Annotated in this window: 107 protein-coding genes and 1 tRNA gene (2 of these 108 only partly in view); 53 read left to right on the forward strand and 55 right to left on the reverse strand. The window is 72.1% G+C overall.

Features of this window, described 5'->3' with window-relative positions; all coding sequences use genetic code 11:
• Nucleotides 1–543, reverse strand: partial view of a sodium:solute symporter family protein gene (locus tag ACFO0B_RS07060; protein WP_378611498.1) — the start only. Its footprint begins 1,149 nt before the window's first position; only the first 543 of its 1,692 coding nucleotides appear in the window; the start codon lies at nucleotides 541–543; its stop codon lies off the left edge, out of view.
• Nucleotides 544–874: 331 nt separating this feature from the next.
• Here ACFO0B_RS07060 and ACFO0B_RS07065 point away from each other — a divergent pair, with 331 nt between their 5' ends.
• Genes ACFO0B_RS07065 through ACFO0B_RS07075 form a run of 3 tightly spaced genes read left to right on the forward strand, consistent with a single transcriptional unit; the run spans nucleotide 875 to nucleotide 3,575 of the window.
• Nucleotides 875–1,483, forward strand: a complete 609-nt coding sequence (locus ACFO0B_RS07065; RefSeq protein ID WP_378611499.1) for a pyruvoyl-dependent arginine decarboxylase — start codon at nucleotides 875–877, stop codon at nucleotides 1,481–1,483.
• Nucleotides 1,480–2,049, forward strand: a complete 570-nt coding sequence (locus ACFO0B_RS07070) for a hypothetical protein (protein ID WP_378611500.1) — start codon at nucleotides 1,480–1,482, stop codon at nucleotides 2,047–2,049. The genes ACFO0B_RS07065 and ACFO0B_RS07070 overlap by 4 nt, the downstream gene beginning before the upstream one ends.
• On the forward strand, nucleotides 2,049–3,575 hold the full coding sequence (locus tag ACFO0B_RS07075) for a diguanylate cyclase domain-containing protein (protein WP_378611501.1): 1,527 nt from the start codon (nucleotides 2,049–2,051) through the stop codon (nucleotides 3,573–3,575). Before ACFO0B_RS07070 ends, ACFO0B_RS07075 begins: the two co-directional genes overlap by 1 nt.
• Here ACFO0B_RS07075 and ACFO0B_RS07080 read toward each other — a convergent pair.
• Complete coding sequence (locus ACFO0B_RS07080) at nucleotides 3,572–4,381, reverse strand: DUF6319 family protein (RefSeq protein ID WP_378611502.1); 810 nt, start codon at nucleotides 4,379–4,381, stop codon at nucleotides 3,572–3,574. The genes ACFO0B_RS07075 and ACFO0B_RS07080 overlap by 4 nt on opposite strands.
• A gap of 158 nt (nucleotides 4,382–4,539) precedes the next feature.
• Between ACFO0B_RS07080 and ACFO0B_RS07085 the strand changes: the two genes are divergently transcribed.
• The gene (locus ACFO0B_RS07085; protein WP_378611503.1) at nucleotides 4,540–5,898 is read left to right on the forward strand and encodes a DoxX family protein; all 1,359 of its coding nucleotides are present in this window, start codon (nucleotides 4,540–4,542) and stop codon (nucleotides 5,896–5,898) included.
• A gap of 68 nt (nucleotides 5,899–5,966) precedes the next feature.
• Here ACFO0B_RS07085 and ACFO0B_RS07090 read toward each other — a convergent pair whose 3' ends face one another.
• The 3 genes from ACFO0B_RS07090 to ACFO0B_RS07100 all read right to left on the reverse strand — a co-directional run bounded on the left by ACFO0B_RS07090 (nucleotide 5,967) and on the right by ACFO0B_RS07100 (nucleotide 7,792).
• Entirely contained in the window at nucleotides 5,967–6,407 is a 441-nt protein-coding gene (locus tag ACFO0B_RS07090) for an STAS domain-containing protein (protein ID WP_378611504.1), read from the reverse strand.
• A 192-nt stretch (nucleotides 6,408–6,599) separates the two neighbouring features.
• A complete protein-coding gene (locus ACFO0B_RS07095) occupies nucleotides 6,600–6,914 on the reverse strand; it encodes a hypothetical protein (RefSeq protein WP_378611505.1) in 315 nt (104 codons plus the stop codon).
• Between the two features lie 56 nt (nucleotides 6,915–6,970).
• Nucleotides 6,971–7,792, reverse strand: coding sequence for a mycofactocin-coupled SDR family oxidoreductase (locus ACFO0B_RS07100; RefSeq protein WP_378611506.1), 822 nt, complete (start codon nucleotides 7,790–7,792; stop codon nucleotides 6,971–6,973).
• A 216-nt stretch (nucleotides 7,793–8,008) separates the two neighbouring features.
• Here ACFO0B_RS07100 and ACFO0B_RS07105 point away from each other — a divergent pair, with 216 nt between their 5' ends.
• Nucleotides 8,009–8,290, forward strand: coding sequence for a hypothetical protein (locus ACFO0B_RS07105; protein ID WP_378611507.1), 282 nt, complete (start codon nucleotides 8,009–8,011; stop codon nucleotides 8,288–8,290).
• Here the strand turns inward: ACFO0B_RS07105 and ACFO0B_RS07110 are convergent, their stop codons facing one another.
• Both ACFO0B_RS07110 and ACFO0B_RS07115 read right to left on the reverse strand, forming a co-directional pair.
• Entirely contained in the window at nucleotides 8,291–9,613 is a 1,323-nt protein-coding gene (locus ACFO0B_RS07110; RefSeq protein WP_378611508.1) for a cryptochrome/photolyase family protein, read from the reverse strand.
• A gap of 7 nt (nucleotides 9,614–9,620) precedes the next feature.
• Nucleotides 9,621–10,244 (reverse strand): lipocalin family protein, encoded by a 624-nt coding sequence (locus ACFO0B_RS07115; RefSeq protein ID WP_378611509.1) that lies wholly within the window; start codon nucleotides 10,242–10,244, stop codon nucleotides 9,621–9,623.
• A gap of 190 nt (nucleotides 10,245–10,434) precedes the next feature.
• On the opposite strand from ACFO0B_RS07115, the gene ACFO0B_RS07120 reads away from it, so the two are divergent.
• The gene (locus tag ACFO0B_RS07120; RefSeq protein WP_378611510.1) at nucleotides 10,435–11,277 is read left to right on the forward strand and encodes a MerR family transcriptional regulator; all 843 of its coding nucleotides are present in this window, start codon (nucleotides 10,435–10,437) and stop codon (nucleotides 11,275–11,277) included.
• 220 nt (nucleotides 11,278–11,497) lie between these two features.
• Here ACFO0B_RS07120 and ACFO0B_RS07125 read toward each other — a convergent pair whose 3' ends face one another.
• On the reverse strand, nucleotides 11,498–12,853 hold the full coding sequence (locus tag ACFO0B_RS07125) for a TIGR01777 family oxidoreductase (protein ID WP_378611511.1): 1,356 nt from the start codon (nucleotides 12,851–12,853) through the stop codon (nucleotides 11,498–11,500).
• Between the two features lie 83 nt (nucleotides 12,854–12,936).
• Here ACFO0B_RS07125 and ACFO0B_RS07130 point away from each other — a divergent pair, with 83 nt between their 5' ends.
• Nucleotides 12,937–13,719: a nuclear transport factor 2 family protein gene (locus ACFO0B_RS07130; protein WP_378611512.1), complete on the forward strand. Its 783-nt coding sequence runs from the start codon at nucleotides 12,937–12,939 to the stop codon at nucleotides 13,717–13,719.
• Nucleotides 13,720–13,724: 5 nt separating this feature from the next.
• On the opposite strand, the gene ACFO0B_RS07135 is transcribed toward ACFO0B_RS07130, so the two are convergent.
• Nucleotides 13,725–14,711 carry an AurF N-oxygenase family protein gene (locus ACFO0B_RS07135; RefSeq protein ID WP_378611513.1) on the reverse strand — a complete coding sequence of 329 codons (987 nt, stop codon included), beginning with the start codon at nucleotides 14,709–14,711 and terminating at the stop codon, nucleotides 13,725–13,727.
• 121 nt (nucleotides 14,712–14,832) lie between these two features.
• Here ACFO0B_RS07135 and ACFO0B_RS07140 point away from each other — a divergent pair, with 121 nt between their 5' ends.
• On the forward strand, nucleotides 14,833–15,231 hold the full coding sequence (locus ACFO0B_RS07140) for a hypothetical protein (RefSeq protein WP_378611514.1): 399 nt from the start codon (nucleotides 14,833–14,835) through the stop codon (nucleotides 15,229–15,231).
• 136 nt (nucleotides 15,232–15,367) lie between these two features.
• Here ACFO0B_RS07140 and ACFO0B_RS07145 read toward each other — a convergent pair whose 3' ends face one another.
• Nucleotides 15,368–16,444, reverse strand: coding sequence for an alkene reductase (locus tag ACFO0B_RS07145; RefSeq protein WP_378611515.1), 1,077 nt, complete (start codon nucleotides 16,442–16,444; stop codon nucleotides 15,368–15,370).
• Nucleotides 16,445–16,506: 62 nt separating this feature from the next.
• Nucleotides 16,507–17,067: a hypothetical protein gene (locus tag ACFO0B_RS07150; RefSeq protein WP_378611516.1), complete on the reverse strand. Its 561-nt coding sequence runs from the start codon at nucleotides 17,065–17,067 to the stop codon at nucleotides 16,507–16,509.
• A 119-nt stretch (nucleotides 17,068–17,186) separates the two neighbouring features.
• On the opposite strand from ACFO0B_RS07150, the gene ACFO0B_RS07155 reads away from it, so the two are divergent.
• The gene (locus ACFO0B_RS07155; protein WP_378611517.1) at nucleotides 17,187–17,351 is read left to right on the forward strand and encodes a hypothetical protein; all 165 of its coding nucleotides are present in this window, start codon (nucleotides 17,187–17,189) and stop codon (nucleotides 17,349–17,351) included.
• Nucleotides 17,352–17,403: 52 nt separating this feature from the next.
• Here the strand turns inward: ACFO0B_RS07155 and ACFO0B_RS07160 are convergent.
• A tRNA-Met gene (locus ACFO0B_RS07160) sits at nucleotides 17,404–17,477 on the reverse strand.
• A gap of 428 nt (nucleotides 17,478–17,905) precedes the next feature.
• On the opposite strand from ACFO0B_RS07160, the gene ACFO0B_RS07165 reads away from it, so the two are divergent.
• Nucleotides 17,906–18,457, forward strand: coding sequence for a transglycosylase family protein (locus ACFO0B_RS07165; RefSeq protein ID WP_378611518.1), 552 nt, complete (start codon nucleotides 17,906–17,908; stop codon nucleotides 18,455–18,457).
• Between the two features lie 59 nt (nucleotides 18,458–18,516).
• Here ACFO0B_RS07165 and ACFO0B_RS07170 read toward each other — a convergent pair whose 3' ends face one another.
• A complete protein-coding gene (locus tag ACFO0B_RS07170; protein WP_378611519.1) occupies nucleotides 18,517–21,498 on the reverse strand; it encodes a UPF0182 family protein in 2,982 nt (993 codons plus the stop codon).
• Nucleotides 21,499–21,611: 113 nt separating this feature from the next.
• On the opposite strand from ACFO0B_RS07170, the gene ACFO0B_RS07175 reads away from it, so the two are divergent.
• Complete coding sequence (locus ACFO0B_RS07175; RefSeq protein ID WP_378611520.1) at nucleotides 21,612–22,208, forward strand: PPA1309 family protein; 597 nt, start codon at nucleotides 21,612–21,614, stop codon at nucleotides 22,206–22,208.
• A 6-nt stretch (nucleotides 22,209–22,214) separates the two neighbouring features.
• Here ACFO0B_RS07175 and ACFO0B_RS07180 read toward each other — a convergent pair whose 3' ends face one another.
• Nucleotides 22,215–23,240, reverse strand: a complete 1,026-nt coding sequence (locus ACFO0B_RS07180) for a YlbL family protein (protein ID WP_378611522.1) — start codon at nucleotides 23,238–23,240, stop codon at nucleotides 22,215–22,217.
• Nucleotides 23,241–23,346: 106 nt separating this feature from the next.
• On the opposite strand from ACFO0B_RS07180, the gene ACFO0B_RS07185 reads away from it, so the two are divergent.
• From ACFO0B_RS07185 to ACFO0B_RS07195, 3 genes are all read left to right on the forward strand, one after another.
• On the forward strand, nucleotides 23,347–24,846 hold the full coding sequence (locus ACFO0B_RS07185) for a zinc-dependent metalloprotease (protein ID WP_378611523.1): 1,500 nt from the start codon (nucleotides 23,347–23,349) through the stop codon (nucleotides 24,844–24,846).
• Between the two features lie 89 nt (nucleotides 24,847–24,935).
• On the forward strand, nucleotides 24,936–25,796 hold the full coding sequence (locus ACFO0B_RS07190; protein WP_378611524.1) for a hypothetical protein: 861 nt from the start codon (nucleotides 24,936–24,938) through the stop codon (nucleotides 25,794–25,796).
• A 74-nt stretch (nucleotides 25,797–25,870) separates the two neighbouring features.
• Nucleotides 25,871–27,223, forward strand: a complete 1,353-nt coding sequence (locus tag ACFO0B_RS07195) for an ABC1 kinase family protein (protein ID WP_449289786.1) — start codon at nucleotides 25,871–25,873, stop codon at nucleotides 27,221–27,223.
• A 72-nt stretch (nucleotides 27,224–27,295) separates the two neighbouring features.
• Here the strand turns inward: ACFO0B_RS07195 and ACFO0B_RS07200 are convergent, their stop codons facing one another.
• The 3 genes from ACFO0B_RS07200 to ACFO0B_RS07210 form a co-directional block, all read right to left on the reverse strand.
• Entirely contained in the window at nucleotides 27,296–27,616 is a 321-nt protein-coding gene (locus ACFO0B_RS07200; RefSeq protein ID WP_378611526.1) for a WhiB family transcriptional regulator, read from the reverse strand.
• A gap of 135 nt (nucleotides 27,617–27,751) precedes the next feature.
• Nucleotides 27,752–28,087 (reverse strand): hypothetical protein, encoded by a 336-nt coding sequence (locus ACFO0B_RS07205; RefSeq protein ID WP_378611527.1) that lies wholly within the window; start codon nucleotides 28,085–28,087, stop codon nucleotides 27,752–27,754.
• A 133-nt stretch (nucleotides 28,088–28,220) separates the two neighbouring features.
• A complete protein-coding gene (locus ACFO0B_RS07210; protein WP_378611528.1) occupies nucleotides 28,221–30,398 on the reverse strand; it encodes an ATP-dependent DNA helicase UvrD2 in 2,178 nt (725 codons plus the stop codon).
• 92 nt (nucleotides 30,399–30,490) lie between these two features.
• On the opposite strand from ACFO0B_RS07210, the gene ACFO0B_RS07215 reads away from it, so the two are divergent.
• The gene (locus ACFO0B_RS07215) at nucleotides 30,491–30,730 is read left to right on the forward strand and encodes a mycoredoxin (protein ID WP_378611613.1); all 240 of its coding nucleotides are present in this window, start codon (nucleotides 30,491–30,493) and stop codon (nucleotides 30,728–30,730) included.
• Here the strand turns inward: ACFO0B_RS07215 and nudC are convergent.
• Both nudC and ACFO0B_RS07225 read right to left on the reverse strand, forming a co-directional pair.
• Complete coding sequence (nudC, locus tag ACFO0B_RS07220) at nucleotides 30,727–31,626, reverse strand: NAD(+) diphosphatase (RefSeq protein ID WP_378611529.1); 900 nt, start codon at nucleotides 31,624–31,626, stop codon at nucleotides 30,727–30,729. The genes ACFO0B_RS07215 and nudC overlap by 4 nt on opposite strands.
• 20 nt (nucleotides 31,627–31,646) lie before the next feature.
• Nucleotides 31,647–32,699, reverse strand: coding sequence for a potassium channel family protein (locus ACFO0B_RS07225; protein WP_378611614.1), 1,053 nt, complete (start codon nucleotides 32,697–32,699; stop codon nucleotides 31,647–31,649).
• Between the two features lie 143 nt (nucleotides 32,700–32,842).
• Here ACFO0B_RS07225 and ACFO0B_RS07230 point away from each other — a divergent pair, with 143 nt between their 5' ends.
• Nucleotides 32,843–33,238, forward strand: a complete 396-nt coding sequence (locus ACFO0B_RS07230) for a DoxX family protein (RefSeq protein WP_378611530.1) — start codon at nucleotides 32,843–32,845, stop codon at nucleotides 33,236–33,238.
• A gap of 94 nt (nucleotides 33,239–33,332) precedes the next feature.
• Here the strand turns inward: ACFO0B_RS07230 and ACFO0B_RS07235 are convergent, their stop codons facing one another.
• On the reverse strand, nucleotides 33,333–36,884 hold the full coding sequence (locus tag ACFO0B_RS07235) for an ATP-dependent helicase (RefSeq protein WP_378611531.1): 3,552 nt from the start codon (nucleotides 36,882–36,884) through the stop codon (nucleotides 33,333–33,335).
• Nucleotides 36,815–40,375 carry an ATP-dependent helicase gene (locus tag ACFO0B_RS07240; protein WP_378611532.1) on the reverse strand — a complete coding sequence of 1,187 codons (3,561 nt, stop codon included), beginning with the start codon at nucleotides 40,373–40,375 and terminating at the stop codon, nucleotides 36,815–36,817. Before ACFO0B_RS07240 ends, ACFO0B_RS07235 begins: the two co-directional genes overlap by 70 nt.
• A gap of 106 nt (nucleotides 40,376–40,481) precedes the next feature.
• Between ACFO0B_RS07240 and ACFO0B_RS07245 the strand changes: the two genes are divergently transcribed.
• From ACFO0B_RS07245 to ACFO0B_RS07260, 4 genes are all read left to right on the forward strand, one after another.
• Complete coding sequence (locus ACFO0B_RS07245; RefSeq protein WP_378611533.1) at nucleotides 40,482–41,258, forward strand: alpha/beta hydrolase; 777 nt, start codon at nucleotides 40,482–40,484, stop codon at nucleotides 41,256–41,258.
• Nucleotides 41,255–41,560, forward strand: a complete 306-nt coding sequence (locus ACFO0B_RS07250) for an MGMT family protein (protein ID WP_378611534.1) — start codon at nucleotides 41,255–41,257, stop codon at nucleotides 41,558–41,560. Before ACFO0B_RS07245 ends, ACFO0B_RS07250 begins: the two co-directional genes overlap by 4 nt.
• A 123-nt stretch (nucleotides 41,561–41,683) precedes the next feature.
• Nucleotides 41,684–42,406, forward strand: a complete 723-nt coding sequence (locus ACFO0B_RS07255; protein WP_378611535.1) for a VOC family protein — start codon at nucleotides 41,684–41,686, stop codon at nucleotides 42,404–42,406.
• Between the two features lie 10 nt (nucleotides 42,407–42,416).
• Entirely contained in the window at nucleotides 42,417–44,207 is a 1,791-nt protein-coding gene (locus ACFO0B_RS07260; protein WP_378611536.1) for an NTP transferase domain-containing protein, read from the forward strand.
• Between the two features lie 51 nt (nucleotides 44,208–44,258).
• Here the strand turns inward: ACFO0B_RS07260 and ACFO0B_RS07265 are convergent, their stop codons facing one another.
• From ACFO0B_RS07265 to ACFO0B_RS07275, 3 genes are all read right to left on the reverse strand, one after another.
• Nucleotides 44,259–45,200, reverse strand: a complete 942-nt coding sequence (locus ACFO0B_RS07265) for a hypothetical protein (protein WP_378611537.1) — start codon at nucleotides 45,198–45,200, stop codon at nucleotides 44,259–44,261.
• Between the two features lie 368 nt (nucleotides 45,201–45,568).
• Complete coding sequence (locus tag ACFO0B_RS07270) at nucleotides 45,569–46,354, reverse strand: helix-turn-helix transcriptional regulator (RefSeq protein WP_378611538.1); 786 nt, start codon at nucleotides 46,352–46,354, stop codon at nucleotides 45,569–45,571.
• A gap of 259 nt (nucleotides 46,355–46,613) precedes the next feature.
• Nucleotides 46,614–47,399 carry a helix-turn-helix domain-containing protein gene (locus ACFO0B_RS07275; RefSeq protein WP_378611539.1) on the reverse strand — a complete coding sequence of 262 codons (786 nt, stop codon included), beginning with the start codon at nucleotides 47,397–47,399 and terminating at the stop codon, nucleotides 46,614–46,616.
• A 346-nt stretch (nucleotides 47,400–47,745) separates the two neighbouring features.
• Between ACFO0B_RS07275 and ACFO0B_RS07280 the strand changes: the two genes are divergently transcribed.
• Genes ACFO0B_RS07280 through narI form a run of 4 tightly spaced genes read left to right on the forward strand, consistent with a single transcriptional unit; the run spans nucleotide 47,746 to nucleotide 54,560 of the window.
• Nucleotides 47,746–51,438: a nitrate reductase subunit alpha gene (locus ACFO0B_RS07280; RefSeq protein WP_378611540.1), complete on the forward strand. Its 3,693-nt coding sequence runs from the start codon at nucleotides 47,746–47,748 to the stop codon at nucleotides 51,436–51,438.
• Nucleotides 51,439–51,448: 10 nt separating this feature from the next.
• Nucleotides 51,449–53,149, forward strand: coding sequence for a nitrate reductase subunit beta (gene narH / locus ACFO0B_RS07285; RefSeq protein WP_378611615.1), 1,701 nt, complete (start codon nucleotides 51,449–51,451; stop codon nucleotides 53,147–53,149).
• The gene (gene narJ, locus ACFO0B_RS07290) at nucleotides 53,146–53,826 is read left to right on the forward strand and encodes a nitrate reductase molybdenum cofactor assembly chaperone (protein WP_378611541.1); all 681 of its coding nucleotides are present in this window, start codon (nucleotides 53,146–53,148) and stop codon (nucleotides 53,824–53,826) included. Before narH ends, narJ begins: the two co-directional genes overlap by 4 nt.
• Nucleotides 53,823–54,560, forward strand: coding sequence for a respiratory nitrate reductase subunit gamma (gene narI / locus ACFO0B_RS07295; RefSeq protein WP_378611542.1), 738 nt, complete (start codon nucleotides 53,823–53,825; stop codon nucleotides 54,558–54,560). Before narJ ends, narI begins: the two co-directional genes overlap by 4 nt.
• Nucleotides 54,561–54,564: 4 nt before the next feature.
• Here narI and ACFO0B_RS07300 read toward each other — a convergent pair whose 3' ends face one another.
• Together ACFO0B_RS07300 and ACFO0B_RS07305 are read right to left on the reverse strand one after the other, a co-directional pair.
• The gene (locus tag ACFO0B_RS07300; RefSeq protein WP_378611543.1) at nucleotides 54,565–54,951 is read right to left on the reverse strand and encodes a hypothetical protein; all 387 of its coding nucleotides are present in this window, start codon (nucleotides 54,949–54,951) and stop codon (nucleotides 54,565–54,567) included.
• Nucleotides 54,952–54,963: 12 nt separating this feature from the next.
• Complete coding sequence (locus ACFO0B_RS07305; protein ID WP_378611544.1) at nucleotides 54,964–56,304, reverse strand: hypothetical protein; 1,341 nt, start codon at nucleotides 56,302–56,304, stop codon at nucleotides 54,964–54,966.
• 1,228 nt (nucleotides 56,305–57,532) lie between these two features.
• On the opposite strand from ACFO0B_RS07305, the gene ACFO0B_RS07310 reads away from it, so the two are divergent.
• Entirely contained in the window at nucleotides 57,533–58,138 is a 606-nt protein-coding gene (locus ACFO0B_RS07310) for a hypothetical protein (RefSeq protein ID WP_378611545.1), read from the forward strand.
• Here ACFO0B_RS07310 and ACFO0B_RS07315 read toward each other — a convergent pair whose 3' ends face one another.
• The 3 genes from ACFO0B_RS07315 to ACFO0B_RS07325 form a co-directional block, all read right to left on the reverse strand.
• On the reverse strand, nucleotides 58,139–59,878 hold the full coding sequence (locus tag ACFO0B_RS07315; protein ID WP_378611616.1) for an N-acyl-D-amino-acid deacylase family protein: 1,740 nt from the start codon (nucleotides 59,876–59,878) through the stop codon (nucleotides 58,139–58,141). It abuts the gene before it with no gap.
• Nucleotides 59,879–59,886: 8 nt separating this feature from the next.
• Nucleotides 59,887–61,521, reverse strand: coding sequence for a class I adenylate-forming enzyme family protein (locus tag ACFO0B_RS07320; protein ID WP_378611546.1), 1,635 nt, complete (start codon nucleotides 61,519–61,521; stop codon nucleotides 59,887–59,889).
• Between the two features lie 82 nt (nucleotides 61,522–61,603).
• Complete coding sequence (locus ACFO0B_RS07325) at nucleotides 61,604–62,641, reverse strand: NAD(P)-dependent alcohol dehydrogenase (RefSeq protein ID WP_378611547.1); 1,038 nt, start codon at nucleotides 62,639–62,641, stop codon at nucleotides 61,604–61,606.
• Between the two features lie 122 nt (nucleotides 62,642–62,763).
• On the opposite strand from ACFO0B_RS07325, the gene ACFO0B_RS07330 reads away from it, so the two are divergent.
• A complete protein-coding gene (locus tag ACFO0B_RS07330; RefSeq protein ID WP_378611549.1) occupies nucleotides 62,764–63,378 on the forward strand; it encodes a TetR/AcrR family transcriptional regulator in 615 nt (204 codons plus the stop codon).
• On the opposite strand, the gene ACFO0B_RS07335 is transcribed toward ACFO0B_RS07330, so the two are convergent.
• From ACFO0B_RS07335 to ACFO0B_RS07370, 8 genes are all read right to left on the reverse strand, one after another.
• Nucleotides 63,379–63,834: a VOC family protein gene (locus tag ACFO0B_RS07335; protein ID WP_378611550.1), complete on the reverse strand. Its 456-nt coding sequence runs from the start codon at nucleotides 63,832–63,834 to the stop codon at nucleotides 63,379–63,381.
• Between the two features lie 82 nt (nucleotides 63,835–63,916).
• Entirely contained in the window at nucleotides 63,917–64,861 is a 945-nt protein-coding gene (locus ACFO0B_RS07340; RefSeq protein ID WP_378611551.1) for an alpha/beta hydrolase, read from the reverse strand.
• Nucleotides 64,862–65,078: 217 nt separating this feature from the next.
• Nucleotides 65,079–65,786 carry a sirohydrochlorin chelatase gene (locus ACFO0B_RS07345; protein WP_378611552.1) on the reverse strand — a complete coding sequence of 236 codons (708 nt, stop codon included), beginning with the start codon at nucleotides 65,784–65,786 and terminating at the stop codon, nucleotides 65,079–65,081.
• Nucleotides 65,783–67,033, reverse strand: a complete 1,251-nt coding sequence (locus ACFO0B_RS07350; protein ID WP_378611553.1) for a uroporphyrinogen-III synthase — start codon at nucleotides 67,031–67,033, stop codon at nucleotides 65,783–65,785. The genes ACFO0B_RS07345 and ACFO0B_RS07350 overlap by 4 nt, the downstream gene beginning before the upstream one ends.
• Nucleotides 67,034–67,043: 10 nt before the next feature.
• On the reverse strand, nucleotides 67,044–67,439 hold the full coding sequence (gene nirD / locus ACFO0B_RS07355) for a nitrite reductase small subunit NirD (protein WP_233020104.1): 396 nt from the start codon (nucleotides 67,437–67,439) through the stop codon (nucleotides 67,044–67,046).
• Between the two features lie 66 nt (nucleotides 67,440–67,505).
• Nucleotides 67,506–70,037, reverse strand: coding sequence for a nitrite reductase large subunit NirB (nirB, locus tag ACFO0B_RS07360; protein ID WP_378611554.1), 2,532 nt, complete (start codon nucleotides 70,035–70,037; stop codon nucleotides 67,506–67,508).
• Between the two features lie 29 nt (nucleotides 70,038–70,066).
• Nucleotides 70,067–71,503: a nitrate/nitrite transporter gene (locus tag ACFO0B_RS07365; RefSeq protein WP_378611555.1), complete on the reverse strand. Its 1,437-nt coding sequence runs from the start codon at nucleotides 71,501–71,503 to the stop codon at nucleotides 70,067–70,069.
• Between the two features lie 244 nt (nucleotides 71,504–71,747).
• A complete protein-coding gene (locus ACFO0B_RS07370) occupies nucleotides 71,748–73,001 on the reverse strand; it encodes an MFS transporter (protein ID WP_378611556.1) in 1,254 nt (417 codons plus the stop codon).
• A gap of 65 nt (nucleotides 73,002–73,066) precedes the next feature.
• Here ACFO0B_RS07370 and ACFO0B_RS07375 point away from each other — a divergent pair, with 65 nt between their 5' ends.
• The gene (locus tag ACFO0B_RS07375) at nucleotides 73,067–73,738 is read left to right on the forward strand and encodes a FadR/GntR family transcriptional regulator (protein WP_378611557.1); all 672 of its coding nucleotides are present in this window, start codon (nucleotides 73,067–73,069) and stop codon (nucleotides 73,736–73,738) included.
• Nucleotides 73,739–73,871: 133 nt separating this feature from the next.
• A complete protein-coding gene (locus ACFO0B_RS07380; RefSeq protein ID WP_378611558.1) occupies nucleotides 73,872–75,347 on the forward strand; it encodes an MFS transporter in 1,476 nt (491 codons plus the stop codon).
• A 51-nt stretch (nucleotides 75,348–75,398) separates the two neighbouring features.
• Here the strand turns inward: ACFO0B_RS07380 and ACFO0B_RS07385 are convergent, their stop codons facing one another.
• The 3 genes from ACFO0B_RS07385 to ACFO0B_RS07395 form a co-directional block, all read right to left on the reverse strand.
• A complete protein-coding gene (locus tag ACFO0B_RS07385; RefSeq protein ID WP_378611559.1) occupies nucleotides 75,399–76,250 on the reverse strand; it encodes a TIGR02569 family protein in 852 nt (283 codons plus the stop codon).
• 102 nt (nucleotides 76,251–76,352) lie between these two features.
• Nucleotides 76,353–77,549, reverse strand: coding sequence for an adenylyltransferase/sulfurtransferase MoeZ (moeZ, locus tag ACFO0B_RS07390; protein ID WP_378611560.1), 1,197 nt, complete (start codon nucleotides 77,547–77,549; stop codon nucleotides 76,353–76,355).
• Nucleotides 77,550–77,648: 99 nt separating this feature from the next.
• Entirely contained in the window at nucleotides 77,649–78,686 is a 1,038-nt protein-coding gene (locus tag ACFO0B_RS07395) for a DUF3152 domain-containing protein (protein WP_378611561.1), read from the reverse strand.
• A 169-nt stretch (nucleotides 78,687–78,855) separates the two neighbouring features.
• Between ACFO0B_RS07395 and ACFO0B_RS07400 the strand changes: the two genes are divergently transcribed.
• Nucleotides 78,856–79,548: a TetR/AcrR family transcriptional regulator gene (locus tag ACFO0B_RS07400; protein ID WP_378611562.1), complete on the forward strand. Its 693-nt coding sequence runs from the start codon at nucleotides 78,856–78,858 to the stop codon at nucleotides 79,546–79,548.
• Between the two features lie 58 nt (nucleotides 79,549–79,606).
• Here ACFO0B_RS07400 and ACFO0B_RS07405 read toward each other — a convergent pair whose 3' ends face one another.
• Both ACFO0B_RS07405 and ACFO0B_RS07410 read right to left on the reverse strand, forming a co-directional pair.
• Nucleotides 79,607–79,834: a DUF3107 domain-containing protein gene (locus ACFO0B_RS07405; RefSeq protein WP_233020114.1), complete on the reverse strand. Its 228-nt coding sequence runs from the start codon at nucleotides 79,832–79,834 to the stop codon at nucleotides 79,607–79,609.
• A 97-nt stretch (nucleotides 79,835–79,931) separates the two neighbouring features.
• A complete protein-coding gene (locus ACFO0B_RS07410) occupies nucleotides 79,932–80,471 on the reverse strand; it encodes a YceI family protein (RefSeq protein WP_378611563.1) in 540 nt (179 codons plus the stop codon).
• Nucleotides 80,472–80,571: 100 nt separating this feature from the next.
• Between ACFO0B_RS07410 and ACFO0B_RS07415 the strand changes: the two genes are divergently transcribed.
• Nucleotides 80,572–81,402: a helix-turn-helix transcriptional regulator gene (locus ACFO0B_RS07415; RefSeq protein WP_378611564.1), complete on the forward strand. Its 831-nt coding sequence runs from the start codon at nucleotides 80,572–80,574 to the stop codon at nucleotides 81,400–81,402.
• 74 nt (nucleotides 81,403–81,476) lie between these two features.
• On the opposite strand, the gene ACFO0B_RS07420 is transcribed toward ACFO0B_RS07415, so the two are convergent.
• From ACFO0B_RS07420 to ACFO0B_RS07430, 3 genes are all read right to left on the reverse strand, one after another.
• The gene (locus ACFO0B_RS07420) at nucleotides 81,477–82,166 is read right to left on the reverse strand and encodes a ferritin-like fold-containing protein (protein ID WP_378611565.1); all 690 of its coding nucleotides are present in this window, start codon (nucleotides 82,164–82,166) and stop codon (nucleotides 81,477–81,479) included.
• An 18-nt stretch (nucleotides 82,167–82,184) separates the two neighbouring features.
• Nucleotides 82,185–83,264 (reverse strand): alpha/beta hydrolase, encoded by a 1,080-nt coding sequence (locus ACFO0B_RS07425; protein ID WP_378611566.1) that lies wholly within the window; start codon nucleotides 83,262–83,264, stop codon nucleotides 82,185–82,187.
• A 69-nt stretch (nucleotides 83,265–83,333) separates the two neighbouring features.
• Entirely contained in the window at nucleotides 83,334–84,191 is an 858-nt protein-coding gene (locus ACFO0B_RS07430) for an SCO6745 family protein (protein ID WP_378611567.1), read from the reverse strand.
• A gap of 345 nt (nucleotides 84,192–84,536) precedes the next feature.
• On the opposite strand from ACFO0B_RS07430, the gene ACFO0B_RS07435 reads away from it, so the two are divergent.
• From ACFO0B_RS07435 to ACFO0B_RS07455, 5 genes are all read left to right on the forward strand, one after another.
• Complete coding sequence (locus ACFO0B_RS07435; RefSeq protein ID WP_378611568.1) at nucleotides 84,537–86,351, forward strand: DEAD/DEAH box helicase; 1,815 nt, start codon at nucleotides 84,537–84,539, stop codon at nucleotides 86,349–86,351.
• 113 nt (nucleotides 86,352–86,464) lie between these two features.
• The gene (locus tag ACFO0B_RS07440; RefSeq protein ID WP_378611569.1) at nucleotides 86,465–87,694 is read left to right on the forward strand and encodes an Rv3212 family protein; all 1,230 of its coding nucleotides are present in this window, start codon (nucleotides 86,465–86,467) and stop codon (nucleotides 87,692–87,694) included.
• A gap of 24 nt (nucleotides 87,695–87,718) precedes the next feature.
• Nucleotides 87,719–88,339: an acid phosphatase gene (locus ACFO0B_RS07445; protein ID WP_378611570.1), complete on the forward strand. Its 621-nt coding sequence runs from the start codon at nucleotides 87,719–87,721 to the stop codon at nucleotides 88,337–88,339.
• Nucleotides 88,336–88,821 carry a GNAT family N-acetyltransferase gene (locus ACFO0B_RS07450; RefSeq protein ID WP_378611571.1) on the forward strand — a complete coding sequence of 162 codons (486 nt, stop codon included), beginning with the start codon at nucleotides 88,336–88,338 and terminating at the stop codon, nucleotides 88,819–88,821. The genes ACFO0B_RS07445 and ACFO0B_RS07450 overlap by 4 nt, the downstream gene beginning before the upstream one ends.
• Nucleotides 88,821–89,489 carry an endonuclease V gene (locus ACFO0B_RS07455; protein ID WP_378611572.1) on the forward strand — a complete coding sequence of 223 codons (669 nt, stop codon included), beginning with the start codon at nucleotides 88,821–88,823 and terminating at the stop codon, nucleotides 89,487–89,489. The genes ACFO0B_RS07450 and ACFO0B_RS07455 overlap by 1 nt, the downstream gene beginning before the upstream one ends.
• Before the next feature lies 1 nt (nucleotide 89,490).
• On the opposite strand, the gene ACFO0B_RS07460 is transcribed toward ACFO0B_RS07455, so the two are convergent.
• Nucleotides 89,491–89,925: a hypothetical protein gene (locus ACFO0B_RS07460; RefSeq protein ID WP_378611573.1), complete on the reverse strand. Its 435-nt coding sequence runs from the start codon at nucleotides 89,923–89,925 to the stop codon at nucleotides 89,491–89,493.
• Nucleotides 89,926–89,988: 63 nt separating this feature from the next.
• Here ACFO0B_RS07460 and ACFO0B_RS07465 point away from each other — a divergent pair, with 63 nt between their 5' ends.
• Both ACFO0B_RS07465 and ACFO0B_RS07470 read left to right on the forward strand, forming a co-directional pair.
• Nucleotides 89,989–90,942, forward strand: a complete 954-nt coding sequence (locus ACFO0B_RS07465) for a diacylglycerol/lipid kinase family protein (RefSeq protein ID WP_378611574.1) — start codon at nucleotides 89,989–89,991, stop codon at nucleotides 90,940–90,942.
• A 246-nt stretch (nucleotides 90,943–91,188) separates the two neighbouring features.
• Complete coding sequence (locus ACFO0B_RS07470) at nucleotides 91,189–91,443, forward strand: WhiB family transcriptional regulator (RefSeq protein WP_067659745.1); 255 nt, start codon at nucleotides 91,189–91,191, stop codon at nucleotides 91,441–91,443.
• A 102-nt stretch (nucleotides 91,444–91,545) separates the two neighbouring features.
• Here the strand turns inward: ACFO0B_RS07470 and ACFO0B_RS07475 are convergent, their stop codons facing one another.
• A complete protein-coding gene (locus ACFO0B_RS07475; RefSeq protein ID WP_378611575.1) occupies nucleotides 91,546–93,060 on the reverse strand; it encodes a sensor histidine kinase in 1,515 nt (504 codons plus the stop codon).
• A 12-nt stretch (nucleotides 93,061–93,072) separates the two neighbouring features.
• Nucleotides 93,073–93,288, reverse strand: a complete 216-nt coding sequence (locus ACFO0B_RS07480; RefSeq protein WP_378611576.1) for a biotin/lipoyl-binding carrier protein — start codon at nucleotides 93,286–93,288, stop codon at nucleotides 93,073–93,075.
• A gap of 92 nt (nucleotides 93,289–93,380) precedes the next feature.
• On the opposite strand from ACFO0B_RS07480, the gene ACFO0B_RS07485 reads away from it, so the two are divergent.
• On the forward strand, nucleotides 93,381–93,455 hold the full coding sequence (locus ACFO0B_RS07485) for a 50S ribosomal protein bL37 (protein ID WP_110293457.1): 75 nt from the start codon (nucleotides 93,381–93,383) through the stop codon (nucleotides 93,453–93,455).
• A 66-nt stretch (nucleotides 93,456–93,521) separates the two neighbouring features.
• Here ACFO0B_RS07485 and rsrA read toward each other — a convergent pair whose 3' ends face one another.
• Nucleotides 93,522–93,824: a mycothiol system anti-sigma-R factor gene (gene rsrA / locus ACFO0B_RS07490; RefSeq protein WP_378611577.1), complete on the reverse strand. Its 303-nt coding sequence runs from the start codon at nucleotides 93,822–93,824 to the stop codon at nucleotides 93,522–93,524.
• Nucleotides 93,821–94,531 (reverse strand): sigma-70 family RNA polymerase sigma factor, encoded by a 711-nt coding sequence (locus ACFO0B_RS07495; RefSeq protein WP_449289787.1) that lies wholly within the window; start codon nucleotides 94,529–94,531, stop codon nucleotides 93,821–93,823. Before ACFO0B_RS07495 ends, rsrA begins: the two co-directional genes overlap by 4 nt.
• 133 nt (nucleotides 94,532–94,664) lie before the next feature.
• Here ACFO0B_RS07495 and ybaK point away from each other — a divergent pair, with 133 nt between their 5' ends.
• Nucleotides 94,665–95,156: a Cys-tRNA(Pro) deacylase gene (ybaK, locus tag ACFO0B_RS07500; protein ID WP_378611579.1), complete on the forward strand. Its 492-nt coding sequence runs from the start codon at nucleotides 94,665–94,667 to the stop codon at nucleotides 95,154–95,156.
• Nucleotides 95,157–95,305: 149 nt separating this feature from the next.
• Nucleotides 95,306–95,581 carry a hypothetical protein gene (locus ACFO0B_RS07505; protein WP_378611580.1) on the forward strand — a complete coding sequence of 92 codons (276 nt, stop codon included), beginning with the start codon at nucleotides 95,306–95,308 and terminating at the stop codon, nucleotides 95,579–95,581.
• A gap of 3 nt (nucleotides 95,582–95,584) precedes the next feature.
• On the opposite strand, the gene ACFO0B_RS07510 is transcribed toward ACFO0B_RS07505, so the two are convergent.
• Entirely contained in the window at nucleotides 95,585–96,358 is a 774-nt protein-coding gene (locus ACFO0B_RS07510) for an SOS response-associated peptidase (protein WP_378611581.1), read from the reverse strand.
• A gap of 169 nt (nucleotides 96,359–96,527) precedes the next feature.
• Between ACFO0B_RS07510 and ACFO0B_RS07515 the strand changes: the two genes are divergently transcribed.
• The 9 genes from ACFO0B_RS07515 to ACFO0B_RS07555 all read left to right on the forward strand — a co-directional run bounded on the left by ACFO0B_RS07515 (nucleotide 96,528) and on the right by ACFO0B_RS07555 (nucleotide 103,792).
• Complete coding sequence (locus tag ACFO0B_RS07515) at nucleotides 96,528–98,036, forward strand: aldehyde dehydrogenase family protein (RefSeq protein WP_378611582.1); 1,509 nt, start codon at nucleotides 96,528–96,530, stop codon at nucleotides 98,034–98,036.
• 132 nt (nucleotides 98,037–98,168) lie between these two features.
• The gene (aroA, locus tag ACFO0B_RS07520; protein ID WP_378611583.1) at nucleotides 98,169–99,479 is read left to right on the forward strand and encodes a 3-phosphoshikimate 1-carboxyvinyltransferase; all 1,311 of its coding nucleotides are present in this window, start codon (nucleotides 98,169–98,171) and stop codon (nucleotides 99,477–99,479) included.
• Nucleotides 99,428–100,480, forward strand: coding sequence for a ribosome small subunit-dependent GTPase A (gene rsgA / locus ACFO0B_RS07525; protein ID WP_378611617.1), 1,053 nt, complete (start codon nucleotides 99,428–99,430; stop codon nucleotides 100,478–100,480). The genes aroA and rsgA overlap by 52 nt, the downstream gene beginning before the upstream one ends.
• Before the next feature lie 88 nt (nucleotides 100,481–100,568).
• Nucleotides 100,569–101,039, forward strand: a complete 471-nt coding sequence (locus ACFO0B_RS07530; protein ID WP_378611584.1) for a Panacea domain-containing protein — start codon at nucleotides 100,569–100,571, stop codon at nucleotides 101,037–101,039.
• A gap of 233 nt (nucleotides 101,040–101,272) precedes the next feature.
• Nucleotides 101,273–101,455: a hypothetical protein gene (locus ACFO0B_RS07535; protein ID WP_378611585.1), complete on the forward strand. Its 183-nt coding sequence runs from the start codon at nucleotides 101,273–101,275 to the stop codon at nucleotides 101,453–101,455.
• 16 nt (nucleotides 101,456–101,471) lie between these two features.
• Nucleotides 101,472–101,810, forward strand: coding sequence for a DUF732 domain-containing protein (locus tag ACFO0B_RS07540; protein ID WP_378611586.1), 339 nt, complete (start codon nucleotides 101,472–101,474; stop codon nucleotides 101,808–101,810).
• A 73-nt stretch (nucleotides 101,811–101,883) separates the two neighbouring features.
• Nucleotides 101,884–102,522, forward strand: coding sequence for a CatB-related O-acetyltransferase (locus ACFO0B_RS07545; RefSeq protein WP_378611587.1), 639 nt, complete (start codon nucleotides 101,884–101,886; stop codon nucleotides 102,520–102,522).
• A 125-nt stretch (nucleotides 102,523–102,647) separates the two neighbouring features.
• On the forward strand, nucleotides 102,648–103,082 hold the full coding sequence (locus ACFO0B_RS07550) for a hypothetical protein (protein WP_378611588.1): 435 nt from the start codon (nucleotides 102,648–102,650) through the stop codon (nucleotides 103,080–103,082).
• 26 nt (nucleotides 103,083–103,108) lie between these two features.
• A complete protein-coding gene (locus tag ACFO0B_RS07555; RefSeq protein ID WP_378611589.1) occupies nucleotides 103,109–103,792 on the forward strand; it encodes an AIM24 family protein in 684 nt (227 codons plus the stop codon).
• Between the two features lie 7 nt (nucleotides 103,793–103,799).
• Here ACFO0B_RS07555 and ACFO0B_RS07560 read toward each other — a convergent pair whose 3' ends face one another.
• Nucleotides 103,800–103,928 (reverse strand): hypothetical protein, encoded by a 129-nt coding sequence (locus tag ACFO0B_RS07560; protein WP_378611590.1) that lies wholly within the window; start codon nucleotides 103,926–103,928, stop codon nucleotides 103,800–103,802.
• Between the two features lie 114 nt (nucleotides 103,929–104,042).
• Here ACFO0B_RS07560 and ACFO0B_RS07565 point away from each other — a divergent pair, with 114 nt between their 5' ends.
• A complete protein-coding gene (locus ACFO0B_RS07565; protein ID WP_378611591.1) occupies nucleotides 104,043–104,291 on the forward strand; it encodes a hypothetical protein in 249 nt (82 codons plus the stop codon).
• Between the two features lie 78 nt (nucleotides 104,292–104,369).
• Here ACFO0B_RS07565 and ACFO0B_RS07570 read toward each other — a convergent pair whose 3' ends face one another.
• The 3 genes from ACFO0B_RS07570 to ACFO0B_RS07580 form a co-directional block, all read right to left on the reverse strand.
• On the reverse strand, nucleotides 104,370–105,173 hold the full coding sequence (locus tag ACFO0B_RS07570; RefSeq protein ID WP_378611592.1) for a hypothetical protein: 804 nt from the start codon (nucleotides 105,171–105,173) through the stop codon (nucleotides 104,370–104,372).
• Between the two features lie 333 nt (nucleotides 105,174–105,506).
• Nucleotides 105,507–108,347: a preprotein translocase subunit SecA gene (secA, locus tag ACFO0B_RS07575; protein WP_378611593.1), complete on the reverse strand. Its 2,841-nt coding sequence runs from the start codon at nucleotides 108,345–108,347 to the stop codon at nucleotides 105,507–105,509.
• A gap of 181 nt (nucleotides 108,348–108,528) precedes the next feature.
• Nucleotides 108,529–109,092, reverse strand: a complete 564-nt coding sequence (locus tag ACFO0B_RS07580; protein ID WP_378611594.1) for an Rv3235 family protein — start codon at nucleotides 109,090–109,092, stop codon at nucleotides 108,529–108,531.
• A 175-nt stretch (nucleotides 109,093–109,267) separates the two neighbouring features.
• On the opposite strand from ACFO0B_RS07580, the gene ACFO0B_RS07585 reads away from it, so the two are divergent.
• The 3 genes from ACFO0B_RS07585 to ACFO0B_RS07595 form a co-directional block, all read left to right on the forward strand.
• Entirely contained in the window at nucleotides 109,268–110,650 is a 1,383-nt protein-coding gene (locus ACFO0B_RS07585; RefSeq protein WP_378611595.1) for a WS/DGAT/MGAT family O-acyltransferase, read from the forward strand.
• A 10-nt stretch (nucleotides 110,651–110,660) separates the two neighbouring features.
• Nucleotides 110,661–111,167, forward strand: a complete 507-nt coding sequence (locus ACFO0B_RS07590; RefSeq protein ID WP_378611618.1) for a DUF6912 family protein — start codon at nucleotides 110,661–110,663, stop codon at nucleotides 111,165–111,167.
• Nucleotides 111,168–111,296: 129 nt separating this feature from the next.
• A protein-coding gene (locus ACFO0B_RS07595; protein ID WP_378611596.1) for a ferredoxin reductase crosses the window boundary here: on the forward strand, nucleotides 111,297–112,081 show its 5' portion. The gene runs 352 nt beyond the window's last position; 785 of the gene's 1,137 nt are visible here — the first part of the coding sequence; the start codon lies at nucleotides 111,297–111,299; its stop codon lies beyond the right edge, outside the window.

Consider the following 112,081-nt stretch of genomic DNA (forward strand, 5'->3'; position numbering starts at 1 on the left):
GAGCCCGCCCAGGGTGATGTAGGAGAGCACGATCACCGCGGCGACCACCACCGATACCCACAGCGGCCAGCCGAGCAGCACGTTCAGGATGGTGCCGAGCAGGTACAGGTTCACCCCGGCGATGAGGATCTGCGCCACCGCGAAGCTCAGCGCGTTCACCAGGTGCGCGCCGGTGCCGAAGCGCCTGCGCATGAACTCCGGCACCGAGCGCACCTTGGAGCCGTAGTAGAAGGGCATCATCACCACGCCGAGGAAGAGCATGGCGGGGATGGCGCCGATCCAGAAGTAGTGGAACGTCGGGAAGCCGTACTCGGCGCCGTTGGCCGACATGCCCATGATCTCGACCGCGCCGAGGTTCGCCGAGATGAAGGCGAGGCCGGTCACCCAGGCGGGCAGCGAGCGGCCGGAGAGGAAGAAGTCGATGCTGGACGAGACGCGCTGCCGCGCCAGCAGCCCGATGCCGATGACGAACACGAAGTAGAGCGCGACCAGCGCGAAGTCCACGGCGCTCGCGTCCAGCCGGAGGGACTCGGCGGCGAGCACCGCACTGTCGGTCGGTAAGGGGACTGCCGGCGGTACGGAGGACAACACGGATGAGTCGGGAAGCGGCACTGCATTCCTCCTGTCGAACCTGATTCGGGTCCTGTCCGGAGATTGTGCACCACGATGGCGCTCCGCAGTGGGAGAAATCCTGGACAGTCGCCCAGGCAATGCCGAAGCTCCATCACCGCAGGCCGGAAGGGGTATGGACGCCCGAGCGGGCGACACCGTTTCGGCGAACCGCCCTGCGAACCCGGCCGAGTTGGCGCACAGTCGAATTCGTTGCTGAACGCGGCCCGCGCATCCGGCGGGCCGGGGGAATCGGAGGGGCACCATGATGCACAACACCGCGCGCGGAGCGGTCTCGGCACAGCGCAGCGCACTGCTCGGGCTGCCGTGGGTGGAGCGATTACGCACCCCGGCGACCAGGTCGGCCCGCGCGGCCCGGTCGTCCGGTATACCACTGACCATCGAGATCGGCGCGGCGACCGGCACCGGCCCGACGGCGCTGGCGGCGTTCGACGCGGCGCTACGCGAGCTCGGCGTCGGCGAGGCGAACCTGATCCGGCTGTCGTCGGTGATCCCGCCGCGCGCCCGGCTGGTGCGCGGCGCGCGGGTGCGCAAACCGATCGCCTGGGGCGATCGGCTGTACTGCGTGTACGCCGCGCACGGCGCGGAGCCGGGCGGGCGGGCGGCCGCAGGCATGGGCTGGGTGCTGCGCACCGACGGCTCGGGGGCCGGGCTCTTCGTCGAGCACGAGGCCGGGAGCGCGGCCGAGGTGGAGGCGCTGATCCGGGCCAGCCTGACCGACATGACCCGGCGCCGGAGCGCAGGCTTCGGCCCGATCGAGCTGTGCGTCACCGAGATTCGCGCGGACGCCGAACCCGCCTGCGCGCTGGTGCTCGCCGCGTACCGGGCCGCGGGCTGGGACGGCACCCGGTGAGCGAGCTGCACGTGACCGTCGAGACCAGCGTCCCCGAACCGCAGATCGCCCGCTTCCAGGCCGTCTACGAGGAGGCCTTCGGCCCGCTGCGCACCACCGCCGCCGCGCGGCAGGTACTGCATCCCAGCGAGTTTCGCGCGGAGATGGTCGATCCGCGGATCCACAAGCACGTGGCGCGGTTGCCGTCGGGCGAGCCGATCGGCGTCACCACGCTGACCCGCTGCCTGGAGACGGTGCCGTGGATCAGCCCCGAGTACTTCGCTGCGCGTTACCCGGAACACGCCGCCCGGGACGCGGTTTTCTACGCGGGTTTCACCCTCGTTGCGCCGGGCGCCCGCCATGGCGCCGCGTTCCATGTCATGATCGAATCAGTGGTTCGGGTACTCGTGGCCGAGCGTGCGGTGGTCGGCTGGGATATCTGCTCGTACAACAACACTCGCTTCTCGTTCGCGGACGGCATCAGGGCCGCGCTGGACGAGCGGGCGAGCGTCGACGTCGCGGTGGAGGACTCCCAGATCTACTACGCGGCACGGTTCACCGGGAACGGCGCGACCGAGGGGGGCTGATGAACGTGCAGGACGGACGAACGGCCGGGAAGCTCGCACAGCCGGGGGCGGGGTGCTGCGCGCTACTGCTCGCGGCGGGCGCCGCCGCCATCGGGGTACACCTGCTTGCGGGCTCCGGCCCGGTGGCCTTCGGCGCCACCGCGTTCGTCGTGCTCGGTTCGCTCGGCATGATCGGGTTCGGGCTGTGGCGGTACCGCCCGGCCCACCCGCTGCCCTGGTACCTGCTCTCCGCATCGGCGGTGGCCTTCGCCGCGGGCACGACGCTGCGCGGCACCGGGCTGCAGCCGCTGGACGACATCTGCACCCTGACCGGGTACGCCGGGATCGGGGCCGCCGCCACGCTCTGGCTGCGGCCACGGCAGGCCCGCGCCAACCACGACCTGCTGCTCGACTCCGGGCTGATCGGGCTCGGCGCGCTGCTCGCCTCCTGGACCTTCCTGATCTCGCCGATCCTGAGCTCCTCCGAGCCGGGGGCGGTGCCGCTGATCGCGGCGGCGTACCCGGTGCTGGACGCACTGCTGCTGACGCTGGTCGCCTACTCGATGGCCACCGGCACCTCGGAGCCGTCGCTGCGGCTGCTGCACGTCGGGCTGCTCGCGATCCTGATCGGCGATCTCGGCTACAGCCTGGACACGGTCGGCGCACGGCTGGTCGGCGACGACGTCCTGCAGGCGCCGCTGCTGGTCGCGTACCTGGCCGTCGGGGTGGCCGCGGTGCACCCGACGATGACCTCGCTCGGCACCCAGCGGCACATCCACCCGCAGCACTCGCGGCAGCGCGCCAGCATGATCGCGGTGGCGCTGATCGTGGCCGCGCTGGTGCCGGTGGTCGGCTCCAGCCCGACCTTCCTGGATCGCGTGGTGGTCTCGACGCTCTTCGCGCTCATGCTGATCGGCGTGCTCGTCCGCAGCGAGCGCGCCATCGTGCGCAGCGCCCGCAGCGAGCGCAGGGCCCAGTACCAGGCCGACCACGACATGCTCACCGGGCTGCTCAACCGCTCGGCGCTGCTGCGCGCCCTCGGGCAGAGCCGGGAGCGCTGGCCGGAGCAGCCGCTCTGTCTGCTCTTCCTCGACCTGGACGGCTTCAAGATGGTCAACGACAGCTACGGCCACGCCGTCGGGGACGAGCTGATCGCCAATGCCGCCGCCCGGATCCGCCGGGTGGTCGGCAACCGGGACGTCGCCGCCCGCTACGGCGGCGACGAGTTCGTCGTGCTCGCCCCCCTGGACCGGGAGCAGGCCGGGGCGCTGGCGGAGCGGCTGCTCGCCGCCTTCGTGCGGCCGTTCGAGCTGAGCGTCGGCGAGGTCCCGATCACCGCGAGTATCGGCATCGCCTGCGACGGTCCGCGCAGCTTCGACGCGGGCGTCTACGAACTGCTACGCGAGGCCGACTCGGCGATGTACCACGCGAAGGAGCGCTCGCTGGGCTACGCCTATCGCGAGGACGTCCGGCACCTGCCCACCGAGCCGGGGCGGCGGGTCTGGCTGCCGAAGGGTATCGACAGCACGGTGAACACCGCGGTCTAGTCGCCGAGCTCGGTGAGCAGCTTTCTCGCCTGCTCCAGTTCGGCCTGGAGCTGGGCGACCTTGGCCTGCTGGTCACGGCGCACCGCCTCGAGGATGCCCGTGACGACCTCCTCGACCTCGGGGTGCAGGATCTTGGCCGCCTGCGAGATCGCGGTGGTGCTGATCGCGAGGCCGCGCACCGTGCGCTTCTTGCCGCTCACCACGTCGACCGTCCACTCGCCCTCGGCGGTGCCGTTGAGCGTGATGGTGACCTCCGGCGTCTTCGCCTTGCGGGCCGGCGCCTTGGCCGGGCGCGGCTTGGGCTCGGCGGTGGCCGCCGGGGCGGCGGGCTTGGGGGCCGTGGTCGGCTGCGTCACGGGGGTTTCCTCCCTGGGGGTCGGTGTCGGGGCAACAGTATTCGCGGGCGCGCGGCCCGCGGGAGCGGGGGCCGGGCGGGCGGGCCCCGGCCCGTGGGCGCCGGAACCGGCAGCGCCCGACGCCGGGCCGGAAGTGGCGGCGCCGGGGCCGGGGGTGGCTCCGGTCGGCGCCGTGGCCGGCGCAGGCTTGGCCGGGCGGACCGGCTTGACCAGCGTGACCTCGACCGGCGAGAAGGCGAGCACGTCCTTCGAGCCGGTGGGTTTGACCTGCAGGAAATCGCCGTCGGACGGGTCGCCGAGGGAGAGCACCTTGCCGGATCTGCCCTCCGGCACGCCGACCGCGGCCGAGGTGAACCACACCATCGGCGGCCTGCCCGCGGCTATCTCCGCCGCGATCTGATTGATCTCGCTGTCGGACAGGGGTTTCGGCCGGTTACGTGGCGAGGGCATTGGCGGGCTCCGAGCAATCTGCGGGGTGAGCTGACGGGTGTGCGTCGATGATGCCGCACGGCACCGACAGACGAGCACCGAGCCGGGCGGAACGGTCCCCGTTTGAGGGCGGCGGAGGCGGGAACCCGGTCCGTATCCATCGAGGAAGGGGTTCTGTCATGTTGTTGCGCCGACTCGCGCGACCCTTGCTGGCCAGTGCGTTCGTCGTGGACGGGATCGATACCCTGCGTAATCCGGAACCGCGGGTGAAGGCAGCGACCGACCTCGTGCAGAAGGGTCAGCGGACGCTGCCCGAGGATGTCGCCACCAGGTTGCCGTCCGATACCGCCACGCTGGTCAAGGTCAATGCCGCCGCTCAGGTCGGAGCGGGCACGCTGCTCGCGCTCGGCAAGGCGCCGCGGCTCGCGGCCCTGGTGCTCGCCGCCACGGTCGTCCCGGCCACGATCACCGAGCAGGATTTCTGGGCCGAGGAAGATCCGGATCGCAAGTCCGCGAAGCGGGCCGCGTTCCTGAAGGACGTGGCGCTGCTCGGCGGGCTGATGATCGCCAGCGCCGACACCGAGGGCAAACCCTCGCTCGGCTGGCGCGGCAGGCGGGCGGCGAAGAACGCCGCGGCCACCGTCTCCGCGGCGCTGCCGATCGGGGCGAGCGCCGCCGACGGCACCGGCGACGCGCTGCGCAGGCACGCGCACGAGGTGGCCGAGGCGGCGCGCGGTATCGCGGGCACCGCCGGCGCCAAGGGCGCGGTGATCGCCGAGGTCGCCAAGGACCGGGGTTCGGATCTGGCCGATGTCGCGAAGGACCGCGGGGCGAAGCTCGCCGTGGTCGCGAAGGATCGCGGCGCGGATCTGGCCGACGTGGCGAAGGACCGCGGCGGCGACTGGGCCGAGACGGCGCGCAAGCAGAGCCGCAGGGCGGCCAAGAAGGCGCGCAAGCGGGCGCCGGTGCTGGCCGAGGCGGCGCGCGAGCGCGGCGCGGAGCTGGCCGAGCTCGCTCGTGAGCGGAGCGCCGAACTCGCCGACGTCGCCAAGGACCGGGGTTCGAAGTTCGCCGACGTCGCGAAGGACCGTGGCGCCGACTGGGCCGAGATCGCCAAGGATCGCGGCTCCGACCTCGCCGATACGGCGAAGGATCGCGGCGCCACCCTGGCGGCGCTGGCGAAGGACCGGAGCTCGGACCTCGCCGACACCGCGCGGGACCGCGGTGGTGACTGGGCCGGTACAGCGCGCAAGCGGGCCCCGGAGTTCGCCGACACGGCTCGCAAGCAGAGCCGCAGGGCGGCCAAGAAGGCGCGCAAGCGGGCGCCGGAGCTGGCCGACGCGGCCCGCGAGCAGGCGCTCACCGCGCGCGAGCGCAGCGCCAGGCTGGCCGAGATCGCCCGCGAGCGGGCCCCCGAGCTCGGCGATGCCGCGCGCTCGCGGGCCGAGCTGGCCCGCGACCGCAGCGTGCACCTGGCCGAGCTGGCCAGGGCGCGCGCCGAGGTCGCGCGCGACCGGGCCGAGGCCCGGCTGCGCTGAAGTGGAGTTCTCCGGCCGCGGGTTTCGCCGAACCCGCGGCCGGAGACGTCAGCATGCCGGTGACCGGCTCAGCCGGTCGCCGGCATGCGGCGTTCCCGGTGCCCGAGAATGCTGGCCAGCGAGGAGACCCGGCGCAGCCGGTCCCCGGCCCCGCCGATCTCGACCGCCCGATCCACCGGACGGGCCCCGGTGATCCAGACCAGTCGCAGCTGCGAGCGGTCGGCCGCGCACTGCGCGTCGAGCAGCACCCGCAGCCCGGCCGCCGCGAGGAACGTCACCGGCGTCAGATCGACGACCAGCGTGCCCGTCCCGTCCGCGGCGGAGCTGAGCCGCTCCTTCAGGACCGGCGCGGTGGAGAGGTCGATCTCACCGCCGACGGTGAGCAGCGTGATGTCGCGCCGCAGCCTGGCCTCCGAGAAGCACACCGCCGCATCGGTTCCCGGCGACACCAGATCGGGCTCCGGGCGGCGCGGGCGATCGGCACCGGGCCCTACCGGATGAGCGGCCATCGAACTCCTCGACCGGGCGGCACGGAACCGGGCCGGGACCGGCCGCCCATGCCTCTCCCGGCTTACAGCGATACCGAGAGCATAGGGCTCCCCGCGCATTTCGTCCGCGTGTCTTCCCGGCGGCGCGGCAGTGAGCAGGTAAAGGGTTGTCCCCCAGCATGATCCGAACGGCCGAACCCGGACGTCCCGGCGCTACACCGTGTCCGACTCCGGGAACAGCGCCGCCAGCGAATCCGACACCGTGCCGCAGCCGCCGCACTCGAAGCGGACGCCGAGCGCGAACCACCACTCCAGCCGCAGCGCGCAGTTCTCGCAGAGCAGGTCGATTCCGGTGGCCCGGCAGCAGCCGCGGCCGCGCGCCCAGCGATCGGCCCTGGTCGCGCAGGGCGAGCCGTCGATCCGGAGGGTGCAGTGCGGCAGGTCCGCGAGACCGGGCAGTAGCGCGTCGAAATGCTGTGCCGCCGTGGTGTTGTCCACCGCTCTCCCCTTCTCCTTCGCTTCGTCCATCCCGTTCATCGAGACCGGCCGGAGCGGCGTTACCGCAGGTGGGGTGGGTCACCCGATCAGACGGTCCCCCCGGACATGCCGTCCGAGATGCTCAGCGCCTCACCGTTGAACCGGCCGCCGTGCGGCCCGACCAGCAGCAGCACCAGCCGGGAGACCTCCTCCGGCTCGATCAGCCCGCCGCCCTTCGCGAACATGGCCTCGGCGTCCGCGCGGGTGGGATTCTCCAGGTCCGGCAGCAGCACGCGGTAGGTGGCGGGGTTCATCACCATGTCGGTGCGCACGCCGGAGGGAAGCACCGCGTTGGCGGTGATACCGGACTCCCCCACCTCCAGCGCGAGCGACTTGATCAGCCCGATCACGCCCCACTTGGCGGCGGCATAGGCGCCGGAGCCGGTGGCGCCCATCCGGCCGACGATCGACGAGGTGGCGACGATCCGGCCCCAGCGCCGCTCCAGCATGGTCGGCAACACCGCCTTGATGCTGTGGAAGACGCCGGAGAGGTCGACGTCGACGGTGTCGCGCCAGGTGCGCTCATCGATGTCGGCGATGGTGCCGTGCGTGGCGATCCCGGCGTTGGCGAGCAGGATGTCGATCCGGCCGAATTCGCGGAGCGTCTCGACGGCCACCCGCTCCATGTCGTCCCGGCTGCGCACGTCCGCGCGCACGGTGTGGCAGCGCCCGCCCGCCGCACGGACCAGCTCGGCGGTCTCGGCGAGGTCGTCGGGGGTGGCGAGCGGGTACTGCAGCCCCGGCAGCGGGGCCGCGAGGTCGGCGAGCACGATGTCGGCGCCTTCCCCGGCGAGCAGTACGGCGTGCGAGCGGCCCTGCCCGCGCGCCCCGCCGGTGATCACGGCGACCCGGCCGTCCAGCTGTCCCATTCCCGGCTCCTCACGCGAGGTCGTGGTCTCGGTCGCAGGCGACCCTACGCGCGCGCACCGGCTCGCGCGCGCGGCCCGCTGCGCGAACGGGAGCGGCGCGTCGTACCATGCGTCACAATCCGCGCACCCGTCTCGAGGACGTGGCCGTTCCGGCGGCGACACCTTCCGCCCGTTCGTGGTGGACGAACGAAATCCACAGATTGAGAGCACTGCGCCGTGAAACTCGACCAGGACGAACACCGGACCGTCGACGACCTGCTCGGCGGTGGCGTCGCGACCGTCGTCGCACCGGACGAGCCGGAACCCCTACCGGACGAAGCGCCGACCGGCGACGAGGCCACCGCGGCCGGCTTCGCGCTGCCCGGCCTGCGCAGGCTGATGCGCAACGCCGCCGGGCTCTCGCCGGAATCCATCGACCTGCTCGCCGCCATCACCGACCGGCTACGCGCCGCCGAGGGCGCGCTGGCCGATCCGGCGACCTGCGATTCGGTGCGCTGACTACATTCCGTTGACGTCGACGATCGGCGCCGGGTAGTCGGCGCCCGCCCGCCACGGCCGGTGGATCTCCGCTCCCGGCAGGTGCGCGAGCTCCGGGATGTAGCGGCGCACGTAGGCGCCGTCCGGGTCGTACCGCTCGGCCTGGCGCAGCGGGTTGAGCACCCGGTTCGGCCTGGTGTCGGTGCCGGTGCCCGCGGTCCACTGCCAGTTCAGCTGGTTGTTCGCGATATCGCCGTCGACCAGCCAGTGCAGGAAGTGCGCCGCGCCGACCCGCCAGTCGATCCGCAGCGACTTGGCCAGGAAACTGGCGGTGACGAGGCGGCCGCGGTTGTGCATCCAGCCCTCCTCGTGCAGCTGCCGCATGGCCGCGTCCACCAGCGGGTAGCCGGTGCGCGCCTCCTTCCAGGCCGCCGCCGACGCCGGATCGTCACGCCACTCGACCGGGCCGGTGCGGTAGTCCCGCCAGGCGATCTCCGGGTCGGCGCCGAGCAGCTGGGCGTAGAAGTCGCGCCAGGCCAGCTGCCGGACGAAGGCGTGGCCGCCCTCGGTGTCCATGTCGACCCGGTGCACCAGTTCGGTCGGCGAGAGGCAGCCGAAGTGCAGGTAGGGCGAGATCTTGGAGGTGGCGTCGCCGGCCAGGTCGTCGTGGTTCTCGGCGTACTGCCCGACCGGCCCGGCCAGCCAGTCCCTGACGATCTTGCGCCCCGAGGTCTCGCCGCCGACCGCGAGCCGCGGCGAGGGTTCACCGCTGCTCAGCTCGGTGGCGTCCGGCAGCCGCTCGCCGCGCACCTCGGGCACGGTGAGCGCGCGCGGCGTGCCGAGCGGGCGGCGCTGGTGCGCCTGGCTCCAGCGCCGGAAGTACGGCGAGAAGACGGCGAAGTGATCGCGGCCGGTGGAGGGCGTGAGCACCTCGGGGTCGGCCGCGGTGACGACGGCCGCGTGCACCCGGAGCGTGCGGCCGTCGGCGGCGAGGCCGTCGCGCAGCGCCCGCTCCCTGCGGCTGCTGTAGCCGCTGGCGTCGGCGGCCACGTGCACCTCGGCGGCGTCCACCTCCGCGGCCAGCCGGAGCACCTCGTCGGCGACCCGGCCGCGGCGCAGGATCAGCCTGCCGCCGATGCCGCGGAGCTCGGCGTCGAGCTCGTCCAGCGCGGCGAGCAGGAACCGGACCCGGTTCGGGGCGGCGTACGCGCCGCCGAGGATGGCGTCGTCGAGGACGAAGACCGGGACGACCGCGTCACCCCCGCGGTGGGCCGCGGTGAGCACCGGGTTGTCGTGCACCCGGAGATCCCGGGTGAACAGGGCGAGGGTGACGCGCGCTGTCACCGCCGGGTCACCGGGTGCACAGCGGGGCGATGGTGTCGATGCCACCGGTGGTGGGCGAGGTCAGGTAGACGCACGGGCTCTGGCCCGCGGCCTCGATGGCGCCGCGCACCTGGTCCCAGCTCGCGTCGTCCAGCGCGGGCGTCCGGGAGAGCACGAAGCCGGAGAGCCGCGACGGGTCGGTGACGACGGCCCACGAGTAGTCGGGGCCGAGCGCGGTCACGATGTAGTTCGGGGTACCCGCCGGGTCTTCCTGGAAGGGGACGTTCGGGAACTCCACCCGAAGCTGCGCCTTGCTCACCTGGTCGATGATCCTCGCGGTGCCGCGGATCTCGTTGCTGCCGCCGTCCCAGGTGGTGCAGCGGTTGAAGACCGCGACATTGCCCTGCGGGTCGAGGGTGTAGTTCGCCTGGGTGTCGCGGGCGCACTCCAGGTTGAACGGCGCGGGCACCGCGGCCAGCTGGTTCCAGGTGCCGAGGTAGCTGGTCACATCCAGCGCGGGCACCGGGGCCGGGCCCGCCGCGGCCGCCTGGCCCGCGGTGAGCGCGGGGGCGAGCGCGGCGACGGTGGCCGCGGCCAGCGCGAGCAGCCGACCCCCGCGCCGGGCGGGACGTTGCGTGCGGAATGGGTTCACCGGAACTCCTCGTTCTCGACGTCGTCGCCCCCATGATAACGGAAACGATGCATAATCGATTCAGCGTCGGGACGGGCGTGCCCCGAATCGGGCACGTCGTCCGCCGGATACCCCGGACGCGCCGCGCTACCCAGCCCCACCGCGAGGAGGACCCATGACGGGGATCGCCTACAGCGGGCAGAATGACTGCATGCCCGCCGGTTCCACCCCAGTCACCGATACGGCCGGCTACACCGTCCGCGCCGTGGCCGACCGCCTCGGAATTCCCACCGCGACACTGCGCAGCTGGACCCGCCGCTACGACATCGGCCCCGCCCAGGAGCGGCCGGGCAAGCACCGGCTCTACTCCGAGGCCGACATCGCCCAGCTCGGCCGGATGCTCACCCTGATCAGGGAGGGCGCCAGCCCGGCGGGGGCCGCCGCAGCGGCGCGCGGCCCGGCCCCGCTCCGCGGCGAACGCACCGGGCTGCTCGCCGCCGCCTTCGCGCTGGACACCGCGACCGTCGGCGCGATCGTCGAGGCGCACGTGCGCGCCTTCGGCGTGGTGGACACCTGGGACCTGGTGTGCCGCCCGACCTTCGCCGACATCGTCGCCCGCCAGCTCGGCGGGGAGCGCTGCATCGACGTCGAGCACTCGCTCTCCTGGAGCATCACCTCGGTGCTGCACCGCAGCTGTCCGCCGCCACCGGCCGCGCGGGTCACGGTCGTGCTCGCCTGCACCGGCGGCGAGACGCACACGCTCCCGCTGGAGGTGCTGCGCGCCGCGCTCGCCGAGCAGGGGGTCGGGGCACACATGCTCGGCGCGAACGTGCCGACCTCCGCGCTGGCCGACACGCTCGGCCGCGGCACCGGGGCGAAGGCGGTGCTGCTGTGGTCGCAGCAGGAGCCGACCGCGCTCACCTCGGCCGTGCTGACCTGCATCGACGCGGGCGTGCGGGTGCTCGCGGGCGGGCCCGGCTGGGAGTCGGTGATCCTGCCGGAGGGCGCGCGGCGGGTCGGCAGCCTCGCCGATGCCGTCGCCAGGCTGCGCTGAGCGGCCAGTTCCGCTCCCGGCTGAGCTGAGCGGTCAGTTCCGCTCCCGGCTGAGCTGAGCGGTCAGTTCCGCTCCCGGCTGAGCTGAGCGGCTGGTTCGGCGCCCGGCTGCGCGGACCGGCGCATGCAGCGGTCGGCCGCGCCGAGCGGCGCGCCGACTCGCGGAGGGCGCGACATCGCGGTTGCCGGCGCACCGAACCGTTCACTACCCGCCGTGCGGCTCAGGGGCGCTTCGCCCGGCCGAGAACGTGCCGCAGCGCGGACTCGAGATCCGGGTCGCGGAAGTGGTGCCCGGCGGCGCGCAGCCGCGCGGGCTCGACCCGCTGACTCGCCGCCGCGACCTCGCGCGCGCCCTGCTCGCCGAGCAGCAGCGCGGGCCCGAACTTCGGCACCGGGAGCAGCGCCGGGCGGCGCAGCACCTTCGCCAGCACCTTCGTGTACTCGGCATTGCGCACCGGCTCCGGCGCGACCGCGTTGACCGGACCGCTCAGGCTCTCGTCCCAGAGCGCGCGGTGGTACACGTCCACCAGGTCGTCGATGCCGATCCAGGAGAACCACTGCTCGCCGTCGCCGATCCGGCCGCCGAGCCCGGCGCTGAAGAGCGGCCGCAGCAACTTCAGCGTCCCGCCCGCGGGCGACTGCACGATCCCGGTGCGCACCGCGACCGTGCGCACCCCCGCCTCGGTCGCCGGGCGCAGCTCGGCCTCCCAGTCCGCCACCACGTCGGCGAGGAAGCCGTCGCCGCGGCCGGAGTCCTCGGTGAGCGTCTCGTCGCCGCGGTCGTAGCCGTAGAAGCCGATGGCCGACGCGCTCACGAAGCTGCGCACCCCCGCCCGCGCGGCGATCTCGGCCAGCTTCCGCGTCGGCCCGATCCGGCTGCTCGCCACCGCCCTGCGGTGTGCCTCGGTGAAGCGACCCGCGATCGAGGCGCCGGCCAGGTGCACCACCGCGTCGACGCCGTCCAGCAGGTCGGGCGCGGGATCGTCGGGCTGCCACCGCCGCTCGTCGGCCGACCGCGGCGCCTGCCTGACCAGGCGAAGCACCCGGTGCCCTCCGGTGCTCAGGAAGGCCGCGACCGCCGAGCCGACCAGCCCGGAGGCGCCGGTCACCGCGACGGTGCCCGGCCGGTACCCGTGCTCGGCCGCCGCGGCGTGCGCGGCGAGATCGCCGGCGAGCTGGCGGTACCGGTAGTCGAACATGGCGCGCAGCGCGAACTCGGGCACGGTGCTCTCGACCCGGTCGAGCACCCGGGTGTGCTCGGCGTCGACCTCCTCGAAGTCGTGCACGTGCCGCCAGCGCAGCACCGTCCCGGCCGGTGCCGAGGCGATGCCGTCGACCGCGATCTCGTCCACGAAACGATGCGGGGGGTCGTACTCCGCGGCCCGGTGCCGCGCGACCCAGCGCAGCCCGCCTGGCAGCCGGAGCACCGCCGTGCCGTCGCGCAGCGAATCCGCCTCGGCGGCCAGCGTGACCGGCTGCCAGGGCGGGGTGAGCCGGGCGAACGCGCCCGGCCGTCCGTACCAGGCGAAGACCTCGGAACGCGGCGCCGCGACGACGGCGCTCGACTCGATTCCCATGTTCCGACAGTAACCGCCGGAGAGCCCGGCGAAACGTTCGCGCATCGTTCCGCAATAATTGCAACACGTTCTAGAATCGTCGGATGGCTCCGGATCCCGCCCCCGCCCGCGACGACCTGCTCACCGCCGTGCTGGCCTCACCCGCCGCGGTGGCGGCGAAGGACCGGGCCGGGTGGCTCGCGCTGTTCACCCCGGAGGCGGTGGTGGAGGACCCGGTCGGCTCGCGCCCGCACGTCGGGCTCGACGCGATCGGCCGCTTCCACGACACCTTCATCGCGCCGAACACCATCACCTTCCAGCCGGACGCCGACATCGTCACCGGCCGGACCGTGCTGCGCGATCTCGCCATCACCATCCGGATGTCCACCGGCGCCACCGTCCGGGTGCCCATGCACCTGCGCTACGACCTGGTGTGGCACGAGGATTCCTGGCGCATCGCGCATCTCGCCGCGCACTGGGAGTTCGCACCGATGGTGCTGCAGCTGCTCGGCACCGGACTGCGCGGGCTCGGCGCGGGAACACTGCTCGGCGGGCAGCTGCTCGCCAACCTCGGCCCGGGCGGCGCGCTCGGCATGCTCGGCGCGGTGCGCGGGGTCGGGGCGCGCGGGCGGCGCAGCGCGGAGCAGGTGCTGCGCGACGCCGCCGACGGGGAGGTCGCGGAGCTGGCAGGCGTGGCGACCGAGCTGCCCACCGGGCGCGCGCGGCCCGCCGAATTCGCGGCGTACCTGCGCGGGGCGACCGTGTCGAAGGTCATCGCCGCCGGCCGGACCGTCACCGCCTCGGTCCGGCTCGGCGACCGCCCGGCCGTCGCGGTCGTCGAGTTCGCCGGGCGCCGGGTCTCGACGCTCCGGCTCATCGCCGAGTAGCGGGTTCAGGCGACGGCGTGCCTGGACCGCATCGGCTCCGAGCGGTACCGGGCGCGCGGCCCGTCGATACCGAGCGCGCGCCAGAGCCGCCTGGTCACCGGGGTCATCAGCCCGAGGTCGTCGGCGAGCGCGCGGACGTCGGTGAAGTACCCGGCCAGGATCTCCTTGGCCTCCGGCGACCGCCAGAACGCCGCGCGGAAGACCTCGTCCGGGATGTCGAACTCGCGGGCGAAGGAGCGCGGCGGCACCATGATCTCCCCGGCCAGCCAGCGCATGGCGAGCGGGAAGGCGAGCCCGCAGACGGCGGTCGTGACCGGCCCCAGCTTCGGCACCTTCGCCTTCAGGAACTCGTTCGCGAAGGAGATGTGCCGCGCCTCCTCGGCGATGTGGATCTCCATGGTGCGCAGTACGGCGGGCGGCAGCTCGGCCCCGCGCCGGATCAGCGCTTTCTGGTAGTGGTCGATCGGCTCCTCGCCACCGAGGATGCCGATGAAGAGCACCACGTGCGCGTACCCGCCGGCGACACCGATCAGCGGCGACAGCCGCCGGAAGAGCGGCCGCATGCCGGGCACATCCACCCCGACCCGGTTCACCAGCTCCTGGAACATCTGGATGTGGTTGCACTCCTCGGTCATCTCGTGCATGCAGTAGCGGAATTCCGGAGCGCCGTTCGGCAGCTTCATCGCGTACTGCATCATGCCGCGGATCAGGACGCTCTCGAAGGCGGCACCGACCTTGACGGCGTTCACCATCCGCCACTTGCCGATCTCGATCTGCCGCTCCCGCGGCAGGCTCCGGTACCAGGCGGTGGCGCCGAGCGGGTCCAGCTCCGGGATGAGGATCCAGCGCGGATCGTCCGGGTCGATGGCGAACTCCGGGGAGTCCCAGTCGATGTCCAGGTAGGGGTCGAACCTCCGGTGCACGGAGCCCTCGGAGAGGGTGCGCACCAGGTCGCGGTAGGCCTCGGTCGAGCCTGAAGTGGACAGCGTCATCGGTGTCTCCTCACGTCTGCGGTGTGATCCGCCGCACCATCCAATTTAGCGAAACTCACGGTATCAGTAAACAGCTCGATGGAGATACCGATCGGTTTGCTAAATGGGCTACGATTCGAACATGAGTTCGACGGACGACGAGCTGCCAGCGGCCGGACCCGACCGAACCACCCCGCGCGCGCGGTCGATACCGCGCACCGAGGGCACCGTCCCCGAGCTGCGTTTCCCCAGCGCGACCGGGCATTACTACCGCACCGCGACCTATCCGCCGCGCCCGGTCTGGGTGCGGCTGGACGCCATCCTGATCCGCGACCCCGGCACCCCGAAACACGTGAACGGCGCCGGAGTGGAGATGAACGGCGAGTGCGCGGGCACCCTCACGCACTGGGTGCCGACGGTGGACGGCTTCTGGCTCGGCCGGGTCTCCTACACCGTCCGCTACGCCGACGGCCGCCCCCCGCTGCACGTCCGCGACCAACTGGTCCCCGCCTACGCGCTGCGCCCGCGCGACATCGGCTGAGCGCAGCTTCCCGCGAGCACCGCGGGGTCGACGAAGCGCGGCACGGCGATGCCGTACTCCCCCTCACCGCCCCAGCACTCCTCGCTCGCCGCCAACGGTCTCCGGCTCCGGCGCGGGAGCATAGCGAGGGCGGGTGTCAGACTCCGGCGAGGAACGGGTAGTCGGTGTATCCTTCGGCGCCGTCGGTGTAGAAGAACGCGGGGCGCAGCGGGTTCTCCGGGTGCGCGTCGCGCCAGCGCGCGGCGAGGTCCGGGTTGGCGATGAGCGCGCGGCCGACCGCGACGGCGTCGGCGTGCGAGTCCTCGATCAGGGCGAGCGCCTCCTCGCGGCTGGTCGGAGCGGAGAAGCCGCTGTTGCCGATGATCGGCCCGGCGAACCGCTCGCGCAGCTCACGCACCAGCTCGCCCGCGGGCTCGGCGTGCAGTACCGAGAGGTAGGCGAGGCCGAGCGGGCGCACCCGGTCCAGCAGCGCGCCGTAGGTGGCGCGGACGTCGGCGCGATCGGCCTCGAAGGCGTCCTGGATATTGTGCTCCGGCGAGATGCGCAGCCCGACCCGCCCCGCGCCGATCTCCGCGGCCACCGCCTCGACCACTTCCGCGACGAAGCGCGCCCGGTTCTCCGGCGCGCCGCCGTACCCGTCGGTGCGCCGGTTCGCGGCCGGGCTGAGGAATTCGTGCAGCAGGTAGCCGTTGGCGCCGTGCACCTCGATGCCGTCCAGCCCGGCCTCGACGGCGCGGCGGGCGGCTGCGACGAAGTCGTCCCGGACGGCATGCGCCTGCGCGACGGTCAGTTCGGCGGGCACCGGGTAGGGGTGCTTGCCGGACGGCGTGCGGGCGAGGCCGTCGATGGCGATCGCGCTCGGCGCGGTGATCGGACCGCCGCCGTTGATCTCCGGGTGTGACACCCGGCCCGCGTGCATGACCTGCAGCACGATCCGCCCGCCGCGCGCGTGCACCCCCTCCGCGACCCCGCGCCACCCGGCCACCTGGGCGTCGGTGACGATGCCCGGCTGCCCGACGAAGGCCTGCGCGTCGTGCGAGCTGTAGGTGCCCTCGGTGATGATCAGCCCGGTCCCCGCCCGCTGGACGTAGTACTCGGCGACCAGCTCGCCGGGGATGCCGTCCGGCCCGGAGCGGCCGCGGGTGAGCGGCGCCATCACCAGGCGATTGGCGAGTTGCAGGTCACCGAGGGTGACGGGGGTGAACAAGTCCATGCTCGGACGCAACCGCCCGGCCGCCGGAGAGATTCCGGGGGCCGGGCGGTTTGCGAGATGTGTCACCGCGGGCAGTTGACCACGTACTCCCAGACCGTCCCGACCCCACCGGTCACCCGCACCGTCACCGACGTCGCCGCTCCGGCGGGCAGCGTGACCACCGCCGAACCGGTGCCCTGGTTCAGGTCGTCGCCTACCCAGCCGGTGCTGTACACCGGCGTGCCCTCGTAGAAGACGTCGATCAGATCCGGCACGTTCTCCGTCTCGTAGGCCAGCACGAACGAGGTGGGACCGCTGCGTCCCAGATCGTGCCTCGTCGTGGTGACGCCGTCCTCGCCGGCCTGCGTGGACTGGTTGCACCGCTGCGTCTGCACACCGCCGCCCCCCGACCCGGTGTCCGGCAGCCCGAGCCCGAGCCCGTCCAGCACCGCGCTGCCACTGTCCAGAACGCCGCTCCCGCTGTTCAGGATCCCGCTCCCGGTGTCGATCACCCCGCCCGCGCTTCCGGTGTCGATCCCCGCGCTCCCCGACGGCTGCGCCGACACCCCGGCGGCACCGCCCGCCGTGACCAGCGCCGCCAGCGCGCCGACCGCGGCGACCCGTCGAATCCCGTTGCTACCCAACACTCTTCCCTCCGCGTTTCCGGTCTGTCCTCTCCCGGATCAGACTTCCACCGCGGCCGGGTGTCCGATATCTACTGTTCGGGCGACAGCCGTTCGGCGGACGCGGTTATGGTCGATGGATGGGTGTCATAGGCGAGATGTTCCCCGGCGGCAAGCTGCAGGACGAGTCCGGGCAGTCCGGTGACGGCCAGTCCCATCGGCCCGCCGTCGAGCTGGACCTGGATTCCGGCGTCGTGCGGCTGACGGCGCCGCGGCGTGACACGGACGGCGATCCCGAGCAGTAGCCAGAGACGAAAACGGCCCCCGGAGAAATTCTCCGGGAGCCGATCCCACTAGTAGCGGGGACAGGATTTGAACCTGCGACCTCTGGGTTATGAGCCCAGCGAGCTACCGAGCTGCTCCACCCCGCGTCGGTGAATACAACATTACACACGGGTGCGCCGCCAATGCAAATCGCCTCGCTACCTGCACAGATGCGGCCTCGACGCGAGTCGGCCAGCCACAGCCGCCCGGAAACGTGAGCCACGTCACCATTTCGCAGTGATCTCCGGCACATAACAACGCAATCACGGCCCGCATTTCGATGCGGGAATCGCCGAATTCATCTGCGCGTTCGCCGAATGATTGCGGATGAAACCTCTCCGCATTCATCGTTACCGATGCGTGATCTTCCCGAGATTTGCCGTTACCGTCGGAACCGGCTCGGGGCATATGCGCCGGGCCAGAACACGGATCGTCGAACGCCGGCAACCCTGCCCCGCGGCCGTGTCACCCCGACTACCTGGGGGCAGGGATACGTGCGATGGGCGCGGCGGTGGGCGCGGGGAGGGAATCCCACATGTCTCGAAACCGGAAGTTCAGCACCCGCGCCCTCGGCTTCGCCGCCGTCACCGGCGCCCTCGTTGCCGTCCCGTTCGGTCTCTCCACCGGAACCGCCTCGGCCGCCACCCACAACTGGGACGGCGTCGCGCAGTGCGAGAGCGGTGGCAACTGGAGCATCAACACCGGTAACGGCTACTACGGTGGTCTGCAGTTCTCGCAGAGCACCTGGAACGCGCACGGTGGCGCGGGCTCCGCGCACACCGCGAGCAAGGCCGAGCAGATCCGGGTCGCCGAGAACGTGCTCGCCAACCAGGGCGTCGGCGCCTGGCCGAGCTGCGGCAGGTACCTGACCCAGGGCAGCTCGAACGATGTCGAGCCCGCCGCCGAGCCGGAGCCGGCCCCTGCCCCCGAGCCCGCTGCCCCCGCGCCCGCCCCCGGCAGCCCTGCGGCGCTGGTCGATCAGGCCACGGCCGCCGGCCGCGACCTGGCCGCGCAGTACGGCCTGGAGGGCCCGTTCCAGGCCCTGCTCGAGCAGAACGCCGGCCTGATCGACTCCATCGGGCGGTAAGTTCTGCCTACGAGAGGGGCCCCGTCACCTGGTGACGGGGCCCCTCTGTCTTGCTCGCGCTACCGGTTGGCCTCCTGGTAAGCCCGGACCGCGGCCTCCAGGTCGTCCAGCGCCTGGCCGAACTGCTCGAAGTTGCCGGTGCGCATGGCCGTGCGCGCCGCTTCGATCTTGCGGTTCAGATCCGCGGCGGCGGCATCGCGTGCCGCCGTGGAGGCGGGCGGCGGTGCGGTGCCGTTGTTCGGCGGCGGCGTGCTGCCCTGCTCCGGCGGCGTCGCACCGCTGCCGGTGCCGGTGCCGGCGCTGGGAGCGGCGGTGCCCGGCTTGATCGCCAGGTCGCCCGCGCCGGGCAGGATCTGGTTCAGCGCCTCGCCGAGCGTGGGGGCGTAACCGACCTTCGGGCTGTTCGACCCCGGCTCCTTGTAGCTGACCAGCACCTTGGCCAGCTGCGGGAAGGTCGCCGACGGCGGCGCGTTGCGCGGCTCGGTGTAGAGCGGCTCGACGTAGAGGATGCCGCCCTGGGCGATCGGCAGGGTGAGCAGATTGCCGTACTTGATGTTGTTCGACGCAAGCAGCGTGCGGTCGCTCGACACCGGCGGGAAGGTCGTCATCGAGTTCTGCGTCTGCTGCGGGCCCTGGGTCTGCGAGTCGGTCGGCAGCCGCAGGATGGTGAACTTGCCGTAGTCCTGCGGGTCCGAGCGCACCGAGATGTAGGCCGAGAGGAACTGCCGGTTGTAGCCGACCATCGCGCTGGTCAGGTTGAACACCGGCTTCCCGGTCGCCGGGTCGCCCATCAGCATGTAGTACGGCGGGAGCGCGCCGGTGCTTCCCTCCACCGTCGGGTCGGCGGGCACCGACCAGAAGGCGTTGTTGGTGAAGAACTCGCGCGGATCGTTCACGTGGTACTTGGCGAGCATCTCGCGCTGCACCTTGAACAGGTCGGCCGGGTAGCGGAAGTGCGCGCGCAGCTCCGGGCTGATCTCGCTCTCCGGTTTGACCACGCCGGGGAAGACTCCGCGCCACGCCTGCAGCACTGGGTCGTTCGCATCCACCTCGTAGAGCGTGACGGTGCCGTCGTAGGCGTCGACGGTCGCCTTCACCGAGTTGCGGATGTAGCTGACCTCCTCCCGCGGCAGCATCCGGCCGGTCTTCTGGTCGATGCTGTCCTCGACCGCGCCCTCCAGCGAGGTGCGCTGCGAGTAGGGGTAGGCGTCCAGCGTGGTGTAGGCGTCGACGATCCACTTGATCCGGCCGTCGACCACGGTCGGGTAGACGTCGCCGTCGGCGGTCAGCCAGGGCGCCACCTTCTCGACCCGCTCGCGCGGATTGCGGTTGAAGATGATCTTGGAGTCCGGGCCGATCGCGCCGGAGAGCAGGATGTTGCGCTCGGCGTACTTGGTGGCGAAGGCCAGCCGGTTGAACCAGTTCCCGATCGGGACGCCGCCCGCGCCGTCGTAGGTGAACTGGGCGATGTCGCTGTCGTACTCGCGCGGGCCCTGCCCGTCGACCTGGCCGACGATGGCGTAGTCGGCGTCGGTCTGCGAGATGAGCTCGCCGAAGTAGATGCGCGGCTGGTCGACCTCGATCAGCTGGTTGTCCTTCGGCGTGGCCAGGTCGCTGGTCACGGTGTATTCGGGGTAGCCGGTGTCGGTGCTGCCCGCGGCGGCCGCGTCCTGGACGGGCGGGCGGTTCACCCGGTTCGCCGGGGCCGCGACGAAGCCGTCGCCGTGTGTGTAGACGGTGTGCCGGTTGATCCAGTCCGTCTGGTTGCCGGTCAGGCTGCTCGGGGTGAGCTCGCGCGCGCCGACGATGTAGTCCTGCACCTCGCCGTCGATGGTGTAGCGGTCGATGTCCAGCGGGTCGCGGAAGCCGTAGAAGTTCTTCAGCTGCTTCTGCTGGGTGAAGGTGCGGGAGAGGATGTTCGGGTCGAGCAGCCGGATCTTCTGGATGGTCTCGACATCGGCGGGCACGTCGACCGGGTTCTTGGTGCCGTCGCCCTTGTAGTCCTGGTAGTCGATCTTGTCGTCGGTGATGCCGTACGCCATGCGGGTGGCGGCGATGTTCCGCTCGATGTACTCGCTCTCCTTGTCCGCCGCGTTCGGGCGCACCGAGAACTGCTCGACCAGCAGCGGGTACACCGAACCGACCAGGATCGAGGAGAGCACGAGCAGCGCCGCCGCCATGGCGGGCACCCGTAGATCACGAAGCACGATCCCGGCGAAGAAGGCGATCGCGCAGATCACCGCGATGGCGAGCAGGATGAGCTTGGCCGGGAGCACCGCGTTGATGTCGGTGAACGAGCCGCCGAAGAAGGTGGGCTCCTTCCTGGCGCTGGAGAGCAGCTCGTACCGGTCGAACCAGTACGCCACCGCCTTGAGCAGCACGAAGATCCCGGCGAGCAGCGCGAGCTGCACCCTGGCGGCGGTGGTGAGCGTGCCCTCGCGGCCGCTCAGCCGCAGCCCGCCGAAGATGTAGTGGGTCACCAGGTTCGCGAAGAACGCGATCACGACGGCGACGAAGAGCCAGTTCAGCACCATCCGGTAGAACGGCAGGTCGAAGACGTAGAAGCCGACGTCGATGTGGAACTGCGGGTCCTCGGTGCCGAACGCGCCGCCGTTCAGGAAGAGCTGCAGCGTCACCCAGTTCGACTGCGCCACCAGCCCGGAGAGCAGCCCGAGCAGCACCGGGATGCCGATGCCGAAGAGCCGCAGCCTGCTCATCACCGTGGTGCGGTAGCGCGCTATCGGGTCGTTCGGCCCGGCGACCGGGACGAAGACCGGCCGCGAGCGGTAGGCGAGCAGCAGCGCCAGCCAGACCACGAGCCCGACGAAGATCGCCACCGCGGCGAACAGCAGCAGCCGGCTGCGCAGCACGGTCAGGAAGACCCCCCGGTACCCCACCTCCCCGAACCACAGCCAGTTGGTATAGGTGTCGACCAGCCGGGGGCCGAGCAGCAGCAGAGCCGCGAGCACGACGGCCGCCACCAGCAGCACGCGGCTGCGTCGGGACAGTGATGGTAAGCCGGTGGGGGGCCGCATGCCCACGATGCCACGCTCCAGGGTCCGGGTGGATGTTGTGCGCGGGCCGTTGCCGGACCGCCCGAGCCCACTCTACGGAAATCGGACACCGTGCCGGTGCCAGGGGCGAATTTGACAGGATGTGCGACGTGACCGCTGACCTGCACGCCGAACTCGCCCTCGCCCGCTCCGTCCGGGAGGTCGCCGAATTCGTCGACGCCGAGGGCTGGGACCGACCGCCGCAGATCTTCGCGCTGGTACCGACCGGTGACCTCGTCGCCGCCGAGCCCGGCCTCGTCGATCAGCTGGACCAGGGCGCCGAGTACACCCCGGTCGCGCAGGAGCCCTTCCCGGAGGACATCACCGGCGGGTCGTGGGCGCTCGACGAGTTCCTGGCGACCACCACCTGGCCGCCGAGCGTGAGCGGCTGCCTCCTGGTGCAGGAGATCGTGATCCTCCCGCCCGATGCCGAGACCGCACTGGACGAGGCGCTGGCGCCGCTGCTCGCCGACCCCGATGCCGCGGACGAGGCGGCGCGCACCGCCGCCGCCGAGCACCCGGGGCGGCGGGAGGCCAGGCTGTTCGCCGCGGTGCTGCGCGGCGGGACGTCGCTCTGCCTGCTCCAGGTGCGCCCGGACGAGGACGCGGAGAGCGACGACTTCGGCGACCTCGACCTGCGCACCTACCCCGGCCTCGCCCCGAACGTGGTCGAGGCACTCAGGCACACGCTCGACTGACGCCCGTCAGCCGCAGCTCGGCGTCTCGCGCCCGGCGCCGATATCGGCGAGCGACTGGACGGCGCCGGTCAGCGTCTCCACCTTGACCAGCCGCAGCCCCTCGGGGGTGCGCTGCCTGGCCTCGGCGCAGTTGGCGGCCGGGACCAGGAAGGTCTCGGCCCCCTCGTCCTTCGCGGCCATCATCTTGTACTGGATGCCGCCGATCGGGCCGACCGCGCCTGCCTGGTCGATGGTGCCGGTGCCTGCGACGAAGCGGCCGTTGTCCAGCTCGCCGGGCGAGAGCTTGTCGATCAGCGCGAGGCTGAACATCAACCCGGCGGACGGGCCGCCGATATCGGCGAGGTTGAAGGTCACCCGCAGCGGCGGGCGCGCGCCCTCGGTCGGGGTGATGCCGAGGTACCCCTTGGCGGCGTCGTCCGGGCGCGCGCCGAGCGTGACCGAAAGCGTCTGCTCGGCGGCCTCCCGGCGCACCACCAGGCTCAGCACATCGCCCGGCTTGCGTGCGGAGACCGCGTCCACCACGTCCTTGGGCGCGCTGATCGGGGTGCCGTCGATGCTGATGATCTCGTCGCCCGGCCGCAGCACGCCGTTGGCCGGGCCATCCTCGCCGACCTCGCCGATCAGCACCACGGTCGGCAGATTCAGGAAGTGCAGCGCCGCCACCTCGGCCGAGGCCTCGGAGTTCTCGAACTCCTGCTGGTTGGAGCGGTCGATCTCCTCGCGCGGCACGCCGGGCGGGTAGACCTCGGCGCGCGGGACCAGGCCGTGCTCGCCGCTGACCCAGAAGCCGAACGCCTCGAAGATGTTGAGCCGGTCGCGCACCGACACCGTGGTCATGTTCAGGTTGCCCGTTGTCGGATCCACCTCGGCGCCCTGCACATCGACCACCTGCTTGCCGTCCACCTCACCGAGGGTGTTGAAGGTGGGGCCGGGGCCGAGCGCGACGAACGGCACAGTGAAGACGCTGCCCGCGAGCCCGAGCACGAGGACCGGGACGAGCGCGGCCAGCAGAGTGAGGATGCGGCGATTCACCCGGCCCACAGTAATGAGCGGCGGGCACGCCGCTCGGCACCGGCCCGCCGCGATTTCGCGCTGCGCGAACACAGAGGTGGGCGAGGTTCCGCGTACCGTTGGGGGCATGAGTGACACCCCGTTCGGCTTCTCGAACCGCGACGACGACAAGGAACGGCGTGGCGACGAGCCCGGTGCGGGCGGCGGCAATCCCGGGGGCGATCCGTCCAGCGGCGCCCCGTTCGGCGGCGCGGGCAACCCCTTCGGCGGCGGCGCGGGCAATCCGTTCGGCTTCCTCTTCGGCGGTGCGGGCCCGGCCGGGGCTGGTGCGCCCGGCGCGGTTCCCGGCTTCGATCCGTCGCAGCTCGGGCAGATGTTCACCCAGCTGGGCCAGATGTTCAGCGGCGCGGGCACGCAGGCGGGCGGCGGCTCCGGCCCGGTCAACTACGACGTCGCCAAGCGGCTGGCCCGCCAGCAGCTCGGCACCGCGGGCAACCCGGTCTCCGAGCAGCAGAAGAAGGCCGTCGCGGACGCCGCGCACCTGGCCGAGCTGTGGCTGGACGGTGCGACGACGCTGCCCGCGGGCGCGACCCGCACCGTGGCCTGGACCGCGACCGAGTGGATCGAGCAGACCCTTCCGACCTGGCAGCGGCTCTGCGATCCGGTCGCCGAGCAGCTCGGCGGCATGTGGAGCAGCCAGCTGCCGGAGGAGGCCAAGCAGTTCGCCGGGCCGCTGCTCGGCATGATGACGCAGATGGGCGGCATGGCCTTCGGCTCGCAGCTCGGGCAGGCGCTCGGCCAGCTGGCCAAGGAGGTGCTGACCTCCACCGACATCGGGCTGCCGCTCGGCCCGAGCGGTACCGCGGCGCTGCTGCCCGCCGCCGTCGCCGAGTTCAGTGCCGGGCTGGAGCAGCCGGAGAGCGAGATCCTGGTCTTCCTCGCCGCCCGCGAGGCCGCGCACCAGCGGCTCTTCGCGCACGTCCCGTGGCTGCGCCAGCAGGTGCTCGGCGCGGTGGAGAGCTACGCACGCGGCATCAGGATGGATTTCTCCGCGCTGGAGCAGGCCGCGCAGAATCTGGACCCGATGGCGCTGGCCGACCCGTCCAAGCTGGAGGAGATCCTCGCCGCAGGCGCCTTCGAGCCGCAGACGACGCCGGAGCAGAAGCAGGCGCTGGAGCGGCTGGAGACGCTGCTCGCCCTGATCGAGGGCTGGGTGCAGGTGGTGGTGGCCGAGGCGCTCGGCGATCGGCTGCCCGGCGCGGGCGCGCTGGCCGAGACGCTGCGGCGCAGGCGCGCCACCGGCGGCCCCGCCGAGCAGACCTTCGCCACCCTGGTCGGGCTGGAGTTGCGGCCGCGCAAGCTGCGCGAGGCCGCGGTGCTCTGGCAGCGGCTCACCGACGACGCCGGGGTCGACGCCCGCGACGGCGTCTGGGCGCACCCGGATCTGCTGCCCGGCTCGGACGATCTGGACAATCCGGCCGGCTTCATCGACGGCGTGCTCGGCGGCGCCGCCTCCAGCTTCGACGACCCGCTGGCGCAGCTCGCCGCTACCGAGGAGCGCGAGCGCAGGGAGCAGGCGGAATCCCAGGGCGAGCCGGACCGGGACGACGACTCCGGCAAGTCCTGAGCGAATGCCCCTGTGAACAGGGGCATTCCTGTGGATAACTCGCGTTCGCGGGGCGTCGCCGCCGCCCCGGGGTGGCAATACTGCGAGGCATGACACCACGACCGCGAGGGCCCCTGCTGCAGCCGGGGGTCGCCATCCTGGTACGCCCCTCCGGGGCGATCCAGCTCGGCTGGGACCCCGAACGCGCCGTCGTACTGCGCCCACCCGGCCTCGCCCCCGCGGTCGTCGAGCGCTTCCTGCGAGGGGTGGACGGACTGCAGACCCGGCCGCAGTTGCTGTGGCGGGCAGGCGAGCTCGGACTCCGCCCGGAACAGGCGAATGCCCTGCTCGACGCGGTGCACGACGCCGGGCTGCTGATTCTCCCCACCGCCGGCCCCGCCCTGGTCCGCGGCGTGCGGGTGCACGGCCGCGGCCCGCTCACCGACCGGGTGCTCGACTGGCTGCGCGCCGAGGGCGTCGAGCCGGCCCGTTCACCCGGCGGCTACCGCCGCGACGAGGTGCGGAGCTGGCGCGAGGACCTGGTGATCCTCACCGACACCCTGGTGATCGACCCGCGGCTCGGCGCCGAGCTGGTGTTGGCCAGGATCGCGCACCTGCCGGTCCGGATCCGGGACGGCCGCGGGGTGGTCGGGCCGCTGGTGCTGCCCGGCGCCACCAGCTGCCTGCGCTGCGCCGACCTGACCCGTAGCGGCGGCGACGCCGAGTGGCCGCACCTGGCCGCGCAGCTGCTGGACCGGGTCGGCGCGGCATCGCCGGCCATGGTCGCGCGGACCAGCGCGCTCGCGCTCACCGAGCTGGAGGCGATCTTCGCATGTTCCGCGCGCCGCGAGCCGGAGACGCTGGACGCGACGCTGGAGCCGGATCCCGATTCGCACGCGGTACACAGCAGGCGGTGGCGCGCGCATCCGGACTGCGGTTGCCGGCTCGTCGCGGCAGGTCCGGCCGCATGAGCTCGAAACCGGATCGCGGGTGTGGCGTACAGACCACCGATTTTCATGGCACTCCCGGGGAGGTTTCGGCCATGATGGGAACTGTGTCCGACATTGCGCGCCGCAGCTCTTCCCGCAACGCGAAGTTAGCCAAGATTCCACTCGGGATCGCTGGCCGCGCCGCCATGGGGTTCGGCAGGCGGCTGGCGGGCGGGGATCGCACCGAGATCAGCGCCGACCTGAACCAGAAGGCCGCCGAGCAGCTGTTCTCGGTCCTCGGCGAGCTCAAGGGCGGCGCCATGAAGTTCGGCCAGGCGCTGAGCGTCATGGAGGCGGCGGTCCCCGAGGAGTTCGGCGAGCACTACCGCGAGGCGCTGACCAAGCTGCAGGCCGCGGCCCCGCCGATGCCCACCGCCACCGTGCACCGGGTGCTCGACCAGCAGCTCGGCACCCGCTGGCGGGAGCGGTTCAGCGAGTTCGACGACGAGCCGACGGCGTCGGCGAGCATCGGGCAGGTGCACCGCGCGGTCTGGTCGGACGGCCGCCAGGTCGCGGTGAAGGTGCAGTACCCCGGCGCCGACGAGGCGCTGCGCGCCGACCTCAAGACGCTCTCCCGGATGTCGGGGCTTTTCGCTTCGGTCATCCCGGGTGCGGACGTCAAGCCCGTGCTCGCCGAGATCACCGAGCGCACCGAGGAGGAACTGGACTACCGGAACGAGGCCGGGCACCAGCGCGCCTTCGCCAAGGCGTTCGCGGACCACCCCGACTACGTGATCCCCAGAGTTGTCGCGGGTTCGCCCAAGGTGATCGTGACCGAGTGGGTCACCGGTACCCCGCTCTCCGGCATCATCCGCGCGGGCGCCGAGGATCCGGACGGCACGGTGGAGCTCCGCAACCGGGTGGCGGCGCTGCTCGGCGCCTTCCACTTCTCCTCGCCTGCGCGGGCCGGGCTGCTGCACGCCGATCCGCACCCGGGCAACTTCATGATGCTGCCGGACGGCAGGCTCGCGGTGATCGATTTCGGCGCCTGCGCCCCGCTGCCGACGGGCTTCCCGCCGGAGCTCGGCCGCATGCTGGCGCTCTCGGTGTCGGAGCGGTACGAGGAGCTGACCGCGCTCATGTACGACAACGGCTGGGTGATCCCCGGCCGCACGGTGACCCACCAGGAGATCGCCGACTACCTGCGCCCGTTCACCGACCCGATCAAGACCGACTCGTTCCACTTCACCCGGCGGTGGATGCAGCGGGTGGCAGGCAAGGCGTCGAACATCTCCAGCGCGGAGATGAAAACCGCACGGGCGCTGCAACTTCCGGCGGAGTACGTGATGATCTTCCGGGTACTCGGCGGCTCGATCGGCATCCTGGCCCAGCTCGACGCCGAGCTGCCCTTCATGCAGCTGGCCCGGGAGTGGATGCCCGGCTTCACCGAGGAATCGTCGCTGCGCTGACCCCGGAAACCAACGAACCGCCCACCGGAAAACGGTGAGCGGTTCGTCGGCGGACAGTCGGAAAGCCGGGTCTCATGCCGGGATCGCGACCTTACGCGGCCGGCCACGCGGCCGCTTGCGCGCGATCACGACCCCCTGATCGAAGATCTCGCCACCCCAGACCCCCCACGGCTCGCGCCGGTCGATGGCCGCGCTCAGGCAGCGCTTCCGGATCGGGCAGCTGGCGCACAGCGCCTTGGCCTCCTCCAGCTGGACCGGGCTCTCGGCGAACCACAGATCGGGGTCGCCGGCCCGGCAGGGCAGGGCGGCCGCCGCGCAGGCGCGCGGGGACTGGGCCACGGTCAGGCATGTCACGTCAGTAGCGGCCTGCGGCCATTCCTGGGCGGTGAACACGTCGTTCTCCTTCAGCTCGTTGCAGCGGTTCGGATGTTCGTGCGAAACCGGTGCCACTGCGGCTGAAAGAGCCGGAGAATACTGGCCACGATTTCGCGCTGTGCGATCCGTGGCCAGGAGGTCGGGGAGAATTCCCTACCTAGGTCGACATCTCTGTCGAATCCTGATCACGGACGCTGGGTGTGCATTGCGGAGGCGTGCTGCCGCATTGCCGAGCTCCTCGGCGAACGCGGGCTGCCAGCCTGCACTGGGCTTGTCCTGCGAAATGGCGTAAACGGGCAGTCGCATGCCGCGCGTATCGCAGACCTGCGCATTGCCACCGCCGACACCGGACAGACCGATCCCCTGCACGGCGAGGATCCCCCGGGAGGCCGACGTGGCTTTGCCCATCGCGCCGACGACGCGCACGGTTTCGCCACCGCGTGGTGCGGTGCCGGTGCCGGTGCTGCCGAAGATCGTGATGTTGTCCACTGGTCTGCCTCCCTCCTGTACTCGTCGGTTGTCGTGTTCCGTGTTCACCGGGTACGAGCCCGGTGGGTGCGCGCGGGAGAGACCTCCCGTTGCGCGCTTCTCACCTTAAAGGTGCGCCCCACAACGCCACAACCTATTTTCTACCTGCAGTTTCAGGGGCATTCGCCGGCTCGGCGCGAGTGGTATGGCGGCGCCGCGAGCGCACGATAGCGAGCACGTCGGCGCCGTACTGCTCGAGCTTGCCCGCGCCGACGCCCGCGATGCTCGCCAGCGCGGCGTCGTCGGCGGGCAGCTGCTCGGCGATGGCGGTGAGCGTGAGATCGGTGAAGACGGTGAACTCGCGCACCCGCATGACCTCGGCCTTCTCCCCGCGCCAGTCCCGCAGCGCGGTGAGCAGCTCCTGGTCGAGCTCGGCGGGACAGCGCCGGCAGCGCCCGAGCATGGTGGCGTAGGTGCCGATCAGCGGCTTGGCGCAGACCCGGCAGAGCGGGCGCTCGGTGGAGCGCGCCGGCGCGGCCGCCGCGGCGATCCGCGAGGCGGGTGAGTCCTCCGGGACCAGGCCGTTGAGGAAGCGGGAGCGGCGGCGATTACGCCTGCCGCCGGTGTTGCGGGCCAGCGCCCAGGAGAGCTGCAGGTGCTCGCGGGCCCGGGTGACGCCGACGTAGAGCAGCCTGCGCTCCTCCTCCAGCTGGTGCTGGTCGGCCACCGCCCCGTCGTCGCCGAGCACGTGCCCGATCGGCAGCGTGCCGTCGGTCAGCCCGACCAGGTAGACGGCATCCCACTCCAGCCCCTTGGCCGCGTGCAGCGAGGCCAGCGTGACGCCCTGCACGGTGGGCGGGTGCCTGGCCTCGGAGCGGGCGGCGAGCTCGCGGAGCAGCCCGGCCGCGTCCAGCTCGGGATCGTGCGTGACCAGCTCGTCGACCAGCCCGGCCAGCCCGGAGAGCCCGGACCAGCGCTCCCGCTTGGTCGCCCCCGCCGGCTCCTCGGCGGTGAGCCCGAGACCGGCCAGCTCGGCCCTGGTCAGGGTGGCCAGTCCGGCTCCGCTCCTGGATTCCGCGGGCAGGTCGTCGCGCCCGAAGGCGCGGCGCAGCGCCGAGACCCCCTGCTTGATCTCGGCCCTGGCGAAGAAGGCCTCGCCGCCGCGCACCTGGTAGGGGATGCCGAGCGCGCCGAGCGCCTCCTCGTACGCCGCGGACTGGGCGTTGATCCGGAAGAGCACCGCGATCTCGGCGGCCGGGGTGCCTGCCGCGAGCAGCCGTGCGATCTCCCCGGCCACCGCGGCGGCCTCGGCGGGGGCGTCGTCGTACTCGGCGAAGACCGGTTCGGGGCCGTCCTGGCGCTGGCCGATGAGCTGCAGCCTGGTCCCCGCGATCCGGCCGCGGGCGGCGCCGATCACCCGATTGGCCAGCGAGACCACCTGCGGGGTCGAGCGGTAGTCGCGCTCCAGCCGGACCACGGTGGCCTCGGGGAAGCGCCGGGAGAAGTCGAGCAGGTAGCGCGGGCTGGCGCCGGTGAAGGAGTAGATGGTCTGGTTGGCGTCGCCGACGACGGTGAGGTCGTCGCGCTCGCCGAGCCAGGCGTCGAGCACCCGCTGCTGCAGCGGGGTGACGTCCTGGTACTCGTCCACCACGAAGCTGCGGTAGCGCTCGCGGAACTCGTGGGCCACCGACGGGTAGTCCTCCAGCGCGGCCGCGGTGTGCAGCAGCAGGTCGTCGAAGTCGAGCAGCATGCCGTCGGCGGAGGACTTGGCGGTCTCGTAGGCGTCGTAGACCCTGGCCACCCGCAGCGCCTCGCGCGGGGTGTCGCGGTGCCGCTCGGCGACCGCGGCCGGGTAGTCCTCCGGCGCGATCAGCGAGGCCTTCGCCCACTCGATCTCGCTCAGCAGGTCACGCACGCTCTCCACGTCCGAGGGCAGCCCCTCGGCGTGCGCGGCCTTCGCGACCAGCGGGAACTTGTTGTCGATGAGCCGCCACGGCACGTCGCCGACGATCTGCGGCCAGAAGTAGCGCAGCTGCCGCAGCGCGGCGGCGTGGAAGGTGCGGGCCTGCACCCGGCCCGCGTCGCCGCCGAGCCCGAGGCCGCGCAGCCGCCCGCGCAGCTCCCCAGCCGCCCGCGCGGTGAAGGTGACCGCGAGCACCTGGTCGGCCTTGACGTGCCCGGCCGAGACCAGGTGCGCGATCCGGTACGTGATGGTGCGGGTCTTGCCGGTGCCCGCGCCGGCGAGCACGCACAGCGGCCCGCGCGGGGCGCGCACGGCGGCGGCCTGCTCGGGGTCGAGCGCGGCGAGGTCGAAGGGGGGCACGGCTCCCATCATGGCAGTGCGCGCCGACAGGTCCGGGCGGGAACAGGTTCGGCCGCGGCGGCGTTGTTCCGGTCGTGAGTGACGCAACCCCGCAGCTGACCATGTACTCGACCACCTGGTGCGGCTACTGCCGCAGGCTGAAGAAGCAGCTGGACGAGAACGGCATCACCTACGCCGAGGTCGACATCGAGCAGGATCCCGCCTCCGCCGAGTTCGTCGGCTCCGTCAACAACGGCAACCACGTGGTGCCGACGGTGAAGTTCGCCGACGGCTCCACCGCGACCAACCCGACGCTCGTCGACGTCAAGCGCATCCTGGCCGGCATCTCCGCGGGGAACTAGACGCCCGCCCACGACTCCACGATGGTGCGGGCGATCGAGATGCTGCTCGGCAGCAGCAGCCGGGAGCCGCTCTCCCGCGCGGACCAGTCGCCCTGCTCCAGGGCTTCCCTGACCTCCGCGCGGGTGAACCAGTGCGCCTCGGCGATCTCGCCGTCGGAGAAGACCAGCTCCTCCTCGGGGTCGCCGACGGCGGCGAAGCCGAGCATGAGCGAGCGCGGGAACGGCCACGGCTGGCTGCCGAGGTAGGTGATGTCGCGCACGTGCACGCCGACCTCCTCCAGCACCTCCCGCTCGACGCAGCGCTCCAGCGACTCGCCGGCCTCGACGAAGCCGGCGAGCAGCGAGAACAGGGTGGGCGGCCAGCTGTGCTGACGGGCGAGCAGTACCCGGTCGCCGCCGTCGTGGATCAGGCAGATCACCGCGGGGTCGATGCGCGGGAACTCCTCGTGCCCGGCCTCGGTGGTCCGGGACCAGCCGCCCCTGCTCGTCGCCGTCGTCGCACCGTCGGCGCCGCTGAACCCGGCCTTGTCGTGCCAGTTCAGCAGGGCCATGGCCGCGGTGAGAATGCCGGCGGTGTAGTCGTCCAGGTCGCCGGCGAGGGCGCGCAGGTCGGTGAGGTCGCCGGTGAGCTCGGGCTCTCGGATCGCCCACAGATGTCTGCCATCGGGGTCGGTGCCGAGGAAGACCGCGTTCGAGCTCGGCTCGGCCGAGTAGTCGACGGCGGGCTCGAGCGCCAGCGCGCCCCCGGTGCGGCGGAACCGGCCGCGCCGATCGACGTGCAGCAGCAGCGCCTGGGCCCAGCCCTCCTTCAGCGCCTGTTCGTCGGCCCTGATGTGCTCGGCCCGATCGATCGTGGAACGCGACAGCAGCGGAACATCCTTGAGCGTGAAAGACACGCATCGAGCCTAGCGCGCGGCTATTTCGCGACGCGTTTGATGTAGAGCAGCTTGTCGCCGGCCTCGATCGCGTCCACCTCGGGCTCGCCGACCCGGATCAGGTCGCCGCCGCGCACGACGCCGAGCACGATGTCGCTGAGGTGCCGCGGCGAGCCGCCCACCTCGGAGAGCTCCACCTCGCGCTCGGCCACCGCGAAGCCGTGCTCCGGGGTGAGCAGATCCTCCATCATCTCCACCACCGAGGGGGTGGTGGTCGCGATGCCGAGCAGCCGGCCCGCGGTCTCCGAGGAGACGACCACCGAGTCGGCGCCGGACTGGCGCAGCAGGTGGATGTTCTCCGCCTCGCGGATGGCGACCACGATCTTGGCCTTCTTGTTCAGCTCGCGGGCGGTGAGCGTGACCAGCACCGCGGTGTCGTCGCGATTGGCGGCGACCACCACCGAGCTGGCGTTCTGCAGCCCGGCCAGGCGCAGCACGTCGGACTGGGTGGCCGAGCCGTGCACGGTGACCAGCCCGGCGTTGGCGGCGGTCTCCAGCGCGGCGAGATCGGTGTCGACCACGACGATGTCGCCCGGCTGGACGTTGTCGCCCAGCATGGCGTCGATCGCCGTACGGCCCTTGGTGCCGTAGCCGACGACGACGGTGTGATTGCGCACGCGGTGCCTCCAACGCTGGATCTTGAACGCCTGCCGGGACCGCTCGGTCAGCACGCCGAGGGTGGTGCCGACGAGCACGATGAGGAAGAGGACCCGCAGCGGGGTGATGACGATGATGTTGACCAGCCTGGCGTCCGCCGAGATCGGGGCGATATCGCCGTAGCCGGTGGTCGAGAGCGAGACGGTGGCGTAGTAGAACGCGTCGAGGAAGGAGAGCTCGTCGCCGGAGTTGTCGCGGTAGCCGTCCCGGCCGAGCCAGACCACGAAGGCGGCGAAGAAGAGCAGGAAGATCGCGAAAAGCACCCGGCGGGTGAGCGAGATCCACGGGCTGCTCTGGATCTCCGGGATGCGCAGCACGCCGACGAGCGCGAAATCCGGGCGCCCGGTCAGCCCGACGGCACGCGGCCGCAATCGCAGATCGGCGAAGACCCGCCCGCTTCGTTCGCCGGGCCGATCCTCCCGGAGCCCAGCATCTTCCTCCGGCACAGGACGGCAGCCTAACCGATGCCGGAGACGGCGGCGGGCTCGACGCGAACGGGGGGCGAATGTCAGGGTGAATCATGGCAACAACCACCGACCCCGCCCGTCGTCCCGCGCTGCTGCTCGCAGGTGGGCTGGCCGGTGCGGGCGTGATGCACTTCGTCACCCCCAAGTTCTTCGACTCGATCGTGCCGCCCGCGCTGCCGGGGCAGGCACGCACCTACACCTACGCCTCCGGGGTCGCCGAGCTCGCCGTCGCGGGCACCCTGCTGGTGCCGCGGACCAGGGGGCTCGGCGGCAAGCTGGCCGCGCTGCTCTTCCTCGCGGTGTTCCCGGCCAATGTGCAGATGGCGGTGGACGTGGCGACGAATCCCAAGGCCTCGCCGCTGTTCAAGGTGGGGTCGATCCTGCGGCTGCCGCTGCAGATCCCGATGATCACGACCGCGCTCTCGGTGAGCCGCAAGGCGAAGGGCTGAGTCCCGCCCCCGGGGGCGTGAGCCGGGCGGTGCAGCGGCGGATTCCGCCGTCGGCCGGGTGCCGCCCGCCGCGGCTCGGCCCCGATGTCGGTCGTCACGCCTCGGGGTCGTCCTCGAGCCACTCGCCGACCCGGGCCGCGGTGTCGCCCGCCCCGGCCGGGGCGGCAGCGCGGACCAGGGCGGCCAGTTCGTCGGGGCCTGCCAGTCCGGCGGGGGCGACGGTGCGGCCGGTGCGGACGTAGTAGAAGGCGGCGGTGACCCTGCCGAGCAGCTCGGCCTCGGGGGCGCCGGTGCGCCCGGCCATGAGCCGGGCCCAGGCGACGCGGTAGACCGCGAGCTGCATCGCCAGCGCGGGCTCGTCGGCGGTGTCCGGCTCGGCGCCGGTCTTCCAGTCGACCACGGTCCAGCCGTCCGCGTCGGCGAAGACCGCGTCCATCCGGCCGCGGACGACGGTGCCCGCGATGGTGGTCTCGAAGGGGATCTCCACGTCGACCGGGGAGCGGGCGGCCCAGGCCGAGCCGAGGAAGCGCTCCTGCATGCGGGCCAGCTCGACGTCGTGGCCCGCGGCATCGGCGTCCGCTGCGCCGGGTAGCTCGTCCAGGCCGGGGAGCTGGTCGGCGGCGAACCAGCGCTGCACCCAGGCGTGGAAGGCGGTGCCGCGGCGCGCCATCGGGTTCGGCGGGTACGGCAGCGGCCTGCGCAGCCGGGCCGCGAGCGCGGCCGGGTCGGCGCGCAGGTCGACCAGGGCGGTGGCCGGGATCCGGCCGGGCAGCTCGACCTCCCGCCCCCCCGTCGTGCGCTCGGCCGCGATCTCGGCGAGCAGCGCGTCCACGTCATCGGCCCAGCCGTCCGGGTCGGGTTCGGTGTCGGACCCCGCTGCCACACTGGGGGCGTCCGGGCTCGACGACCCAGGGGGGACGGCATGATCGGAATCTTCGGCGCGCAGCCGGGCGAGCGCGTCGCGCACCCGCTCGGCCCCGCCGGTCACCGCGGCGCGCCGGTGCCCGAGCGGGTCGCGCGGCCAGTCGGCGCCGATCGGCTCGTCGGTGAGCGGGTTCTCGGCGCCGTCCGCGGGCGGGTCGGCCCACTGCGCCTGCTCCAGCAGTCCGTCGGCCGCCTCGCCCGCCTCCCGCAGCTCGAGCAGGAAGTCCGAGGGGCCCTTCGGTTTCGCGCCGGTCTCCGCCCACCAGAAGCCGGAGACGAGCAGCACCCGCTCGGTGCGGGTGAGCGCCACGTAGAAGAGCCGCCGCTCCTCCTCGAGCCGGCGGGCGCCGAGCGCCTCCCTGTGCTCGGCGATGGCCCGGTCCAGGTCGGCGCGGTCGCCGAGGTCGAGCAGGTCGAGCACCGGGACGCCGTCCACCGAGTCAGCGGTGGCCCGGTCGCCGCGCAGCGCGGTCGGGAGCTCGGCGGGGGCGCCGAGCCAGGTGGAGGAGCCGGTGCCGGAGGGGAAGACGCCCGCCGCGACGTGCGGCACCGCGACCACCTCCCACTCCAGCCCCTTGGCGGCGTGCACGGTGAGGATCTGCACCCGGTCCTTCGCGACCTCGATCTCACCGGGCTCCAGCCCGTTCTCCACCGACTCGGCGGCGGTGAGGAAGGCGAGCAGCCCGGCCAGCGTGGCATCGGAGTCGGCGGCGTAGCCGGAGACGACGTCGGCGAAGGCGTCCAGGTGCTCGCGGCCGGCGCCCGCGCCGAGCATGGCCCGCCTGGCCTGGGTCTCCACCGCGACGCCGATGGTCCGCTCGACGTCGGCGACCAACTCGGTGAGCGGCTGCCCGGCCCGCTCGCGCAGCGCCGCCAGTTCCCGTGCCAGCGCGACGATCCGCGCGTACCCCTGCGCCGAGTAGTTGGTCGCCGGGCCGGGGTCGGCGACGGCGTCGGCCAGCCCGGCCTGCTCGGCCGGTTCCGGCGCCACGTCGCGCAGCGCCGCGGCGAGCCCGGCGGCGTCGGTGATGTCGCCACCGGCCTCGTCCCGGCGGGCGATGGAGAGCTCGCGGGCGCGCCTGGCCAGCGCGGCGACGTCGGCGATGCCGAGCTGCCAGCGGGCGCCGGTGAGCACCCGCAGCGCGGCGCTGCCCGCGCCCGGTTCCGCGATCAGCCGCAGCGTGGCGACCACGTCGGCGACCTCGGGGGCGGCGAGCAGCCCGCCGAGCCCGACGATCTCCACCGGCAGGTCCCGCTCGCGCAGCGCCTCGGCCAGCGGGGCGGCGTCGGCGTTGCGGCGCACCAGCACCGCCGAGGTCGGCGGCGGCTCGCCCGCCGCGCGCTTGGCCTGCCACTCCGCGGCCACCCGCTCCGCGATCCAGTCCCGCTCGGCGGTGACGGTGTCGGTGAGGGCGAGCGCGACCGCGCCGGGCCCGGCGTGCGGGGCCGCCCGCAGCTGCGCCACGGTGACGCCGCCCGCGTCGATCGCCGCGCGCCGCAGCGGCTCCGAGACCAGGTTGGCCAGCACCAGCGGCTCCGGCGGGTTGCGCCAGCTGGTGAGCAGCGAGAGCGTCGGGGCGGGCACGCCGGGCGCGGCGGGGAAGTCGGTGGTGAAGCGCGGCAGGTTGGCCGCGGAGGCGCCGCGCCAGCCGTAGATGGACTGCATGGGGTCGCCGACCGCGGTCACCGCGAGCGGGAGCCGGTCGGCGGCCCGCTCGGGGCGGTCGCCGCCGAAGAGCGCCGCGAGCAGGATGCGCTGGGCGTGGCCGGTGTCCTGGTACTCGTCGAGCAGCACCAGCCGGAAGCGGTCGCGCTCGGCGGTGCCGACCTCGGGGTGCTCGGCGGCGAGCCGGGCGGCGAGCGACATCTGCGAGCCGAAGTCGAGCGCGCCGCGCTTGCGCAGCGCCTCGGCGAGCCTGCGCACCAGCGGGAGCAGCGCGACCCGTTCGCGCTGCACGCCGACGATGTCCTGCAGGCTCTTGCTCGGCCCGCCGCGCTGCCGCGGCCCCGCGGGCAGCGTGAACACCAGCTTCTCCAGCTCGGTGTGTGCCTCGGCCAGCTGCTCCGGCTCCACCAGGTGCTCGGCGAGCTGGCCGCTCAGCGCCAGCACCGCCTCGGTCACCGAGACCGGGGTGCGGTCGGTGTCCAGCTCGCCCTCCCAGCTCCGCACCACCTGGTGTGCGAGCTGCCAGAGCTGGGTCTCGGTGAGCAGGGTGGCGGACGGCTCGACCGGCAGCAGCAGGCCGTGCTCGGTGAGCAGCCTGCCCGCGTACGAGTGGTAGGTGCTGATCTCCGGCTCCGCGCCGGCCAGCAGGGTGCGCAGCTCGCCGCCGGGATCGAGGTCGCGGAGCAGGGGTGCGCCCGCCAGGCGGGCGAGCCGGGTGCGGATCCTGGCGGTGAGCTGCTGCGCGGCCTTGCGGGTGAAGGTCAGGCCGAGCACCTGGTCCGGGGCGACGAGGCGGTTGGCGACCATCCACACCACCCGGGCGGCCATGGTCTCGGTCTTGCCCGCGCCAGCCCCCGCGACCACGAGGGCGGGGCCGGGCGGGGCGGCGATCACCGCCGCCTGCTCGTCGGTCGGCGGCGGGAGGCCGAGTGCGTCGGCCAGGGCGTGCGGGGTCACGGCCGAGCCGGGGTACGCGCCTGCGGCGCTCACTCGTCGGTCACCTGCCTCCCCGTGTCGCGCGTCGGGCAGCACCCGGTGACCGGGCAGTGCCTGCATCCCTCGTTGCGGACGGCGCGGAAGCCGGGGCCCTTGGTCGCGCCGGCCGCATCGTGCACGGTATCGCGCCAGCCATCCAGTGCCTCGTCGGCCAGCGGGGGTTGGGCGCGTTCGGCCGCCCCCTGCTTGGTGTTCGGGACGGCCACGTAGACCAGCCGGGCCCCGCCGGGGGCCTGTGGTTCGGTCGCGGTGCCCGCGGTGGGGCCGGAGTCGGAGCCGGTGTCCGCGCCGCTGCCCGGCGCTGCCTCGCCCCCAGGCGCGGCCTCGCCGCCGGAGCCTGCCGGGGTGGGCGCTCCGGTATCGGGGTTGTCGGCGGCGGTCGCGGCGGCGAGGGCGGCGTCCAGGGCGCCCGCGGCGACGGCGACCTGGTAGGTGGCGAGCTGGGCGTGGTCGGCGGCGGCCTGCCGAGTGACCGGGCTCTTGCCGGTCTTGACGTCGACGATGACGAACCGGCCGTCGGCGTCGCGCTCGAGCCGGTCCACCCGGCCGCGGATGCGCACCGGCGGCTCACCCTCGCCGCGGGCGGGCAGCAGGCAGTCGACGGCGATCTCCACCCCGGCCTGCGCGAGCTCGGCGCGGGTGGCGCGGAACCAGGCGAGGAAGTTCTCCAGCATGCCCTCGGTGCGGCGCAGCTCCTGGCGCGAATGCCAGCCGCTGCCCGGCTCGACGTTGGCCCACGCGTCGTGCAGCGCCTCCCGCACCCGCTCCTCCGGCACCTTCCCGGCCAGCGCCTGGACCAGGGTGTGCACCAGGTTCCCCTTGAGCGCGTACGGGTTCTCGCCGTCGCTGCCGCCGTTGCGCTCCAGCGCCCAGCGCAGCGGGCAGGTGCGCAGCAGCTCGACGGTGGAGGGCGAGAGGTTCACCGGGGTGCCGTCGTCGGCCCAGAGCGGCTCGGCGGTGCTCGGCGCGCCGGTGCCGTACCACTCGTCCGGGTGCGTGCCGCGCACCCCGGCGGCGGCGAGCCGGGCGAGCTGGTGCGCGGCCCGGTCGCGCCGCTCCCCGTCCGCCTCCGGATCGCAGACGACGCCGCGCAGCTCGGCGACGAGGGCGTGCAGCACCAGCGCCCGGCCCGGATCGGCCACCGGGAGCAACCCCGGCTCGCCGTCGTCGCTGTGCCCGAGCAGCTCGACGAGGAAGCGCGAAGGCACCAGATCCCGGTCGCCGGTGACCGATTCGACCGCCGTCACCAGCAGCGAGCGCCGCGCCCTGCTGCACGCGACCAGCAGCAGCCTGCGCTCCTCGGCCAGGATCGGCGCCGCCCGGCTGACCCGCTCGCCCGCGCCGGAGACCCCGCCGTACAGATCGACCAGGTCTTCGGTGTGCAGCAGGGTGCCGCGCGGGCGCGGGTTGGGCCACAGCCCCTCCTGCACGGCGGCCACCGCGACCACGTCCCACTCCCGGCCCGCGGCGGCGTGCGCGCTGAGCAGCTCGACGGCGTCGCCGGGGGCGACCGGGGCGGAGAACTCCTGCGGGATCTCCTGCTGCCGGACGTACTCGACGAACCCCTCCAGGCTGGCCCGCGGCAGCCGGTCGACGTAGGCGGCGGCCGCGTCGAAGAGCCCGACCACGGCGTCCAGGTCGCGGTCGGCCTGCATGCCGACGGCGCCGCCGCGCTCGGACTGCGCGACCCAGCGGCGTTCCAGCCTGGAGCCGGTCCAGAGCGCCCACAGCACGTCCTCGACGGCGCCACCGCGGCGGCGGGCGGCCCTTCCGCGCTTCAGCGCGGTGAGGGTGCGCCGCAGCGGGGCCGACTCGACCTCGGTGAGCCGGGCCAGCAGGGCGTCGTCGCCGGTGCCGACGATGATGTCGCGCAGTGCCTCCGCGGACGAGCGGTCGTCCGGGTCCGGTTCGCGGTCGAGCGCGGCGCGGCGGATGCCGCGGCGGAGCCTGCGCAGCGCGATCTGGTCGGCGCCGCCGAGCGGGCCTGCGAGCAGGTCGAGCGCGTCCTCCGGCTCGAAGAGCTGGGCGGTGGAGCCGTCCGGGCCGCGGCGGGTCTCGTCGCCGGCGAGCAGGGCGCGGATCGCGAGCAGCAGCCAGGCGGCGCCGCGCCTGCGCGCCAGCGGGACGTCGGGGGCGGGCTGGTGCACGGGGACGCCCGCCGCGAGCAGGGCACGGCGCAGCGGTGCCAGCGAGGCGGGCACCGAGCGCAGGATCACCGCCATCCGCGACCACGGGACGCCGTCGCGCAGGTGCGCGCGGCGCAGGTGGTCGGCGACCAGCGCCGCCTCCTTCGCCGGAGTCGACAGCACCCGGACCCGCACCTCCGCGGGCGGGACATCGTCCGGCTCGGTATCGACCGGACCGTCCACGAGTCCGGCGGCGACCGGGTCGCCGTCCGATGCCGGCAGGCAGGAGACCGGCTCCGCGGCGTCGGCGGGCGCAGCCCGGACGGCGTCGAGCGCCCCCGCGACCACCCGGTGCGGCGGATTCCCCGGCAACCGACCGGCGATGCGGGCGACCGCGAGCTCGATCGGCCCCTCGGTGCGGTGGTTGCGGCGCAGCAGGAGCTGCCGGTCGGCGGGGGCGCCGGGGTCGGCGATGAAGGCGGGGTCGGCGCCGCGGAAGGTGAAGACGGCCTGGTCGGGGTCGCCGGCGAGGACGGTGGTCGCCGATCCGGTGCCGATGACGCGCACCAGCAGTGCCGCCTGCGGGTCGAGGTGCTGCGCGTCGTCGACCAGCAGGTAGCGGATGCGCTCGCGCTCCTCGGCGAGCAACTCGGGGTCGGCGGCGAGCGCGTCGAGCGCGGCGCCGACGAGCTCGGCGGCGTCCAGCGCGGGCGCGCTCGCCTCGGGCGCCTCCACCCCGACCGACCAGCGCAGCAGCAGCGACTCCTCGAACCGGCGAGCGAACCGCCCGGCCGCCACCCACTCCGCGCGGTCGTGCTCGCGGCCGAGCCGGACCAGGTCTTCCGGCCCGAGCCCGCGCTCGGTGGCGCGCAGCATGAGGTCGCGCAGCTGGTCGGCGAAGCCGGCCAGGCCGAGCGCGGGCTGCAGCCGCTGCGGCCAGAGCCGGGCGCCCGCGGCCATGTCGAGCAGGTCGCCCTGCAGCATCTCGCGGACGACGGCGTCCTGCTCGGCACCGGTGAGCAACCGGGGCGGCGGGTTGCCGTGCCGGGTGGCGTGTCTGCGCAGGATGCCGAAGGCGTAGGAGTGCAGGGTGCGGGCCAGCGGCTCGCGGCTGGCGCCGGGCACGCCGCCCTCGTCGGCGCCCTCCGGGCGCAGCCGGGCCGTGACGGCGTCCCGCAGGGTGTTCGCCGCCTCCTTGGAGTAGGTGACGACCAGCACCGATCCCGGGTCGACGCCGGCTGCGATCCGCTCGGCCGCGTACTCGACAAGCAGCGTGGTCTTGCCCGTGCCCGGCCCGCCGAGCACCTGCCACGGCCGCCACCCCGGCCGGACCGGCCCCGCGTCCGCCGCGGCGAAGAGCGCGCGCACCTCGGCGCCCCGGACGGGGATCCGGGGCGCGGTTATCCGCCGGCGAACGAGCCGCACCGCGCTATCCGATCGCACCACGACGGCTATTCCAACAGACGCCCCCGACAGCCCCGCTCCGGTGGCCGCCGCGACACCGTCGTTCGACACGCGTCAAAATGATCGGATGTCCGATCTGCACGTCCATCGCTTCGGTCCGGAGACCGGCCGGGTCGTCCTCGCCCTGCACGGCGTGACCGGGCACGGCAAACGCTGGGAGGCGCTCGCCGACGAGCACCTGCCCGAGCTCCGCGTGCTCGCGCCCGACCTGCGCGGGCACGGCCGCTCGACCGGGGTGCCGCCGTGGAATTTCGAGACGGTGGTCGCCGATCTCGTCGCGCTGCTGGAGGCGGAGGGCACCGGGCCGGTGGTGCTGGTCGGGCACTCGTTCGGCGGGGCCTGCGCGCTGCACCTCGCGCACCGGCGGCCGGACCTGGTGCGCAGCCTGGTGCTGCTGGACTCGGCGATCGGCCTGGAGCCGGAGCGGATGCTCGACATCGCGCTCTCCTCGCTGGCGCACCCGGACTACGACAGCGTCGCCCAGGCGCGCCGGGACAAGCAGGAGACCGGGTGGGGCTCGGTCGCGCCGCGGCTGCTGGAGGCGGAGCTGGACGAGCACCTGGTGCCGACCGCGAACGGGCAGGTGGGGTGGCGGATGAGCATTCCCGCGGTGAACTCCTACTGGGGGCAGCTGGCGCGCGGGTACGTGCTGCCGCCCGCGGAGCTGCCGACCGTGCTGGTGCAGGCCATGCGGGTGCGGCCGCCGTTCCTCACGACGGAGTTCGCGGCGGCGATCTCCGAGCGGCTCGGGTCCAATTTCCGGCTGCTGCAGTGGGATTGCGATCACATGGTGGCGCAGGAGCTGCCCGCCGAGACGGCGGCGCTGATCCGGTCGATGCTGTGACCATCGGCGACGAGCAGATCGAGCGGGTGCGGGCGCTGGTGGCGGCGGTCCCGGCCGGGCGGGTGACCACCTACGGCGACCTGGCCGCCGCGGCGGGGCTCGCCAGCCCGCGCACGGTCGGCTGGATCATGCGCACCGACTCCGGCGACCTGCCCTGGCACCGGGTGCTCGGCGCGAGCGGGCGCCCGGCAGCGCACCTCGCCGAGCGGCAGTTGCGGCTGCTCGCCGCCGAGGGGGTGCCGATCGTCGACGGGCGAGTCCGGTTGCGCACCGCCCGCCACCCCTTCCCCGAATCGGACTGAGCGTCCGCGGCACGCCGCCGGGCACATCCACCTCGCGATCGCCGCCGCGCACCGTTCGCACCCCGCCGCATGCGACCGCGTCGTTCGCCCTCGGGGACGGAACCCGCGCACTACCGTGAGGGCATGTCCACCCGCCTGGTGTACGTCGCGGTCCGCGCGCAGCGGCCGTCGGCGCTCGCGGAGTTCTGGGCCCGGCTGCTCGGCTGGACCGTGACCCTCGACCGCGGCGACCGGGTCGACATCGCCCCGCCGGACCCCGGCCTGCCCGGCCCGGCGCTGACTTTCCGCGCAGCTCCGCCGGGCGCGCCCGCGCACGCGTCCCCCAATCGCCTGCACCTCGACCTCGCCTCGTACAGCCCGCGCCAGCAGGACGACCGCGTGCGCCTGGCACTGGAGCTGGGCGGCGACCACCTGGACATCGGCCAGGGCGCGGTGCCGTGGGTGGTGCTCGCCGACCCGGAGGGCAACGAATTCTGCGTGCTGGAGCCGCGACCGGAGTACGTGGGCACCGGCGCGCTGGCCGCGGTGGTGGTCGGCGCGGCGGCGCCGGCCCGGCTGGCGGCGTTCTGGTCGGTGGCCTCGGGGTGGCCGGTCGCCAGGAACGGCGCGGTGGCCGGGCTGCGCTCGCCCACCGAGCTGGGTGCCTGGCTGGAGTTCATCCCGCATCCGGGGCCCGGCGACGACCGGCTGCACCTGGAGCTCGGAGCGCGCGCGGGTACCGCCGCGGCCGAGCGGCTCACCGCCGCTGGCGCCGTCGCGCGGCCGGACGGCGGCACCCGCTTCCTCGACCCGGAACACAATCCGTTCTGTCTGGTCGAGGCCGAGCGCGGGCAGCCGACGAACTAGCATCGCCCGCATGGGGAACCGCGCCGCACAACCGCCGGAGCGGGCCGACGCGGTCGTGCTCGCCGGCGGCCGGGCCAGCCGGATGGGCGGCGTCGACAAGCCGGGCATCGTGGTCGGCGGCCGGTCGCTGCTGGACGCCGCGCTGGCCGCGGTCGCCGGGTGCGCGCGGATCGCGGTGGTCGGCCCGGAGCGCGCCGGGCTCGGCCCAGCCGTGCGGCAGACCAGGGAGCAGCCGCCCGGCTCCGGACCGGTCGCGGCGCTCGCCGCCGGACTGGCCGCGCTCGGTGCGGAGCAGGCGCCGCTGGTGGTTGTTCTCGCCGCGGACCTGCCCTTCCTCACCGCCGACACCGTGCGGCGGCTCATCGAGCACCTCGGCGCGGCGGACGCGGCATTCGCGGCGGATCGGGACGGCCGCCCGCAGTACCTGATCGGGGTGTGGCGGCGGAGTGCGCTCGACGCCGCGCTGGCCGGGCTCGGCTCGCCGGTGAACCACCCGATGAAGGCGCTGGTCCCCGCCGCGAGCACGGTGCTGGAGCTGCCCGGCACCGACGACTGCGACACCCCCGAGCAGGTGCTGCGCGCCCGCACCGCACTCGGCGACACCCTCGACGACGCCCGCGCCACCCTGCGCACCGGCCTCACCCCGCTGCCCGCCCGCGGCACCGCGCTCGCCGCCGCCCGCGGCGCCGCACTGGCCGAGCCGCTGCGCGCCGCGAGCCCGCTCCCCCGCTTCGACGTCTCCGCCATGGACGGATACGCCGTCGCCGGGCCGGGCCCGTGGCGGATCCGCCGCGACATCGGGTACGCGGGCGGCGAACGCCCGGCCGGACTGGAGCCGGGCGAGGCGGTGCGGATCGCCACCGGCGCACACGTCCCCGAGGGAACCACCCGCGTCGTCCGCGACGAATTCGCAAGCCTGCTCCCCGGCACGCCCGGCTCGGGCTCGGTCGCCGATCCTCAGCCTGCCCGCACGGACACCCTCGCGCTGCTCCCCGACTCCCCGCTCCGCGGCGACATCCGCCGCCGGGGCGAGGACCGCGCGACCGGCGACGAGATCGCCCCGGCGAACACCCCGATCACCACGGCCCTCATCTCCGCCGCCGCCTCGGTCGAGGTCACCACCGCCACCGTGCGCGGCCCGGTCTGCGCCCGAATCGTGATGACCGGCGACGAGATCCGCGCCGACGGCCCCCTGCACGCGGGCCAGACCAGGGACTCCATCGGCCCCGTCCTCCCCGACCTGCTCGCGACCTGCGGCATCACCACCGTCGACCGCGTACACCTGCGCGACACCGCGCACGGCTTCGACGCCGTCCTCGACGCCGCGCACGACCGCGACCTGCTCGTTGTCGTCGGCGCGACCGGCGGCGGTGCCGCCGACCAGCTGCGCGGCGCAGTGGCGCGGGCCGGCGCCCGCATCCTGGTGCCCCGCCTCCGCCTCCGCCCCGGCGGCTCCACCCTCGTGGCCGAGACACCGGCGGGCACGACGATTCTCGGCCTCCCCGGCAACCCGTACGCCGCGGTGGCCACGCTGCTCGCCCTCGCCCCCGCCATCGTCGCCGGCCGCACCGGCGCCACCCCGAGCCCCACCCTGCGCGGCCCCCTGCACAATGCCGCCGAGACAGCGGCCGCGGTGCCGCGCATCGTCCCGGCCAGGTATGCCCCGCAGGGCGGCTTCCTCGGCGACCCGGCCATCCGCACCGCCCACCTCGGCGGGCTGGTCGGCCGGGACGGGCTGGTGGTGGTCCCGGCGGACGCCGCGGACGGCGCGCTCGTCGAATTCCTGCCACTCCCTCGCTGACCCGATTCCGGCAACCCGCCCGCGGAGTTCGGCGAGCGCGCGCAGCCCCGGCTACGCGCCGTGCGCGCGCAGCTGCATCTGCCTGCCGGAGCGGTCGGTGGCGAAGATGCGGCGCGCGTGCAGCGCGACCGGGCTGGTCGACCACGGCGCCAGCGCCGTGGTGAACATGAGCTCGCACCAGGAGAGCGCGGGCACCTCGCCCGCCGCCAGGGTGGCGATCAGCGAGAGCTCGGTGTCCTGCTCCTGCCAGGCGGCGATCAGCCAGGCCGCGTCCAGCCTGCCGAGGAATTCGATGGCGTCCTCGGGCGGGCCGTGCGGGGTGTCCACCGCGAGGTGGACCACCGCGGCGATCGCGTGCCGCATCTTGGCGTCGAGCCCGACGGCGTCGTGCAGCAGCAGCGCCTCCAGGGCGGCGCGCAGCTCGACGCTCTCGTCGATGGGGTCGAAGGAATCCGGACGGTCGGCGGTGGCGTGGTACATGGTGGCAAGCCTTTCCTCAGGGGCCGTATGGAGTTGTCGGTGCACGAGCCTGGCGGTGGAGCCGGGGTCGGCGGCATCGTCGAGCGCCGCGGGTTCGCAGTCGCCGATGAGGTCGTCGAGGACTCCGGCGCGCCAGTTCAGCCGCCCGTAGGCGTGGCACCAGTCGAGTGCGGGATTGTCGTCGGTGACGATCAGATCCAGCGCCAGCCCGGCCAGGGAGGCCGCGCAGGCCAGTGCGGTCGCGTCGATGTCGGGATCGATGACGCAGAGGTGCAGGGTGGCCTCGTCCAGCCCGGCGTCGGTGCGGGCCCGGCCCGCCAGCCAGACCGCACGGGACGCCGCGGCCGTCGCCGCGGCCAGCCGGTCACCGCGCGGGTGGTCCGGGTCGTCGGCCGCGAACGGCCCGTACCAGAGCGCGTTCCCCTCCTCGCCGCACACCGCGAAGGTGCCGGAGCTGCCGTCACCGGCGGCGGCCAGCGAAATATGCGGTACCGACTCGAAACCCTGCACCATTCCGGCTCACTTCCCCGCGGTCGACGATTCCGGTCCGGTTCGGTACGAACCACTGGATCCCTGCTCCGGAATACGTCTCGCCCATTCGAGCTGAATTGTCTCGGAGTCAGGTCTACCGAGGCGGACAGGCAGATGTCCACGAATCGCCGTTGTTCCGGCAAACCCCTTGTTGTACATACACCCGGCAGTGACACACCGGATTCCGCTGAACCACAGGCGGAATCGATCGTGGTCGGGCAAAATCTCCGCATCCGCTCCGAAGCACACAAAGCGAACCACGCGATCCCGCCGAACAGGCTGGCCACGCCTCGGGTGAGGCACTATAGCTAATTTTCAGTTAATCGAATTCGCCCGATTGCCGGGCGATCTCAGCGCACCCGCATCCCGAGGAAGTACTGCACGAAGCCCGGGTACGGCCCCGCGTCCAGCCGGAAGGTCTGCACCGCGATGTGCTGCGGCACGCCGGTGCGCGGGTCGCGCAGGTACATGGCGAGCCGCTCACGCCCGTACGAGGCGCCGCCGCGCTCCCACAGCCTGCGGAACTCCGGGAACTCCGCCAGTTCGGCGAGAAAACCGACCGCCCATTCTGATTCGGCGTAGCGGCCGATCGCCGCGCGCAGCGACTGCACCGCGAGCATGGCCTCGTCCTCCCACTCCAGCACCACCCGCGGGGCAGCTCGATCCGCGAAGAACCAGCGCAGCACATTGCCCGTCGCCTCCAGCCCGGGAAACGCACTGCGGTAGGCATCGTTGCAGGCCAGAACATTCCAGCGGATGTCGAGGTAGGCGGCCAGGTTGGGCTCCTGCATGGCCAGCGTGCGGTGCATGTCCCTGGTGATGGCGGCCCGCAGGGTCTCCGGCTCCGGCAACTCGGCGTGGTCCAGCCCGGCCAGCTCCAGCAGGTGCCTGCGCTCGTCGTCGCCGAGCACCTCGATCCGGTCGAGGTACGCGATCAGCGCCGCGAGTACCGGGCGGGTGGGGCGGTCCCGGTCGCCGTTCTCCAGGTGCGTGATGTAGCTGGCGCTCACGCCCGCCGCGAAGGCGAGCTTCTCCCTGGAGATCCGGCGGCTGTCCCGCAACTCCCGGAGCAGACCCCCGAGCGTCGGCAGCCGCAGCTGCCCCTCCGCACCCGACCCGGGTGTCTTGCGTGCCACAGCAACCCCGCTCCCGATTCGCCATCCGACGCAGCACCGTAGTTGACCACACGCGGCCCGGCTTTCCGGTGGCAAACCGAAGGGGCGCGACGGTGCGAGACATTTCCCACAGCGCGTGCCATATCGGCGGCCCACCCCGTCGAGCACGCTGAGCCGATATTAAACGACGAATTACCTCGGAATTGACCGGCGCCGGTCGCCCCGGCCAAGTGGGGACTTTCGGCCCTGCCGATCGGCCCTCCCCGGAGCAGGCGACCGGTCAGCTGCTCCGGAAGCCGAGGAAGAACCGGATCCAGCCCGGATGCACGCCGGAGTCGACCTCGTAGACCTGGAACTCGAGCAGGCAGGTGGCGCCGGCCGCCGCGTCATGGAAGCGGAGCCTGGGCAGGTCGCCCCCGTAGGAGATGGCCCCGGTGCTCCAGAGCCTGCGGAACTCCGGGTAACGGCTCAGCTCGGCCAGCAGCCCGCCCGCCCACGCGGCCTCGCCCGGCCTGCCGATCCGGCCGCGCAGGTTCGCGACGCTGAGCGCGGTGACCCGCTCCCAGTCCGGCATGACCCGGCGCGCGGCCGGATCGCCGAACATCCAGTGCAGCATGTTCCCGCCCTCGCCGAGCCCGGGGAACATCGCCGCGGCCACCCGGTTCACCGCGAGCAGGTTCCAGCGCGCGTCGAAGAAGCCGGCCGGGTTGGGGTCGTGCAGGCTCAGCCCGCGCCGCATGGCAGGGCCGATGCCCGCGCGCAGCTCCTCGACGGTCGGCACCTCGGTGACGGCGAGCCCGGCCAGTTCGAACAGGTGCCTGCGGTCGTCGGCGGGCAGCCGGACCACCCGGTCCAGGTAGCGGAGCAGCGCGTCGACCACCGAGCGGGTGGGGTGCTCGCGCTCGCCGCTCTCCAGGTGCGCGATGTAGCTGGCGCTCACCCCGGCGGCGAAGGCGAGTTTCTCGCGGGAGACCCCGCGGTCGTCGCGGATCCGGCGCAGCGTCCCACCGAAGGTCGGGGGCACCACGTCGAGGCGATCGCGAGCTTCCAGCACACCATCCGGCACGGCACACCACTCCCTGCGCTGTCGTACACCGCGAACCGGCGGACCTCATCGACGCGTCGGCCGCGGTGTTGGGCCGATCCTGTGTTGCCCCATGCTCAGCGATCGGCGGGGAAACAGCGCGCGGAGCCACGAAACTTTATGGATTCTTTACCTGCGATTCCGGGGCGCGGTATGTAAACAAATGTAAAGCGCCCGAGAACCGGCGGTTTCCGAACCATCACCGCGGCCCCCGCCCGGCCCGTTCCACCAGGTGTTCCCGCGCCCGGGGTGACCGGGGTGTTGCCGCCGCCTCACAGCTCACCCCGCCCCGAAGCGGGTTGTGAGACAACCGTTTTGACCTGCGACGATGCCTCCTTACCCTCGGGTGGTGGCCGATACGCGAGAAACGCAGGATCCGGGTGACGCGCTGCTCCGGCTCGGGCGCTACTTCCGGCGCGACGAGACCTCGGACGATCTGCGCAGCGTGCACCGGGTCGGCGGGCGCTCGGCCGACGAGTTCTACCGGGACCGCTGGTCGCACGACAAGGTGGTGCGCTCGACGCACGGGGTGAACTGCACCGGGTCCTGCTCCTGGAAGATCTACGTCAAGGACGGCGTGATCACCTGGGAGTCGCAGCAGACCGACTACCCCTCGGTCGGCGCGGACAAGCCGGAGTACGAGCCGCGCGGCTGCCCGCGCGGCGCCTCCTTCTCCTGGTACACCTACTCCCCCGCCCGGGTGCGCTACCCGTACGTGCGCGGGGTGCTGCTCGAGCTGTACCGGGAGGCCAAGGAGCGGCTCAAGGATCCCGTGCTGGCCTGGGCCGATGTCGTCGAGGACCCGGCGAAGGCGAAGCGCTACAAGGCGGCGCGCGGCAAGGGCGGCTTCGTCCGGGCCGAGTGGTGGGAGGCGGCCGAGATCGCGGCCGCCGCGCACGTGCACACGGTCAAGGAGTACGGGCCGGACCGGGTCGCCGGGTTCTCCCCGATCCCGGCCATGTCCATGGTCAGCCACGCCGCGGGCGCCAGGTTCATCTCGCTGCTCGGCGGCTCCATGCTCTCCTTCTACGACTGGTACGCGGACCTGCCGGTGGCATCGCCGCAGGTCTTCGGCGACCAGACCGACGTGCCGGAGTCGGCGGACTGGTTCGACGCGAGTTACCTGATCATGTGGGGCTCGAACGTCCCGGTGACCAGGACCCCGGACGCGCACTACATGACCGAGGCCCGCTACCGCGGCCAGAAGGTCATCGTGGTCTCGCCCGACTACGCCGACAACACCAAGTTCGCCGACGAGTGGGTGCCCGCGCGCCCCGGCACCGATGCCGCGCTCGCCATGGCCATGGGCCACGTGATCCTGCGCGAGTTCTTCGCCGAGCGGCGCACCGAGCGGTTCCACGACTACGTCACCCGCTACACCGACCTGCCGTACCTGGTCTGCCTGGACGGCGAGCTGCCCGGCAAGTTCCTCACCGCCGCCGACCTCGGCGAATCCGGCGATGGCGCCGCGCACAAGCCGGTCCTGCTGGACGAGGGCGGCGCAGCGGTGGTGCCGAACGGCGCGCTCGGCCACCGCTTCAACGCCACCGACGCCGGACGCTGGAACCTCGATCTGGGCGATACGCGCCCGCTGCTAACCCTGCTCGGCGGCGAGTCCGCGACCGTGCGGCTTCCCCGCTTCGACGCCGACAGCCCCGAGGTGCTGCTGCGCGGGGTGCCGATCCGCGAGGTCGCGGGCAAGCGCGTGACCACCGTCTTCGACCTGCTGCTCGCGCAGTACGGCGTCGGCCGCGACGGCCTGCCCGGCGACTGGCCCACCGGCTACGACGACGCCGAGCGGCCCTACACCCCGGCCTGGCAGGAACGCATCACCGGCGTCCCCGCGGTGCAGGCGCAGCGGATCGCGCGCGAGTTCGCCGACAATGCCGAGCGCTCCGGCGGCCGCTCGATGATCCTGATGGGCGCGGGCACCAACCACTGGTTCCACTCCGACCAGATCTACCGCTCGTTCTTCACGCTGACCCTGCTCACCGGCTGCCAGGGCGTGAACGGCGGCGGCTGGGCGCACTACGTCGGGCAGGAGAAGTGCCGCCCGGTGACCGGCTGGTCGACGCTGGCCTTCGGGCTGGACTGGCAGCGCCCGCCGCGGCAGATGCAGGGCACCGTCTTCTGGTACCTGAGCAACGACCAGTGGCGCTACGACCCGTTCACCGCCGAATCCTTCGCGTCGCCTTTGGGCACCGGCCGCTTCGCGGGCCGCACCGCCGCGGACAATATCGCGCTGGCAACCCGCCTCGGCTGGATGCCGAGCTACCCCACCTTCGACCGCAACCCGCTCGACCTGGCCGACCAGGCCGCCGAGGCAGGCAAGCCCGCCGCCGAATACATCGTGGACGAGCTGAAGGCGAACACCCTCCGCTTCGCCTGCGAGGACCCGGACGCCCCGGAGAACTTCCCGCGCTGTCTCACGGTGTGGCGGGCCAACCTGCTCGGCTCCTCCGGCAAGGGCAACGAGTACTTCCACCGGCACCTGCTCGGCTCCGACTCCAACCTGCAGACCGACGACACACCGGGCGTGCGGCCGCAGGAGCTGGTCTGGCGCGACGAGGCCGCCACCGGCAAGCTCGACCTGCTGCTCTCGCTCGACTTCCGGATGACGAGCACCACGCTCTTCAGCGATATCGTGCTGCCCGCCGCCACCTGGTACGAGAAGCACGACCTCTCCTCCACCGACATGCACCCCTTCGTGCACGCCTTCTCCCCGGCCATCTCGCCGCCGTGGGAGGCCAAGACCGACTTCGAGGCATTCCACCGGATCGCGCGCGGCTTCTCCTGGCTCGCCGAGAAGCACCTGGGAGTGCGCAAGGACATCGTCGCCGTTCCGCTGCAGCACGACTCCCCGGACGCGCTCGCCCAGGCGGGCGGCAAGGTGCTGGACTGGCGGGCGGGTGAGTGCGAGCCGATCCCCGGCCGCACCATGCCCAAGCTGGTCGAGGTCGAGCGCGACTACCCGCGGATCGCGGAGAAGATGGCGGCGCTCGGCCCGCTGGTCGAGACGCTCGGCACCACCACCAAGGGCGTCACCACCTACCCCGAGCCGGAGGTGCGCTACCTGGCCGGGACCAACGGCACCGTCGTCTCCGGCATCGCGCAGGGCAGGCCGTCGCTGGCCAAGGACACGCACGCCGCCGAGGCGATCCTGGCGCTCTCCGGCACCACCAACGGCAGGCTCGCGGTGGAGGGGTTCGAGGCGCTGGAGCGGCGCACCGGCACCGAGCTCGCCGACCTGGCCCGCGAGCACGAGGGCAAGCGGATCACCTTCGCCGACACCCAGGCCCGCCCGGTCCCGGTGATCACCTCGCCGGAGTGGTCGGGCAGCGAGACCGGCGGCCGCCGCTACTCGCCGTTCACCATCAACGTCGAGCGGCTCAAGCCCTGGCACACGCTCACCGGCAGGCAGCACTTCTACCTCGACCACGACTGGATGATCGAGCTGGGCGAGCAGCTCCCGGTGTTCCGGCCGCCGCTGGACATGTCCGCGCTCTTCGCCGAGCCCGGCATCGGCAGCGTCACCGAGCGCGGCGTCACCGTGCGCTACCTGACCCCGCACTCGAAGTGGTCCATCCACTCCGCCTACCAGGACAACCTGCACATGCTCACGCTGAGCCGGGGCGGGCAGTCGATCTGGATGTCGGAGCGCGACGCCGCCAAGATCGGGGTGGCGGACAACGACTGGATCGAGGCGGTGAACCGCAACGGCGTCGTGGTGGCGCGCGCGATCGTCAGCCACCGGATGCCGGAGGGCACCGTCTTCATGTACCACGCGCAGGACCGCGCGGTGGACGTGCCGCGCATCGAGGGCACCGGCGCCGCCGACTTCAAGGGCAAGGGCAAGCGCGGCGGCATCCACAACGCGCTCACCCGGATCATGATCAAGCCCTCGCACCTGATCGGCGGGTACGCGCAGCAGTCCTTCGCGCTGAACTACCACGGCCCGACCGGAAACCAGCGCGACGAGGTCACCACCATCCGCCGCCGCTCGCAGAAAGTCGAGTACTGATATGCGTGTCATGGCCCAGCTCGCCATGGTGATGAACCTGGACAAGTGCATCGGCTGCCACACCTGCAGCGTCACCTGCAAACAGGCGTGGACCAACCGGAGCGGCACCGAGTACGTCTGGTTCAACAATGTGGAGACCCGCCCCGGCCAGGGCTACCCGCGGCAGTACCAGGACCAGGAGCGGTGGAAGGGCGGCTGGACGCTCAACAAGCGCGGCAAGCTCACCCTGAAATCCGGCTCCCGGCTGAAGCGGCTGCTGAACATCTTCGCCAACCCGGAGCTGCCCACCGTCTCCGACTACTACGAGCCGTGGAGCTACGACTACGACAACCTGCTCTCCTCCCCGCCCACCGACACGGTCCCGGTCGCCCGGCCGAAATCGCTGATCACCGGCGAGGACACCCAGGTCACCTGGGGCGCGAACTGGGACGACGACCTCGGCTCCGGGCCGGAGCAGGTGGGCCGCGACCCGCTGCTCGGCAAGCTCTCCGAGCAGGTCAAGCTGGAGTTCGAGCAGACCTTCATGTTCTACCTGCCGCGCATCTGCGAGCACTGCCTGAACCCGTCCTGCGCGGCCGCCTGCCCCTCCGGCGCCATCTACAAGCGCGCCGAGGACGGCATCGTGCTGGTCGACCAGGACAAGTGCCGCGGCTGGCGGCAGTGCGTCACCGGCTGCCCGTACAAGAAGATCTACTTCAACCACAAGACCGGCAAGGCCGAGAAGTGCACGTTCTGCTATCCCCGGGTGGAGGTCGGGATTCCGACCGTGTGCTCGGAGACCTGCGTCGGGCGGCTGCGCTACATCGGCGTCATGCTCTACGACGCGGACAAGGTGGCGGAGGCGGCGTCGGTGACGGAGGTCTCCGACCTGTACCCTTCGCAGCTGGGGGTCTTCCTGAACCCGCACGACCCGCGGGTGATCGCCGAGGCCGAGCGGGCCGGGATTTCCCCGGAATGGATTCAGGCGGCGCAGGATTCGCCGGTCTACAAGCTCATCGTGGACTACCAGATCGCGCTGCCGCTGCATCCGGAGTACCGGACGATGCCGATGGTCTGGTACGTGCCGCCGCTCTCCCCCGTTGTCGACGTGCTGAGCGAGACCGGGCACGACGGTGAGGACGCGGGGAATCTGTTCGGCGCCATCGACGCGCTGCGGATTCCGGTGGAGTACCTGGCCGAGCTCTTCACCGCCGGTGAGATCGGGCCGGTGCGGGCCGCGCTGCAGCGGCTCGCCGGGATGCGGGCGTTCATGCGCTCGGTGAATCTGGGTCAGGAGCCGGATCTGACCATCGCGCCATCGATCCGGCTGGAGCCGGAGGAGATCGAGGCCATGTACCGGCTGCTCGCCATCGCCAAGTACGAGCACAGGTACGTGATCCCCAACGGCGCGGGATCCGAGGCGCACCAGCTGGATTCGCTCGCCACGGGGTGCAGTCTGGATACCGATGGCGGGCCAGGGATGACGGCGCTGGATCAGATGGTGGAGAAGTTCCACCTGACGGACTCGAATTCGGCGGCGCCGGAGGGGAAGTCGGGACGGATCAATCTGCTCGACTGGGATGGGCAGAGCACGAAGGGGTTGGTGCCGGTGGGCGGTGACGGCTCACCGAACGGCGATGGCGTCCCGCGCGGCAACGGCGCCGCGTCGGCGGGTGGCAACGGCGCCACCCGATCCGGTCCCGCGTCGGCGGACGAGGCGGCCGTGCGATGAGCCTGCTCAAACTGCGCCGCCGCCCGGAGCCCGCGGTTTCGCTGCCCGAGCCGGACCGGCTGCTGGTCTGGCGACTCGCCGCGCTGCTCCTCGACTACCCGGGGCGCGAGACGCTCGAACTGCTCGACACCGTGTCCGCCGCCCTCCCGCGGCTCCCCGCGCCGATCGGCCCCGCGCTCGCCGGATTCGTCGACTACCTGCGCGGCACCGGCGAGATCGAGCTCGCCGCGACCTACGTCGAAACCTTCGACCTGCGCAAACGCGCCAGCCTGCACCTCACCTTCTACGCCTACGGCGACACCCGCAAACGCGGCATGGCGCTGCTCCGCTTCAAACACGCCTACAAGCACGCCGGAGTCGAACTCGACGACCGCGAACTCCCCGACCACCTCCCGGTGCTGCTGGAGTTCGCCGCCACCATCGACCCCATCGGCGGCGAACGCCTGCTCGGCGAGCACCTCCCGGTGATCGAACTCCTCCGCCTCTCGCTCACGGACACCGGCTCCCCCTACGCCGCCGTCCTCGGCGCGGTCACCGCGACGCTCCCGCCACTCACCACCGCCGACCGCCGCCGCATCGCCGAACTCGCCGCACAGGGCCCGCCGGACGAAGACGTCGGGCTGGAGCCGTTCGCCATGGACCCCAGCCTGTTCACCGAGGGAGAGGGCCGCCGATGAGCACCATCGTCTGGATGACGCTGCCGTACATCGCCTTCACCTCGTTCCTGCTCGGGCACGTGTGGCGGTACCGCACCGACCAGTTCGGCTGGACCACCCGCTCCTCCCAGCTGCACGAGAGCCGCCTGCTCCGCCTCGGCTCCCCGCTCTTCCACTTCGGTATGCTCGGCGTCTTCGGCGGGCACGTGCTCGGCGTCCTCATCCCGCAGTCCTGGACCGACGCCATCGGCATCTCGCACCACACGTACCACGTGGTCGCCGTCGCCGCCGGCTCCGTCGCCGGCTTCGCCGTGATCTCCGGCATCGGCATTCTGCTCTACCGCCGGTTCACGGTGGCCGCCGTACGCCGCGCCACCACCGGCTCCGACAAGGTGATGTACTTCCTGCTCGCCGGAGCATTGATCACCGGCCTGCTCAACACCGTCGGCAGCAACCTGCTCTGGGGCACCTACAACTACCGCGAAACCGTCTCCCCCTGGTTCCGCAGCCTCTTCACCGTCGATCCGCAGCCGGAGTTGATGGTCGGTGTCCCTTGGACGTTCCAGGCGCACGGGTTGTTCGTCCTGGTGCTGGTGGCGATCTGGCCCTACACCCGGCTGGTGCACATGTTCAGCGCCCCGATCGGATACCTGACCCGGCCGTACATCGTGTATCGGAGCAAGGAGACGAATGCCGCGGACACGCGGCGGTACGCCCGCGCCTGGGAGTCGACGGGCCTTCCGCCCAGCAGATGATTTCTCACCCCTCCTTCGCCGCCGCTACCTCTCGCTCGATCGTCTCGAAGATGCCGATGTCGGTCTTCCGCTGCCACTCCGGCAATTGATCCCACGCCGCGACGTATCCCGGCTTCGGCTCCGGGATACGCGCGTAGATCTGACCGATCCAGCAGATGGCGACGAACTGACCCTTGAGCTCGGGAGCCAGCTGGGTCACAGCACCATCGGTCGCCTCGATGAACTCGGCCACCTGACGGTAGACCGCAGCCGCACTGGCCCGTTCCCAATCCGGTGTGCTCTCCCACGGAGTGATGTAGCCGTCTTTCGGCGTACCGGGGAAGTGCGTCGTGACGCCGCTGATCCACGCCTCGCGGAAGACCCTGCCGCCGTGCTCGATGTCGGTGCTCAACGGTGCTCCTCGTCAGTATCGGGGGGACGCTGCCAGCGTAGTGATCTGCTGCTGGAGGTAGTCGACGTGTCGGTCCCCGCGTAGCCCCGACAGCCGTTGTCCCAGCTGATTCAGCCGTCGGCCGATGTATCCCGAACGGGTACGGCGGGCGATGTCGACGGCAGTGCCGCCGTACCACACCGTCTGTACCGGATCGTCGCGCAGCGCTCCGGCCGCGGCGAGGTCGATCAGAACACCGGCGCGGCGACGTGGTGACAGCGGACGATCGAGCAATGGCCAGAGGATGTGTTCGGCGTGTTCGGGGCGGTCCAATTGGATCAGGCAACCGGCGTGTTCCTCGTCGATGCGTTCCCCGGAGAAGCGCAGCCAGCCGAGCGCGGGTGTCGTGCGAAGATCGACGACGCCCCGCGCCACTTCGAATGCCTGCTCACAGGCGTAGGCGTTACCGAGGCCGGCGAGTGCCTGCGCCCGCACACTTGCCACCCAGTGGGCCGTCGGCAGCGTACGGTCGCCGCGCCGGGCGATGACTGCCGCCTGATCCACGAGCGGCAAAGCCTCGCCGAACCGGCCGTCGACGATCCCGATGTAGGCATGCCGCGTCAGGGCGCAGGCCCACAGGTCATAGGCGCGGGCATGGGCGGCAAAGGTGCCGGACAAGGCATAGCAGTGCGCTGCTTCGCCCAAGTGGTTGCCGTCCATCAGGATTTCGCCGGCGAGTTGGAGAACATCGGCGATCAGTTCGTGCTGGCGATCGTGCAAGGTCGGCGTTCGTGAGTGGCGGAGCCCCTCGATCAGCAGGCCGAGCTGGCTGCGAACCGCGCCGAATACCGATGCCTTCGTTTCGGATTCGCCGTAGAGCTGCCACAGCGATCTGTTCAGGACGGCACTCTCGTCCGCCGTCGCGACGTCCACATGTCCCGACGCTGTGGTGGACAGCAGACGATCCCGGTCGACGCTGGTCGGCATCGCGAGCGTGGTTGTGGCGATACTCAGCAGACGCAACAATTCGCGACGGTCCATATCCGTGACCTCCGTGGGAGTCGCACCACCGAGGAAGGCAGGAAGACTCTTTTCCACAGTAGTGGCATCCGGTGCCTCAACCGACCGTGCAGTCCGAATAGGTGTCGGAAGATGTGTGGGTCGACTCGATGGTCGATGCCGAGCCCGCCACGTCGCTTCTCCCTCGGCCAGGATCTGCTCGAACCTGGCCCGGTCGTCGTCCGAGGCTCGCGCCTGATAGGTCGTATCCAGAATCGCCTGGGTATTGGAGCGCGGCACGACCGCACTCAGGCCGCTACGCCAGTTGGCGACAGTGGTCGTCTCCAGACCGAGCAGTGCGGCGAAATCTCGCACCGAACGTCTCATCGCTTCTTGTAAAGCGGCTGCTTCGAACCCCGTCCATTCCCGCCCCCGCACCATTGCCCCACCCTACTGTTTCCGGCCCTGAACTGGGCAAACTCGCCCCCCACGCCAACGGTAGCCGAACAGAGGGCGACTGCGGGCCCGACCGCATGGGGATCAGAGTCGAAAGCGGTATCCGGTACCGGGCTGACGCCGGAATTCGCTCCTCCGGCGCACCGGCCCGCCAGAGTGGCAGTCCGGTGGCGAAACGCCCCCGGTGCCGGATACCGCCGACCATGTCGATTGTTCCGCCACGGAGGATCCGGTGATCACCAATTCGTCTGGCATGCACCAACTCACCGCAGCGGTTCAGCAAGATGCACTACTTCTGGCCGGCGCGGCAGGTGTCGGGGCAGTCGGATTGCTGGCATGCGTGATGCTCCTGGCGGCTCGCTCACCCTCGAAAGATGACGCACGACGGAGTGATTGGCCTCGGCCCTGGACGCACGGTGCGCCGGACGGGATCTTCAGCGTCAGGGAAGCGCACCGCGAAATGCAGTTGCACCGAGAGTGTCGCCTGGAAGAGTGCGCCCGGAAGGCTGCCGCTTTCCAGAGATTGATCGAGGCCGGACGAGTGACGCCGGATTCCGCACGGCAGCCGCGTTGAACAGCGGGAATCGACGGCCCCGCCGCTGCGCTGAGGTCGACGGCGCCTGTCCGCCCCGGGTGCGGCGGGCCGGCAGGTTACGAACTGTCGGCGCGGACCATCGAGCGAGTTCGTGTAATCGCAGCCGGCCGGATCAGCGCCGATGAGGCTGTTGCCGCGACCATCGCCGAGGCTCGGCAGCGCCGGGAATCGCAGTCAGCAGCCCTCGTCCGGGTAACTTCCGCAACGACATGGGCGATGGAAGCGGGTGTGAGCAGCAGACGCCCCCGCTTCGTCCAGTTACCGCATCCCGGAGCGGAGATCGCGCCTCGGCAGGACGCCGTTCCGTGGAATACCGGGCCGCACGGGCGCAAGTTCCTGCGTGGGAATGGGGAGTATCTGGCCGAGGGCGCTGAAACCCGGCCTCGGAGCGGTGAACTCGTGTTCTGGGGTGAGTGGGAGTCGCCGTCCCGGATCGTCGAGCGGTGGCCGCGCGGGGGGCAGTTGCCACGGGCATTGCACGAGCCGTGCTGGACGCGGCCGATCCAGCCGTATCCACGACAGAACACCGATCCGTGGGTGTTCGGGGATCGGATGATCTACAGCAACTGCAAGCAGAACACCAAGAAGGGACCGACCGCCCTACGGAACCTGGAGCGGGGCTCGGTGATCGTCTTCGGCTCGGTGCTTGGGGGCGAGTTCTGCGTGGACACGGTGTTCGTGGTGGCCGCGGCCGAGCCGTGGACTCCGCTCGCGGTGGCGGAGCGCGGGCTGGGCGATGCGTTTCTGGCGGCGACGGCCGAGCCGCTCGGCGCACCGGCGGGCGACGGGCGCTCGGTGCCCGACGGCAAGGGGAGCTGTGCACCGGCGCCGAAGGCGGTGCTCACGCTCTACCGCGCCGCCACCGTCGACGACCCGGTCGACGGTATGTACAGCTTCGTCCCGGCGCTGCCCGCAGCGGCCGACGGCCCCCGGTTCGCCCGGCCGTCCGTGCGGATCCCGGGTGCGATCAACCCGGCGAGCACGCAGAGCCACCGTTCCGCGCCCGGTGTCGAGTCGCCCGCGGCGGTCTCCGAGCTGTGGCGCGAGACGCGGCGGCAGATCGTCGATCAGGACCTCGTCCTTGCCACGCACCTGGACATCCCGGCGCGGTGCGCGGGGCCGACGGTGATCCCGCCGCGGGCGGGCACGGTGTGCTGATCAGCGGCTCTCGGCCCGCAGGAAACGGCCGGTGCGGACGGTGCCCAGGCGCTCGGCGGCAGCACCCTCGCCGAAGACGAACTCACCGTTCACCAGGACGGCGGTGATCGCGCGGTCGTTGCGGTTGACCATGCGGGAGAGCCCGTCGTACGCGGGGATGGCAGCTTCGGCGTAGTCGTCCAGCGACGAATCCAACCCCTCGGGGTCGAGGACGACGAGGTCGGCGCGGTCGCCGAGGCGGAGGTGGCCGGCGTCGAGGCCGTACCAGTCGGCGAGTTCGCCGGTGAGGCGGTGCACCGCGTGCTCGATGGTCATGAAGGGTTTCCGAGCCTGGTACACCCGGCGGAGGAAGCGCAGGCCGAAGTTGTAGAAGGCCATGTTGCGCAGGTGCGCCCCGGCGTCGGAGAAGCCGAGCTGGACTCCGGGGTCGACGGCGATGCGGTTCAGGACGTCTTCGCGGTGGTTGGAGATGGTGGTGCGCCAGCGCAGTTTGCGGCCGTGCTCCACCACGAGGTCGAGGTAGGCGTCGACCGGGTGCAGGCCGCCGCGGTCGACGCCGACCTGGCCGAAGGTCTTGCCGATCACCAGGTGGTCGGGGCAGTCCACGATCTCGGCGTCGAAGAAGTCGCGGTGCCAGACGCGGGGGCCGAACTTGCTGTCGTAGTCGGCCCGGAAGCGGCGGCGGTACTCCTCGTCCTGGAGCATGGCGCGCTGCTCCTCGATGCGGTCGGCGAGGTGCAGGGCGGCGGCGCCGGAGCCGAACTCCTCGAAGATGACCAGGTCGATGCCGTCGGCGTAGACCTCGAAGGGCACCGGGAGGTGCTGGAAGCGGAGGTTACCGCCGAGGCCGTTGAAGAGCCGGGCGAGCAGCGGGAAGACGCGGATGATGAACGGGATGGCCTTCAGGTCCGCGGCGGCGAGCAGGCTCACCGGGAGCGGCTTGCGGAAGAGCCCGACGGTGCTCGCGGCCATGGTGACCAGGCTGTGCGGGCGCGCCACGTCGGGGCCGCCCTGGAGGGCGCGGCCGTAGCGGCGGAGCACGGAGTTCAGGCGGTGGCGTTCGCGGCTGCGCGCGTAGGTGGAGGGCAGGGTGCGGGAGCGGCAGGTGTCGCCGTCGAGCTTGTCGAATTCGAGCTGCTGCGAGGACATGCCGACGAACCCGGCCTCGAGCGCGGCGGTGAGCTTGCGCTCCATCTCGCCGAGTTCGGCAGCGCCGGGGCGGAAGGAACGGTCGGTGGCGCGGTCGAGGCCGAGCACGTCCGCCCTGATGTCGGAGTGGCCGATGAAGGCGGCGATGTTCGGGCCGAGCGGGAGCGCGTCCAGGTAGGCGGCGTACTCGCCGGCGTCGCGCCACACCTGGTGCTTCTCGACGCCGTCGACCACGTGCTTGCGCGGGATGGCCTCGACGCGGGCGAAGAGATCGGCTGCGGTGGTGGCGTCGACGTGCACGGTGGAGAGCGAGCAGGAGCCCAGCAGCACGGTGGTGACGCCGTGCCGCACCGATTCGGCGAGCCCGGGCTGCTGCAGCACCTCGATGTCGTAATGGGTGTGCACGTCGAGCATGCCGGGCAGCACCCAGCGGCCCTCGGCGTCGATGACCCGCGGGCAACCGGTCTCGTCCAGCGGGACGGTGGAGACGGTGGCGACCCGGCCGTCCACGATGCCGAGGTGCCGGACGGCCGACGGCGCGCCGGTGCCGTCGAACCAGCGGCCGCCCTTGACGATGGTGTCGTACACGATGTCTCCTCTCAGAGCGTCAGGTCGCGCCGGACGACTTTTCCGGTCGCGTTGCGCGGCAGTGCTTCCGGGGTGAGCCGCCAGTGCGCGGGCACCTTGAAGTAGGCGAGCCGGGCCGCCGCGAACTCGCGCAGCTCCTCGGCGGTGACCGGGCCGGTGGTGACCACGAGTGCGGCCACCGCCTGCCCGAGGTCGGGGTCGGGGACGCCGAAGACAGCGGACTCGGCGACCGCGGGGTGCTCGTCCAGGACGTTCTCGATCTCGGTCGGGTACACGTTCTCGCCGCCGCGCAGGATCAGGTCGCTGCGCCGCCCCACCAGGTAGAGCCGCCCGTCCCGGAGCAGGCCGAAGTCGCCGGTGCGCAGCCAGCGCTCGCCGTCCAGCGCGGCGGCGGTGGCGGCCTCGTCGTTCCAGTAGCAGAGCATGACGTACGGGCTGCGCACGCAGATCTCGCCCTCGGCGCCCTCCGGCAGGTCGTTGCCCTCGGGGTCGCGGATGGCGATGGTGACGCCGATGATCGGGCTGCCGACCGTCTCCGGGAAGGCCGCCAGCTCCGGGGGTGTGGCCAGGGTGCCTGCTGTGCCTGCCTCGGTGAGGCCGTAGCTGGTGGCGAGCTGCACCGGCAGCGCCTCGCGGAGCCGCTGGTGCAGCGCGGGCGAGGAGGGCGCGGTGTTCAGCGAGAAGGCGCTGAGCGAGCTCAGGTCGTAGTCGCTCAGATCCTGCTCGAGCAGCCGGATCGCCATGGTCGGGACGGCGCCCCAGTGCGTGACGCGCTCGCGCTCGATCAGCCGCAGCACCCGGTCGGCGTCGAACTTGTTGTCCGGGAAGATCACCGCGGCGCCGGTGGCGATCCGCGGCACCACCAGGTTGTGCAGGCTGGCGATGTGGAACAGCGGCGAGCTGAGCAGCCAGCGCTTGGCGCTCGGGCGCTCGGGGTCGAAGGCGAGCCCGGCGAAGGTGTCGGCCATGGCCTCGGTGAAGCGGTGGTACTCGGTGACGGCGAGCAGGTTGCGGTGCGTGTGCACGACCCCCTTCGGCCTGCCGCTGGTGCCGCTGGTGTAGAGGATGACCGCGGGGTCGTCCTCCTCGACCGGGGTCTCCGGGGCGGCGCCGGCGAACTCGGCCAGCAGCGCGGGGAGGCCGTGCTCGATGGTGAGCACGGGGATGTCGGTGCCGGTGATGCGCTCGGCCCTGGCGGCGTCGGCGATCACCACCGCTGGCGTGGAGTGGCCCAACGCGTAGTCGATTTCGCGCGGCGCCCACCAGGCGTTGTACCCGGCGGCGATGGCGCCGAGGCTCTGCGCGGCCCAGAAGGCGATGACCCACTCCGGGGAGTTGGCGGCGAGGATCGCGATCCGATCGCCCTTCCCGACGCCGTACCGCGCGGCCAGCCCGGCGGCCAGCGCGCCCGCGGCGTCGGCGTGCTCGGTGTAGGTCCAGCGGCGCTCGGCGGTGACCAGGTAGTCGCGGTCGCCCCAGCCCCTCGACTCGGTGAGCGCGGTGCCGAGCGAGCGGCGGCGGTTCACGAACACCGGGAGCTGCGTGCCGAGCACCGGCTCGACGGTGAGCGCGAACGGGCCGCCCGGCCCGGCGAGCGTCGCCGCCACCTGCGCGGCGAGCTGCCGCGGATCTGCCGCCATCGTCATCGGGACACACTCTCCTGCCTCAGGGAACCAGTACCGCGCGGCCGCGGATCTGCCGTCTTGGTCATCGGGACACCCACCCGCCTCAGGGGACCAGCACCGCGCGGCCGCGGATCTCACCGCGCGCCAGCCGATCGAACGCGGTGCGGCCGTCGGCCAGCTCGAACCGCTCCACCGCCACCGAGAGCCGCCCGGCCCGCGCCAGCGCGACCGAGTCGATCAGGTCGGATTTGGTGCCGCCGTACGACTTCCGCACCGAGGCGCCCCACGGCCAGCCCGGCCCGCCGGACGGGCCCGCGGTCAGCTCCGGCGCGCCGCCACCCAGCCCGACCATGCGGTACGCGCCGTTCGGCGCCACCGCCTGCACGGCGAGCGCGGCGGTGGCATCGGTGCCGACGAAGTCGAAGACGGCCTCGGCGCCGCGGCCGTCGGTCAGCGCCAGGATCTCGGCGGCGGTCTCGGGGCCGCCGATCAGCCCGAGGTCGGCGCCGCACTCGGTGGCCAGCTCGAGCTTGTCCGGCCCGACGTCCACCGCGATCACCCGCACGGCGTCGATCGTCTTCAGGATCTGCACCGCCACGTGCCCGAGCCCGCCGATCCCGATGGTCACCGCGGTGGCGCCCGGGTACAGCTGCTCGCGGGCGCCGCGAATGGCGTGGTACGAGGTGAGCGCGGCATCGGCGAGCGGGGCGGCGGTGGCGAAGTCGAGGTCGCCGATCGGCACGAACGAGCTCGCCGGGACCTTGATGTACTCGGCCATCCCGCCGTCCGGGCCGAGCCCGGGGCAGGGCGGCATGGCGGTGCGCCCGGCCGCCCGGCACACGTTCTCGTTACCGCTCACGCACTCCCGGCAGACCCCGCAGGACCAGCACAGGTAGATCAGCCCGCGCTCGCCCTCGGCTATCCCGGTGACCGCGCTGCCCACCGCGGCGACGGTGCCCGCGACCTCGTGGCCCATGGTGAGCGGATTCGGCAGCGGGAACTCGAGTTCCAGCACGTAGAGATCGGAGTGGCAGATGCCGACCGCGCCCACCCGGACCAGCAGCTCGGTGGGGCCCGGCTCCGGGATCGGCACTTCGCGCAACTCGAGGGTTCCTGGACCGGTGAGCTGCAGCGCTCGCATCGTCGAGGTATCGCCCACCACACGCTCCTGTTCGCGCCGGGCCCGACGTGACCTGGCACACAGAACGCTAGCATTCGCTGGACATAGCGTCCAGTGAACGACGGAATGTCTATGATCGGACGATGCCCGCCCACACGGAGCCTCGGCGCACGCTGCGCGAGGAGCAGAAGCTGCGCACCAGGGAGCGCATTCTGCAGGCGGCGAGCGCGCTCTTCGTCGAGCGCGGCTACGGCGCCGTGCGGGTGGACGACATCGCGGCCGCCGTCGGGTGCAGCCGCGCCACCTTCTACCTGCACTTCACCGGGAAAATGGAGGTGCTGCGCGAGCTCGGCGAGCGCACCGCGCTGCCGAACGCGCTGGCCTTCTGCGAGGACCTGGACCGGGTGCTGGAGACCGGGTCGCGCACCGAGTTCGAGGACTGGATGCGCCGCGCCATCACCTGGTTCGAGCAGCACCGCGACCTGCTCTCGGCCTGGGACGAGGCCACCGCGCTGGAGCCGGAGTTCCGCGATCTCATGCGGGCCGGTTTCGCCGCGCTCCCGGAATCCATGACCGCCTACCTGGCGCGCTGGCCCGCCGAGCGCCGCGACGAGGCCCGGCTGCGGGTGGAGATGCTGGTGGCGCAGCTGGAGCGGTTCTTCACCCGGTGGGCGCTGCTCGGCACCATCGACGTCACCGCGGACCGGGCGGCCGCGGTGCTCGCCGACATCTGGTTCCCCGCGCTGCAGACGCCCTGATCAGCCCTGGTCGTGCGCGGCGCGCAGGGCGGCGACATCGATCTTGGACATGGTGCGCAGCGCGGTGGCGACCGCACCGGCGCGGGCCGGGTCCGGCGAGCCCATGAGCTCGGGCAGCTCGGCCGGGACGACCTGCCAGGAGAGCCCGAAGCGGTCGGTGAGCCAGCCGCACGGGCCCGGCGTGCCGCCGTCCGCGGTGAGCGCGGCCCAGAGCCGGTCGACCTCGGCCTGGCCGTCCACGGTGAGTTGCAGCGAGGCGGCGTCGGAGAGCGGGTGGCCGGGGCCGCCGTTCATCAGGGTGACGGCGTGGCCGTCGAGGTCGAGGCCGACGATGAAGGCGCGGCCGTCCGGGCCGGGGGTGCTCGAGGTGATCCGAGAGTTCGGGATGGCGGCGGTGTAGAGCGCGGCGGCCTCCTCGGCGCCGGACTCGAGCCAGAGGAAGGTGGTGACGGTCATGGTGTCTCCTCGATCGGTACGGGTGCTGTCACCCTGCGGTCGGAGCCGGTTTCCGGTTCTCGACACATCACGGGGAAAGTTTTCAGGCGCCGACCGCTGCGGCGATGACCGGCCAGGAATTGCGCAGGTCGTCCTGCCAGTAGGGCCAGGCGTGGGTGCCGGCGCGCAGGTCGGTGGCGGCCGGGATGCCGAGTTCGGCGAGCCGGGCGAGGAACGAGCCGGTGCAGGGCCCGATCACCGACTCCATGATGCCGCCGACCACCGCGCGGTCCGGTTCGGCGAGCGAATCGTGCCGGCCGGGCAGGCCGTTGCCCGCGGAGACGTAGAGCGCGGTGCCGCGCAGCCGGTCGGCGTTGAGCGTCGGGTCGTGCGCGGGCCAGGCCGGGTCGGCGGGGCCGCCCCACATGTTCGTCGCGTTCGCGCCGAAGACGCCGAGCTGGGCGTAGACCATGGCGCGGGCGGCCGGGTCGCTGGTCCGCGGGCAGCCACTGAAGGCACCGACGGCCCGGAAGCGGCCGGGGTGCTCGATGGCGAGGTTCAGCGCCGAGGTGGCGGACATGGAGACGCCGGCGACGGCCATTCGGTCCGCGGTGCCGAAGCGCTGCTGGAGCAGTGGCGGGAGTTCGTCGCCGAGGAAGGTGGACCAGCGGTTGCGGCCGAGGACCGGGTCGTCGGCCTGCCAGTCGGTGTAGTACGAGGCGCGGCCGCCCATCGGGACGACGACGGTGATCGGCTTGTCCGCGTAGAACTCGGCGACGTCGGTGCGGCGGGTCCACGGGCCGCCGTCCTCGCCGCCGTCCACCGCGTTGAGCAGGTAGAGGACCGGCGTGCCCGCGCCCGCGTTCGAGACCCAGAGCGTGATCGGGCGGTCCATGGCGGCGGAGTGCACCACCACCTCGAGCTGTCTGCCGCCGAGTGGCCGCACGTCCAGGATGCGGGCGGGGCCGGGGTCGGCGCCGGCGGTGGCGGGCGGCAGCAGTACACCGGCGAGGGCCGCGAGCAGGACGAGCAGGGTCCGGCGGATCATGTCTGTAGTGTGCTGCACCGGGCGCGGCGACGCGCGCAGCGCGCGGAAGCGTGTCCGGCGCCCGACCCGCGCGGGTGCGGCATCAGTTCGGCGAGCGTGGCCGGATTCGCCGCCCGTGCTGTGGCGCGGTCGCCCCGGATCGGCGGGCGTCCCGACAGCCGCGGCGTCGGCGCCGAGCAGGCTCGGACCGGCATCGGCGGCCCGGACGCGTCCCCGCTCAGCGGGCGCGGACCTCGGCCAGCTCTCTGACCCCCGAGCGGTAGCGCGACAGGATCAGCCGGACGATGGCCGGGTGCACACCGATCGGCTCCGCGACCGCGTCCGCACCGGCATCGTGCAGCCGCTGGTGGAACAGCCCGTGGGCGAGCAGGTACGAGGCCACCACGACCCGCTCGGCCCCGGCGGCGCGCAGCTCGGCGACGACCTCGGGCACCCGGGGCGCTCCGGTGGCGACGTAGGCGATCCGCACCGGAGCCCGCAGCTGCTCGGCGAGCAGCCCGGCCGCCCGCCGGACATCGGCGCGCGCCCTGGCATCCGACGACCCCGCCGCGGCCAGCACCACCGCGTCGCCCCGCCGCCACCCGGCGGCGCGCAACCGCAGCACCAGCACCCCGGCCAGCGCAGAGTCCGGCCCCATAGCGGGCGTCACGGTGACGGCGCCGTGCCCGCTCTCCGCCACCTCGCGCGGCACGTCCTGGTAGACGTGGTACCCCGAGGCCAGAAAGGCCGGAACCAGCACCGCCGCTTCGGAATCGAGATCCCGGAGCACCTCGGCGGGCGACGGCCCGAGCACGTCGACGAAGGCGGTGCGCACCCGCGGCGCACCCGGCTCGGCGGCGACCGCCTCGGCCAGCGCCGCGATCATCTGCACGCCCCTCGTGCTTCGCGTCCCGTGCGCGACCAGCACCAGCGCGGGGGCGCTCACCAGGCCCCCACCACACGCCGGCCGGGCACCTGCCTGCCGCCGCGGAACGGCTGCACCGCACCCGCCCCGCCACCCGGCGTGACCACCGGCGGCGGCGGATTGTTGTCGATGCACTCGGCGGCGTCCAGGGCGAGCCGGTAGCCGCGCTTGACCACGGTCTGGATCGCCTTGGGCGTGCCGAGCCCGGCGCGCAGCCGGGCGATGGCGGTCTCCACCGCGTGCGTGTCGTCACCGCCGCCGGGCAGCGCGGCCAGCAGGTCCTCCCTGGACACCACCCGCCCCGGCTGCCTGGCCAGCGCCCGCATGAGCGCCAGCGGCGCTGGCGCGAGCTGGCGCACCTCGCCGTCGACCACCACGCAGGCGCCGCGCACGCTGATGTGGTGCCCGGCGGCGTGGATCCGGTTCGCCCGCCGGGGCAGCTCCTCGGCGACGTGCCTGGCCAGCGCGCCGAGCCTGGCCCTGGCGGGCTGGGTGGTCGGCACGCCGAGCTCCTCCAGCGGGGCCGCGGTGATCGGCCCGACGCAGGCGGCCAGTACGCGGCCGCGCAGTGCGTAGAGCAGCCCCTCGAGCAGCCCGGTCGCTTTCGCTCGCATGAGCATCGAGGCCACCGCGGGCGCGCTGGTGAAGGTGACGCAGTCGATGCTGCCGGTGACGACGGATTCGATCAGGGTGTCCATCGGGCCGTGGTCGTCCGGGGGCACCCAGCGGTACACCGGGACCGGCACCACGTCGGCGCCCGCGCAGCGCAGCACCTCGCAGAAGTCGGGGACCGGCTCCCACTCGGTGGTGGCGCCGTGCAGCTGCACCGCGATCCGCACCCCCTCCACGCCCTCGGCGAGCAGGTGGTCGAGCACCTCGGCGGAGGACTCCGAGGCGGGCGACCACTCCTCGCGCAGCTCGGCGGCGCGGATGGCGCCCTTGGCCTTGGGGCCGCGGGCCAGCATCCGGACCCCGGAGAAGGTGTCGCGCAGCTGCTCGGCCAGCCCCCAGCCCTCGGCGGCCTCCATCCAGCCACGGAAGCCGATGCCGGTGGTGGCGACGACGATCTGCGGCGGCTCGGCCATGAGCTGCCTGGTGACGCGCTCGAGCTCGGTGTCGTCGGCGAGCGGGATGATCCGGATGGCGGGCGCGGAGACGATGCCCGCTCCCCGCCGGACGAGCAGGGTGGCGAATTCCTCGGCACGGCGCGCGGCCGTGATGCCGATGGTGAAGCCCGCTAGGGGAGCGCTCGGGTCGGGCGTCGTCATGGGGGTGGCCTCATCCATCCGAGGCGGTGTCACCGACCGGCTTGTTCGAAATCGATACCAGCCCGTCGTCGACCCGCACCGCGTATACCGGCAGCGCTGCCGAATCATCGTCCAGGCAGCGGCCGTCCACCAGCGAGAAGGCCTGCTTGAGCAGCGGCGACGCCACCACGGGCACACCGCCGCGATCCCCGACGATCCCGCGCGACATCACCGCGGCGCGACCGAACGGGTCGATATTGCCGACGGCGTAGAGCACGCCGCCGGGGAGCAGGAACAGCGCTGCCTGGCGGCCGCCACGCAGCAGGACCGCGACGCCGCGGCCAGGGGTCAGGTAGTCGAGGCGGCAGGCCTGTGTCCACCCGGTCGTCGTGGCCGGCGCGTAGCCGGGGGTGTCGATAACGGTCATCACTCTTCTCCTCGCCGAAGCCCTACCCTATTGGTACCGGCGTCCTGTTTCCTCGCGGTTAAACGGTCATTTCCCAGCGATAGCGGTCACCGCGGGCATGCCGAGCAGAACCGGCACCTTGCGCTCGCCGCTGTCGTCGAAGGAGATGGTCGGGTCGGACTCCTCCGGCGCGTTCACGAACGACACGAACCGGGAGAGCTTCTCCGGATCATCCAGCACCGCGGCCCATTCGTCGCGGTAACCGTGCACGTGCTGCTCCATGGCCCGCTCCAGCTCGTCGGCGATGCCGAGGCTGTCCTCGCAGACCACCGAGCGCACGTAGTCGATGCCGCCCTCGAGTGATTCCTGCCACGGCGCGGTGCGCTGCAGCCGGTCCGCGGTGCGGACGTAGAACATCAGGTAGCGGTCGATGTAGCTGATCAGCGTGGCGTCGTCCAGCTCGCCGGCCAGCAGCACCGCGTGCTTGGGGGTGAGTCCGCCGTTGCCGCCGACGTAGAGGTTCCAGCCGTTCTCGGTGGCGATCACCCCGACGTCCTTGCCGCGCGCCTCGGCGCACTCGCGGGCGCAGCCGCTGACCCCGAGCTTGATCTTGTGCGGTGAGCGCAGCCCCCGGTACCGCTTCTCCAGCAGCACCGCCATGCCGACCGAGTCCTGCTGGCCGTACCGGCACCAGGTGGAGCCGACGCAGCTCTTCACCGTGCGCAGCGACTTGCCGTAGGCGTGCCCGGACTCCATGCCCGCGTCCACCAGCCGCTGCCAGATCAGCGGCAGTTGCTCCACGCGGGCGCCGAAGAGGTCGATCCGCTGGCCACCGGTGACCTTCACGTACAGGTCGAACTCCTTCGCGACCTGGCCGATGGTGATCAGCTGCTCGGCGGTGACCTCGCCGCCCGGCATCCGCGGCACCACCGAGTAGGTGCCGTTCTTCTGCAGGTTGGCCAGGAAGTGGTCGTTGGTGTCCTGCAGCGCGGCCTGCTCGCCGTCCAGGATGTGCTCGCTGGAGGTGGAGGCCAGGATGGAGGCGACCGTCGGCTTGCAGATATCGCAGCCGGAGCCCTTCCCGTGCTTGGCGATCAGCCCGGAGAAGGTGCGGATCCCGGTCACCTGGACGATCTGGAAGAGCTCGGCGCGGGACTGCTCGAAGTGCTCGCAGAGCGCCTTCGACATGGCCACGCCGGACTGCTCGAGCAGCTTCTTGAGCATCGGCACGCAGCCGCCGCAGGAGGTGCCCGCCGAGGTGCAGCTCTTGATGCCGGGGACGTCGCAGGCGCCGTCGGCGATGGCGCCGCAGATGGCGCCCTTGGAGATGTTGTTGCAGGAGCAGATCTGCGCGTCGTCCGGCAGCGCGTCCGCGCCCAGTTCGGCGCCTGCCGGGGAGATCAGCGCGGCGGGCTCCGCGGGCAGCGGCCGCCCGACCAGCGGGCGCAGCGCCGCGTACTGCGAGGCGTCGCCGACCAGGATGCCGCCGAGCAGGGTCTGCGCGTCGTCGGAGACGACCAGCTTGGCGTAGGTGCCCTTGGCGGCGTCGTGCAGCACCACCGAGAGCGCGCCCTCGGTGGTCCCGTGCGCGTCGCCGAAGCTGGCGACGTCGACGCCGAGCAGCTTGAGCTTGGTGGAGAGATCGGCACCGGGGAACTCCCCCGCGCCGCCGAGCAGCCGGTCGGCCACGATCTCGGCGGTGGTGTAGCCGGGGGCGACCAGGCCGTAGCAGACGCCCTCGACGGCGGCGCACTCGCCGATGGCGTAGATGTTCGGGTCCGAGGTCCGCAGGCCGAGGTCGGTGACGATGCCGCCGCGCGGCCCGACCTCCAGCCCGGCGTCCCTGGCGATCTGGTCACGCGGGCGGACGCCGGCCGAGAAGACCAGCAGCCCGGCCTCGATCACGCTCTCGTCGCTCAGCGTGATCCTCAGCCGGTTCGCCGCGGTGTCGCCGGTGGCCTCGATGGACGAGGTGCCGACGCCGGTGTGCACGTGCAGCCCGAGGTCGCTGACCAGCCGCTCCAGCACCGCGCCGCCGCCCTCGTCGACCTGCGCGGGCATCAGCCGCTGGTTGTACTCGACGACGTGCGGGGTCATCCCGAGCATGCGCAGCGCGTTCGCCGCCTCCAGCCCGAGCAGCCCGCCGCCGACGACGACGCCGTGCGCGCCCGGTCCGGCGGCCTCCGCGGCGGCGCGGATGCCGTCCAGGTCGTCCAGGGTGCGGTAGACGAAGCACTCGGCGTTCTCGTGGCCGGGCACCGGCGGGACGAAGGGGTACGAGCCGGTGGCGAGGACCAGCGCGTCGTAGGAGAGCACGTCACCGGTAGTAGTGGTGACGGTGCGCGCGGCCCGGTCGACGGCCGCGCCGCTCTGGCCGAGCCGCAGCTCCACCAGGGGATCTCCGGCGTACTCGTTGCCCGGGAGCGCCAGCGCGGCGGTCTCCCAGTTGCCGATGTAGGAGGAGAGCCCGACCCGGTCGTAGGCGGGCAGCGCCTCCTCGCTGAGCACGATCACCCGCCAGGTGCCCTCGGTGTCCCTGGCGCGCAGTGCCTCGACGAAGCGGTGGCCGACCATGCCGTGACCGACGACCACGGCGGTGCGAGTTGCTGTGGATGTCATGGGGAATTCCTTCGGGGAGTCGATGCGGGTCAGCGGGCGCGGACGGCGTCGGCCTCGGCTTCGAGGACCAGCGCCTCCGCCTCGACGACGATGTCGCTGGCCGCGGTGGCGGGACGGCGGACGAACACCAGCCAGCTGAGCGCGACACACGCGACGTAGAAGCCGGTGAAGACCCAGAAGGCGGTGGTGGCCGAGCTGGTGGAGGCGTAGGAGGAGCGGAGCACCAGGTTGATCCCGACCCCGCCGAGCGCGCCGATGGCGCCGACGAAGCCGATCAGCGCGCCGGAGGTGTTCTGCGACCACGCGGCCCGCTCGGGCTCGGGCAGGCCGAGCGTGCGGGACTCCTCCTCGAACACCGACGGGATGAGCTTGGTGACCGAGCCGTTGCCGAGCCCGGAGAGCACGAACAGCGCGATGAAGCCGATGACGAGCGCCGTCATGGTGCCGCCGGTCGGGACGCCGCCGTTGCCGTCACCGACGGTGCTCGCCCCTGCCACCAGCACGGCCGCCGCGGTCATCAGCACGAAGACCACCGCGGTCACCCGGCCGCCGCCGATCCGGTCGGCCAGCTTGCCGCCGTAGGGCCTGGCCAGCGAGCCGAGCAGCGGGCCGAGGAAGGCGATCGACGCGGCGTGCAGCGTGGCCTGGGCGACGGTGTCGCCACCGGCCCGGAAGCTCAGCTGCAGTACCTGGCCGAAGGCGAAGCCGTAGCCGATGAACGAGCCGAAGGTGCCGATGTAGAGGAACGCGACGGCCCAGGAGCGGCGCACCTTCAGCGCGGTGAGCATGTAGCCGAGGTCGGCCTTCTGGTTCGCCAGGTTGTCCATGTACAGCGCGGCACCGACGCCGGCCAGCGCGATCAGCACCAGGTAGACCGCGCAGATCACCGAGGCGTACTCGTTGCCGAGCGTCGCGATCACGGCAAGGCCGACCAGCTGGATCACCGGGACGCCGATATTGCCGCCGCCCGCGTTCAGCCCGAGCGCCCAGCCCTTGAGCCGCTGCGGGTAGAAGGCGTTGATATTGGTCATCGACGAGGCGAAGTTGCCGCCGCCGAGCCCGGCGAAGGCCGCCACCACCAGGAAGGTGGTGTACGAGGTGCCGGGCTGGTTCACGAAGTAGAGCGTGAGCAGCGTCGGGATCAGCAGCATGAGCGCGCTGAAGACCGTCCAGTTGCGGCCGCCGAACCGGGCCGTCGCCACGGTGTAGGGGATGCGCAGGAGCGCGCCGACCAGGGTGGGCACGGCGACCAGGAAGAACTTCCCGGCCGGGTCGATGCCGAACTGGTCGGCGGGCATGAACAGCACCATGACCGACCAGATCGACCAGACCGAGAACCCGACGTGCTCGGCGAAGACCGACCAGATCAGATTGCGCCTGGCGATGTCCTTGCCGCCTGCTTCCCAGGCCGCGACGTTCTCGGCATCCCAGTCGGTGATGGTGTGCGTGCGCGTCGACGTGCTCAACGGGGCCTCCCTGTCATGCGGATGGCCCAACGGTAGGGAACGGGTATTGCCGGGATGCTGCGCGAAATTGCCACCGGATCAACGGTTGCTCACCTGCCGCACGGCATGGGGGTGAGACCCGGAGCTATGTTTCGGGCATGTGACACAACGGTTCTCGTCGCGTCACGAAGAGCCGAAACCGCAGGTTGCCGCCGGTGAGGTGTGACCTACAGCATGAACCGGGCGGGCGCGGGGCGCAACCGGATCACCAGCTGTCCTCGAGCATCCGCGGCTTGCAGGCCTGCCAGGCCCCGAGCAGCATCACCACCGCCACCACCGAGAGCAACCCGAACCCGGCGGCCCAGCCGCCGGTCGCCGTGTGCAGCACACCGAAGAGCAGCGGGCCGACGCAGGCCACCGCGTACCCGACGCCCTGCGCGAAGCCGGAGAGCGCGGCCGAGCCCTCCTGGGTGCGGGTGCGCAGGTTGATCAGGGTGAGTGCCATCGGGAAGGTGCTCGGGCCGAGGCCGAGGATCACCACCCACAGCACCGGGGCCGCCATCGGCGCGAAGTACAGCCCGGCGAAGGCCACCCAGAAGCACACCGCGCAGCCGAGGACGATCGGGAACGGGTTCGCGAAGCGGGCGATCACCACCGGCGAGCCGAGCGCCGCGACCAGCCCGAGCAGCGCGAAGAGCGCCACCATGGTGCCGCCGAACGCGGCGTCGGCGCCCGCGTCGACGAGCACGGCGGGCAGCCAGGCGAAGATCGCGTAGGTGGAGAGCGAGGTCATGCCGAACATGACGGCCATGCCCCAGGCCACCGGCGAGCGCCAGACCCGGCCGCGCACGACACCGGCCTCGGGCAGCGCGGTGCCGTCGGCGCGGTCCCGGCCGCGCCGGAGGCGCAGCACCGCGAACCACGGCACCGCCGCCGCGAAGCCGACCAGCGCCCAGACCCCGATCGAGATCCGCCAGCCCTGCGCCTCCGCCAGCGGCACCGCGACCAGCGCGGGCAGCACCGTGCCGAGCTGCACCATGGTGATGTAGAGCGCGCTGAGCACCGCGACCCGGTCCGGGAAGTACCGCTTGACCAGCGGCGGGATCACCACGTTGCCGATACCCATGCCGATGAGCGCGAGCGCGGAGAAGACCAGCAGCGCGCCGGTGCCGGAGACCGTGGCGCGGATCAGCATGCCGGTGCCCGCGGCCAGCATGGCCACCAGCGCGGTGCGCTCCAGCCCGAGCGGGCGCACCAGCAGCGGCGCGAGCACGCCGGAGAGCGCGAAGGCGGCGGTGGGGATCATGCCGAAGACCCCGACCACCGCGGTGCCGTAGCCGATCTCGGCGCCGATCCGCTCGGCCAGGGGGCTGAACGCGGTGACCGCCACCCGGAGGGTGAAGGCGGACATCACGATCGCGGCGAATACCAGCAGGCGACCCTCCAGCAACGCACGCCGACGCGCCGCAGGCTGCGTCGACGTGGATTCGGTCGCCGATGGGTCGAGGGTGGCAGTCACCCAGGAATCATAGGATGACCCGATGATGTGGGGCAACCCGATGTGAGCAGCGGTACCCTGTTGCGGTGCAACCCGTCCGGCGCACCAGCCTCATCGCCCAGGTGACCGAACAGCTGCGAGCCGAAATACGCTCCGGCCGTTGGGCGATCGGCTCGCGCATACCCACCGAACCCGAGCTCACCGAGCTCACCGGCACCGGCCGCAACACCGTGCGCGAGGCGGTGCAGGCGCTGGTGCACGCGGGCATGCTGGAGCGCAGGCAGGGCTCCGGCACCTACGTCATCGCCGCCTCCGAGGTCGGCACCGCGCTCGGCAAGTACTTCGCCGGCGCCGAGGAGCGCGACGTTCTCGAGCTGCGCAAGGCGCTGGACACCACCGCGGCCGGGCTGGCCGCGCGGCGCCGCGACGACACCGACATCGAGAACCTGCTCCGGCTGCTCGCGGTGCGCAACGAGCAGAACTGGGATCACTACGACGCCGGCTCGGTCGCCGCCGACGTCGAGCTGCACCGCGCCATCGTGGTCGCCAGCCACAACGCGGTGTACCTGGAGTTCTACGATTCGCTGCTGCCGACCATCGAGCGGGTGATCGCCGCGCGGGCGGTGAAGCAGCCCGCCGGGTACGAGGAGGAGCACACCGACCTGGTGCGGGCGGTGATCGACGGCGACCAGGAGCGCGCCGAGCGGGCCGCGCAGTGCTTCCTCGGCTCGCTCATCGCCGAGTACCCGGAGCACTGAGGTAACCGAAGGGTCACCACCCGGCCGCCGCCGATGTGAGCGGGAATTGCCGTCGGCGTCACCGGGGGCCACAGGGACGCAACAACGGTTTCCTACCTTTTTCTGGACCGAGGTGTCGAGGGGAAGGAATCCGATGACAGCGGTGGCCGAATCCGGTACGCAGACAGAACCGTTCACCCATCAGAAGCGCGGCCGCTGGCTGGAGCGCTGGGAGCCGGACAACACGCAGTTCTGGGAGTCCGGCGGCAAGCGCACGGCGACGAAGAACCTGGCCTTCTCGGTGTTCGCGGAGAACCTCGGCTTCAGCGTCTGGGTGATCTGGGGAACCGTGGTGACCAGCATGGGCGCCGCCGGCTTCCCGTTCCTGGCCGGGCTGGGCAAGGGCGATCCCGTCGCGGTGAGCAACGCACTGCTGCTCACCTCCACCCCGACCCTGGTCGGCGCGGCGCTGCGGATCCCGTACACCTTCGCCATCCCACGCTTCGGCGGCCGCGCGTTCACGGCGTTCAGCGCGGCCATGCTGCTGATCCCGACGCTGGGGCTCGCCTGGTTCGTTAACCAGCCGGGCACCCCGATGTGGGTGTTCCTGGTGCTGGCCGCGCTGGCCGGTGTGGGCGGCGGCAACTTCTCCTCGTCGATGGCGAACATCTCGTTCTTCTTCCCCGAGGGCAAGAAGGGCGCCGCGCTCGGAATCAACGCCGCGGGCGGCAATCTCGGCGTCGCGCAGACCCAGCTGGTGCTGCCGCTGCTGATCACCCTCGGCACCCACCTGACCGCGAAGGACCCGGCCGGGTACCGCTTCGGCATCACGCTCTCGGTGCTGGTGTGGGTGCCGTTCATCCTGGTGGCGACCTTCGGCGCGCTGCGCTACATGGACAGCATCGCGACCGCGAAGTCGGACGGCCGCTCCTACAAGCTGGCGCTCACCAACCAGCACACCTGGGTGATGTCGTTCCTGTACATCGGCACCTTCGGCTCCTTCATCGGCTTCTCCTTCGCCTTCCCGACCCTGATCAAGGCCAACTTCCCGGACCTGGCGCAGATCGGCTGGATCACCACGCTCGGCAACCTGGCCTTCCTCGGCGCGCTGGTCGGTTCGTTCAGCAGGCCGTTCGGCGGCTGGATCTCGGACCGGGTCGGCGGCGCGCGGATGACCGTCGGGGTGTTCGGCGGGATGGCGGTCGCGGTGGTACTGATCATGGCGGCGCTGGAGATGAAGAGCTTCCCGCTCTACCTGATCTCGTTCCTGCTGCTGTTCGTGCTCACCGGGATCGGCAACGGCTCCACCTACCGGATGATCCCGTCGATCTTCAGCGCCGAGGCCACCCGGCGGGCGGATGCGAACGGCATGAGCGCCGCGGAGGCGACGGCATCGGCCCGGCGCCAGGCAGGCGCGGCGATCGGCGTCATCGGTGCGGTCGGCGCCTCCGGCGGGTACCTGCTGCAGCAGGCGCTCCGGCTGTCGAACATCAACTTCGGCAGCATGGCGCCCGCCTTCTGGGCCTACGCCGTCGCCTTCGTGGTGATGGCCGGGGTGACCTGGTGGTTCTACCTGCGCTCCTCGTTCGCGGTGCAGCGCAGGCCTTCACTGGCCTACGCCAACGTCTGATCCCCGCACGATGAACGGCGCGCCGGAGCCCCCGGCGCGCCGTTCGCGTCCTCAGACCAGGAGCCGGACCATGTCGGCGGTGCGGGCGAGGCCGGGAAACGCCTCCGCGCTGGAGCGCGGGTGCAGGGCGTGCACGGCGAGCCGGAACATGACCGCGCGCAGCAGCATCTGCGGCCACTCGGGCAGCTCGCCCCAGCGCTCCAGCAGGCCGTCGTCGGCGCCGCCCCAGGAGAGCGCGTCCACCACGATCACCCCGGCGGCCCAGGCGGTGGGGCGCCAGTAGGGGGTGATGTCGGTGAGGCCCGGCGTGCTGAGGCCGTTGAAGAGCACGGTGCCGAAGAGGTCGCCGTGCACCAGCTGCGAAGGGGTGCGCACCGGGCGGCGGAGCGTGGCCAGCTGGCCGATCAGCTCCATGCTGCGGATGCCGTCCGGCGAGGTGGGCGGCGGCGCGCCCGCCCCGCGCAGGCTGCGCAGCGGAATGGCCTCCCAGGCCGCGCGGTCGGCGGCGACGAAGACGTCGACGTCCAGCCACGGCGCGACCGGGGGCTGCACCAGGAAGCGCGGCCGCTCCAGGCCCGCGGTGGCCTCGTGCAGCCGCAGCGAGACCGAGACCACCTCGTCGTGCCGTGGCTCGGGGACGCCGTCCAGGTAGTAGTCGGCGCGCCAGCCGGAGACGACGTAGCGGCCGTCGGTGGCGCGCACCGGGCGGGCCAGCCGCACGCCGTCCACCGCGAGCGTCTCGCGCACCCGGGCCGACCACGCGGAGCGCGCGTGGTCGGCCACCGGGCTGAGCACCACATCGTCGAGCAACCAGCCGCCGTCCCAGTCACCCAGCGACACCGGAGTCACCGACTGCAGGCCGAAGGTGGCGCGCACGTGATCGGGAGGTTCCTCGGAGGTCACGGCGGTACCGTAACTCCGCTCCCGGAACCCCGACGGTCGCCGCGCCGCAGCGGGAAACCGCTGTAGCACATCCGTAGCTTCCGCTGTTACCAGCGGCCGCGGTCAGTACACGGGCAGTGTCTTGTCCACCTGGTTGGCCCAGGCGATGACGCCGCCCTGCAGGTGCGTCGCGTCCGCGAAGCCCGCCTGCTTGAGCGCGGCCAGCGCCTCCGCCGAGCGGATCCCGGTCTTGCAGTGCAGCACGATGGGCCGGTTCTGCGGCAGCTCGGCGAGCGCCTCGCCGGAGAGGATCCGGTCCTTGGGGATGAGCGTGGCGCCGTCGATGTGCACGATGTCCCACTCCACCGGCTCGCGCACGTCGATGAGCTCGACCTTGTCCGCGGCGAGCAGCGCCTCGAGTTCGCGGGCGGTGATCGTCGAGCCCGCGGCGGCCGCCTGGCCCTCGTCGGAGACGACGCCGCAGAAGGCGTCGTAGTCGATCAGCTCGGTGATCGGCTTGCGCTCGGGGTCGCGGCGCAGCTTGATGGTGCGGTAGTTCATGTCCAGTGCGTCGTAGACCATGAGCCGGCCGAGCAGCGGCTCACCGATGCCGGTGAGCAGCTTGATCGCCTCGGTGACCATGACCGAGCCGATCGAGGCGCAGAGCACGCCGAGCACGCCGCCCTCGGCGCAGGAGGGGACCATGCCCGGCGGCGGGGCCTCCGGGTAGAGGTCGCGGTAGTTGATGCCTCGCTTCTCACCATCCGGCGCGTCGGGGGCGTCCTCCCAGAAGACCGAGACCTGGCCCTCGAAGCGGTAGATCGAGCCCCAGACATAGGGCTTGCCCGCCAGCACCGCGGCGTCGTTCACCAGGTAGCGGGTGGCGAAGTTGTCGGTGCCGTCCACGATCAGGTCGTACTCGCGGAACAGCTCGACGGCGTTCTCCGGCTCCAGCCGGATCTTGTGCAGCCGCACGTCGATGCCGGAGTTGATCTCCAGGATGGAGTCGCGCGCGCTGTCCGCCTTGGGCCGCCCGATGTCGGACTCGCCGTGGATGACCTGGCGCTGCAGGTTGGAGGCATCCACCTCGTCGAACTCGACGATGCCGAGCGTGCCGACGCCCGCCGCGGCCAGGTAGAGCAGGGCGGGGGAACCGAGCCCGCCCGCGCCGATCACCAGGACCCTGGCGTTCTTCAGCCGCTTCTGCCCGTCGACGCCGAGGTCAGGGATGATCAGGTGGCGGCTGTAGCGGGCCACCTCGTCCCTGGTGAGTTCGGCGGCCGGTTCGACCAGTGGCGGCAGCGACTTCGGTGATGACACGTCAAGGGCTCCTCGCCTCGATGGCCGGTGGATTTCTCCGTGCAACGCCGGTGACCGGCCGGTTCTTCCCGGCCATCGTCGCGCACCGGGAGACCGCGCTCACCCCCGGGGGTAGGGCCATGGGTTGAACCGGCAACGTTTCCCGTCCATCGGGACGACCCCGCTCGGGTCGAGCGTGGCGATGGCGTTGTTGTCGGTGCCGAAGGTCTGCTGCATCATCACCGGCGCCAGCCCGCCGTCGGTCTCGCAGGGCTGGTGCTGGTGGTAGCCGATGGCGTGGCCGATCTCGTGGTTCACCAGGTACTGCCGGTAGGAGCCGATATCGCCCTCGAAGGCGGGCGCCCCGCGCACCCAGCGCGCCTCGGAGAGCACCACCTGCTCGGAGTCGGCGTTGTAGCAGGACGAATCGATCGGGATGTCGAAGCCGCAGGACTTCCTGGTGCTCGCCCTCGTGCTCAGCGCCACCCGGAAGTCCGGGTCGCCCTGGTCGACCCGGCGGAAGCCGAAGCGCGAATCATGGCTCCAGCTCTTGGGGTTGGCGAGCGTGGAGTCGACCATCTTGGCGACCGCCGCGTCACCGCCGTACGCCGCGGTGTCGACCCCGTCCTCCACCTCGACGGTGTACCGGAAGACGTACTGCGTGCCGTGGCCCACCTGCTCGGTGCCGCCGGGGACGACCCGCCACGTGCCCGCCCCGACCTCGGTGAACGGCCCGCCGTCCGGCAGCGCGCCGGTGGGCAGGTCGGCCGGGAACTTCCCGTCGCCGGGCGGCGCGCCGATGATGCCGACGTCGTCCGCGCGCGGGCTCAGCGTGCCGAAGCCGGGCGCCCCGCCCGCCACCACCGCGGGCGGCCCGCCGCCGCGCACGGCGTCCACCCCGACCAGCACGGTCACCATGAGCAGCACCGGCAGCGCGTAGGCTCGCCAGCCGTAGGTGGCGAGGAACCGTCGGATCGGGCCATGCCGCGGCGGCTCCGGCTCGCCCGGAGGCGGGCCGTCCTCGATCGGATTCCAGCTCGCGGAGAGCGGCTGGCGGGAGCGATCCGGCGGGCTGTACAGGACGGGCGGGGCCCCACCGGCCGCGACGGGAAGGCGGTCGAGCTCGGCGCCGGAGGGTGGTTCCGGTCGGTCGGTCACGGGAGACAGACTCTCACAGCGGCCAGTCTGCCCCGAATCGCCGCATGCCGCAGCGGGGTTGGGCCGGTAATCACGGCCGGGCACGGGCGGCGCCCGACAATTGGTATCGTGCTTGGGATACCCGGTGCAAACCCCCATTCTTGCCGGGGCGTCGACTGGGAGAGCCGAAATGACTGACCTCGTGGATCGGATGGCGCGCAACTCGTCGCCCGATCCCAAGCCCGCGGGCAACCGCGGTGCGACCGCGACCAAACGTGGCACCAGGCTGCCGCGCGACGAGCGCAGGCAGCAGCTACTCCAGGCCGCGAGCGAGGTCTTCGTGCTCCGCGGCTATCACGCCTCCGGGATGGACGAGATCTCGCAGTGCGCCGGAGTGAGCAAGCCCGTGCTGTACCAGCACTTCACCAGCAAGCTCGAGCTGTACGTCGCCGTGCTGCAGAACTACGTCGACATGCTGGTCTCCAGCGTGCGCCAGGCGCTGCGCTCGACCACCGACAACCGGCAGCGCGTGCGTGCCGCCGTCCAGGCGTACTACGACTTCGTCGACAACGAGCAGCAGGGCTTCCGGCTGGTCTTCGAGTCCGACCTCACCAGCGAGCCGCAGGTGCAGCGCCGGGTCGAGCAGGCCACCGAGGCCTGCGTGGACGCCGTCTTCGACGTGGTGGCGCACGACTCCGGGCTCGACCCGTACCGGGCCCGCATCCTCGCGGTCGGGCTGGTCGGCGCCAGCCAGTTCACGGCGCGGTACTGGCTGGAGGCGGATCGCCCGATCCCCAAGGAGGAGGCGGTGGACACCACCGTCGCGCTGGCCTGGGGCGGGCTCTCGCACATCCCGCTGCAGCACCCGCTCGAGCGCCCCTGATCCGACGACGAGGGCCCCGCACCGAATCGGTGCGGGGCCCTCGTCGTCGGCGACAGGCTCAGACAGCGGCGAAGCCGACCCGGCCGGCGGCGGAGGCGCCGATCTCGACGTAGGCCACCTTGGCGGCCTGGATCAGGTACTTGCGGCCCTTCTCGTCGGTCAGCGACAGAACACCGTTCTCGCCGGCGAGCGCGCCGCTGACCAGGGACTCGACCTCGGCCGGGGTCTGCGAGCTGGCGATCACGAGCTCCCGCGGGCTATCCGAAATACCGATCTTGACCTCCACGGTCAACCTCCGAACCTAGAGTCCTGTGCTGTCGGACCCAGGCTAGTCGAGCCCGCGACCGGCCCGGCACACGGCCGCTCCGCTGTCAGCGAACAGTTCAGGCCGGTTCCACCAGCTGGATCTCCAGCTCGATCTTGACCGCGCTGCTCAGGAATCCCGGCGCGGGCGCCCCGACCCCGAGCGCGGTGCGGTCGATGCTGCCGGTGGCGGAGAAGCCCGCGTGCAGCTTCTCGTCGCCGGGGAACTGCTGGACGCCGCCCCACTCCACCTCCAGCGTCACCGGGGTGCTCTTGTCGCCGAGCGTGGCCTCGCCCTCGACGGTGAAGGTCTCGGCGACCCGCACCGGTGCGGTGGCGCGGAAGGTCAGGGTCGGACGGTTGGCTACGTCGAGGAAGTCGGCGGCGCGCACGTGCTCGTCGCGGCCGGGGTTGCCGGTGTCGAAGGAGTCGAGCTGGATGGTGGCGCCGACGGTGGCCAGCCCGGCCTCGTCGACGGCGAACTCGGTCTCGAAGCTGGTGAACCGGCCGCGCACCTTGGCGATGCCGAGGTGCCGGACGGTGAAGCCGACCGAGGAGTGATGGGCGTCGAGGTTCCAGGCGCCGGGCTTCAGCAGGGTGTCGTTCGTGCTCGTGGTCATGGCTCCACGGTGCCCGTACCCGGCGGGGGTACCAAGGCCGCGGTTGTCCTGGCCCCGGCAGGGCGAGGTTACCGCTCCTCGGATTCGGCATGATGGAGCGATGTCAGGCAACAGGTTCGCCGAGTTCCTCGTCGCGCGCAGGGCCGAGCTGCGCCCCGCCGACGTCGGGCTGCCCGGCGCAGGCCGCCGCCGGACCCCGGGGCTGCGCCGCGAGGAGGTGGCGGTGCGCGCCGGGGTGAGCGTGGACTACCTGGCCCGGCTGGAGCAGGGCCGGGACATCAATCCGTCGCTCGCCATCGTGGACGCGCTGGCCGGCGCGCTGCTGCTCGACGATGCCCAGCGGCACCACTTCGGGCTGCTCGCGCTCACCGCCGGCCGCGAGGAGCGCTGCCCAGGCGCGCACGCACCCGCGCGGGTGGTGCCGGAGAGCGTCGAGGCCATCCTCCGGGCGCTCGACCCCACCCCGGCGTTCGTGCTCGGCCGCGGCCTCACCGTGCTGGCGGGCAACCCGGCCTGGGAGGAGTTCGCCGAGCCGCTCGGCCTGCTCGAGCACCCCGCCGACCTGGCCTACTGGGTGTTCCGGAACGAGGCCGCACACCGGGTGCTGCGCAACCGGGCCGCCGTCGCCGAGGCCTTCACCGCCATGCTCTACCGGGCGAGCATCCGCTGGCCGGCGGACCGGGAGCTGCGCGAGATCATCGACGACCTACGGCAGCTCCCCGAGTTCGCGCAGCGCTGGGCGCCGCGGCTGGCCGCTCGGCCCGCCCCGACCCCGCTGCGGCTGGAGCACCCGGTGCACGGCGCCGTCACGATCACCGCGGAGACGCTGGAGACGCAGGGCGATCACACCGTCGTGGTGTGGCTGCCGGACCGCGCCCTCGCCCGTGAGCCCGGGCTACGGCTGGTGCGCGACCGCGCCGCGAACGAATAGCGGCAGGCCACGGCGCATCGCGCCGGCTCCGGTCTCGCGCTCGCGGCGGGTGCCCGCGCTGTGCCCGTCCGGCCTCAGAGGCCGAGCGCGGACATGCGCGCGGCGTGCCCGGCCTGCATGCGCTCGATCAGCTTCGCCATGCCGTTCAGGTCGCCGGTGGCGCTGAGCACCAGCTCGGTGAGGTCGTCCCGCTGCGCCATCACGTACTGCGCCTGGGTGATCGCCTCGCCGAGCAGCCTGCGGCCCCAGAGCGTGAGCCGATCCCGCTCGGAGCGGTTCTCCTGCACCGCGTTCCGCACCTCGTCGACGACGAACTGGGAGTGCCCGGTCTCGGCGAGCACGTCGCGCACCACGGCACCGACCTCGGTCGGCAGCGAGCCGGCGATCTCGGTGTAGAAGTCGGCGGCGATCCCGTCGCCGACGTAGAACTTGACCATCGACTCGAGCCAGGTCGAAGGATCGGTGGAGGCGTGGTAGTCGTCGAGTGCGCGGATGAAGGGGTCCATCGCCGCGTACACGTCGACGCCCCGCTCGGCCAGCGCCACCTCCAGCGTGCGGAAATGATTCATTTCGGCCGCGGCCATCTTCGCCGCGAGCACCTTGCCGGACAGCGTCGGCGAGAGCGCGGCCTCCTGGGCCAGGCGGTAGAAGGCGGAGATCTCGCCGTAGGCGAGGACCGCGAAGAGATCGTTCACCCCTGGATGCTCCGCGGGCACGGCCGGCTCGGACGAGGACACGTCGGCAGCAGGCGACTCGACTCCCATGCGCATCAGCGTAGCCCGCTACCGGACCGGCGCGACCCCACCGGCCACCTCGACCTGTTCGGTGAGGAACTTGTCCAGGTAGGTCCAGGTGGAGTGGGCGGCGTCCGGGCCGGTCAGGATGCCGAGGTGGCTGCCGGGCGCGGTCTCGTACCGCAGCGCGCGGGCACCGGTCAGGGTGCGCAGCCCGGCCTGCACCGCACCGGCCGGGGTGATGGCGTCGCGCGGGCCGCCGACGAGCAGCACCGCCGCGGCGACGTCGGCCAGCGCGATCCGGCGCCCGCCGAGCCGGAGCACGCCGGACTCGAGGTCGCCCGCCAGCACGAAGCGCCGCCAGACCTGGTCCATGAAGCGGCCGGGGTAGCCGGCCATGTCGGCCAGGAACCGATCGATGGTCTGCATCCTGGCCAGCGCGTCGGTGTTCGCCAGGTTGCCTGCGACGAAGAACGGCCTGGTGAGCTCGCGGTCCCAGGCCGAGAGGCGGTAGGAGAGCCTGGTCAGCGGCGCGGGTACCCCACCTGCGGCCCGGATCGCCGCGGAGGTGAGCAGCCCGCCGGTGGGCGCGGCCAGTAGCCGAAGCTGCGGCACGCCGAGCATCCTGCGGTAGTCCAGCGGCGAGCCGACCGCGGTGACCGAGCGGATCGGCAGTTCCGGGTGCGCGGCCGCGGTGAGCAGCGCGAGCGTGCCGCCGAGCGACCAGCAGACCAGGTCGACCGGGGCGCCACCGCGATCCGCCGAGGTGCGCAGCACCGACTCCGGCAGGATGCGGTCGATCCAGTCCGCCAGCCCCATCCGCCGGTCCGTGTACCCCACCGGCCCGTAGTCGACCAGGTACGGCGCCCGGCCGGAGCCGCGCAGGAACTCGACCACGCTCTGCCCCGGCCGCAGGTCGAAGCAGCTCGCGGGGGCGGCCAGCGGCGGGACCAGCAGCACCGCGGGGGCGTCGGCGGGGCCCGGGTGGTGGTAGCGCCGCAGCGTCAGGTGCGGCTCGGCGCACAGCACGTCGGACGGCATCGGCTCCGGCGCGCCGACGCCGGAGCCGAACGGGGTCAACGCCAGCGCGTTGCGGGCGGCGCGGGAAACAGCGGCGACGATGCTCACCGCATCAATCTCGCACATCACGGTACCGCTGGTACCGGGTAACTCGGTTTCGTGACGAGGACCACGCCGTCACTCCCGCCGCAGCCCGACCGGGCTCACCGCGGGGACGATCTCCCGCTGCACCGCCTCGACCAGCGGCGCCAGCGAGGTGGTGAGCTCGGTGGCGGCATCGCTGGGCAGCGCGGCCAGCGCGCCGTTCCAGGCCGCCTCGTCGGTGACCTGCTCGACCCGCTGCAGCAGCGCGGCACCGCTGCCGGTGAGCGTCGGGCCGTCCGGCTCGCCCGAGACCAGCCCGGCGGCGCGCAGCTCGTCCACCGCGTCCGCCCACTCCCGCTCGGAGACCCCGCGCGCGGGCCGGATCACCGAGACCGGCGTCTTGCCCGCCGCCGCCTGCAGCACCAGCGCCTGCCGCCCGGTGACGCCAGCCCCGACCAGCGCGGCCACGTGCCCGTCGCCGCGGTGCTCGCGCAGCGCGGTCGCCAGCTGCCAGAGCGCGGCGACCGGGTCGGCGGGGAGCGGAAGCGCCGCGTTGGCGGCGAAGAGCGGGCGGCCGGTGGGGTCGGCGGCCCGCTGCACCGGCGCGAGCAACTCGACCGCGCGGGCGCACTCCGCCGCGCCCGCGCCCGCACCGCGGAGCAGCTCGGTGGCGATCGCGGAGCGGGCGGTCAGGCAGGCCTCCGGGGTCGCGCGGGCCCAGGCGTCCGGGAGCGCCCTGGTGACCATGGACCGGTGGAAACCGGCGAAGGTGGCGAGTACCGCGGCCGGGCCGACGGCGCCGAGCGGCGCGGCCCGGAAGGCGAAGTAGGTCTGCCAGTACCCGCGCAGCCCGACGGCGGTACCCGCCTCCTTGACCCCGGACCCGAAATAGACCACATCGTGCAGCGGCTCTAGCGTCGTCCAGATTCGGCGGGCCGGATGAATTGCCATGCGCGGCAGCGTACGTGGGCGTTCACCGAGGACGAACGGGCGGGCGGACGCAATTGTGCGAACCCGGCATTCCGAGCGCGGAACAATAGCACGCTACAATCATTGCGGACAACGGAAGTTTGCCGGGTAATCGACCCGGCGAAACGCGCCCGATCTCGGGACTCCGTTGCCAGGAAATGTGCGCGCACCGAATCCGCGGCACTGCCGCGCCGCGCCGACGATCCTGCGAGCGGGCCCCGTCCAGGGGCTGCCTGCCCCGATCGTCCGGCAGCGAGCCGAGCGGGTGTCGTCCGAGGAGAAACGTGGTCGTCGCGGGCCACCGGCCCCCACACCTCGTGCGCGCTGATGCGATCGACGAGGAAAGGCACGAACCTGAGCAAGATCACTGTCGAACAGGAACCGGGGCTGGCGGAGACGCTGCTGACCGCAGAACTGGATGCGACCCACACTGCTCCCACATTCGCCGAATTGGGGGTGCGCGACGAAATCGTGCGCGCGCTCGACGAGCGGGGAATCGAACGTACTTTCGCCATTCAGGAACTCACCCTGCCACTGGCGCTCGCGGGTGAGGATCTGATCGGTCAGGCCCGCACCGGAATGGGCAAGACCTACGGCTTCGGCGTTCCGCTGCTGCACCGGATCGCGAGCGCCGACGGCACCGCCCCGCTGGACGGCACCCCGCGGGCACTGGTCATCGTGCCGACCCGCGAGCTGTGCATCCAGGTCACCCAGGACCTGGAGAACGCGAGCAAGTACCTGCGCAACCATCAGGGGCCGCTGAAGGTCACCTCGATCTACGGCGGCCGCCCTTACGACACGCAGATCGCCGCGCTGCGCGCAGGCGTCGACGTGGTGGTCGGCACCCCCGGCCGGCTGCAGGACCTGGCCGACCAGCAGCACCTGATCCTCGGCAAGGTCGGGGTGCTGGTGCTGGACGAGGCCGACGAGATGCTCGACCTCGGCTTCCTGCCCGATATCGAGCGGATCCTGACCATGGTCCCGGAGAAGCGGCAGACCATGCTCTTCTCGGCCACCATGCCGGGCCCGATCATCACGCTGGCCCGCACCTTCCTCAGCAGGCCGACGCACATCAGGGCCGAGGAGCCGCACGACTCCGCGATCCACGAGCGCACCGCGCAGTTCGTCTACCGGGCGCACGCGCTGGACAAGGCGGAGCTGGTCGCGCGGATCCTGCAGGCGGAGACCCGCGGCGCCACCATGATCTTCACCCGGACCAAGCGCACCGCGCAGAAGGTCGCCGACGACCTGGCCGAGCGCGGCTTCGCGGTCGGCGCGGTGCACGGCGACCTCGGGCAGATCGCCAGGGAGAAGGCGCTCGACCGGTTCCGCAGCGGGAAGATCGACGTGCTCGTCGCGACCGACGTCGCGGCGCGCGGCATCGACATCGACGACGTCACGCACGTCGTCAACTACCAGTGCCCGGAGGACGAGAAGACCTACGTGCACCGGATCGGCCGCACCGGCCGGGCCGGGCGCACCGGCGTCGCCGTCACGCTCATCGACTGGGACGAGCTGAACCGCTGGGCCGCGATCGACAAGGCGCTCGGGCTCGGCATGCCGGAGCCGGTCGAGACCTACTCGCGCTCGCCGCACCTCTTCGCCGAGCTCGGCATTCCGGAGGGGGTCACCGGCACCCTGCGGAAGGCGCGGGCCGAGCGGGACGACGACGCGGTCGTCGTCGAGCGGCCGGCGCGGGAGCCGCGCAGTAATCGGTCGCGGCGGCGGACGCGGGCCGGACAGCCCCTGGATTCCGGGGCCGAAGGCGCCCAGGTCGCCGAGGGCGGCGCGGCCGAGGGCGGCGCGGCGGCCGATACCGCCGATGCGCCCGCGCGCAAGCGCCGCCGCAGGCGTCGCGGTGCGGACGATGCGGTGGCCGAGGTGTCCGGCGCGGACGACACCGCGGACGACACCGTGCCGGCAGGCGCTACCGCCAGCGCGGCGGATCGCGGCGCTACCGCCGCGGCCGACGCCACCGCCGACGCTACCGCCACGGCCGACGGCCACGCCACGGCCGACGGCAACGCCGAGTCGGAGGACTCCGACGACTCCGGCGACAAGCCCGCCCGTCGTCGCCGCAGGCGGCGCAAGCCGGCCGGCGAGGGCGCGGCCGCCCCGGCCGAGGCCACCGCCGAAGCCTGAGTTCACCCCCGACCCGCCGGCGCACCGATCACGGTGCGCCGGCGGTCGCGTCTCCGGAGCAGCGAGGGCGCTCAGGCCCGGGCGCGGCAAACCCCTGCGCTACGCTCGCGGGCGTGCTCGAACCCGAGCGGCAGACCCGCGCCGACCTCCTGACCGCCGCCGGGATCGCCGTGCTCGTGCTGCTCGCCGCCCTGGTGGTCTGGGTCAACTCGGGCGCGCGGCAGACCGATTCGGCGACGGCTGCGACGACCGTGGCTCCCCCGCCCGCGGCGGGCACCGTCCCGGTTGCGCTGCGCGAGCTGTGGCAGGTCCCCGACCCGGTCTCGACCAGGGTCCTGCTCTCCGGCGCCGTGCTGATCACCGGCGACGGCGGCACCGTCACCGGCCGCGACGCGGGCACCGGCGCCGAGCTCTGGCACTACCGCCGCGACCTCCCGCTCTGCGGCCTGGAGACCCAGTTCGGCACCGTCATCGCCACCTACCGCGACGAGCGCGGGTGCAGCCAGACGACCATGCTCGCCGCCGACACCGGCGCCAGGCGCACCGCGCGCAGCAGCTACCTGGACGGTGAGATCCGGCTCACGGTGGACGGCACCTACACCCTCGCCGCTGGCGACCGCAGGCTCGAGGTCTGGCGCTCGGACCTGGTGCGCACCCTCGAGTACGGCTACGTGGACGCCCCGGTGAACGTGAAGACCCAGCCGCGGCACGGCTGCGAGCTGCGCTCGGCGGCCTCATCCGCCTCCCGGCTCGCGGTGCTGGAGCGCTGCCCCGGCGACGCCTCCCCCCGGCTCACCGTGCTCGACCCGGCGCCGAAGGACAACACCGTGCCCGAGGAGTTCGGCTCCCGGGTGCTCACCGGCCCCGGCGCGGACGCGCCGGGCGCGAGGGTGCTCGCGGTGACCGAGGACCGCGTCCTGGTCGCGCTGCCCGGCGGCCCCGGCCCGGACGGCACCGTGGCGACGCCGCGGCTGGAGGTCTTCGACGGCACCGGCAACGGCGTCACCACCCACGAGCTCTCCGCGCCGCTCGCCGAGTCGGCGACGCTGACCCGGATCGGCTCGGCCGCGCTGCTCTTCACCGGCAACAGCGTGATCGCGCTGAACGTGAGCTCGTTCGACCCGCTCTGGGTGGCCACCGAGGCGATCGGCTCGCCCGCGATCATGGCGGGCAGGCTGCTGCTGCCCGCGCCGGGCGCCGTCCTCGTCCTCGACCCGATCACCGGCGAGGTGCTCGGCCGGATCCCGGTCGACCGCGGTGCGAGCACCGGCCCGGTGGCGCTCGCGGTGAGCGGTTCGACGGTGCTGGAGCTGCGCGACGGCCGGGTGCACGCCCTGGGCTGAGCGCGGGGGGACATGATGGGTGCCATGTCCGCACTCGACGAGGCCAGGCTGGTACTGCTCCGGCACGGCGAGACCCCGTGGTCGGCGCTGCGCAAGCACACCGGCCGCACCGACCTGCCGCTGACCGCGCTCGGCGAGCGCCAGGCCGCGGCCGCGGGACCGGTCCTCGCCGGGCTCGCGCTGCGCGCCCCGCTCGTCCGCACCAGCCCGAGGCGGCGCGCGCGGCACACCGCCGAGCTGGCCGGGCTCACCCCGGACGGGGTGGACGAGAACCTCGCCGAGTGGGACTACGGCGACTACGAGGGCCGCACCACCGAGGAGATCAGGGAGTCCGTCCCGGACTGGACCATCTGGACCGGCACCGTGCCCGGCGGCGAATCCGCCGCCCAGGTGACCGCGCGGGTCGACGCGGTGCTGCGCCGGGTGCTCCCCGAGCTGCTCGAGCGCGACGTGGTGCTGGTCGGCCACGGCCACCTCTCCCGCTCGCTGATCGCGCGCTGGAACGAGTTCCCGGTGCTGGAGGGGCGCCGCTTCGCGATGTCGACCGGCGGGATCTCGGTGCTCGGCTTCGACCGGGACGTCCGCACCCTGCACGCGCACAACCTGGTCGGCACCGTCCCCGAACCCGAAGGAGCCCCCGAGTGATCCGCCGCGCAGTCCCCTCCGACATCCCCGCCATCGTCGGGCTGGTGCACGACCTCGCCGAGTACGAGAAGGCCGCCGACCAGTGCACGCTCACCGTCGAGCAGCTGCACGGCGCGCTCTTCGGCCCGGCCCCCGCGCTCTTCGCGCACGTCGCCGAGGAGCCGGACGGGCGGGTGGTCGGCAGCGCCGTCTGGTTCCTGAACTTCTCCACCTGGGACGGCGTGCACGGCATCTACCTGGAGGATCTCTACGTCACGCCGGAGGCCCGCGGCAGCGGGCACGGCAGGGCGCTGCTGACCGCGCTGGCCGCCGAGGCGGTCGACAAGGGGTACAGCCGGGTCGCCTGGTCCGTGCTCACCTGGAACACCCCCTCCCTGGAGTTCTACCGCGCACTCGGCGCCGTCCCCCAGGACGACTGGATCGGCTACCGCCTCGCCGGCACCGCCCTCACCGACCTCGCCGCCACCGCGGACCGAGGCTGATGCGGCTCCCCGCACCGGAGCTGCCCGCCGACGCGGACGCCGCGGTCGCGCTGCAGGAGCGGCTGCGGCACCGGGTGGCGATCACCCCGCTACCCGCGCGCATCCGCACGGTCGCCGGGCTCGACTCCGCCTACACGGAGGCGGGCGAGGTGGCCGCAGCCGTCGTCGTGCTGGACGCGGCGACCCTGACGCCGGTCGCCACGGCCGTCGCGCACGGCCACACCGATTTCCCCTACCTGCCAGGGCTGCTCGCCTTCCGCGAGCTCCCGACCGCGCTGCGCGCCATGGAACGGCTCGCCGCCCCGCCGGACGTGCTGCTCTGCGACGCGCACGGCCTGGCGCACCCGCGCCGCTTCGGCCTCGCCTGTCACCTCGGCGTGCTGACCGGGCTGCCCACCGTCGGCGTCGCCAAGAACGCCTGGGGCGAGCACGCCGAGCCCGGCCGGGAGCGCGGCGCGAGCGCCGACGTCACGGTCGACGGCGAGGTGGTCGGCCGGGCGCTGCGCACGAGGGACGGCGTCAAGCCGGTCTACGTCTCGGTCGGGCACCGCGCGGATCCGGACTCCGCCTGCGCCCTCGTCCTCGCCCTGACCCCGCACTTCCGCTTGCCGGAGACCACCCGCGCGGCCGACCGGCTGTGCCGGGACGCGCTGCGCGACGGCCTCTGACTCAGGGCGCGTCGACCCCGTACTCCGCGGCCATCCAGCGGTTCGTGCCCGGCGCGAAGAGCAGGACGAGGGCGGAGACGACGATCACGCCGAGTACCGCGCCGAGCAGCGGCTGGTGCGAATCGGTGAGCAGCGACCAGGTCACCGGGAGCAGCAGGACCTGCGCGATCACCGCGATGGCCCGGCCCCAGCGCTGCCCGGCCAGCAGCGCGATCCCGGCGGCGAGCACCGCGCCGCCGAGGATGCCGAACCAGGCGGCGGTGCCGTACCCGCTGGCCTGGCTCTGGTCGTGCCCCCGCAGGCCGCGCACGACCAGCACGATCACCACCACCACCGCTACCGCGCCCTGCAGCGCCACCAGCGCCCCGGCGCCGCGCACCGAGTTCGGCGTCGCGGCGCGCGCACCCGGCACCTCGTTCTCGTCGCTCTCGACCACCCGCCCAGCCTAGCGATGGCCGCCCCGGCGGCACTGGCGCGATCCGCCAACTAGGCTTCCGGTGTGCGGACGCTGCTCATCGTCAACCCCAACGCCACCTCCACCACCGCGGCGACCCGCGATCTGCTGGCGCACGCACTGGAGAGCCGGACCCAGCTCACCGTCGCGCACACCCAGCACCGCGGCCACGCGGCCGAGCTGGCGCAGTGGGCGTCGACGAACGAGATGGACCTGATCGTCGTGCACGGCGGCGACGGCACCGTCAACGAGACCATCAACGGCTTCCTGCCGCTGCCCGCGGTGCACGACGGCGAGGCCTGGCTGCCCCGGCTCGGCGTGATCCCGGGCGGCTCGGCCAACGTCTTCGCCCGCGCGCTCGGCATCTCCCCGGACCCGGTGACAGCTACCAACCAGCTCATCGGGTTGCTCGGCACCGGATCGGACCGCAGGATCGGGCTCGGCCTCGCCGAGGACCGCTGGTTCACCTTCAGCGCGGGCGTCGGGCTGGACGCCGACGTCTGCGCGGCGATCGACGCGAGCCGGGCCCGGGGCAGGGCCGCGACGCCGGCGCGGTACGTCCGCACCACGGTTCGCGAGTTCTTCCGGGCGAAGGGCCGGGAACCGAGGGTTCGGCTGCACATACCCGGCCACGGACCGATTGATGATGTGCATTACGCCTTCGTCACCAACACCACACCGTGGACCTACCTGGAGAGCACCCCAGTGCACACCAACCCCGGCACCAGGTTCGAGACCGGGCTCGGGCTCTTCGCGGTCCGCACCACCGCCGTCGTGCCCACCCTCCTGCTCGCCGGGCAGCTCCTCCGCCCGGCGGGAAACCCCCAGTCACGCAACCTTTTCCGGGACGACGACGTGAAGTCGGTGCGGGTCGAGGCGCACGAGCCGATCGGCCTGCAAATCGATGGCGACTACCTCGGAAAGCGCACCGCGGTGGAGTTCACCGCGGTGCCGGACATGCTCGGCGTCATCGCCCCGCCGCCGCTCCCCCCGGTGTGATCCCGGCCGAACCCGCCCGGTTGGGCTGCACGAATCGGGTATAGCGAGTACAAAGGACCGAGCAGGATCCCCGAGGGGTTCCTTCGCAGCGTGAGCTTCCACACGGTGCACCGCGGACCTATTGACATCTACGGTGTTCGTGAAAGCATTCACAAGCAACCGTGCGGAAACATTCGATACGCACAAGTGAACTGATCACCAACAAACCAAAGCGTCTTTCGGGGCGCCCAGACAAGGAGCAGTGGAATGGACTGGCGCCACAATGCCATCTGTCGCGATGAGGACCCTGAGCTGTTTTTCCCGGTGGGAAACAGCGGTCCGGCGCTCGCGCAGATTGCCGATGCCAAGCTGGTCTGCGCTCGCTGCCCTGTCACTGCCGACTGCCTTTCCTGGGCCCTGAAGTCCGGGCAGGACGCCGGCGTGTGGGGTGGCATGAGCGAGGACGAGCGCCGGGCGCTGAAGCGTCGCAACGCCCGCACCCGCACCCGCACCGTCGTCTAGTTGTCGACGGCAGGCTGAAACCGAGCCCAGCCCGGCTCGGTGGATGCCACCCGGCCCGGCACCCCCGTGGTGCCGGGCTTCTCTGCTTCCGGCGCCGGTTTCCTAGCGCCCCTGCCGCCTGCCGAGCGGCACCCGGAGCACCGCGTCGGTGCCGATGTCGGCGCCGGGGTGCAGCCCGATCGAACCGCCCAGCTCGGCGGTGACCAGGGTGCGCACGATCTGCAGCCCGAGCCGGTCCGACGCCTCCAGGCTGAAGCCGGGCGGGAGGCCACGGCCGTCGTCGCTGATGATCACGTCCAGCCAGCGCGCGGAGCGCTCCGAGCGGATGGTGACGGTGCCGTTCTCGCCGGCGTCGAAGGCGTGCTCGATGGCGTTCTGCACCAGCTCGGTCAGCACCATGACCAGCGGCGTCGCCCGCTCCGCGGAGAAGACGCCGAGCGAACCGGCGCGGCGCACCTTGATCCGCGCGGTGTGCACGGTGGCGACATCGGCCATGATCGGCAGCAGCCGGTCGACCACCTCGTCGAGATCGACCTCCTCGTCCACCGACATGGAGAGCATCTCGTGCACCGAGGCGATCGAGGTCACCCGGCGCACCGACTCGGTGAGCGCCACCTGCGCCTCGGGGTTCTCGGTGCGGCGGGCCTGCAGCCGCAGCAGCGCGGCGACGGTCTGCAGGTTGTTCTTCACCCGGTGGTGGATCTCCCGGATGGTGGCGTCCTTGCTGAGCAGCGCGCGGTCCCGGCGCTTGACCTCGGTGACGTCGCGCACCAGCACCGCGGCGCCGGCCAGCTCGCCGTGCGGGCGCAGCACCAGGGTGCGCAGCAGCACGGTCGCGCCGCGCGCCTCCACCTCCATCCGCCGCCCGGTGCGCCCGGCCAGCGCGGCCTGGATGTCGCCGACCACCTCCTGCGCGTCGAACGGGTCGGTGACCAGCGAGCGGGTGGTGATGGCGAGGTCCTGCCCGGCCAGATCGCTCTGCAACCCCATCCGGTGGTAGGCGGAGAGCGCGTTCGGGCTGGCGTAGACGACCGTGCCGTCGGTGTCCAGCCGGATGAAGCCGTCGCCCGCGCGCGGGCTGGAGTGCGTGGCCGCGCGGTCTTCCGTGGTCGGGAACGTGCCGTCCGCGATCATCTGGCACAGGTCGTCGGAGCAGGCCATGTAGGCGGTCTCCAGCGCGCTGCGCACCCGGGAGCGCTGCTGGTCGGTGTCCCGGCTGAGCACCGCGATCACGTCGTCGCCGCAGCGCACCGGGACGGCCTCGCGCAGCGCGTAGGTGGGGTACGGGTGGTAGACGCCCTCGGCCTCGGTCTCGCTGTCCGCCCGGACGATCCGCCCGGTGCGCAGCGCCTCGAAGACCGGTGCGTGCTCGGCCCTGGAGGCGGCGGTGCCGACCCGGTCCTCCAGGTGTACGGTCGGCGCGGTGGTCGGGCGGCACTGCGCGACGCAGACGATGTCGGCGCCGTCGTCGATCGGGCCTGCCCCGACCCAGAGCAGCAGATCGGCGAAGGAGAGGTCGGCCAGCAGCTGCCAGTCACCCACCACCCGCTGCAGGTGGTCGACGGCGAGGCCGGGGAGGTCGGTATGTTCCGCGAGCAGTTCACTCAGAGTGGCCACGAACGCTCCGGATCAGGAGATGACGGCGATCAGATCGCCCTGCTGCAGGACCTGGCCCGGCTCGACCGCGATCGAGGTGACCTCGCCGTCGGACTCGGTGATGACCGGGATCTCCATCTTCATGGACTCCAGCAGGACGAGGGTCTGGTCGGTCCGCACCGCGTCACCCACCGCGACCTCGACGGTCAGCACCGTGGAGACCATCTCCGCACGCACTTCCTCAGCCATGACACCCCGTCCTCGCATCGGCCCATCCGCTGCGGTTACAGCCAACCACACGTGGAAGAATGGCCGTGAATCAGTCAGAAGGGAGACTACCTATGGGTAAGCGCGGACGTAAGAAGCGCAGCCGCAAGGGGAACGCGGCCAATCACGGCAAGCGGCCCAATTCCTGAATCGCGGCCCGAACGCACGAGCGGCACGCTCCTCCACCGGAGGCGCGTGCCGCTCGTTTTTCGGTATCAGCCCTGGTCGGCGCGGTCGATCCGGGTGATCGTGACCGATCGCCTGATCTCCAGCGTCAGCCGGTCGCGGAGCGACTCGGGCGCCCGGTCGCCGCCGCACTTGCGGCTGAGCAGGCCCTTGATCTTCTCCTCGATGCCGTACGCCTCGATACACGGCGAGCAGTGCTCCATGTGGTGCTGCAGCCTGGCCCTGGTCGCATCGTCGCACTCGCCGTCCAGCATCAGCCAGACATCGGTGAGGACCGCGGTGCAGTCCAGCTCCAGGTCGGGTTCGGGCGTGCCCTCGTCCAGCTCGCTCACTGCCTGACCTCCTGCCGATCCGCCCGGTTGAACCCCCGCTCGCGCGCCACATCGGCGAGCAACCCCTTGAGCTGCTTGCGCCCGCGGTGCAGCCGGGACATCACCGTACCGATCGGAGTGCCCATGATCTCGGCGATCTCCTTGTACGGGAAGCCCTCGACGTCGGCGTAGTACACCGCCATCCGGAACTCCTCGGGGAGTTCCTGCAGCGCCGCCTTGATGTCGTCGTCCGGCAGCGCGTCCAGCGCCTCCACCTCGGCGGAGCGCAGCCCGGTCGAGGTGTGCTCGGCCGTTGCCGCGAGCTGCCAGTCGGTGATCTCCTCGGTGGGGTACTGCGCGGGCTGGCGCTGCTTCTTGCGGTAGGAGTTGATGTAGGTGTTCGTCAGGATCCGGTAGAGCCAGGCACGCAGATTGGTGCCCTCCCGGAACGATTTGAAGCCCTGGAACGCCTTGATGTAGGTCTCCTGCACCAGGTCCTCGGCGTCGGCCGGGTTCCTGGTCATCCGCAGCGCGGCGCCGTAGAGCTGGTCGAGCAGCGGCAGCGCGTCGCGCTCGAACCGCTCGGACCGCGCGTCGTCGCTCTCCTGTCCGGCGCCGCTGTCGTCCGCGGGGCCGGCTCCGGTGTCATCGTCGCTCGTCACACGAGTCCCTTCGGTCGCCGTACCCGCCAAATCTACCGGCAGTTCCGCGGCGACCGGGAACCGCAGGTCATTCGGCGAAGCCGCGACCCACGCCGGGCGTTCCTCGACCAGAACGGGCACCACTCCTCCTTCGGTTGGTTCGCTCTCAGGGCGTGCAACGCCGCGAGCGCCACCCGATGTTCCCGCTACCGTTGCGCACATGCCAGGAGCCGCCACCCCCGCGACCACGGCGCTGACGGCTGCTGGCGTCGCGCACCGCGTGCACGCCTACAGCCACGATCCGCGCTCGGACTCCTACGGCACCGAGGCGGTGGATGCCCTCTGCGCGGAGCTCGGCATCGTCGGCGAGCAGGTCTTCAAGACGCTGGTGATCAGCCTGAACACCGGCGGGCTCGCGGTGGCCGTGGTCCCGGTGCCGCGCTCGCTCGCGCTCAAGGCGGCGGCCGCCGCGCTCGGCGCGGGCAAGGCGGTGATGGCGGACGCCACCGCCGCGCAGCGCAGCACCGGCTACGTGCTCGGTGGCATCTCCCCGCTGGGCCAGCGCAAGCGGCTGCCGACGGTGATCGACGAATCCGCGCTCGGCTGGGATCGGGTGCTGTGCAGCGCCGGGCGTCGCGGCCTGGAGATCGAGCTCGCCCCCGCCGACCTGGTCCGGCTCACCTCCGCCCGGACGGCGGCGATCGCCGCCTGAGCGACGCTCCGCGCGCGGCGGATCCGGCGCCCCATCGGCGGGATCATGCCCGGCGGCCACCGGCGCCGCCGATCGCGATTCCACGGCCGTGCTCGGGGTATACGTGATCCGTATCACCGCGTCCGCGCCGAACCGAGGAGTGATGTCGAATGTCCGCGACCCGCCTGCTCGCCGCCCTGTGCACCGCCGCCGCACTGACCGGGATGGCGAGCGCCCAGGCCACCGCCGCGCCCGCGGTGACGCCGGTGGCCGACTTCCCGTTCGACGGCAAGGGCGCGGACGACGCCCCGAACCGCGGCGCGAACCCCGGCGACCGGGCTGCGGAGTACGGCGGCGACCTGGCCGCCGAGATCATCGACCTGCTCGCGGACGCGGCCAAGTGCGGGCTCAGCGTCGCCAACCCGGCCGTGACCTGCCCGTTCTGAGCCTCAGAGCAGGCTGATCTGCCCGCCTCGCTCGCTCGGGTCGACCGGCGCGAGCAGTTCGGGGCCGTTGTTGCGCACACTGTTCACCAGCGGCGAGACCGGGCGCGCCACGATGTCGGCGACCGCGTCCGCGCCGGGGGTGGCCAGCAGCTCCGCCGGGGCGGGGTGGTCCGGGTCCAGCCAGGCGTCCCAGTGCGCGCGCGGCATGGGCAGCGGCATCCGGTCGTGGATGCGGGTCAGCTCGCCGACCGCATCGGTGGTGAGGATGGTACAGGAGAGCAGCGGCGCGGAGTCCGGCGCCGCGCGATCGCGCCAGACCGACCACAGCCCGGCCATGTAGAGCCGCTCGCCGTCGGCCGCGGCCATGAAGTACGGCTGCTTGGCGGCCTTGCCCTTCCCGGCACCGGGCTCGACCAGCCACTCGTACCAGCCGTCCATCGGGACGAGGCAGCGCCGCTTCCGCACCGCATCGCGGAACGAGGGGGTGGTCGCCGCCTTGTCCGCCCGCGCGTTGAACAGCGGCTTGCCCTTGACCGGCACCCCGGGCTCGGCGGCCTCGGTCCACAGGGGGATGAGCCCCCAGCGCATCCGGCGCACCCGCAGTCGCGCTTCGTCGTCCGGCTGCTCGTGGTCGTGCCTGCGCACCACCGTGAGTACCTGGGTGGTCGGCGCGACGTTGTAGTTGGGGATGGTCTCGGTGGCACCGACCTCGTCGACGGCGTCCAGCTCCGCTGCCAACCGCCCTGGATCGGTCGTGGTCGCATATCGTCCGCACATCCTTCGATAGTCCCACCACGTGCCGACACCGTCGGGAACAATCGACTACACCAGGGGTGACCTGGTGAGAAATATGGCCTAGCATTCTCTCAGCGGTGGTGACGCACGCCACCCCCACGCGCCGGCCGCGCACCGACCGGCCCATCCAGCCACGAGGAGAGAACCCACCGTGACAACCACCGAGACCACCCCGGCCGCTCCCGAGACGGCGTTGAAATCGGTCGACCCGGCCACGGGTGAGGTCATCGCCACCTATCCGATCGCCGACGCGGACGCGGTGCGCGCGGCCGTCGCCAAGGCCCGCGCCGCCGCCCCCGCCTGGGGTGCGCTGAGCTTCGACGACCGCCGCAAGGCCCTGCTGCGCTGGTCGACCCGGCTGGTCAGCGAGTCCGATGCGTTCACCGACCTCATCCACCGGGAGACCGGCAAGACGCACGACGACGCCTTCCTCGAGCTCATGCTCGCGCTGGAGCACATCGCCTGGGCCGCCAAGAACGCCAAGAAGGTGCTCGGCCCCAAGCGCATCGCCTCCGGGCCGCTGATGTCCAACTTCTCGGCGCGCCTGGAGTACCGCCCGCTCGGCGTGGTCGGCATCATCGGCCCCTGGAACTATCCGGTCTACACCCCGAACGGCTCGATCGCGTACGCGCTCTCCGCGGGCAACACCGTCGTGTTCAAGCCGAGCGAGTTCTCCACCGGCATCGGCAACTTCCTCGCCGAGGCCTTCCGCGCGGCCAACCCGGAGCTGCCGGACGGCGTCTTCGTCGCGATCAACGGCTTCGGCGCGACCGGTGCCGAGCTGGTCAAGGCCGATATCGACAAGATCGCCTTCACCGGCTCCACCGCGACCGGCAAGAAGATCATGGCCGCGGCCGCCGAGCGGCTCACCCCGGTGCTGCTGGAGTGCGGCGGCAAGGACGCGGTGATCGTCGCCGCGGACGCCGACGTCAAGGCCGCCGCCGACGCGGTGGCGTTCGGCGCGGCGGGCAACAGCGGCCAGACCTGCGCGGGCGTCGAGCGGGTGTACGTGGAGCGCTCGGTGCGCGAGCCCTTCGTCGCCGAGCTCACCCGGATCCTGAAGAACGTCAAGCCGGGCTCCGGCGACGACGCCAACTACGGCCCGATGACCATGCCGAGCCAGATCGAGATCGTGCGCAAGCACATCGACGCGGCGCTGGCCAGCGGCGGCAAGGCCGTGCTCGGCGGCCCGGAGTCGATCAAGGGCGCGTTCATCGAGCCGGTGGTCTTCGTCGACGTGGACGAGTCCTCGGAGGCGGTGGTCGAGGAGACCTTCGGCCCCACCGTCACCGTGCGCACGGTGGACAGCATCGACGAGGCGATCGAGCTGACGAACAGCTCCAAGTACGGCCTCTCCTCTGCGGTCTTCTCGAAGAGCAGGGGGCTGGAGATCGCGCGCAGGCTGCGGGTCGGCGCCACCTCGGTGAACTCGGTGCTCGGCTTCGCGGCGATCCCGGGGCTGCCGTTCGGCGGCGTCGGGGATTCCGGCATCGGCCGGATCCACGGCGAGCCGGGGCTGAAGGAGTTCGCCCGCCCGCACTCGATCGCGATCCAGAAGTTCACCGTGCCCGGCATGGCGCTGCTCAGCTTCAGCCGGACCAAGTCCACCGTGAACCTGCTGCGCAAGGTCGTCCCGGTACTGCACGGCCGCAACAAGTAAGGGGCAGGACCGCCCCGAGTCAGGGGCGGGGGTGCGTGGCGCGACAACGGCGTCGGCCACGCACTCCATCCGCGGGCCGGAACCGTCGAGGGGCGGCTCCGGCCCGTACCGCGTGCACGAGTCGTCACTCACATGGGAGAAGATGGACCGGTGAGTCTCTGGCCAGCGCCCCAAGTCGATGTCCCCGTGCACGCGACCGTGACCCTGCCCGGATCGAAATCGATCACCAACCGGGCACTCGTCCTGGCCGCGCTCGCCGACGGCCCCTCCACCATCACCGGCGCGCTGCGCAGCCGGGACACCAACCTCATGATCGAGGCGCTGCGCGCGCTCGGCGCAGGCATCTCCGGCGACGGCGACACCCTCGTGGTCACCCCCGCCCCGCTGCGCGCGGGCACCGTCGACTGCGGCCTGGCGGGCACGGTGATGCGGTTCCTGCCGCCGCTGGCCGCGCTGGCCACCGGCGAGGTGCACTTCGACGGCGACGCGCAGGCCAGGGTCCGCCCGCTGCGCACCATCCTGGACGCGCTGCGCGAGCTCGGCGCCGACATCACCGGCGACAAGCTCCCGTTCACCGTGCGCGGCGCGGGCGGGCTGCGCGGCGGCCCGGTGACCATCGACGCCTCCGGCTCCTCGCAGTTCGTCTCCGGGCTGCTGCTCTCCGCGGCCCGCTTCGCCGATGGCATCACGGTGCACCACAGCGGCGCGGCGCTGCCGTCCATGCCGCACATCGAGATGACCGTCGAGATGCTGCGCCAGGCCGACGTCAGGGTGGAGGCGCCGGAGGACCCGCGCGCCCCGCAGACCTGGACCGTGCTGCCCGGCCCGATCCGCGCACTCGACCGCGAGGTCGAGCCGGATCTCTCGAACGCCACCCCGTTCCTCGCCGCTGCCGCCGTGACCGGCGGCGAGGTCAGCATCCCGCACTGGCCGCGGCTCACCACCCAGCCCGGCGACGTCATCAGGGAGATCGTGATCCGGATGGGCGGCGAGGCCGGGATCGTGGACGGCGTGCTCACCGTGCGCGGCCCGGAGCGGCTGGCAGGCATCGATATCGACCTGCACGATGTCGGCGAGCTGACCCCGACCGTCGCCGCGCTCGCCGCGCTCGCCGACTCGCCCTCCCGGCTGCGCGGCATCGCGCACCTGCGCGGGCACGAGACCGACCGGCTCGCCGCGCTCTCCACCGAGATCAACCGGCTCGGCGGCAGGGTCACCGAGACCGAGGACGGGCTGGAGATCGACCCGGCCGAACTGCACGGCGGCACCTGGCACTCCTACGCCGACCACCGGATGGCGACCGCGGGCGCGATCCTCGGGCTCCGGGTGCCGGACGTGCGGATCGAGGACATCGGCACCACCGCCAAGACGCTGCCCGATTTCGTCGCGCTCTGGGAGCGCATGCTCGACCCGGAACCGGCCGGACAGGGAGCACCGCGCTGAGCAGGCAGAACCGCTCGGCGGGCAGCTCCTACGACGAATCCGACGTCCGGATCCGCCCCGGCGGGCGGTCGCGCCCGCGCACCAAGACCCGCCCGCTGCACAGCGACGCCGAGCAGGCGATGGTGGTCGCGGTGGACCGCGGGCGCTGGGGCTGCGTGCTCGCCGGCGACCCGGAGCGGCGCCTGGTCGCCATGCGGGCGAGGGAGCTCGGCCGCACCCCGATCGTCGTCGGCGACCTGGTGGACGTGGTCGGCGATCTCTCCGGCGCCACGGACACCCTGGCCAGGATCGTCCGGGTGGCCGAGCGCAGCACCGTGCTGCGTCGCACCGCCGACGACACCGACCCGTTCGAGCGGGTCGTCGTCGCCAATGCCGAGCAGCTCTTCATCGTGGTCGCGCTGGCCGACCCGCCGCCGCGCACCGGCTTCGTGGAGCGCACCATGGTCGCCGCCTTCGTCGGCGGGCTGCAGCCGGTGCTCTGCCTGACCAAGGACGATCTCGCCGCCGAATCCGACTTCGCCGCCGACTTCGCCGACCTGGACCTGATCATCGTGCACGGCGGCATCGAGGATCCGCTGGAGCCGGTGCTCGACCGGATCACCGGCCGCCTCACCGCCTTCATCGGGCACTCGGGGGTCGGCAAGTCCACGCTGGTCAACCGCCTGGTGCCGGATGCCTTCCGCGCGGTCGGCGAGGTGTCGGGGGTCGGCAAGGGCAAGCACACCTCCACCCAGTCGGTGGCGCTGCCGGTGCCGTCCGGCGGCTGGGTGATCGACACCCCCGGCGTGCGCTCCTTCGGCCTCGCGCACATCACCCCGGACGACGTGATCGGCGCCTTCAGCGACCTCGCCGACGCCATCGAGGACTGCCCGCGCGGCTGCACCCACCTCGGCCCGCCCGCCGACCCGGAGTGCCTGCTCGACGAGCTGCCCGGCAAGGAGCGCCGGGTGGCCGCCATCCGGCGCCTGCTGGTGGCGCTGAACACGAACGACCCCTGGTGACAACGGAAAACGGCGGCGCCGCACCTTTCCGGCCGTAAACTCGGCTTGCACGACACGGGGAGGCAACGTCGACGGGCAGGAGCATGTCATGGGAACGCCGGTACCCGTGCACTGCTATCCGGCGCCGACCATCGCCCGCTGGTTCGTCGACTGGGCGACCACGGAGGACGCCGGGGTCTCCAACCTCAAGCTGCAGAAACTGCTCTACTACGCGCAGGGGCACCACCTCGCCGAGTACGAGGCCCCGCTCTTCGAGGACCCGGTACAGGCGTGGCGCTCCGGGCCGGTGGTGCCCGCGGTCTTCCGCGAGTTCGAGGGATTCGGCGCGGCCTGGGTGGTGCTCGCGGAGGACGACCCGTTCCACTGGGACGCCGTCGACGCCGACACCACCCGCTTCCTGACCAAGGTCTGGAACACCTACGGCGGCATCGCGGGCTGGAAGCTGCGCAATATGACGCAAGCCGAGCCCGCCTGGCAGGAGTACGTCGAGCAGGACGAGGGCAATGTCGAGATCCCGGTCGACGTGATCGCCAAGTATTTCCACGCCCGGCGCGGCTGACCCGCGAAACTTGCAGACCGCCCGGCTTCTCACGGTCCGGGAAAACCGACCACACCGGCGCACCGGCGAGCCCCGACCACCCGCCGGTGACGCCCCGAACAGTCGCTGCCTCGGCGGGTGAAACCGGTATTCCGGCAGCCTTTTCCACTACCGTTCGGACCGCCGCCAACGGGGGTACCCGATCGGCGGCGTGCTCAAGCGTGCTGCTCTCGCTCGACAGAAAGCCGTCTCGAATGTCCGGATCATCCGACCCGCTGCCCACCCCGGACCCGAGGGAGGACCGCACCGGGCCGCTGCCCGAGCTCTACGGTTCGCCCGCGTACCCGGCTGCGCCGCAACGCATGACGACGGTCGCCGTGCGGCCGTTCCACCCCGTCTACGGCGCCGTGCCGCAGGTGCCGCCCGTTCCCGGATAACCAACCGAAAGGTCTCATGCGTACTCTCGTCACCGCCATCGCCGCGATCGCGCTGCTGTTCGGCGGTGGGCCCGCCGCCCTCGCCGCACCACAGTCGAACATCGTGGGGAGCACCACCCCGCACAGCGCCGCGGACCGGCAGTTCCTCCGCGACAGCCACTACGACGCGGAGACCGCGGCGGTGCAGGACGCGGCGATCAAGCTGGCGCACACCCAGTGCGACTACCTCACGGCGGTCGGCAACTCCCCCGACGAGCACATCTACCTGGCCGAATCGGCGAGCGAGACCATCGAGTTCCCGTACCTCTTCGTCTACGCCGCGGTCGAGGCGTACTGCCCCGAGAATCGGGCCTGAGCCGAAAAGCGCTGTCACTCCCGGCGATCGGTGGGCTACCGTCACACGGCCCGCCGACGCCGAGGAGCCCCCGTTGACCGCACCGGATCCGACCACCCTGCACCCGATGGCCGGGCAGCCCCGGGTCGTGCTGCTGAAACCGCTGATCAACTCGGAGCTGATCGAGGTCGGTGAGTACTCGTACTACGACGACCCCGGTGATCCGACCGCCTTCGCGACCGCCAACGTGCTCTACCACTACGGCCCCGAGAAGCTGGTGATCGGTAAGTTCTGCGCGCTCGCCACCGGGGTGCGGTTCATCATGAACGGCGCCAACCACCGCATGGACGGCCCCTCCACCTTCCCCTTCCCCACCATCGGCGGCAGCTGGGCCCAGCACATCGACCTGCTCATGGAGCTGCCGAACCGCGGGGACACCGTCCTCGGCAACGACGTCTGGCTCGGCTACGGCGTCACCGTCATGCCCGGCGTCCGGATCGGCAACGGCGCCATCGTCGCCGCGGGCTCCGTCGTCACCCGCGACATCCCCGACTACGCCGTCGCCGGTGGCAACCCGGCCCGCGTGCTCCGCATGCGCTACCCCGACGCCGACATCGCCCGGCTGCTCGAGCTGGCCTGGTGGGACTGGCCGATCGAGCACCTGAGCGCACACGTCCGGGTGCTCATGTCCGGAGGTGTGGACGATCTAGTCGCGGCAGGTCCTGCGAACTGAGATCTCATCTCAGTAGGACCGCGACCTCACGCTGCTCGCGCGCAGCCCCGCTCGGCGGGGCCGAACTCGTCGCCGGGATCCGGGCGGGCGACTGGAACCAGGCGCTACGTTCCCTGGCCACCGCGGTGGTCGACGAGATGCCCTGGCTGGTCGAGCGAGATCCGGAGTTCGAAGACGCGCTGCAGACAATGTGGGATCGGCACCTTTCCGGCAAACCGGTGCTGCTGCTTCTGGTGGGCAGCGACATCTCCGTCATGGAGGCGCTCGGCTCACGGGATCGCCCGTTCGTCGGCCGCGCCACGACGATGACGGTCGAGCCGCTGCACGTCGCGGATGTGCAGTCGATGACCGGGCTCGACGCCGCCGACGCCATCGCCCTCCCGCTCTCCAGCGGTACCGGATCACCGACTCCTACCTCCGCTTCCGACCGGCCGTCCTGGAGCGCGGACTGCCGGTGGTCGAGCGCGGCCGCGGCCACCTCGCTCGCTCCGGGGTGGCGGGCCGCCTGCCGCTCGACGAGCACTCCGGGGCCGGACGATCTCGTGCGCGCCTGGCGGTAGCGCTCGCGGTCCGTACCCTGGGAATCATGCGAAGCGTACTGTTCGACCAGGCCAATCTCGAGGTGCAGGCGCAGCAGCGGTTCTCGCTGCAGAACTCCCAGATGCTGCGGGTGGGGCTCGGGCCGGATGTGCTCGCGGTGAAGGGGGCGATGGTCGCCTACCAGGGCGATATCCGCTTCGACCACCAGGGTTCGGGCAGCGTCGGGAAGCTGCTCAAGCGGATGGTCACCAACGAGGACGTGCCGCTCATGCGGGTCTCCGGGCAGGGCGAGGTGTTCTTCGCCAACCAGGCCGGGCACGTCTTCCTCATCGACCTCACCGGTGACGCGCTGAGCGTCAACGGCACCAACCTGCTCGCCTTCGACGCCGCGCTGGAGTGGGACATCAACCGGGTCAAGGGCGCCGGGTTCTTCACCGGCGGGCTGTTCAACACCACCGTCACCGGTACCGGCACCGTCGCGCTCTGCGCGGTCGGCAAACCCGTTGTGCTGGACTGCAGTACGCAGCCCACCTACGTGGACACCCAGGCCGCGGTGGCCTGGTCGGCGAATCTGGCGCCCAAGGTGGTCTCCAGCATGAACCTCAAGTCCATGCTGCGCGGCGGCAGTGGCGAGGCGTTCCAGTACGCCTTCCACGGCCCCGGTTTCGTCGTGGTGCAGCCGTTCGAGTGGGAGCCGCCGAGCGCGGAGAACCCCGGCTCGCAGTCCTGAATCGCCGCTACTCCAGCCAGGAGCGCCGGGTGGGATAGTCGTCGAAATCGTCCGGCCAGTCCGAGGGCCCGACGGTGTCCGCTGAGCGCCGGGCCGGCTTGCGCTCGACCGGCGGCACCGCCAACCACTGCCACACGTAGCGCGGGGAGTTCTTCAGTTCGGCGACCTCCGGCGGTACCGGCCGAGCTCGATACTCGATCTCCGGCCAACCGCACTCGCCCTGCCGAAGTCGCCGGGTTGGGGGGTACTGGTGGAGAGCGTCGGGAGTGATGCCGTCGCGGCCGCCATCTTCATCCAGCAACACGGAGAGCCGGCGGATTGGCTGCACGGGCCGATCATCGACGAACTTCTGACGCCCATCCGCAACGCCGCGGCGGCCAGCCACAAGCGTATGGGTGATATCGGGCTGCTGACCATGCAGACCGGGAGCGAGCTGAAGAAGGCTGCCTGGCCCTACCACGACCAGGAGGCGCGGAACTGGTCTCGGTCGGCCAACTGAGCGATACCCTCGACCGTCCTCAGACCGACTACCAGGTGGGATGCCTTGAAACTCTCGGTCATCAGAACTCCTGGGCTGTCATTGTTCCGAGCTTCGCAGCGAGCCGACTATGGCTGCGACCGCGTCATCACTCAGCGCGTCGGGTACGTCCAGCCTCTGCAGGACAACGAAAACCGCGACTTCGGCGGTCGCATACGCCGCAGTGGCGACGACATGCAACCGCACCGCTGCGGCGTCGCAATCCGCACCCTTCGACACGTCGGTCAGCTCCGCGGTGTAGCGGACCGCCGATCGGTTCGAGACCTCGGTCTGTACCGGATCGGATACCGCTACCCGCGGCGCACCCCCGGCGTCGTCGGTCAGAGCCCGCTCCACCCGGTCGATCTCCGACCGCGCCGCCGTCGCGGCGTCGGTCGCGTTCCGGCCGGTGATGCCGACCGCGGCCTTGTCGGAGCCGTCCAGCTCCGGGCAGTAGTCGTAGCCGTAATCGCTGACCGAGCCGTACGCAGTGATCAATTCACCGTCGGATGTCCACCCCATGGTCCGGTCACTACTCGGGCGCCATCCCCCTGACGAGGGAACCGTGTAGGTGAGCCCATAGCGGGTCGGGACGGGCTGCGGGTCGCCCTGGCGAATGGTCGGCAACGGCGGCGGGAACTCGATCCGGGGAAGATCCGCGGGCGGCGGCGCAGGTGCGCTTCCGCGCAGCGGCGGGGCTGTCCAGGGCGTGCCCGTGGCTCCAGAGGATTCGTCCGAATCGGCATACGGGCTGCCGACCCAGGTGGCCACCTGCAGGATCGCCACCGCCGCGACGAGCAGACCGACGATCTTCACCACTTGGACCGCGATACCACCCCGGCGCAGCACATCGGTGACCCGCATATCCCCTCTCCCCGCGTGCGTTCCCGACGTTACGGAGCGGCCGCGAGATCTGTCAAAGCACACCCGACCGTGCTCTACGCTGACCGAGGGGGCACTCACCGCCGCGGTCAGTTCTTGTCGACGGCCACCAGGAGGTCGAGTTGATGTCGCGATACACCGTGCCGATGGTCGCGCTGGGTCTGCTCGTAGGCGCCTGCGGGCAGGACTCTCCGGCCTCCGGCCCGCCGGTCACTCCAGCGAGCAGCTTTCGTGGCCGGGCTCGACCTGTGAACTGATCCGCCGAATGAGCGAGGGCGCCAACCGGGTGGTTGGCGCCCTCGCTCAGGACGGAAATCAGTGCTTGCGGCGGCTCTTCGGGCCGCGCTTACCCCGGGTCTCCGTCCGCGCGGCTTCGCGCCGCTCGCGACGGGAGCCGGAGCTGTCGCCGCCGTACTCCTCGTCGTCGGTGTGCACGGCGGTGCGCCCACCCTCGTCCGGCCCGGAGTAGCTCAGACCGCGGGGCCCGGAGTCGTCGATGCCCTTGGCGAGCAGGGCGGCGGGGGCGCCGCTCGGCGCTGCCTTGGCGGGCGCCTCCTGGGTGGGAAGGGGGCGGGGGGCGCCTGCGCCGACCGGGGAGCGCAGGCCGGGGTCGACGGCGACACCGGCGGGCTGCGGCTGCTGCACCTCGACCTGGAGGTTGAAGAGGAAGCCGACCGACTCCTCCTTCAGCCCCTCCAGCATGGCGGTGAACATGTCGAATCCCTCGCGCTGGTACTCGACCAGCGGATCGCGCTGGGCCATGGCGCGCAGGCCGATGCCCTCCTTGAGGTAGTCCATCTCGTACAGGTGCTCGCGCCACTTGCGGTCGAGCACGGAGAGCAGCACCTGGCGCTCCAGGTTGCGCATGGCGCCCTGGCCGGCCAGGCCGTCGATCTCCTCCGCGCGCTTGGTGTAGGCCTCGTGGGCGTCGTCGAGCAGGATCTCCAGCAGTTCGTCGCGGGTCAGGTCACCGGCCTCGCCGACCTCGGTCTCGCCGGTCAGATCCTTGTGGTTGAGCGCGATCGGGTACAGCGTCTTGAGCGCCGTCCACAGCTTCTCCAGATCCCAGTCCTCGACGTACCCCTCGGCGGTGGCGCCGTCCACGTAGGCGCTGATCACGTCGCTGATCATGCCCTGGACCTGGCCCTCCATGTCCTCGCCGCGGAGGATCCGGTTGCGCTCGCCGTAGATGATGGTGCGCTGCTGGTTCATCACCTCGTCGTACTTGAGCACGTTCTTGCGGATCTCGAAGTTCTGCTGCTCGACCTGGGTCTGCGCGCTCTTGATCGCCTTGGAGACCATCTTGGCCTCGATCGGCACATCGTCGGGCAGGTTCAGCCTGGTCATGATGGCTTCCAGGGCGGCGCCGTTGAAGCGCCGCATGAGCTCGTCGCCCAGCGAGAGGTAGAACCGGGATTCGCCCGGGTCGCCCTGGCGGCCGGAGCGGCCGCGCAGCTGGTTGTCGATGCGCCGCGACTCGTGCCGCTCGGTGCCGAGCACGTAGAGCCCGCCCGCGTCACGCACCGCCTCGGCATCCGCCTCGGTCTGCCGCTTGACCTGCTCCAGCGCGGGCAGCCAGGCGGCCTCGTACTGGTCGGGCGTCTCGACCGGGTCCAGCCCCTCCTTGCGGAGCAGGATGTCGGCGATGATGTCCGGGTTGCCGCCGAGCACGATGTCGGTGCCGCGACCGGCCATGTTGGTGGCGACGGTGACGGCGCCGGGGCGGCCGGCCTCGGCGATGATCGCGGCCTCGTTCTCGTGGAACTTGGCGTTCAGCACGCTGTGCGGGATGCCGCGCTTGGTGAACTGCTTGGACAGGTACTCCGAGCGCTCCACGCTGGTGGTGCCGATCAGCACCGGCTGGCCGTTCTCGTGCCGCTCGGTGACGTCGTCGACGACCGCGGCGAACTTGGCCTCCTCGGTCTTGTAGATGAGGTCGGCCTGGTCCAGACGGACCATCTGGCGGTTGGTCGGGATCGGGACGACGCCGAGGTTGTAGATCTGGTGCAGCTCGGCTGCCTCGGTCTCGGCGGTGCCGGTCATGCCGGAGAGCTTGTCGTAGAGCCGGAAGTAGTTCTGCAGCGTGATCGTCGCCAGGGTCTGGTTCTCCGGCTGGATCTCGACCTTCTCCTTGGCCTCGATCGCCTGGTGCATGCCCTCGTTGTAGCGGCGACCGACCAGGATGCGTCCGGTGAACTCGTCGACGATGATGACCTCGCCGTCGCGGACGATGTAGTCCTTGTCCCGGTTGTACAGCTCCTTCGCCTTGATGGCGTTGTTCAGGTAGCTGACCAGCGGGGAGTTCGCGGATTCGTACAGGTTGTCGATGCCGAGCTGATCCTCGACGAACTCGACACCGGCCTCGTGCACGCCGATGGTGCGCTTCTTGATGTCGACCTCGTAGTGCAGGTCCTTCTTCAGCAGCGGGGCGATCCGCGCGAACTCCGCGTACCACTTGGAGGAGGCGTCGGCCGGGCCGGAGATGATCAGCGGGGTCCGCGCCTCGTCGATCAGGATGGAGTCGACCTCGTCGACGACGGCGAAATTGTGCCCGCGCTGGACCAGGTCGTCCAGCGAGTGCGTCATGTTGTCGCGCAGGTAGTCGAAGCCGAACTCGTTGTTCGTGCCGTAGGTGATGTCCGCGGCGTAGGCGTGCCTGCGCTGCGCGGGCGTCATGCCGGAGAGGATGACGCCGACCTCGAGCCCGAGGAAGCGGTGCACGCGCCCCATCCACTCGGCATCGCGCTTGGCCAGGTAGTCGTTGACCGTGACGACGTGCACGCCACCGCCGGAGATGGCGTTCAGGTAGGCGGGGAGCACACAGGTCAGGGTCTTGCCCTCACCGGTCTTCATCTCGGCGATATTGCCGAGGTGCAGCGCCGAGCCACCCATGATCTGCACCTTGTAGTGCTTCTGGTTCAGCACCCGCCAGGAGGCCTCGCGGGCCACCGCGAAGGCCTCGACCAGCAGATCGTCGAGGTCCTCGCCGTCGGCGTAGCGCTCGCGGAACTCGTCGGTCTTGGCCCGCAGCTCGGCGTCGGTCAACTCCTCGAGGTCCGAGCCGTACGCGGTGACCTGGTCGGCGACCTGGCCGAGCCGCTTCACGACGCGACCTTCACCAATCCGTAGCAACCTCGAAAGTGTCAGCGCAGGCACGGGTCTCGTCAGTCCTCTGGTCGGTGTGCGGGTGTGTCGCCGGAGTCCCGTCGTTCGGCCGGGCCGTTCGGCGAGACGACCCGCGTCGTCATCGGCACGTTTCATGGTAATGCGGCACCCATGGTAGGCGCCGACGAGCGGCGGGCACCGAGCGGCGACGACCCACCCGACCGCCCCGGCCCTACCGTACCCGCAGCACGCAGAGCCGCCACCCGCCCCGGTGCGCCCGCAGACAGGCCGCGACGGCGAAGACGCGCTCGCCGCGCCGGTACCGGCCGAACACCTCGACCCGGCCGCGCGCGCCCGGCGCGCAGCTCACCCGCTCCAGCACGGCGGCGCCGAGCCTGCGCTCCCGCTCGCCGGTGCGGGCATAGGTCTCCAGCACGGCGACCACCTCGGGATCGGCGATATCGCGCAGGTGCATGGCCCGACGGCGGCCGTCGAGCACCTCCAGCGCCGCGCGCACGGCCCGCTCGGCGAAGCGCTGCGCGTCGCGCTCCGCGCCGGAACGCGGCGCGGGCCGCCCGGGCGCGCAGTTCCGCCCCACCTCGCGATGGCGCGGCCGGAGCACCGCCGGGCCCGCTTCCACGCCACGCCGGGCCCCATCCGGCGGAGCCTCCCCCGCCGCCTCCGCCTGCGTTGCCCCGGCAGGCGAGCGCCGCGCGCCCTCCGGCTCGACCCGCCCTCGCCTGCGCAGCGGCGGCTCCCCGTGCGGCGCGCACGACAACGACACCTTGCTTTCCATCCGAACTCCCCCTTGCCGAATCGAGTCCCCCGAGCTCGATGCGCGACATCCTGCCACGCGACCCCGACACGGTAAAGAACGACGCCGATCACACGACGGAGTCACAGGCTACGAGCCAAAACGCTGTCCGGCCCGCACAATGGGCGGCAAGCCAACGGAAGGAGCAGCGGGCAGCGTGATCACCAGACTGACGGCGCAGGACGCGTCGTTCCACCGTCAGGAACAGAGCAGCAACCCCGTCTACATCGGTTCCCTCGCCATCCTGGAGGGGCCGCTCGACTACGACCGCCTGCTCGATCTGGTGGAGAGCAGGCTGGCGATGGTGCCGCGGTACCGCCGCAAGGTGCGCGCGATCCCGCTGGCGCTCGGCAGGCCGGTGTGGGTGGAGGACAGTGGCTTCGACCTGACCTACCACATCCGGCGCTCCGCGCTGCCCGCTCCCGGCAGCGAGGTCCAGCTGCACGACCTGGTGGCGCGGCTCGCCTCGCGCCCGCTCGACCTGGACCGCCCGCTGTGGGAGATGTACCTGATCGAGGGGCTCGCCGACGGCCGCACCGCGGTCTTCACCAAGACGCACGCGGCGCTGGTCGACGGCGAATCGGCACTGGAGATCGGGCACGTCATCCTGGACGACGGCCCCGACCCGCGCACCCTCGCCCCCGACTCCTGGCACCCGCCGCGCGAACCGGGCGACGCCGAGCTGCTCGCCGGCGCGCTGAGTCACCTGGCGGCGCAGCCGCGGGAGGCGCTCGAGGTCGCGCGGGACGCGGGCACGGCGGCGTTCACCGTGCTCGGCGCGGCGAGCAAGGCGGTGGACTCGGTGGTGTCGGCGGTGCGCACCGCGACGGCGGGCGCGCCGGACAGCCCGCTCAACGCCAGGATGACCCGGAACCGCCGCTTCGACGTCGTCCGCACCGAGCTCGCCGACTACCGCCGGATCCGGGCCCGCTTCGACTGCTCGATCAACGACGTCATCCTGGCGGTGATCACCGGGGCGCTGCGCGAGTGGCTGCTCTCCAGGGACCAGGCCGTCACCGAGTCGGCGACGCTGCGCGCGGTGGTGCCGATGTCGGTCTACCTCGACGATCCGCCCGGCGACACCGCGGGCGAGGTCTCCTCGTTCCTGATCGACCTCCCGGTCGGCGAGCCGAATCCGGTGATGCGGCTCTCGCACATCACGCACGCCACCGCGGCGGCGGGCAGGCAGCGCCGCGGGGTGCGCGCCCGCACCCTGGTGCACCTGGCCGGCTTCGCCCCGGCCAGCCTGCATGCGATGAGCGTCAGGGCGGCGAGTACGTTCGCAGACCACACGTTCAATCTGGTGATCACCAACGCGCCGGGTCCGCAGTCCCCGATGTACATCGGCGGGGCGCGGATGCTGGAGATGTACCCGGTGTCGCCGCTGCTGCGCAATCAGGCGCTGAGCCTCGGGCTGACCTCCTACGACGGGCAGGTCTGCTACGGGCTCAACGCCGACCGCGACGCGATGGCGGATCTCGGGGTGCTGGCCGCGTCGGTGCACGAGTCCCTGGAGGAGCTGCTCGGTGCCTGCGCTTGACGATCGCCCGCTGCGCGTCTATGTGCCCGCGACCATCGCGATGCTGCGCGCGCTGGTCGCCGACCGCGAGCTGCGCGCGGTCAGCGGAACCGCCTTCGCGGTCACCCCCGCGCTGCGCGAGGCGTACGCCTCCGGCGACGACGAGGAGCTGGCCGAGGTCGCCATGGGCGAGGCGGCGCGGGCGGCGCTGCGGCTGCTCGCCGCCGAGGCCGACGACTCCGATACCCCGCCGCTCCAGCGCCGGGCGGTGATCGCGGCCGACGTCACCGGCGCGACCCCGCGCCCGGAGCTGGACGACGCGGTGGTCCGGCTGGCCGGGCCGGTGCCGTACGCGACGATCGCCTCGGTGCACGTCGACCTGGCCGACGCCGAGGCGGACGTGGCCAAGGCCGTCGAGGTGATCGATGCCGCCGACCTGGGCGACCCGGACGCCGAGTTCACCCTCGGCGACGCGGAGGACCACCAGCTGGCCTGGTACGCCACCCAGGAGCTGCCCTTCCTGCTCGAACTGCTCTGATCGGTACCCGTCGGGAGTAGTCACAAAGCCGCTCCGGCCGTCTCCACGGGGCAACCTACGATGCCGTAACCTGGCGTCATGGACGGGCCCCGACGGGGCCCGCGGCAACTCAGGAGACGACCGGCGACGATGTTCGAGAATGTGCGGCAATGGCTGGAGGAGCCCGCGGCCGAGGTGGCCGACCGAGGTGGCCGGTTGAACGTACTGCGCGGCGCGGTCGCCCGGATCACCACACCGCTGCTCCCGGACGACTACCTGCACCTGGTGAACCCGCTGTGGTCGGCGCGCGAGCTGCGCGGCCGGGTGCTCGAGGTCCGCAAGGAGACCGCGGACTCGGCGACCCTGGTGATCAAGCCGGGCTGGGGCTTCGACTGGGCCTTCGAGCCGGGCCAGTACATCGGCTTCGGCGTGCTGGTCGACGGCCGCTGGCACTGGCGCTCGTACTCGCTGACCTCCCCGCCGAACTGGTCCGACGACCCGGCGGCGCGCGGCAAGCGGCTGATCTCGATCGCGGTCAAGGCGATGCCGGAGGGGCTGCTCTCCAGCCACCTGGTGAACGGTGTGACGCCGGGCACCGTGGTGCGGCTCGCCGCGCCGCAGGGCGGATTCGTGCTGCCGTCGCCACCGCCGCCGACGGTGCTCTTCCTCACCGCGGGCAGCGGCATCACCCCGGTGATGTCCATGCTGCGCGCGCTGGATCGGCGCGATGCCTTCACCGACGTCGTGCACGTGCACTCGGCGCGCACCGCCGATGACGTGATGTTCGGTGCCGAGCTGACCGCGCTCGCCGAGCGGCACCCCGGCTTCACCTCGCACCTGCACCTCACCGGTGTGCACGGCAAGCTCGACCTGGCCGACCTGGACACCCTCTTCCCGGACTGGCGCGAGCGGCAGACCTGGGCCTGCGGCCCGGC

Source organism: Nocardia jiangsuensis (assembly GCF_042650385.1).
Lineage (GTDB): Bacteria > Actinomycetota > Actinomycetes > Mycobacteriales > Mycobacteriaceae > Nocardia > Nocardia jiangsuensis.

Excerpts from the sequence above, each read along its gene's own strand:
- ACFO0B_RS07065 (WP_378611499.1), top strand. The coding sequence starts at position 875 with ATGATGCACAACACCGCGCGCGGAGCGGTCTCGGCACAGCGCAGCGCA.
- ACFO0B_RS07075 (WP_378611501.1), top strand. The coding sequence starts at position 2,049 with ATGAACGTGCAGGACGGACGAACGGCCGGGAAGCTCGCACAGCCGGGG.
- ACFO0B_RS07080 (WP_378611502.1), bottom strand. The coding sequence starts at position 4,381 with ATGCCCTCGCCACGTAACCGGCCGAAACCCCTGTCCGACAGCGAGATC.
- ACFO0B_RS07085 (WP_378611503.1), top strand. The coding sequence starts at position 4,540 with ATGTTGTTGCGCCGACTCGCGCGACCCTTGCTGGCCAGTGCGTTCGTC.
- ACFO0B_RS07090 (WP_378611504.1), bottom strand. The coding sequence starts at position 6,407 with ATGGCCGCTCATCCGGTAGGGCCCGGTGCCGATCGCCCGCGCCGCCCG.
- ACFO0B_RS07095 (WP_378611505.1), bottom strand. The coding sequence starts at position 6,914 with ATGGACGAAGCGAAGGAGAAGGGGAGAGCGGTGGACAACACCACGGCG.
- ACFO0B_RS07100 (WP_378611506.1), bottom strand. The coding sequence starts at position 7,792 with ATGGGACAGCTGGACGGCCGGGTCGCCGTGATCACCGGCGGGGCGCGC.
- ACFO0B_RS07120 (WP_378611510.1), top strand. The coding sequence starts at position 10,435 with ATGCCCGCCGGTTCCACCCCAGTCACCGATACGGCCGGCTACACCGTC.
- ACFO0B_RS07125 (WP_378611511.1), bottom strand. The coding sequence starts at position 12,853 with ATGGGAATCGAGTCGAGCGCCGTCGTCGCGGCGCCGCGTTCCGAGGTC.
- ACFO0B_RS07130 (WP_378611512.1), top strand. The coding sequence starts at position 12,937 with ATGGCTCCGGATCCCGCCCCCGCCCGCGACGACCTGCTCACCGCCGTG.
- ACFO0B_RS07135 (WP_378611513.1), bottom strand. The coding sequence starts at position 14,711 with ATGACGCTGTCCACTTCAGGCTCGACCGAGGCCTACCGCGACCTGGTG.
- ACFO0B_RS07140 (WP_378611514.1), top strand. The coding sequence starts at position 14,833 with ATGAGTTCGACGGACGACGAGCTGCCAGCGGCCGGACCCGACCGAACC.
- ACFO0B_RS07145 (WP_378611515.1), bottom strand. The coding sequence starts at position 16,444 with ATGGACTTGTTCACCCCCGTCACCCTCGGTGACCTGCAACTCGCCAAT.
- ACFO0B_RS07155 (WP_378611517.1), top strand. The coding sequence starts at position 17,187 with ATGGGTGTCATAGGCGAGATGTTCCCCGGCGGCAAGCTGCAGGACGAG.
- ACFO0B_RS07165 (WP_378611518.1), top strand. The coding sequence starts at position 17,906 with ATGTCTCGAAACCGGAAGTTCAGCACCCGCGCCCTCGGCTTCGCCGCC.
- ACFO0B_RS07175 (WP_378611520.1), top strand. The coding sequence starts at position 21,612 with ATGTGCGACGTGACCGCTGACCTGCACGCCGAACTCGCCCTCGCCCGC.
- ACFO0B_RS07185 (WP_378611523.1), top strand. The coding sequence starts at position 23,347 with ATGAGTGACACCCCGTTCGGCTTCTCGAACCGCGACGACGACAAGGAA.
- ACFO0B_RS07190 (WP_378611524.1), top strand. The coding sequence starts at position 24,936 with ATGACACCACGACCGCGAGGGCCCCTGCTGCAGCCGGGGGTCGCCATC.
- ACFO0B_RS07195 (WP_449289786.1), top strand. The coding sequence starts at position 25,871 with ATGGGAACTGTGTCCGACATTGCGCGCCGCAGCTCTTCCCGCAACGCG.
- ACFO0B_RS07210 (WP_378611528.1), bottom strand. The coding sequence starts at position 30,398 with ATGGGAGCCGTGCCCCCCTTCGACCTCGCCGCGCTCGACCCCGAGCAG.
- ACFO0B_RS07215 (WP_378611613.1), top strand. The coding sequence starts at position 30,491 with ATGTACTCGACCACCTGGTGCGGCTACTGCCGCAGGCTGAAGAAGCAG.
- ACFO0B_RS07230 (WP_378611530.1), top strand. The coding sequence starts at position 32,843 with ATGGCAACAACCACCGACCCCGCCCGTCGTCCCGCGCTGCTGCTCGCA.
- ACFO0B_RS07235 (WP_378611531.1), bottom strand. The coding sequence starts at position 36,884 with ATGCAGGCACTGCCCGGTCACCGGGTGCTGCCCGACGCGCGACACGGG.
- ACFO0B_RS07245 (WP_378611533.1), top strand. The coding sequence starts at position 40,482 with ATGTCCGATCTGCACGTCCATCGCTTCGGTCCGGAGACCGGCCGGGTC.
- ACFO0B_RS07255 (WP_378611535.1), top strand. The coding sequence starts at position 41,684 with ATGTCCACCCGCCTGGTGTACGTCGCGGTCCGCGCGCAGCGGCCGTCG.
- ACFO0B_RS07260 (WP_378611536.1), top strand. The coding sequence starts at position 42,417 with ATGGGGAACCGCGCCGCACAACCGCCGGAGCGGGCCGACGCGGTCGTG.
- ACFO0B_RS07265 (WP_378611537.1), bottom strand. The coding sequence starts at position 45,200 with ATGGTGCAGGGTTTCGAGTCGGTACCGCATATTTCGCTGGCCGCCGCC.
- ACFO0B_RS07280 (WP_378611540.1), top strand. The coding sequence starts at position 47,746 with ATGCCTCCTTACCCTCGGGTGGTGGCCGATACGCGAGAAACGCAGGAT.
- narH (WP_378611615.1), top strand. The coding sequence starts at position 51,449 with ATGGCCCAGCTCGCCATGGTGATGAACCTGGACAAGTGCATCGGCTGC.
- narJ (WP_378611541.1), top strand. The coding sequence starts at position 53,146 with ATGAGCCTGCTCAAACTGCGCCGCCGCCCGGAGCCCGCGGTTTCGCTG.
- narI (WP_378611542.1), top strand. The coding sequence starts at position 53,823 with ATGAGCACCATCGTCTGGATGACGCTGCCGTACATCGCCTTCACCTCG.
- ACFO0B_RS07310 (WP_378611545.1), top strand. The coding sequence starts at position 57,533 with ATGATCTACAGCAACTGCAAGCAGAACACCAAGAAGGGACCGACCGCC.
- ACFO0B_RS07320 (WP_378611546.1), bottom strand. The coding sequence starts at position 61,521 with ATGACGATGGCGGCAGATCCGCGGCAGCTCGCCGCGCAGGTGGCGGCG.
- ACFO0B_RS07325 (WP_378611547.1), bottom strand. The coding sequence starts at position 62,641 with ATGCGAGCGCTGCAGCTCACCGGTCCAGGAACCCTCGAGTTGCGCGAA.
- ACFO0B_RS07330 (WP_378611549.1), top strand. The coding sequence starts at position 62,764 with ATGCCCGCCCACACGGAGCCTCGGCGCACGCTGCGCGAGGAGCAGAAG.
- ACFO0B_RS07335 (WP_378611550.1), bottom strand. The coding sequence starts at position 63,834 with ATGACCGTCACCACCTTCCTCTGGCTCGAGTCCGGCGCCGAGGAGGCC.
- ACFO0B_RS07340 (WP_378611551.1), bottom strand. The coding sequence starts at position 64,861 with ATGATCCGCCGGACCCTGCTCGTCCTGCTCGCGGCCCTCGCCGGTGTA.
- ACFO0B_RS07350 (WP_378611553.1), bottom strand. The coding sequence starts at position 67,033 with ATGACGACGCCCGACCCGAGCGCTCCCCTAGCGGGCTTCACCATCGGC.
- nirD (WP_233020104.1), bottom strand. The coding sequence starts at position 67,439 with ATGACCGTTATCGACACCCCCGGCTACGCGCCGGCCACGACGACCGGG.
- nirB (WP_378611554.1), bottom strand. The coding sequence starts at position 70,037 with ATGACATCCACAGCAACTCGCACCGCCGTGGTCGTCGGTCACGGCATG.
- ACFO0B_RS07380 (WP_378611558.1), top strand. The coding sequence starts at position 73,872 with ATGACAGCGGTGGCCGAATCCGGTACGCAGACAGAACCGTTCACCCAT.
- ACFO0B_RS07400 (WP_378611562.1), top strand. The coding sequence starts at position 78,856 with ATGACTGACCTCGTGGATCGGATGGCGCGCAACTCGTCGCCCGATCCC.
- ACFO0B_RS07410 (WP_378611563.1), bottom strand. The coding sequence starts at position 80,471 with ATGACCACGAGCACGAACGACACCCTGCTGAAGCCCGGCGCCTGGAAC.
- ACFO0B_RS07415 (WP_378611564.1), top strand. The coding sequence starts at position 80,572 with ATGTCAGGCAACAGGTTCGCCGAGTTCCTCGTCGCGCGCAGGGCCGAG.
- ACFO0B_RS07420 (WP_378611565.1), bottom strand. The coding sequence starts at position 82,166 with ATGGGAGTCGAGTCGCCTGCTGCCGACGTGTCCTCGTCCGAGCCGGCC.
- ACFO0B_RS07430 (WP_378611567.1), bottom strand. The coding sequence starts at position 84,191 with ATGGCAATTCATCCGGCCCGCCGAATCTGGACGACGCTAGAGCCGCTG.
- ACFO0B_RS07435 (WP_378611568.1), top strand. The coding sequence starts at position 84,537 with ATGCGATCGACGAGGAAAGGCACGAACCTGAGCAAGATCACTGTCGAA.
- ACFO0B_RS07445 (WP_378611570.1), top strand. The coding sequence starts at position 87,719 with ATGTCCGCACTCGACGAGGCCAGGCTGGTACTGCTCCGGCACGGCGAG.
- ACFO0B_RS07455 (WP_378611572.1), top strand. The coding sequence starts at position 88,821 with ATGCGGCTCCCCGCACCGGAGCTGCCCGCCGACGCGGACGCCGCGGTC.
- ACFO0B_RS07470 (WP_067659745.1), top strand. The coding sequence starts at position 91,189 with ATGGACTGGCGCCACAATGCCATCTGTCGCGATGAGGACCCTGAGCTG.
- ACFO0B_RS07480 (WP_378611576.1), bottom strand. The coding sequence starts at position 93,288 with ATGGCTGAGGAAGTGCGTGCGGAGATGGTCTCCACGGTGCTGACCGTC.
- ybaK (WP_378611579.1), top strand. The coding sequence starts at position 94,665 with ATGCCAGGAGCCGCCACCCCCGCGACCACGGCGCTGACGGCTGCTGGC.
- ACFO0B_RS07505 (WP_378611580.1), top strand. The coding sequence starts at position 95,306 with ATGTCCGCGACCCGCCTGCTCGCCGCCCTGTGCACCGCCGCCGCACTG.
- ACFO0B_RS07510 (WP_378611581.1), bottom strand. The coding sequence starts at position 96,358 with ATGTGCGGACGATATGCGACCACGACCGATCCAGGGCGGTTGGCAGCG.
- aroA (WP_378611583.1), top strand. The coding sequence starts at position 98,169 with ATGGGAGAAGATGGACCGGTGAGTCTCTGGCCAGCGCCCCAAGTCGAT.
- ACFO0B_RS07530 (WP_378611584.1), top strand. The coding sequence starts at position 100,569 with ATGGGAACGCCGGTACCCGTGCACTGCTATCCGGCGCCGACCATCGCC.
- ACFO0B_RS07535 (WP_378611585.1), top strand. The coding sequence starts at position 101,273 with ATGTCCGGATCATCCGACCCGCTGCCCACCCCGGACCCGAGGGAGGAC.
- ACFO0B_RS07540 (WP_378611586.1), top strand. The coding sequence starts at position 101,472 with ATGCGTACTCTCGTCACCGCCATCGCCGCGATCGCGCTGCTGTTCGGC.
- ACFO0B_RS07555 (WP_378611589.1), top strand. The coding sequence starts at position 103,109 with ATGCGAAGCGTACTGTTCGACCAGGCCAATCTCGAGGTGCAGGCGCAG.
- ACFO0B_RS07570 (WP_378611592.1), bottom strand. The coding sequence starts at position 105,173 with ATGCGGGTCACCGATGTGCTGCGCCGGGGTGGTATCGCGGTCCAAGTG.
- ACFO0B_RS07580 (WP_378611594.1), bottom strand. The coding sequence starts at position 109,092 with ATGGAAAGCAAGGTGTCGTTGTCGTGCGCGCCGCACGGGGAGCCGCCG.